The organism is Actinosynnema sp. NPDC023587, from assembly GCF_040640215.1.
GTDB lineage: Bacteria > Actinomycetota > Actinomycetes > Mycobacteriales > Pseudonocardiaceae > Actinosynnema.
In genome coordinates, this window is sequence record NZ_JBFABG010000003.1 from 1 (window position 1) to 112,544 (window position 112,544).

Here is a 112,544-nt window from a genome sequence, read left to right on the forward strand (position 1 = left end):
TCGATCAGTTGTCCAGTCAATCTCAAAGGAAACCTCTTGACGAGGTTCATAAATTTACTGGCTATTCGGCACGCTGTTGAGTTCTCAAAGAACACGCGCTCACCATCGTAGTGCACTCTGTTCGAGTGACTCGTCCGGGGCTTGTGTCCGGCGCTCCGTTCCGGTGTTTCCCGGCCCGTTCCGCGCTGGCAGAGAGAAAGTTACACCCCGCCCAACGCAGAGACAAATCGGGGGTCCGGAGGGGTATCTCCGCAGGTCACACCACGTGCCACCGCCCCTAAATCGGATCATGTGTGACCGGGGCCACGTAAACTGTCTTCAGCGGGGCGCGGAGGGCAGCAGAACGCCCACCGAGAGACCCCCGCCGGGGATCGCCGCGGCGTGCACGCGCCCCTCGTGGGCCGCGACGGCGGCCCGCACGATGGACAGCCCCAGCCCGGTGCCGGTACGGGCGGTCCGGTCCGCCCCGCCCCGGCGGAACGGTTCGAAGAGCTCGTCCACCCGGTCCGGCGCGATGAGCTGCCCCGACGACGACACCCGCAGGGACGTCCAGTCCGGCCCGCCCTCGGTGCGCACTTCGATCCACCCGCCGGGCAGGTTGTGCCGCACGGCGTTCTCCAGCAGGTTCCCGGCGATCCGCTCCAGCAGCGCCGGGTCGCCCACGGCCGGTGCGGGCGCGGTCACGAACGTCGCCCGCACCTGGCGCTGCTCCGCTTCGACCCGCACGGCCTTCCACGCGGACTCGACCACGGCGTTGAGGTCCACGGGCTCCCGCACGGCCAGCCCCAGCCCCTCGGTGCGCGCCAGCAGCAGGAGTGCGCTCACCAACTGCTCGGCGCGTTCGGTCGCGGCGCGCACGACGGACGCCATCCGCCGCAGCTCGGCTTCGTCGGCGTCGGGATCGCTGAGCGTCACCTCCAGCTCGGTGCGGATCACCGACAACGGGGTGCGCAGCTCGTGCGAGGCGTTGGCGACGAACCGCCGCTGCGAGTCGAACGCGGCTTGGAGCCGGTCGAGCATCTCGTCGAACGTGTCGGCGAGCTCGGCGACCTCGTCGCGCGGTCCGGCCAGCCGCAGGCGCTCGCCCAGCGACTCGACCGACAGCTTGCGCGCCGCGTCGGTCACGTCGTGCACGGGTCGCAGCACGCGGCCGGTGATGGTCCACGCCAGCAGGGCGGCGGCGGTCACCACGCACAGGAAGGCGATGGACCCGGACCGGAGCACGGCGTCACGGGCCTGCTGGCCCAGGGTGTCGGCGAGCACGCCCGCGTCCACGTCGACGCCGTCGACCCGGACGGTGCTGCCGTCGGGGAACCGGGGCGAGGACGCGACCACCTGCCCGACGAGCATCCAGCCGAGCACGAGCAGCAGGCCGCTGACGAACGCCACCAGGCCGGCGGCGAGCAGCGTCAGGCGGACCCGGAGGCCCGGTCCGCGCCGGCGCAGCCCTGCGTTCAGCGCGCGCCGTCCTCGGTGGTGCCCGCCGTGGGCACGCGGTAGCCCGAGCCGACCACGGTGTCGATGATCCCCGGCTCGCCGAGCTTCTTGCGCAGGGTCATCACGGTGACCCGGACGGTCGTGGTGAACGGGTCGGCGTTCTCGTCCCAGACCCGTTCGAGCAGTTCCTCGCTGCTCACCACGGAGCCCTTGGCGGCGAGCAGCACCTCCAGCACGCCGAACTCCTTGCGGGTGAGCTCGATGGGCCGGCCGGCGCGGCGCACGGTGCGGCGGGCCGGGTCGAGTTCGACGTCCCGCGCGGTGAGCAGCGGCGGGGTGGCCGGGGTGGCGCGGCGGGCCAGCGCGCGGACCCGCGCGACCAGCTCGGGGAACGCGAAGGGCTTGGCCAGGTAGTCGTCCGCGCCGAGGGACAGGCCGGCCACGCGGTCGTCCAGGCCGGCGCTCGCGGTGAGCATCATGACCCTGGTGAGCGCGCCGGAGCTGAGGATCTCCTTGCACAGCTCGTCGCCGGACATGCCGGGCAGGTCGCGATCGAGCAGGACCACGTCGTACCTGGTCACGGTGGATTTCTCGTGGCCCGTCTCGCCGTCGTAGGCGACGTCCACGGCCATGCCCTCGCGCCGCAGACCGCGCGCGATCGCGTCGGCCAGTGGCACCTCGTCCTCGACTACCAGGATACGCACCAGACAAAGGTGCCACACATCCCTGAGAAGGGGCTTAGCGGACGAGCCGTCGGCGCGGCGGGCGGGGTCGTGCTCGCCGGGGTGGGTTCGCCGACGAGCCGACCGCGCCACTGCGCCCGCCGCTCCCGCCGCCCCGGTGGTCGTCCGGGGTGGCGGCGAACGGGGTGCGCGCCCACCTCGTCCGCGGCGCGGTCGCTCTTCCGGCGAGCGGCTCGGGACGGCGACACCGCCCGAGCCGCTCGCCGGTGCGGGAGCGGTCCGCTACTTCTCCACCCGGGCCTCGATGTCGGCGGGCTCGCCCGCCACGACCCACTCGGTGATCCGCCGGGCCACGTCCTGCGCGGTCAGGCCGAGGTCGGCCAGCACCTGGGCGCGTTCGCCGTGCACGTGGAAGTCCTGCGGGATGCCCAGGTCGCGCAGCGGGGTGGGGACGCCGGCGTCGCGCAGCGCGGCGGCCAGCGCCCAGCCGAACCCGCCGTGCCGGCCGTTGTCCTCGACGGTGACCACCAGGCGGTGCTCGCGGGCGAGCTCGACCAGGGCGGTCGGCACCGGGAACACCCAGCGCGGGTCGACCACGGTGACGCCGATGCCCTGGTCGGCCAGGCGCTGCCCGGCGGACAGGCCGAGCTGCCCGAACGCGCCGACCGCGACCAGCAGCACGTCCGAGTCGCCGGAGCGGCCGAGCACGTCGACCTCGCCGACGCGTTCGAGCGCGGGCAGGTCCTCGCCGACCGACGCCTTCGGGTAGCGGATGACGGAGGGCGCGTCGGCGATGGCGACGGCCTCGCGCAGCTCCTCGCGCAACGTCGCCGCGTCGCGCGGGGCGGCCACGTGGATGCCCGGGATCAGGCCGCAGATGGACAGGTCCCACATGCCGTGGTGGGACGCGCCGTCCGGGCCGGTGATGCCGGAGCGGTCGAGCACGACGGTGACGCCCTGCTTGTGCATGGCGACGTCCATCAGCAACTGGTCGAACGCCCGGTTGAGGAACGTCGCGTAGATCGCCACCACCGGGTGCAGGCCGCCCATGGCGAGGCCGGCCGCCGAGGTCATGGCGTGCTGCTCGGCGATGCCGACGTCGAAGCACCGCTCGGGGTGCAGGCCCGCGAACTTGTCCAGGCCCGTCGGCCCGCGCATGGCGGCGGTGATGGCCACGATGTCGGGGCGCTCGGAGCCCAGGACCGCGAGCTCGTCGGCGAAGACGTGGGTCCAGGTGCGCTTGGCGGGTGTGAGCGCCTCGCCGGTGATGGGGTCGATGACGCCGGTGGCGTGCATCTGGTCGGCCTCGTGGTTCTCGGCCGGTGCGAAGCCGTTGCCCTTGCGGGTGACGGTGTGCACGATGACCGGCCCGCCGAACGACTTGGCGCGGCGCAGCGCGGATTCCAGCACCGGCAGGTCGTGGCCGTCGACCGGGCCGATGTACTTCATGCCGAGGTCTTCGAACATGGCCTGCGGGCTGAGCGCGTCCTTTATCCCGCGCTTGGCCGCGTGCAGCGCGGCGTACACCGGCTTGCCGACGAACGGCGCGCTCTGGAGGGCGTTCCTGCCGCGTTCCAGGGCCCGTTCGTAGCCGGGCTGGAGGCGCAGCGACGCCAGGTGGTCGGCCAGGCCGCCGATGGTCGGCGAGTAGGACCGGCCGTTGTCGTTGACCACGATCACCACCGACCGGTCGCGCCCGGCGGCGATGTTGTTCAGCGCCTCCCAGCACATGCCGCCGGTCAGCGCGCCGTCGCCGACGATCGCGACCACGTGGCCGGACCGGCCGGTCAACTGGAACGCCTTGGCCAGGCCGTCGGCGTAGGACAGCGCGGTGGAGGCGTGGCTGTTCTCCTCCACGTCGTGCTCGCTCTCCGCGCGCGACGGGTAGCCCGACAGGCCGCCGCGCTGGCGCAGCGTGTCGAAGTCCGCGCGCCGGCCGGTGAGGATCTTGTGCACGTAGCTCTGGTGCCCGGTGTCGAACACCACCGGGTCGCGCGGCGAGTCGAAGACCCGGTGCACCGCCATGGTGAGCTCGACGACGCCCAGGTTGGGGCCGAGGTGGCCGCCGGTCCGGGAGACCTTGTCGACCAGGAACCGCCGGATCTCCTCCGCGAGCCGCACCAGCTCGTCGTGCTCCAGACGTTTCAGCTCAGCCGGTCCGTGCACGGATTCCAGCAGCGTCACCGCTCCACCTCGCCCTGTGGTTGGGTTCCCCGATCGTCCGGTCAGTCTACGGACCACCGGCTGAGACACCGCTCAGCGAAGGGGCCTCAGCAGCGCGACGCATTCGACGTGGTGCGTCATGGGAAACGCGTCGAAGGCCCTGAGCTGGGCCAATTCGTAGCCGTGGTCGGCGAACGTGGCGATGTCGCGGGCCAGTGCCGCCGGGTCGCACGCGACGTAGACCACACGTGCGGGTCGACTGCGGGCGATCGCGGTGACCACGGCCCGGCCGGCACCCGCGCGCGGCGGGTCGAGCACCACGACGTCCGGCGGCAGGTCGGTGAAGTCGGGGGTCTCCAGCACGGCTTCGGTGCGGCCCGCGTGCCAGGAGACCTGCGGCAGGTCGGACAGGGTGAGCCGGCCGTCCTCGACCGCCCGGGACGACGATTCGACCACGGCGACGGACCCGTCCGGGCCGACCTGCTCGGCCAGCACGGACGCGAACAGGCCGACCCCGCCGTAGAGGTCCCAGGCGCGGTCGCCGGGCCGGCAGTCGGCCCAGTCGCGGACCACCGCGGCGAGCGTGTCGGCGGCGGCCGGGTGGACCTGCCAGAAGCCGTCGGCGCGCAGGTTCCACGCGCGGTGCGCGGCGAGTTCGGTGGCGGTGCCGCTGCCCTGGCGCAGGCGGGCCGGTCCGGGCACCGGGCGGCCCCGGCGCACCACCGGCGGGCCGATCTCGGTCAGGTGCACCTGACCGCCGGCGTCGCGGGTGACCACGAGTTCCGCCTTGGGCGGCCACGTGCGCCCGGTCACGTCGTCCAGCGCCCCGGGTGCGGCGATCACGCAGTGGTCCACCGCCACGACCCGGTGGGAGCGGTGGGCGCGGAACCCGGCGCGGCCGTCCGGGCCGACGGCCACCCGCATCCGGGTGCGCCACTCCTCGGGGCCGCCGGGCAGCTCCTCGACGACGACCTCCCGGTCGAGCTTGGCCAGCCGGTGGAGCTGCTCGCCGATCACGGCCGCCTTCAGCTCGCGCTGCGCCTGCCACGAGGCGTGCTGCCAGTCACACCCGCCGCAGCGGCCCGGCCCGGAGAACGGGCACGGCGGTTCCACCCGGTCGGGTGACGCCTGGAGCACCTCCACGGCGTCGCCCCGGCAGAACGAGCCGCCGGCGTCCTCGGTGATCCGCACCCGGACCCGCTCGCCGGGCAGCGCGTGCCGGACGAAGACCACGCGGCCCTCGTGCCGGGCGACGCAGTGCCCGCCGTGCGCGACCGCGCCCACCTCGACCTCGATCAGCCGCTGCTCCCAGGTCGTCGTCACGTGCCGTCCTTCTGCTCCGCGCCGCGCCGGTCGGGTCGGCGTCGGTCGTCTCCAGGTCGATCCCCCGCGGGCTCGGCGGGTCCGGGCCCGACGGGTCCGGGCTGGTCCGGGCCGGGTTTCTCCGGCCGGGACCGCCCGGCACCACCGCGCTTGTCCAGGCCGCGCCGGATCGCCCCGGGCGTGACCCCTTCCTTGTGGGTCACCTTGGTGGCCGAGGTCAACTGCCACGGCACGCTGGTCACCATCACGCCGGGCTGGAACAGCAGCCTGCCCTTGAGCCGCAGCGCGCTCTGGTTGTGCAGCACCTGCTCCCACCAGTGACCGACCACGTACTCCGGGATGAACACGGTCACCACGTCGCGCGGGTTGTCCGTGCGCACCCGGCGCACGTAGTCCAGCACCGGTTTGGTGATCTCCCGGTAGGGGGATTCGATCACCTTCAGCGGCACCTTGAAGTTCTCCTTCTCCCAATCCTGCACCAGCCGCCGGGTGTCCGCGTCGTCGACGTTGACCGTGACGGCCTCCAGCACGTCCGGCCGGGTGGCCTTGGCGTAGGCGAGGGCCCGCAGCGTCGGCATGTGCAGCTTGGAGACGAGCACCATGGCGTGGTTGCGGGCCGGCAGCAGGCGCTGGCGCTCCTGCCGGCGCAGCTCCTCGGCCACCCGGTCGTAGTGCCGGCGGATCGCGGTCATCAGGGCGTAGATGGCGGCCATCGCGGCGATGGCGATCCACGCGCCCTTGGTGAACTTCGTGATGAGCACCACGACCAGCACCGAACCGGTCATGACCAGGCCGAACGCGTTGATCGCCTGGGAGCGGCGCATCCGGTTGCGGGCCGCGGCGTCGGTCTCCTCGGCGAGCAGCCGGTTCCAGTGCCGGACCATGCCGATCTGGCTCAGGGTGAACGACACGAACACGCCCACGATGTAGAGGTGCAGGAGCTTGGTGACCTCGGCGTCGAACGCGACGACCAGGATCACCGCCCCGCCGGCCAGGAAGATGATGCCGTTGCTGAACGCCAGCCGGTCGCCCCGGGTGTGGAGCTGGCGGGGCAGGTAGCGGTCCTGGGCGAGGATCGAGCCGAGCACCGGGAAGCCGTTGAACGCGGTGTTCGCGGCCAGCACGAGGATCAGCGCGGTGACCACGGTGATGAAGAAGAACCCGACCGGGAAGCCGTCGAACACCGCGCCCGCGATCTGCGCGAGCATGGTCTTCTGCTCGTAGCCGGCCGGCGCGCCGACCAGTTGGTGCGCCGGGTCCTCGGCCATCCGCACGCCGGTCATCTGGGCCAGCACGATCAGGCCCATCAGCATGGTGACCGCGATCAGGCCCATGGCGAGCAGCGTGGTGGCGGCGTTGCGGGCCTTCGGCTTGCGGAACGCGGGCACGCCGTTGGAGATGGCCTCCACGCCGGTCAGCGCGGCGCAGCCGGAGGAGAACGCGCGCAGCACGAGGAACACGAACGCCAACCCCATGAGGTGGTCGTCCTCGGCCCGGAGCTCCAGGCCGGCGCTCTCCGCGCGCATCTCGTCGCCGAGGACCAGGCCGCGGATCAGCCCGTAGCCGATCATCAGCAGGACGCCGGCCATGAACGCGTAGGTCGGGATGGCGAACGCCGACCCCGACTCGCGTATCCCGCGCAGGTTGACGGCGGTCAGCAGGACGATCGCGACCACCGCGAACTCGACCTTGTGGGTGGCCACGAACGGGATGGCGGAACCGATGTTGGCCGCCGCCGACGAGATCGACACGGCGACGGTCAGGATGTAGTCGACCAGCAGGGCGCTGGCCACGGTCAGCCCGGCCCGGGGGCCGAGGTTCACCGTGGCGACCTCGTAGTCGCCGCCGCCGGAGGGGTAGGCGCGCACGTTCTGGCGGTAGCTCGCGACGACGGTCAGCATCACGACGACGACCACGACCCCCACCCACGGGGCGATCGTGTAGGCGCTCAACCCGGCCACCGACAGGACCAGGAAGATCTCCTCGGGGGCGTACGCGACGGACGACATGGCGTCCGACGCGAACACCGGCAAGGCGATCCTCTTGGGGAGCAGGGTGTGCGCTAGTCGATCGCTCCGGAAGGGCCTGCCGACCAGGAGGCGCTTGGCCGCTGTTGCGAGCTTGGACACGAGTCGAAAGCGTAAGGGGTCAGGTCCCCTGGTCGGAGTAATCCTCGGTAGGTTCTCACCAGGCGTCGTTCAGGAGGCATTCGTGCACGTGGTGATCATGGGCTGTGGCCGGGTGGGCTCGTCCCTGGCCAAGGCCCTGGAGCGCTTGGACCACCAGGTCGCGGTGATCGACAAGGACCCCCAGTCCTTCCGGAGGCTGGGCGCGGACTTCCACGGCCGGCACGTGGTGGGCAACGGGTTCGACCAGAAGGTGCTGATCGAGGCCGGCATCGAGCGCGCGGGCGCGTTCGCGGCGGTGTCCAGCGGCGACAACTCCAACATCATCTCGGCGCGGGTCGCGCGCGAGACGTACGGGGTCGAGGCCGTGGTGGCCCGGATCTACGACGAGAAGCGGGCGGCGGTGTACGAGCGACTGGGCATCCCGACCGTGGCGACCGTGCCCTGGTCCACCGACCGGTTCCTGCGGATGCTGCTGCCCGAGGGCGCGTCCACGGCGTGGCGCGACCCGTCCGGGTCGGTGGCCGTGCTGCCGCTGGAGCTGCACGAGGACTGGGTGGGGCACCCGGTGCGCGACTTCGAGGGAGCGACCGGCTGCCGGGTGGCGTTCGTGATGCGGTTCGGGACCGGTGTGCTGCCGGACGCGAAGTCGTTGTTGCAGGCGGACGACGTCGTGTACGTGGCGGCGATGTCCGGAACAGTGACCGATGTGGCCGCCGCGGCGGCTCACGCGCCCGAGGAGGGCTGACGTGCGGATCGCCATTGCCGGAGCCGGTGCGGTGGGCCGGTCGATCGCGGCGGAGCTGGTGGCCGACGGCCACCAGGTCATGCTGATCGAACGGGACCGGACGCAGTTCGAGCCCCACACCGTGGAGCAGGCCGAGTGGGTGCAGGCCGACGCGTGCGAGCTGTCCTCGCTGGAAGACGCCGGGATGCAGCTCTGCGACGTGGTCATCGCGGCCACCGGGGACGACAAGGTCAACCTCGTGGTGTCGCTGCTGGCCAAGACCGAGTTCGCGGTGCGGCGGGTGGTCGCGCGGGTGAACAACCCGACGAACGAGTGGCTGTTCACCGAGTCGTGGGGCGTGGACGTCGCGGTGTCGACGCCGCGGATCATGTCGGCGCTGGTCGAGGAGGCCGTGACGGTCGGCGACGTGGTGCGCCTGATGACGCTGCGGCAGGGCCAGGCGAACCTGGTCGAGATCACCCTGCCGGCGGACACCCCGTTGGGCGGGGTCGCGGTGAACACGCTGCACCTGCCCCGGGACGCCGCGCTGGTGACGATCCTGCGCGGCGGGCGGGTCATCGTGCCCACGCCGGACGACACGCTGGAGGGCGGCGACGAGCTGCTGTTCGTCGCGGCGGCGGACGTGGAGCGCGAGATCAGGTCGGCTCTGGGGTACTGACCGGGGCCGGGCGGCCGACCAGACCCGCGTCGGCGAGGACGCCGACCAGTTTCGTCGCCCCGGCGGGGGTGAGGAACAGGGAGGAGTCCTCGCCCAGGCCGATCTCGACCTGCCCGTCGGGCGCGACCGTGCACCGCACGGCGGTGTCCCCGTGCACGTCGATGCTGGCGGACACCCTGGCTGACCCTGATCCGATGTACATGGACCCAGGTTAGTCAGATATATAGCTGCCACTAGTCGCACGATCGAGTGATTGCTGTACGCAGATTGATAGCGACAGACTGGGACCATGCCGACTTCAGCAGTCATCGACGCGTGGGAACTCGGGCTTCGACTCCGCGAACGCCGCGAGCAGCTCGGTCTTACCGTCAGCGCTGCGGCGAAGGCCATCGGGACCGCGCAGCCGAACCTGTCCGCGATCGAGAACGGCAAGCGGAAGATCACCCAGCGCAACCTCGAAGGTCTGGTCGAGCTGTTCGAGTCGAGCGAGGCCGAGGCCGCCGGGTTCGACCGCCTGCGGATCGGCGCGGAGCACCGCGACTGGTACCACCAGTACGCCGGGCTGTTCAACGACGACTTCATTCGCTACCTCGGGCTGGAGCACGGGGCGGAATCCATCCGGGCGTTCGAGAGCTGCTTCATCCCCGGCATCTTGCAAACCCGCGACTACGCGCACGCACTCCTGCGGAGCGGGTCGCCCTACGTCCGGCTGACCGAAGTCGAACCCCGATTGGAGGCCCGCCTGGCGAGGGGACGCCGATTGGCCGGTGAGAAGCCGCTCTCGCTGTTCGTGCTGCTCGGCGAATCGGCGCTGCGCCAGCAGATCGGCGGTCCGGAGGTGATGCGGGCACAGCTCGACCACCTCGCCGAGACCGTCGAGACCAGGGAGAACGTCGAAGTACGGGTGCTGCCGTTCGAGGTGGGCGCGTACCCGGCGCTCGGTGGAGCGTTCTGGGTGATGTCGTTCGCCTCGCCCACGCTGCCCGAGGTCGTGTACCAGGAGACGTTGACCTACAACACTTTCATCGACCAGCGGCAACAGGTCCGGGAGTACACTGTGGCCTTGGCGGAGACGACTGAGCAGGCGCTCGACCCGGCGGATTCGCTCACGCTGATCCGCAGGTTGTCCGAGGGGATGAAATGACCCAGGCCGAATGGCGCAAGAGCAGCCGGAGCAATCAGGTGAACAACTGCGTGGAAGTTCTGCTCACCCGACAGAGGTCGGGCGTGCGGGACTCCAAGAACGCTTCCGGACCGGTTCTCGCCTTTTCGGCCGCGAGCTTCGCGGTCTTCCGCGATTCGCTGAAGGTCAGCCGCACGGCACCGTGACGGGCACCGACGTCCGGTACGGCGTGATCGCCCGGTAGGTGTTCGTCGCGGAGCCCATGCACACGTGGGTCGCGGTGCCCACACCGATCATGAGGGTGTACCAGGCACCACTGCCCGGGTCGGCCCGCTGGACCCTGACCTCGTCGTCCAGGATGACCGCCTGCCCACCGGTGACGCCCCCGCACTGGCGGTAGCCGCGCGCGACCACCGCGCCGCCGGTCAGGCTCACCGTGGCGACGGGCAGACAGGGCCCCGCCGTCGCGGCCGGTGCCGCTGCCAGCGTGAGACCGGCGACCGCCGCCGTGCCGAGGACACCGGCCAACGCGCGGGACAGGACAACGGCCATGGTGGGAACCCCCGGTTCGCGCGGTGCGTCGGTCGACAAGATCAGCCTAGGGCTGCCGGCCCTCCCGTCATTCGTCCTCGCGAAGCGGGTTCCGGAGCCGTTCGGGGCAGTGACGAAGGCTTTCGCCCACGTCGACCTCCTGCACACCTACTCGCACCGGCCAAAGCTGCTGTCCCGTGCGTCGGCAGTGGCGTTAATTCGTGTCTGACGCGTTCATCGCTGATCACTCAGTCCGATTTGACGAAACTCCTCGTACGACACACCGCTCAGCTTCTTCGCCCCCACGGCACGGGACAGCTTCAGCCACATGTCCGGCCTCAACCGTGCTTCGGCGGCGGCCAACGAGAAGAAGGCAAACTCGGATAATTCTTCGTCGGTCACCGACATGCGGTGGACATCTTCCTCACCGGCGGTACCGCCATCGAAGATGAACACCAGCAAATCATCCCACGGACCATGTGCGTCGACCCAGTCCACGAGCAGCAAGCCGCTGATCTGCGTGGTGAAGCCCAACTCCTCTTCGACCTCGCGGAGGGCCGCAGCAATCGGCGATTCGTTCGCCTCCGCCATGCCGCCCGGCAGATCCCAGTACTGCTTGTACGTGGGGTTGACCAGCAGGAAACGACCATCCTCGTCGCAGATGACGACTTTCGCCGCGACACGCTTGCGCGCTTGCCGTGCGTTTCCTTCGGCCAACCACCGAAAGCGCTCCGGGTCATCGCCTTCTTGCTTACTCATAGCGGCCATTCCGGCTGTCCGGCAAGCGACTGCGCGCTTGCCGCAGACGCCGCCAAGCGGTCGTTCATCTCGCTGACCTCCGACAAGGTAGCCTGCGTTGAAAGTTGCCGCTGCAACCGTGCGAGGCCGGAGTGCACACGTGCGGACTTCAGTCCTGGAGCAGCCGTGATGATCTCGATACCGACTCGCGCCGCCCCCGCGTGATCCCCCAGTGCCACAAGAGAATTTGCCAGGGTCAAGCCGGCAAGAATCCGACTTCGTACGCGATCGCCGGCACTTCGTGACGTAATCACTTTTATTGCGCTCTGTGCCGCATCCTCGTACCGGTGCAAATCATACATGCAGAGCGCAACTTCAGCAGCGAAGGAAGCCCGGTCGAATCCTGAAAGCCAACTGTTCCGAGCGTCCGGCACGATGGCATCCAAGGCACTCTCTCCGGCCTCAAGTGCCAGACGGGCTGCACGTTCCCCGCCTCGCATGGCCAGTGCCCGAGCATGCATAGCGTGGAGACGGGCCACGAGGTGCGGCGCAGGAGCCTGACTGTCCGTCACCTGACTTATTCCCTTGACCGCCAGACGTTCAGCGCTCTCCACGTCCTCCATCTGCACGGCCAGGTGGGACAGTGACGCGAGGACGTTACAGCCAAGCGGAAGGTTTTGCGCCGTTGTCGCCAGGTGGTACGCCTGCGTCAGGTGCACCTTGGCTTGTCGGTCACGGCCACTGTCGTGGGCAGTCCAACCGGCGAACTCCGAGAAGGACGCTGCCGCCGAGAAAACTTCGTAATGCGTCACGCCGGACGGCGGCGCAAGCAGCTTCGGCGCGACCTCATCTTGCAGGAAACGTACAACCTGCCCGTAGAGAGCCCCACCACCGATCTTCCGGTCGACGACTTGGAATGCCTCGGATACTGCACGGAAAGCGATTGTCTCACGGATGGCTACCGACTGAGTGGGCGTATTTGAAGTCTGAGCCGCCAGGAGGACGGACTGGTCGACGGGCGCATGTTCGAGGTGTGAACTCGCATGTTGCGTCGCCGCAACGCTTTGCACCTCGGGGTGAAGCAGTCCGTCCAACTCGTTCATGGTGGTCTTCAGCAGCCTGGCGAGCTTCGAACGCTGGTACGGCAGCGGCTCACGTGCTCCCTGCTCCCAGCGAGCCACCGTGGAGCGATCGACGTGCATGGCCTCCGCGAATGACTCCTGGGTGAAGCCGGCAGCCTTCCGGGCACGAACAAAGCCGGTTCGCCGTACTGCCATCGGGTGACCTCCGGGCGTTGGCTGCCATATTTCGCGGAGCGAGTCGTGCCCGGTCAAGCGTAGCGGTGCACCGTGTCGGCCCCATTTGGGCGATACCCAGGCCACATCGCGGCGCTGTGCACCGCCCCGCCCGCATTCCAAGCTTGATCATGGCCTCAGCGCCAAGCAAGCCCTCCGGTGAAATGCCGCAAAGGAGCAGTGATCATGCCACTTTCGTACACCCAACAGTCCATATAGGACGAGGTACTGGGATGCCGCACACCATCCGGCTGCGTATCGACACGTTCACCAAGGCTGCACGACTCGCAGGCTTCCGCTCGGACTACGCCCTTGCCAAGGCGATGGACGTCAACCGCTCCACGGTCGCGCGGTTGGTGAGCGGCGAACTTCAGCCCGGTCCGGCCTTCATCGGTGGTGCCCTCACTGCCCTGACTCCCCTGCAGTTTGACGACCTGTTCGAGGTCGTACCTGTTTCGACTCACGAGGGGCAACCGGAAGAGCGCATGACCGAGCAGACCGCACCGACCATGCCCGCGCCATCGTGGAGCGCCGAGAAGTTCGCCCGGCTCATGCTGGCCTGCGCCGACCGGGCTGACGTCATCTCCCTGGAAGGTGACTTCCACCTGCACGCCCAGAGTGCGGAGAGCGCCCGACAACTGTTCGAGATCTCCTCCCGGTCGGAGGGAGTGCGACGGGTGCATGTGGTGTGGCTGAACACGGCGACCATGGAGGCGTAGGAAATTCGTCCGGCTCGGCTGCGCCGGCGGCAGGTCCGCGTGGACGGCGTGGCTTGACGCTCCCGCCTTTGGCGACAACGGGCCGACCGGCAAGCTGCTTCAACAGTGTGACGACAGGGACAGTTCGGCCATTGCGGATTCGTCTGCTGAGCTCTTCTCCGAACCCGTCCACAACCCGCCCGGACACCGCCGACCCCGAGGACGAGGTGCGGGCGCTCGCCGAGTACGAGATGCACCTGTTGGCGGCCCTGCTCACTGACGCCGTGCCGGAGCCGGGCGGTTCGGGGCCGCGTCGCGGGTCGTGCTCCTGTCGGCCCGGACGAGTGACACGTGAGTCGGTTCGACGCCCGGGTGGTCGGCAGGCCGATTCCGCGTCTTACGCGTTACTCGTCGAGGAGAAGTCGTAGCCGGTGAAATCGGCGATCGGGACGTACCCGATCCGCCGGTAGAGGGCATTGCTGGTGGGGTTGGCGGGGTCCGTGTAGAGCACCACGTCCGTCGCGCCCGCCGCCAGCGCCGCCCGGCTCACCTCGGCCGTGACGGCACCCCCGTAGCCGCGTCCCCGGAAGCGGGACCGGGTGTGGACGGGGTCCACCCGGACCATGCCGGCGACCATCGGGGTCGTGGCCGCCATGGCTACCGGGGTGCCGTCCGGGGTCTCCCAGAACGTGAAGACCTTGTCGGCGAAGCGCGAGTCGGCCCACGAGTTCGCGGGGACCTCCCCGATGTCGTCGAGGAACTCGCCGCACCAGCGGACGACCTGCTGGTGGTCCCGCTCCCCCGCGACCCGCGTCCGGCCGACCACGACCCGCTCCAGCGGGGTGAGCGCGCCGAGGCGGTGGAGCCGGACCCGGAGGCGGGGTGCCGTCGCCGCACCGGTGTACCGCCGCCACGCCTCGGCGAAGGCGGTGGCGGTGTCGTGGTCCGCGACGATCCCGGGGACGGTGTGGCCGCGCCCGACCAGCTCGGCGGCCAGCGCGTCGGCCTGCTCGGCGGACAGTCGGGTGACGCCCAGGCGGTGGGCCGGGCGGAGGTGGAGGACGGCGTCGACCTCACCCGCTCGCACCAGCCGGCCGAAGACGGTCGCGTCGGCACCGCCGGCGGTGCGCAGCTTTTCGACGACCGTCAACGGCGTGGTGTGCTCGGCGGGACGCGAGCGCAGGAAAGCCCCGCCGCCGGTCAGGAAGTCTTCGACGTCCCCGGTGAAGTGCCAGCCGTCCGTGTTCATGGCCGCATGATCCCGAAGAGGTGCATTTCGCAGAAGGCGTGTTCGGGTTCGCCCCGTCGCCTACCCGCGCCGACGCCTGTCAGCGCCGTCGATCAACCGCCGGCCACTCCGCTCCGGTGGACGGCTTCAGTGCTCGTCGGCCGTGTCCTGTGGACCGCGCAGGCGCTCTTCCGCCGCCCGGTTCTCCTCTTCCTCGCGGGCCTGGGCGGCCTTGAGGCGCTTGTCCGACCGGCGGACCGCCCACACCGTGGCGATCAGCGCGATGGCCATCAGCGGGTAGCCCATGGCCAGCTTCGCGGTGGCCAGCCAGCCCACCGACGCCTCGTCGTACAGCCAGCGCTGCACCACGAACCGGGCCCCGAACACCAGCGCCCAGACCAGGGTGGCGATGTCGTAGTCGCGGACCGACGCGCGGTCCTTGCGCCACGTCGTGCCCTGGCCGTTGAGGAAGCTCCAGATCACGCCCGCCAGCGGCCAGCGGATCAGGATCGACCCGAAGAACACCCCGCCGTAGACGAGGCTCTGCCAGATGCCGAACAGGAAGAAGCCCTTGGCGTCACCGGTCCGGTAGGCGATGAAGGCCGCGATGCCGACGCCGAAGACCGCCGAGATCGCCGGTTGCAGCGACCCCTTCCGCACGGCCAGGACGATGCCGATGACCACCGCCGACCCCAGGGCCGCCCAGATCGCGGGCATCAGCCCGGCGAACGCGTTCACCAGGACGAAGACCACGACGGGCAGGGACGAGTACAGCAGCCCGCTGACCCCGCCCATCTGCTCCAACAGGGTCGGCTGCTTCTCGGTTCCGGTGGTCGTCATGAAGCGGTCTGCAACTCGTAGTAGGGGTTGTAGAGCACTTTGCGCCCGTCCCGCACGGCGATCCGGCCCCGCGCTTTGAGAGTCCGTCCCGGTTCGATGCCCGCGATGCGCCGGCGGCCCAGCCAGACCAGGGTCACGCCCTCGGTGCCGTCGTACAGCTCGGCCTCCAGGGTCGCGGCGGCGTCCCGGGGGCACAGCTCCACGCTGCGCAGCCTGCCGAGGACGGTCACCTCCTCGCCGGACTTGCAGTCGCACGCGCGGACGGCTCCGACCTCCACCGCTTTCCGGGAGAGGTCGTCGGCGTCGAGCTCGCTCACGTCGGTGGTCAACCGACGGACGAGGCGGCGCCAGTAGCCGCCCCCAGTGTTGGTCATCCCCGACTCCTGGGTGCATCCGTGGGCCTCGACAGCGAAGCCCGTCCGAAGACCAGCGTAACCGGGTACACCCGATCGGGTATCCGGCTGGGGGAGGATCGATAACCATGACTTCGAGGTACGCCGCGCCCGCTTTCGTCGTGCTGCCGGGCACGGCGTCGGACGAGGTCTTCGTGCGCTCCGCTTTCGCCGGCCCGCTGGCGGCCTCGGGATTCGACCTGGTCGCGCCCCGATCCCGGTCGGTGGCCGAGCACTTCGCCGCGCTGGACGCCCGGTGGGACGGGAAACCGCTGGTCGTGGGTGGTGTGTCCCTGGGTGCGCACGTCGCGGCGCGGTGGGCCGCCCGGTACCCGTCGCGGTGTGCCGGGGTGCTGGTGGCGCTGCCCGCCTGGGTGGGGCCGGCCGGGAGCGCGCCGGCGGCGCTGGCCGCCGCGGCGAGCGCCGCCCTGGTTGACAGTGAAGGATTGGCCGCCGCCGTGGCCGGGGTCGACGGCTGGGTCGGCGCGGAACTGCGCCGCGCGTGGCCGCGCTACGGATCGCGGCTGGTGGACGCCCTGCGGGAAGCCGCCGGGTCGGCCGCGCCGGCGCTCGGCGAGCTGCGCGGCCTGACCGTGCCGGTCGGGATCGCCGCGTGCACCGACGACCCGGTGCACCCGCTCGGGGTCGCCGAACAGTGGCTGGACGCCCTGCCGCGAGCCGCCCTGAGGACGACGACGCTGGACGCGCTCGGCGCGGACCGGGGAGCCCTGGGCCGCGCCGCGCTCGACGCCTACCTCTCGGTGGCCTGAGCGGACCGGGCCGGAATAACACCCAATCGTGTAAGAACTGCGGGACCACGCTTCCGGTGTACCCCGCGTGGGGGAGGAAGCCGCGGCCCGGCGCGAGCCGGAAACCCCGGACCGCGCCGCGCTGCTCGCGCCCTACTGCTCCTGCTGCTCCTGCTGCTGGGCGGCGATGTGCCGGGCGATGGCCTCGGGCAGCTCGATGGGCAGCGGCGTGCGCACCGGCATCGGGCGGTCGCCGCGCACCACCACGGTGTCCCGGATGAGGTCGTACAGCGCGTCGACGGCCTGCGCCGACAGCTCCTCGGTCGGCGAGGCCGCGACGCCGCGCAGCATCCACCGGGGGCCGTCCACGCCCACGAAGCGCAGGTGCACTTCACCGTTGCGGGCCGAGATCTCCTCGCCCCAGTCGCCGTTCTCCCGGTTGATCCGGAAACCGTCGCCCTTGAGCTGGGCGATCAGCTCGGCACCGACTTCGGCCCACAGCCGGTCCGACTTCGGCGCGGCGAACGCGCTGACCGTCAACTGGCCGACCGGCGTCAGCAGGTGCACCGCGCGCACCTCGCCCGCCGGGTCCATCTCGACCTGCAACTGGGCCCCGTCGGGCACCGGCAGCCGGATCGAGCCCAGGTCGAGGCGGGTCAGGCCGTCGTCGGGGGCCTGACCGTCGTCGAAGGGACCCTCCTCCGGGCCGTCCTCCGAGAACTCGGCCTCGGGTTGCGCCGTCCCCCGGTTCGCGGAGTGCCTACCGCGCTTGCGGCGCTTTCCGAACATCGCCTTACCCCTCCGTCCGGGCGAGCACCTCGTGCCCGCCTGTAGAGCCGTAGCCGCCCGCGCCCCGGTCCGAGTCGGGCAGGTCGCCGACCTCGCGGAACACCGCGTGCTCGACCTTCTGCACCACGAGCTGGGCGATCCGGTCGCCGCGGGAGAGCACGATCGGCGCGCGCAGGTCGTGGTTGACCAGACATACCTTGATCTCGCCGCGATAGCCGGCGTCGATCGTCCCCGGTGTGTTCACGACGCTGAGCCCCACCCTCGCGGCCAGTCCGCTGCGCGGGTGCACGAACGCGGCGTACCCGTCGGGCAGCGCGATCGCGATGCCGGTGCCCACCACCTCGCGCTCCCCCGGCGCGATCACCACGTCCGAGGTCGTCACCAGGTCCGCGCCCGCGTCACCCGGTCGGGCGTACGACGGGAGCGGGACGGACGGATCGAGCCGGGACAGCAGGACCTCGACGCTGGGCACGGCGCGCGAGACTACCCTGGTGGCGTGAGCGAGAGTGCTGTGACCGCCCCGACCACGTTCCGCGAGCGCCTCTTCGTGCCCTGGTGGGGTTGGCTGCTGCCGCTGGCGGCGGCCGTGCTGCTGGCCGCGGAGATCCACATGGGCTTCCCGGGCGTGCGGTCGTGGCTGCCCTACGTCGTGACCGTCCCGCTGGCGCTGCTGCTCGTGTGGCGGATGGGCTCGCTGACCGTCGAGGTGTCCGGCGGCGAGCTGCGGGTGGGCCAGGCGCACGTGCCGGTGGAGCTGCTGGGCGAGGTCGAGGTCTTCGACGCCCGGACCAAGCGCAAGGCGATGGGCCCCTACCTGGACCCGATGGCGTTCGTGGCGCACCGCGGCTGGATCGGCCCGATGGTGAAGATCACCCTGGAGGACCCGGCCGACCCGACGCCGTACTGGCTGTTCAGCGTGCGCTCGCCGGAGAAGCTGGTCGCCGCCCTCAAGGGGTGACGCCCGCCGGCGGGCGGACGGCTGGAGGGCTGAGCCGTGCCGGGCACGGCCGAGCCCCGCAACGGGTCGGGGGCGGTGGTCGTCGAAGGGTCCACCGGCGGCCCGGGGACGCTGCGTGAGCATCACGCCCGAGGGCTCGGCCGCTGGAAGGTGTCGGCTGCGTCACACCCCGGCACTGGAGCGGGGTGGTCGGCGGTGGTGCGGTCGGTCGGCACACGCGTCTGGGCGCTACCCCGGCGGTGGGGGTGAGCGCCCAGGTACGGGTTCGTCGGTTCCGGTCAGCGGCCCTGTCCGCGCCGGTCAGGCGCAGTCGCGGCAGATGTACTGACCGTTCACTTCCTCGGCGAGGCGGCTGCGGTGGTGCACGAGGAAGCACTTCGAGCAGGTGAACTCGTCGGCCTGCTTGGGCAGGACCTTGAACGTCAGTTCTTCGCCGGACAGGTCGGCACCCGGCAGCTCGAAGTTCTCGGCAGACGCATCCTCGTCGACGTCGACGACCCCGGACTGTGTTTCATTGCGCCGCGCCTTGAGCTCCTCAAGGGAGTCCTCAGCGAGTTCGTCTGCCTCGCTGCGACGCGGTGCGTCGTAGTCGGTCGCCATCTTCTTTCACCCCTGCGGTCAACGGAGACTGTTCGTGTCGCTGGTAAACGCACCAGCGCCCCTGTTTGTGCCCTCCGTCCCCAGTGACGGAGGTCTCGCCCGCGCGGCCGGGCGTCGACCCCCTGTACGTCGACGCCTTCAGGTGTCCGGGAGCGCGCGGAGCGCCGAGAGGGTAGCTCATCGCACGGGGTGGCGTGCACCGGGTTCCCCCTAATTGAGCAGACGGGTGACACGACCTTCACACGCTGGCCCGATAGGCTTCGGGTGGGCCCACCCACCCGAAGCGACCGCGCAACGGTGCACCCGCGCTGCGCCGACGGTCCGCGACCGGGTGATTGCGGCCCGCGACGGCCGGCCCCGGGACGCGGGATCAGGGGACGCGGCCTAGCCTGATCACAACAGCACTGCGCCAGGGGAGGTCGGCGGACGTGGGACCCGGTTCGGGGAGTGGCGGGTCGTCGCGGTACCGGAAACGTCGGCCGGTGCCGGCGCTGGTGCTGTTCGTGGTACTCGCGGTGACGGCGGTAGTGGTGTGGAACAACGTGCTGGCCGACGCGGGTGACGTCGACGCGGCGATCAAGTGCAACCCGCCCGGCAACGTGCCTTCGACGATGGCACCGCCGGTGGACGGCGCGCCACCCGCGCCCGCCCCGGCGATGGGCGCGGTCCTCGCGCACGACGCCCTCGACCGCACCGACCCGGTGCCGATCGGGAACATCCAGTTCCGCGTGTACAACGCGAGCACCCAGCGCAACCAGGCGCGGTTCGTCGCGACGACGCTGACCGAGCTGGGGCTCAAGCAGGCCGCCGAGCCGGGCAACGACCCGGTCTACCCGGCGCAGGACATGGCGTGCCGGGGCCAGCTCCGCTTCGGCGCGCCCGGCGCGGGCGCGGCCCGGACGCTGAGCCTGATCGAGCCGTGCCTGGAGCTGGTCCGCGACGAGCGGCAGGACGCCACCGTGGACGTCGCGGTCGGCAAGAAGTTCAGCGAGGTCAAGCCGAACCACGACGCCCGCAAGGTGCTCGACCAGCTCGCGACCTGGGCCGAGCAGCAGCCCGACCAGCAGGGCGGGCAGGTCTCCGAGCCGAGCTCGGCATCGGTCAACGCCGACAACCTCCAGGCCGCGCGCGACGTGCACTGCTGACCTCCACCGCGCCCGCCGGGTCCGGTGACCCGGGGTCGGTGCGACGCCGGCGGGTGGCGGCGGGTTTCGCCCACCGGCCCGGACCACCCGTCCGGATCAGCCGATCCGGGTGGTGTGCCGGGGGCCGGTGGTCGTCGGCGGGTCAGACCTCGCCGAAGCCGTGCGCCACGAGCGCGTCGAAGAGCGCGTCCGCGATACCGGGCGCGGCGGCGAACGTGGCGTCGGTGCCGAGTTCCGGTGCCTCGCCCGGCAGGTGGACGACCGCGCCCGCCTCGCGGGCCAGCAGCGCCCCGGCGGCCCAGTCCCAGCGCCCCAGGGCGTGCTCGGCGTAGGCGTCCAGCCGGCCGGCGGCCACCGCGCACAGGTCCAGGGACGCCGCGCCCGCGCGGCGCAGGTCGCGCAGGAGGGGTGCCAGACCCGCCCAGGTCTCCGCCTGGCGCTTGCGGCGGTCGGCCCGGTAGGCGAACCCGTACCCGAGCAGCGAGAGGTCCAGGCGGCTCGCGGCGGACACGGCGAGCCGGCGGCCGTCCAGCCACGCGCCCGCGCCGGTGGCCGCCGTCCACACCCGGCCGCTCGCCGGTTCCACCACGGCCCCCGCCACCGAGACGCCGTCGACCTGCGCGGCGACGGACACCGCGTAATGGGGGATGCCGTAGAGGTAGTTGACCGTGCCGTCGATCGGGTCCACGACCCAGGTCAGGCCCTCGACCGCGTCGCCGCCCTCTTCCTCGCCGACGACCGGCTCGCCGGGGCGCAGCTCGGCCAGCCGGGCCCGCACGAGCTGTTCGGAGGCGCGGTCGGCGGCGGTCACCACGTCGGTGGCGGTGCTCTTCGTGTCGAACTCCGGGACGGCCGAGGACCGCATGGCCAGCACGAGTTCGCCCGCCTCCCGGCCCACCTGCACCGCGATGTCGACCAGCGCGCGCGGATCGGACTGCACCTGTTCCTCCTGGGGCCACTCGCACGGGACTATCGAAGTCTTGCAGGCTAGTGTCCTCGGCCACGGTTGCTGAATCGAGCAGGAAGGACCACCGGGATGGGCAAGACGCACGGGTTCGGCGTGGACATCGGCGGCTCGGGCATCAAGGGCGGACTCGTGGACCTGGGGGCGGGTTCGCTGGACGGTGAGCGCCTGCGCATCCCGACACCACAACCCTCGACGCCGGAGTCGGTCGCCGAGGTGGTCGCCGAGATCGTCGAGAAGTTCGGGTGGGACGGCCCGCTCGGGATCACCCTGCCCTGCGTGGTCAAGCACGGCGTCGCGAGCACCGCGGCGAACGTGGACAAGGGGTGGATCGGCACGGACGCCGCCGCGCTGTTCGCGCGCCGGCTCGGCCGGCCGGTCGAGGACGTGGTGGTGCTCAACGACGCGGACGCCGCCGGGATCGCAGAAATGCGGTTCGGCTCCGGCAAGGACCGCGACGGGCTGGTGGTGCTGCTGACGTTCGGCACCGGGATCGGCAGCGCGCTGTTCCTGGACGGCGACCTGGTGCCCAACACCGAGTTCGGCCACCTGGAGGTCGACGGGCACGACGCGGAGACCCGCGCGGCGGCCTCGGTGAAGGAGGACAAGGGCCTGAGCTGGGCGGAGTGGGCACCGCGGGTGTCGCGGTACCTGGGCGTGCTGGAGAACCTGATCTGGCCGGACCTGGTCATCGCGGGCGGCGGGGTCAGCAAGAAGGCGGAGAAGTGGCTGCCGCTGCTGGACGTGCGGACCGAGGTGGTCGCGGCGGCGCTGAAGAACGACGCGGGCATCGTCGGCGCGGCCGTCGCGGCGGCGCGCGGTCTGCGGCACTGACCGGCGTCCCGACTTTCCCGGGGCTCCTAGCTGCGAGAACGCGTGCCGGGGCGGATCTCATGCGGGTGATGCGCATCGGCACGCGTCGCACGTCGTTACAATGGAACGGTGCCCCGCTGACGAACGATCCGGCGGGCTCTCCCCCGTACTCCGGCGACCGAGGTTCGCGCCCTTCGGTTTGCCTTGATCGACAGTCGCGAAAGGGCGTACGTGGCAGCCGCGAAGACTACTCAGGCAGCTCAGGCTGACGCCGAGGAGACGCCCAAGGCCACCTCGGCGAGGAAGGCCCCGGCCAAGAAGCCGGTGGCGAAGACCGCCGCGGCGGGCAAGACGGCCACGCGGTCGCCGCGCAAGACGGCCGCCAAGGCCGCCCCCGCCGGGACTCCGGCGAAGGCGAAGAAGGACGGCGACGAGCCCGACGAGATCGAGGGCGCTCCCGGTGACGAGGACTTGGTCGACGAAGTCGAGCTGATCGACGAGCCGGTCGAGGAGGAGCCCGCCGAGGAGGAGGCCAAGCCCGGCGAGGGCGACTTCGTCTGGGACGAGGAGGAGTCCGAGGCGCTGCGGCAGGCCCGCAAGGACGCCGAGCTCACCGCGTCCGCCGACTCGGTCCGCGCCTACCTCAAGCAGATCGGCAAGGTCGCGCTCCTCAACGCGGAGGAGGAGGTCGAGCTCGCCAAGCGCATCGAGGCCGGCCTCTACGCCGCCGAGCGGGTGCGCCGGGCCGAGGAGGAGAGCGAGAAGCTCACCCCCCAGCTCCGCCGCGACCTGCGCTGGATAGTGCGCGACGGCGAGCGCGCCAAGAACCACCTGCTGGAGGCGAACCTCCGCCTCGTCGTGTCGCTGGCCAAGCGCTACACCGGTCGCGGCATGGCGTTCCTGGACCTGATCCAGGAGGGCAACCTGGGTCTGATCCGCGCGGTGGAGAAGTTCGACTACACCAAGGGCTACAAGTTCTCCACGTACGCGACGTGGTGGATCCGCCAGGCCATCACCCGCGCGATGGCCGACCAGGCCCGCACCATCCGCATCCCGGTGCACATGGTCGAGGTCATCAACAAGCTCGGCCGCATCCAGCGCGAACTGCTCCAGGACCTGGGCCGCGAGCCCACGCCGGAGGAGCTGGCGAAGGAAATGGACATCACGCCCGAGAAGGTGCTGGAGATCCAGCAGTACGCGCGTGAGCCCATCTCGCTGGACCAGACGATCGGCGACGAGGGCGACAGCCAGCTCGGCGACTTCATCGAGGACTCCGAGGCCGTGGTGGCCGTGGACGCGGTGTCGTTCACGCTCCTCCAGGACCAGCTCCAGTCGGTGTTGGCGACGCTGTCCGAGCGCGAGGCGGGCGTGGTCCGGCTGCGGTTCGGCCTGACCGACGGCCAGCCCCGGACGCTGGACGAGATCGGGCAGGTCTACGGGGTGACGCGGGAGCGCATCCGGCAGATCGAGTCGAAGACCATGTCGAAGCTGCGGCACCCGTCGCGGTCCCAGGTGCTCCGCGACTACCTGGACTGAGCTCCGACCACCCGGACGCCGGCGATCCCGCGGGATCGCCGGCGTCCGGCGTTCCGGGCGGCCGGCAGCGGCTCGGCGGGGTGCGGGTCGCGCGGTCCGAATCGACGCGGTGTCGACCCCGTTCGGTGGCGGTGACGGGTCGCCGGCGCGACCGTCGCGTGAGGACGGTGTGAGCTGACGGGCCGGTGAACCGGACGTGATGCGTCCGGATGATGGAATCCGGGACCGTGTTCGCTCTGGGCTGACCAAAGTGTTACCGATCACACTTCGGCCTAGCGCGGACCCACCTTTTGGAGCAGCGGGGACCGTCCCCTCCTCGTATCCGCAGGTCTCGAAGTGTTGGCCTGACAGCAGAACGTGAGCTTGAGACAGGCGAACCGGTGGAAGTTCCAGGTTCGAACACCGTGGGGCGCGGGTAAATCGGAAGTGACGCGGGTCGCCACGGACTCGGGAACACTGACTTACGCCCGTGCGTCTGCAAGAGTGGAGCCAGCGAACACGACGCACCAGCCAGATGCGGGGTGGTCGCAGCTAGGTGTGAGGGCACCGAATCCCCGGTGCCGGGACGGAGGGAGATTTCCATGACTACCACGCTCACCCGCCCCGAGTTGACCGCTGCCGACCGCTGCGACCGCTGCGGGGCTGCTGCCCAGGTACGCGCCGTGCTCCCCTCCGGGGGCGAGCTGCTGTTCTGCGGGCACCACGCCCGCGAGCACAGCACCAAGCTGCGCGAACTCGCTGCCGAATTGCAGCAGGGCTGAACACAATCAGGCCGTGAGGCCTGTAGCACCCTAGCCGTCCGGGGCGGAGACCGCGAGGTCTCCGCCCCCCTGCATTTCCAGGACGTGCCAGGACCCGCACGACCCCGTGGCCCGTCGCGAGCCGGCCAGGGGGAGGAAGGGGCTACCCGATGCCTTGTTCCGCGCAGGCCGCTCGGGTGTCGGGCACGCAGATGTCGGCGGGTTCGACGAAGCCGGCGTCCACCACGAGCTTGACCCTGTCCTTGGTGATCAACTGAGGGGTGAGCAGGACGGACTTGACCCGGCGGTGGCCCTTGGCGTCCTCGGTGGTGCCGGTGGCCAGGGCGTCGGCGGCGGCGGTGTCGCCCTTGGCCAGCGCGCCGGCGAGCTTGGCGGCGGCCTCGGCCTCGGCGGCGATCGGTTTGAACACGGTCATGTACTGGTCGCCGCGCAGGACGGCCCGGAGGCCCTCCGGGGTGGCGTCCTGGCCGGTGACCGGGACCTTGCCGTTGAGCCCGAACTTCTTCAGCACGGTGATCACCGCGCCGGCCAGGCCGTCGTTGGCGGCGACCACGCCGTCCACCCGCCGGCCGTTGCCGGTGAGGACCTGCTCGAAGGTGGTGCCGCCCTTCCCGTTGTCCCAACCCTCGATCGGCTGCGACCGGACCAGCCGGTAGTCGCCCGAGTCGTACTTGGCCTGGAGGACCTTCTTCTGCCCCTGGGTGAGCAGGGCGGCGTTGTGGTCGGTGGGCGCGCCCCCGATCTCGATGACCTCGGCGGGCCGCTTGCCGGGCGCGAGCGCCGCCAGGCCCTCGACCAGGCCCCGGCCCTGGAGCTCGCCGACCGCCACGTTGTCGAACGAGACGTAGTACCGGGAGGTGCCGCCCCGGTTGAGCCGGTCGTAGTCGATGACGTGGACGCCCTGGGCCTCGGCCTTCTTCGCGACCGACGCGCCGACCTCGCTGTTCGGGGTGGCGATGATCAGCACCTCGACGCCCGCGTCGATCATGCCGTCGGCGATCGTGCCGAACTTCCGCACGTCGCCCTGGGCGTTGCGGACGTCGGGGTCGAGGCCCTCGGCCTTGAGCGCACTCTCCAGGAGCGGCTTGTCGAAGCCCTCCCAGCGGACCGAGGTGGCCGTCTCCGGGAGGATGACGCCGACCTTCGCACCCTCACCCGGGCCGTCATCGGTGGTGCCCGAGGTGCTGCCACCGCCGGAGGTGTCGGCACCGCACGCGCTCACGGCCATGACCAGTCCGGTGCCGACCGCGATGAGGGCGAGGCTCCTGCTGCGCATCCGCCGTCCCTTTCCGAGCTGCCGGGAACGCTGTGGCGCACAACGTAGGCCCGGTCGCGCGGTGACCGGAAGCGATCGCACCGAATGGCCGTACCCGGGGGTCGGCGGGCGGTCCCACGGCACGGCGGCGGGGTGGGCCGCCCGGGTCACCAGGAGCGCAGGGTGGCGATGCGCTCTTCGAGCTGGTCGATGCTGGCCATCGCCGTGGGCGGGCCGCCGCAGTACTCGCGCAACTGGTTGTGGATCTTGCCGTGCGGCTTCTTCGTGCGGTGGTGGTGCATGGCCACCAGGGTGTTCAACTCCTTGCGGAGCGTGGCGAGGCGTTCCTGGACGCCGGCCGGCCGGGCCTGCGGCGGGGCGGGCGCGATCGGGGCGGCGGCTTTCTTGCCGGCGTCGACGAGCTGCTTCTCCTGCCGCTGCCGGAGCAGCGCGCGGACCTGGTCGGGCTCCAGCAGGCCGGGCAGGCCCAGGTACTCCTGCTCCTCGTCGCTGCCCGCGAACGCGGCGGTGCCGAACGACGAGCCGTCGTAGATCACCTGGTCGAGCTCGGCGGACGCGCCGAGGGCGGTGAACGCCCGCTCTTCCTCGCCCGGCTCGTCGCGGACCTGGTTGGCCTGGGCGAGCAGCTCGTCGTCCCAGCCGTCCTTCTCCCGGTGCGGCTTGCCCAGCACGTGGTCGCGCTGGTGCTCCAGCTCGCTGGCCAGGCCGAGCAGCACGGGCACGCTGGGCAGGAACACGCTGGCCGTCTCGCCCTTGGCGCGGGCGCGCACGAACCGGCCGACGGCCTGCGCGAAGAACAGCGGGGTGGACGAACTCGTCGCGTACACGCCGACCGCGAGGCGCGGCACGTCCACGCCCTCGGACACCATCCGGACCGCGATCATCCAGCGCTCGGAGGTCTGCGCGAACTCGGCGATCCGGCCGGACGCCTTCGGGTCGTCGGACAGCACCAGCGTCGCGGTGTGGCCGGTCACCCGGTGCAGGATCTCGGCGTAGGCCTTGGCGACCGTCTGGTCGGTCGCGATCACCAGGCCGCCGGCGTCCGGGATGCCGCCGTTGCGGAGCTGGGTCAGCCGCAGGTCGGCCGCCTTGAGCACGGAGGGGACCCACTCGCCGGTCGGGTCCAGCGCGACCCGCCACGCGCGCGCGGTCTGCTCCTGGGTCAGCGGCTCGCCGAGCCGGGCGGAGAACTCCTCGCCCGCGCTGGTCCGCCAGCTCGCCTCGCCCGAGTAGGCCAGGAAGATCACCGGGCGGACGACGCCGTCCTTCAGCGCGTCGGAGTAGCCGTAGGCGTGGTCGGCCCTGCTGCGCTGGAGGCCGTCCGGGCCGGGCTCGTAGTTGATGAACGGGATCTGCGAGTCGTCGCTGCGGAACGGCGTCCCGGTCAGGCTCAGCCGGCGCACGGCGGGGGTGAACGCCTCGCGGATCGCGTCGCCCCACGACTTCGCGTCGCCGCCGTGGTGGATCTCGTCGAGCAGCACCAGCGTCTTGCGCTGCTCGGTGCGCACCCGGTGCAGCATCGGGTGCGCGGCCACCTGGGCGTAGGTGAGGGCCACGCCGTGGAAGTCGCGGGACGTGACGGCGTTGGTGTTGCGGAAGTTCGAGTCGATCGCGATGCCGGCCTCGGCCGCCGCCGTCGCCCACTGGTGCTTGAGGTGCTCGGTGGGCGTGACGACCGTGACGGCCTCGACCGTGCGGTCCGCGAGGAGCTCGGCGGCGACCCGCAGGCCGAACGTCGTCTTGCCGGCCCCGGGGGTCGCGACCGCCAGGAAGTCCTTCGGCCTGGCCGCCAGGTACTTGGTCAGCGCTCGGCGCTGCCAGGCGCGCAGTGGGCGGGTCGTGGCGACGTGCGGTTGCGACAACCTCGATCCCTTCGGCGCTGCTCGTGGTGTTCGGCGGGCGTGTCCGCTGCGACATGCGAATGCCCTCGTGGTGGCGACCGTCGAGGGCAGGGACAGCCTACCCGTTGCGGGCGCGGCATCCCGGGTCCTGGCCGGGATCAACCGTCGGCCGGGGCGGTTCCCGCTGGTCGTGGCCCGGTGTGGGGTTGGGCTCAGGGGCGTGGCGGTGGGTCTGGTGCGGGTGGCCGGCGACGGGTCCGCAGCCGCGAGGTGTGCGCGGGGCCGCGCGGAGGTATGCGGAGGACGACACCCGCCGGGTCGATGCCGCGAAATCCGCGGGTATGCACCATGCTGGAGGTGCGATGGCTCCGCCTGACGACGAGACAGCACGCAGCACGCCCAGGAAAGGGCCACTGCGCCTGCTGGCGCGCACGTTGGAGAAGGCGTGGGAGCGGAGCATCTTCTCGGAGGCCGCCGAGGCGGCTTTCTGGCAGACCCTGTCCTTCCCGCCGTTGTTGCTGGGGTTGCTCGGTTCGATGGGATATCTCGGGGACTGGATGGGTCCCGAGGTGGTGTCCGCGGTCAAGGACCGGATCATCTCGTTCTGCCGGACTATCTTCAGCCAGGACGTGGTCAGCGGGGTGATCGCGCCGACCGTCGACCAGATCCTGACCACCGGCAAGGGCGAGATAGTCTCGATCGGTTTCCTGATCTCGCTGTGGGCGGGGTCGTCGGCCATGTCGTCGTTCGTGGACGCGATCACCGCGGCGCACGACCAGTACGGCGTGCGCAACGAGGTCTGGCAGCGGATCTTCGCCCTGCTGCTGTACGTGATCAGCCTGGTGCTGCTGATCGTCGGGCTGCCGGTGCTGGCCCTGGGACCGGACCTGCTGCTGCTGGTCTTCCCCACGGGGTGGCGGCCGACCGTCGAGGTCTGGCTGGGCGCTTTCTACTACCCGGGGATCGGCGTCCTGCTGGTGGTGGCGCTGGCGACCCTGTACAAGGTGTCGCTGCCCAACAAGCTGCCGTGGCACCGGTTGGCACCGGGTGCGGTGCTGGCGATGGCGGTGTTCCTGCTGTCGTCCATCGGGCTGCGCCTGTACATCCGGTGGATCACCACCACCGGGTACACCTACGGCGCGTTGGCGACGCCGATCGCCTTCCTGCTGTTCGCGTTCTTCATCGGGTTGGCCATCACCATCGGGGCCTACTTCAACGCCGCGATCCAGGACATGTGGCCGGCGCGGATGACCCGCCGGCAGCGCCGGCGGTGGCGGCGGCTGGAGCTGGAGCGGGCGGCCGAGCGGATCCGCACCGACCAGGGCCGGAACGCGTGGACGGTGGACGAGGCCGCGCCCCCACCGGCGGACGAGGTCGGGTCCCCGCCGGCGGACACCGACCGCACGACGCCGCTGCCCATCGACCGGGCGCGGTGAGCGGCACCTACCGGCCGGCGGGCGCTCCCAGGTAGCGGTCCAGCGCGGCGGCGGCGGTCAGCATCGCCCGGGAGCGGGCGTCCAGGGCGCGGCGGCGGTCGGCCAGGGCGCGGGTGACCCGGGCGGGGTCGCTGGTGTCCCGGAGCTCGTCGAGCAGCAGCCGGATGTCGGCGATCCGGTGGCCGGCGCGGCGCAGTTGGCCGACCAGGTGGGCGTCGCGCACGTCGGCGGCGGGGTAGACCCGGTGGCCCTGCCGGTCGCGGCCCGGGGTCAGCAGCCCCTCGTCCTCCCACCGGCGCACGGTCGCGGGCCGCACGCCGAGCTGGTGGGCCAGCGGACCGATCGCGACCGGAGCGCCCGTCCACGCCTGGACGGTGAGGCCTCGCAGGGTGGTCTCGACGGAGTCCACGATGGCGCGCGCCGCGACGAGTTCGGCGTGACCCCGGTCGATCAGGTCCAGCGCGTCGGCCAGGCGGTCCGCGTTGACCGCGACCATGATCGCGGTGGCCCTCGGGTGGCCGTGGCCGGGCACCAGGGCCAGGAACGCGGCGAGGGCCGCCGCGTGGCGCTCGGAGTACCGCCGGTACCCGGAGGCGGTGCGCGGGGCCGGCGGCAGCACGCCCGCGTCCTCGTAGTTGCGCACGGCCTGGGTCGACAGGCGGTGCCCGCGCGCCAGGTCGATCGGTCGCACCTGTCCCCCAGGTTGAAGGTTGTGCCGCACTCAGCAGGGGGTTTCGCCCGCAAGTTTCAACGGCATCAACAAGGATACGGTTGAGCTGGTCGATGTGCTCCTGTCCCCCGGAAGGACCCCGCATGACCAGCGGCACCCCCGCACCCCTGATCAGCACCGGCCACGACCGGCGCGCGCTCGGCGTCGCCCTCGCCGCCCGGGTCGCCCAGGCACCGCCGCGACTGCTCGGGTTCGGTGAGCCGATGCACGGCGAGGAGGAGTTCCCGCTCGTGCGCAACGCCCTGTTCGAGGCCCTGGTGGACCGGGCGGGCTTCGTCACGATCGCCCTGGAGACCAGTGCGTGGCACGGCCGGCTGGTCGACGACCACGTCCGGGGAGGTGCCGGCGACGAGGACGAGGTGATGGCCGCCGGCTTCACCCACGGGTGGGGCGCGTCGCCCGCGAACCGGGCGCTGGTCCGGTGGCTGCGCGAGCGGAACCGGAACCGGCCCGGCGGCGCGCGGGTGCGGTTCGCGGGCTTCGACGCCCCGGTCGAGATGGCCGGTGCACCCAGCCCGCGCGCGGCGCTGCGGGTGCTGCACGACTTCGTGCGCGCCCACGTCGACGGGTCGGAGCCGGTGCCGTGGGAGGTGGTCGACCGGCTGCTCGGGGACGACGCGCGCTGGGAGGAACCGGCCGCCGCGATGGAGCCCGCCCGGTCCGTCGGGGCCGAGCCCCGCGTGCACGAGCTGCGCGGGATCGTGGACGACCTGCGGTGGGCCCTGGTCTGCGCGCTGCCCGGCCTGCGGCGCGAGCACTCCGACGCGTTGGACGACGCCCTGCTCGCCGGGCGCACCTCGGCGGGCGTGCTCGCCTACCACGCGGCCATGGCGCGCGACACCGACGACCGCTGGCAGCGGCTCGCCGCGATCCGCGACGCGATGATGGCCGAGAACCTCCAGGCCATCGCCGAACACGGACCGGTGCTGGTGTTCGCGCACAACCAGCACCTGCGGACCGGGGCCCCGGAGGTGGCGTTCGGGACCACGACCCTGCGCTGGGAGCCCGCCGGTGCGCACCTCGCCGACCGCCTGGGCGGCGACTACCAGGTCATCGCGTGCGCGGTGGGCGAGGCCGCGCACCGCGACATCGGCGCACCGGCCCCGGACACCGTCGAAGGCGTGCTGCACGGGCTGCCGGAGGGCCGCCACCTGCTGTCCGCGCCCGAACTGCGGGCCCTGGGCGGCGCGATGCGCAGCCCCGGCTTCAACTACTTCCCGCTGGACGACGCCCTGCTCGGCGACGTCGACCAGGTGTTGTTCTTCCGCACCATCACGGCCGGCGGTGCCGGGTAGCGGCGGGTCGTGCGCGCACGACTGTGCCCCGGCTGCCACAGGGGTGGCACCGGGGCACGGGGGTCGTGCTCACTGACCGTTGTTCTTGGGCAGGCCGTCGAAGATCTTCTTGCACTCGGGGCACACGGGCGAGCCGGGCTTGGGCGACTTCGTCACCGGGAAGACCTCGCCGCAGAGCGCCACCACGTGCGTGCCCATGACCGCGCTTTCCGCGATCTTGGCCTTGCGCACGTAGTGGAACATCTTCGGGGTGTCGTCCCCGGTGTGGTCCGTGCCTTCGGGCCGGGTCTCGACGTCGGGGAGAGTCTGCGTACTCACCCCGACAGCTTACCTGGGATGATGGCCCCCCGTGAGTACGCCGAGCATCACCGACGAGGTCCGCACCGCCCTGGCCGAGAACCGGCCGGTGGTCGCGCTGGAGTCCACCATCCTGTCCCACGGGCTGCCGCCCGGCCGCAACCGCGAGGTCGCCGCGCGGCTGGAGCGGGTCGTCCGGGGTGCGGGTGCCGTGCCGGCGACGATCGCGGTGCTGGGCGGGGTGGCCAAGGTCGGGTTGTCCGACGCCGAGCTGGACCGCGTGTGCGACCCGGCCGGTTCGCTGGTGAAGCTCTCCCGGCGGGACCTGGGCGCGGCGTTCGCGCTGCGCAAGGACGGTGCGACGACGGTGGCGTCCACAGCGGCGCTGGCCCACGCCGCCGGGGTCGGCGTGTTCGCCACGGGCGGGCTCGGCGGGGTCCACCGAGGCGCGCGGGAGACCTGGGACGTGTCCGCCGACCTCGACGTCCTGGCCACGACGCCGGTCCTGGTGGTGTGCTCGGGGGTGAAGTCGATCCTGGACGTCGGGGCCACGCTGGAGCTGCTGGAGACCCGGTCCGTGCCGGTGCTGGGTTTCGGGACCTCGGCGTTCCCGGCGTTCTACCGCCGGTCGTCCGGGTTCGACGTGCCGTGGCGGGTGGACACCGCCGCAGCGGCGGCGGCCGTGGTGGCCGCGCACCGCGAATCGGTGCCGGGCACGTCCGGGGTGCTGCTGGCCAACCCGATCCCGGCCGAGTTCGAGATGGACCAGGCGCTGCACGACCGCTTGCTGGCCGAGGGTCTCGCCGCCACCCGCGACGTGCACGGCAAGGACGTGACGCCGGCCCTGCTGGAGCACTTCCACCGCGCCAGCGGCGGGGTGAGCCTGGACGCCAACGAGGCGCTGGTGGTGTCGAACGCGCTGCTCGCGTCCCAGGTCGCCGTGGAGCTGTGCGGGTGACCCGGGTCGTCGTGGTGTCGGGGACGCCGGGTTGGACGTGGTCGCCCGGCACTCCGGACCGATCGTGCACGGCGGCGACTCGCGGGCCTCGGTGACCGAGGCGACGTGCTGCGTGGTCGTCCTGGTGGACGAGGGCGGCCGGCGGTCCACGCTGCCCGACCGGGGTGCGAACGCGCGGTTCTCCCCCCCGCCGACCTCGACCCGGCGATCCTGGACGGCGCGCGCCACCCGCACCTGTCGGGCTACGTGCTGCTGGACGCCACGTCGCGGCCGGCGGGGTCGGCGGTGCTGCGGGCGGCGCGGGAGGCCGGCCTCACCACCTCGGTCGACCCGCAGTCCGCCGCGCTGATCCACGACGGTTTTCTGGACGACATCCGGGACGTGGACCTGTTGCTGCCCAACGCGGACGAGCTGATGGCGCTCACCGGATCGGCGGACCCGTCCTCGGCCGCGGCGCTGGTGGACGTCGTGGGCGCGGTCGCGGTGACCACCGGGGCCTCGGGGGCGAGCTGGGTGGACCGGGACGGGGTCGCCTCGGTCGGCGGCACCCGGTTGGACGCCCTGGCCGGTGGGGTCGAGGCGGCGGCCCGCGCGGTCTCCGCCGTGGGAGCTCAGCCCTCGATGACCTGATGGGCCTTGGCTTCGAGGGCCCGGTGCTCCTTGACGTAGCGGTTCGCCTTCTCCGCCTTGCGCGGCGGGCGGTCGTTCGCGACGAGCACCGCCATCCACGGCAGCGGCACCGACAGCGCGATGAAAGCCAGCGCCAGCCACCACGTCTGGTAGAAGACCATGGCCAGCAGGAGGCACGGAATCCGCGCGCCCATCATGATCGCGTACTTGCGCTTGCGCGCGGCGTGTTGCTCTTCGTAGGACAGAGCCGCATCGGTGATGAGCACCGGTGTGCCGTCGTGCTCGTGGTCCACCATGCCTCCATGGTCCCACTACCGGGATTCGCGCGACACCTGTCGGATGAGGTATTCGCCACGGGTGACGGCCGACACGAGGTCCCGGTGCCGATCCGCCGAGGGGTGTCGTGCCGTCTTCGCCGCATTCGCGGCCACCGGACCGTACGATCCGTTCGTGGTGGCCCTTGATCGCCTCGTGGACGTGCTCGGCAGCCTGGGCACGCACCTGAGTTGCGCGCCGCGAGGGCGGGACGTCGAACTGCGCGGTGTCGCGCTGCACGACCCGACCGAGCACACCGCCGCCGCTGCCGACGACGTGCTGCTGGGGCTGGGCGTGCCCTCCCCCGCCGCCGCGGCCCGGCTGGTCTCCTCCACGAACGCCGCCGCCGTCGTCCTGCACGGGGCACCGCCCCTGGACGAACGGGTGGTCGCGGCGGCCAGGCGGTCCGGGGTCGCCGTGCTGCTGGTCGACCCGTCCGTGCCGTGGGGGCAGCTCGCGAACGTGGCCCAGACCGTCGTGCTGGGCGGTCGGCGCAAGGGGTCCGGGGACCTGTTCGCGGTGGCCGACGCCATCGCGGCGGTGGTCGGCGGGCCGGTGACCATCGAGGACCAACAGTCCCGCGTGCTGGCGTACTCCTACCGGCAACAGGGCGTGGACCAGGTCCGGGTCCAGACGATCCTGGGGCGTCGGGTGCCCGACTCGGCGCGCCGGGCGCTGGACGGGTACGGGGTGTTCACCCACCTCGCCCGCTCCGACGAGCCGATGTTCGTCCCGAAGCTCACCGACCAGCTCGGCGGGCGTCTCGTCGTGGCCGTGCGGGCCGGGCGCGAGCTGCTCGGGTCGGTGTGGGTGGAGGTCGACACCGACGTCGACGCCGACCGGCACGCGGCGTTGCAGGACGGTGCCCGCACGGCGGCGCTGCACCTGCTGCGGGCCCGCGCCAGCGCGGACCTGGAGCGGCAGGCCGAGGCCGACCTGGTGATCACCGTGCTGGACGACGGGGTGCCCGCGCACCTGGCGCGCCTCGGGCTGCCCGCCACCGACCTGCGGGTGATCGCGGTGCAGGCGCACGCCGGCGAGGGCGAGCACGGGGCCGCGCTGCTGGCGTTCGAGCGGGCCACGGCGGGTTTCGGCTGGTCCCGTCCGGGGCGCAGCGCGTTGTTCGGCAACGTCCTCTACACCGTGCTGCCCTGCGGCGAGGACCCGGCCAACGCGGTGGAGTGGGTGCGCGCGCTGACCCGGGAGATGCCCGCCGAGGCGGTGGTCGAGGCCGGCATCGGCGGGCGGGCGGACGCGGGCCAGCTACCCGCGTCCCGCGACGAGGCCGACGAGTGCCTGGCGCTGTGCGCGGGCGAGCCGGTGGTCTACGACCGGGCCTGGGCGCGGGTGCTGCTGCGGCGGTTGGCGACGGTCGCCGAGACGGGCCGGGTGCCCGCGCGCGGGCCGGTGGCCGACCTGGTGCGGCACGACCGGGACTTCGGCACCCAGTACGCGACGACGTTGCAGGCGTGGCTGGCGGCCCAGGGCGACGCCCGCGAGGCGGCGCGGGAGCTCTCGGTGCACCCGAACACGCTCCGGTACCGGATGCAGAAGATGGCCGAGGTGACGGCGTTGCCGCTGGACGACCCGGACCAGCGGTTGGCGATGGCGATCGCGCTGGCGGTCGGGCGCTACCGGGAGTAGGGGCGGGGGCGCGGCGGGGTGGGCGGCGCGGGAGGATTGGCTGTGCTTCCTGACCTCTCCACTGAGCTGACCGCGCGGTTGCGCGGGGCATTTCTGAACGCCGGGTACGACGCCGACGGGGTGGTGGACGTCCTCGGGCCGCAGGCGCACGCCGCGCTGGGGCGCGGTGAGCCGGAGGCCGCGCGGCGGGCGAGCCGGGACGCGGGCGAGCTGGGCACGCTGATCCGGCTGTTCCTGCTCGGTGCCGCCGAGGAGCCCGCCGCCGTGGCGAAGGCCCTCGGCGACCTCGCCGTCGCCGACGCGGTCGAGGCCGGGTTGCTGACGGCCGCCGGCGACCGGGTGCGCGCCGGGCTGGACGTGCGGCCCTACGGCGACGACGCGGGGTCGTGGTGGGTGGTCGCGGACCTCGACTCCGACCAGCGCGGCGGTCCGGTGCCCGCCGACCACGTGCTGGGGGTCGGCCACGCGTCGATCAGCCTGGCGCGGGCCACCTCGCGGCGGCCGGTGGACACGCTGCTCGACCTGGGCACCGGGTGCGGCGTCCAGGCCCTGCACGCGTCCCGGCACGCGCGACGGATCACCGCGACCGACCTGTCCGAACGGGCGCTGCGGCTCGCGCGGGCCACGTTCGGGCTCAACGGGCTGGACGTGGAGCTGCGGCGGGGCGAGTGGTTCGGGCCGCTGCGCGACCGGACGTTCGACCAGGTCGTGTGCAACCCGCCGTTCGTGGTGGGGCCGCCCCGGGTCGACTACGTGTACCGCGACTCCGGTCTGGCCGGTGACGACGCGAGCGCGCTGGTCGTCCGGCAGCTCCCGGCGTTCCTGAACGAGGGCGGCGTGGGCCAGCTCCTGGCCTCCTGGGTGCACCGGCGGGGCGAGGACTGGGCGGACCGGGTCTCCCGCTGGTTGCCGGGGAACGTCGACGCGTGGTTCGTGCAGCGCGACGTCGCGGACCCGGCGCTCTACGTCGGGACGTGGCTGCGCGACGCGGGTGTCGACCCCCGGTCCGACGAGGGCCGGGCGAAGGCGGGCGCGTGGCTGGACTGGTTCGCCGAGAACGAGGTGGAGGGCGTCGGGTTCGGGTTCGTCACGCTGCGCCGCACCGACGTCGCCCACCCCGAGGTGGTGTGCGAAGACCTGCGCCACGCCTACGACGACCCGCTGGGCCCCGAGTCGGCGGCGTGGCTGGACCGCGTCGCGTGGTTGCGCGGGCGCTCGGACGACGAGTTGCTGCGGACCCGGTTCACCGTGCCCGGGACGGTGGTGCTGGAGGAGGTCTCCGCGCCGGCCGAGGACGGCTGGGAGGCGGTGGTGCGCCGGCTGCACCGCACCGACGGTCCCGGCTGGCAGCACGAGCTGGACGAGGTCGCGGCCCGGCTGCTGGCCGGCTTCCGGGGCGTGCTGCCGCTGGAGGACCTGGTGGCGCTGCTCGCGTACGCGCAGGACGTGGACGCCGACGCGCTCGCCGGGGCCGCCGTGCCGGTGGTCCGCGAACTGGTCCGGCACGGCATGGTGGTGCCCGCGTGAGGGCGGTCGTGGCGCGCGTCACCGAGGCCGAGGTGACCGTGGACGGGGAGCGGGTCGGCGCGATCGGGGAGCCCGGTCTCCTCGTGCTGCTGGGCGTGCACGTCGACGACACGGCGGCGAAAGCCCCGCTGATGGCGCGCAAGCTGCACGAGTTGCGCGTCCTGCGGGACGAGGAGTCGTGCGCCACGACCGGGGCACCACTTCTGGTGGTGAGCCAATTCACACTCTACGGCGAGACGCGGAAGGGCCGGCGTCCGTCGTGGACGGCCGCGGCGCGTCCGGAGCACGCCGCTCCCCTGGTCGACGCGGTGGTGCGGGAACTGCGCCAGAAGGGCGCTCGCGTGGAAACCGGGAGGTTCGGCGCGATGATGTCCGTGCGCAGTGTCAACGACGGTCCGTTCACCGTCCTGGTGGAACTCTAGATCGTTCTCAGGTAATCCTCAGGATTCGCGGCGCAACCGCTGTGACGGCAGTGACGTCTCCAGATCGGGGGCACGGGAACCATTCCGCTCCGGTCGACGTTTCCCCCAGTGACAGAGGCCGAAAGGCGACGCCGCGCAGCGCAGCGCGGGACGCGTGACCGCACTGCCAGCCCGCGAAGGGGGAGGGAGCTCCATGACCGTCCCGAAGGTCCTCGACCGCGAGGTCGGGAACGACTTGACCACCACGAGCGCCGAGTTGGACCTCGACGCCCAGGGACCGGCCGCCGACCTGGTTCGGGTCTACCTGAACGGCATCGGCAAGACAGCGCTGCTGACCGCGGCCCAGGAAGTGGAACTCGCGAAGCGGATCGAAGCGGGGGTCTTCGCCCAGCACATGCTGGAGACGGGTGCCGGCCTGTCCCCGACGCGCCGCGAGGAACTGCGCGCACTGGTGCGCGACGGCCACGTGGCAAAGAACCACCTTCTCGAAGCGAATCTGCGGTTGGTCGTTTCGCTCGCCAAGCGATACACCGGTCGTGGAATGCCGCTGCTCGACCTGATCCAGGAAGGCAACCTGGGCTTGATCCGCGCGGTCGAGAAGTTCGACTACACCAAGGGATTCAAGTTCTCCACCTATGCGACGTGGTGGATCCGCCAGGCGATCACCCGGGGAATGGCGGACCAGGGTCGCACCATCCGGCTCCCCGTCCACCTCGTGGAGCAGGTGAACAAGCTGGCGCGGATCAAGCGCGACCTGCACCAGCAGCTCGGTCGCGAGGCGACCTCCGACGAGCTGGCCAGGGAAGCGGGGATCACCCCGGAGAAGGTGTCCGACCTGCTCGACCACGCGCGCGACCCGGTGAGCCTGGACATGCCGGTCGGTGCCGAGGAGGACGCCCCGCTGGGCGACTTCATCGAGGACTCGGACGCCACGGACGCGGAGAGCGCGGTCATCTCCGGCCTGCTCCAGGACGACCTGCGCCGCGTGCTGGCCACGCTGGACCAGCGCGAGCAGGCGGTGATCCGGCTGCGCTACGGCCTGGAGGACGGCCAGCCGCGCACCCTGGACCAGATCGGCAAGCGGTTCGGCCTGTCCCGCGAGCGGGTGCGGCAGATCGAGCGCGAGGTCATGTCGAAGCTGCGGCAGGGCGAACGCGCGGCGAAGTTGCGCGCCTACGCGAGCTGAGCGGGCTGTCACCCGTTCAGCCGGGTTGACTTGTGCCTCCGGTCACGGCACGGTCGCGTGGTACAACGAGCTTTGCGACTCCTCCACCCCATTTCGCGGAGGCGGTCGCACGCCGAGGAAGGTCGGGGCGGTCGGGGGCCGGCCCGGCCTTCCGCGTTGTCGGGGTACGGCCCGGCGGCACGTGGTTCCCGGGCGGGGACATCGTGCCGACTCCCCCGCGACTCCCCCGGCTGCCCGCTCCGTGGTCGCGAGCCGGCGGCGGGCCGGTGCGGCCAGAGCCTTTCCCGCCCGCACGACGTGAATCACACCGAGCCGGCGGTACCGGAGCGGGGTGCGCGGTATAGGTTCGGCGGAACCCGAAGCGCGCAAGGGAGCCCGCGACGTGCCCGCAGTGCCCGCCACCACGTTCCAGCACACCGACGTCCTGCCCCTGGCCGAGGACACCCGCACGGACTACCGCCTGGTCACACCGGACGGCGTGACCGTCGTGGAGGCCGCCGGACGCCGGTTCCTCCAGATCGAGCCCTCCGCGCTGACCCTGCTGGCCAAGGAGGCCATCCGGGACATCCAGCACCTGCTCCGCCCCTCGCACCTCGCCCAGTTGCGCGCGATCGTCGACGACCCCGAGGCCAGCGGCAACGACCGGTTCGTCGCCATGGACCTGCTGCGCAACGCCTGCATCTCGGCCGGCGGCGTGCTGCCGATGTGCCAGGACACCGGCACCGCGATCGTGCTGGGCAAGCGCACCGAGTCCGTGCTGACCGGCGGCGCGGACGAGGAAGCCCTGTCGCGCGGCATCTTCGAGGCCTACCAGGAGCTCAACCTCCGGTACTCGCAGATGGCACCGGTGACCTTCTGGGACGAGAAGAACACCGGCAGCAACCTGCCCGCGCAGATCGAGCTGCTCGCCGCGCCCGGCACGGAACCGAAGTACGAGTTCCTGTTCATGGCCAAGGGCGGCGGCTCGGCCAACAAGACGTTCCTCTACCAGGAGACCAAGGCGCTGCTGAACCCGTCGCGCCTGGCGAAGTTCCTGGACGAGAAGCTGCGCTCGCTGGGCACCGCCGCGTGCCCGCCGTACCACCTGGCGGTGGTCGTGGGCGGGCTGTCGGCGGAGCAGAACCTGAAGGTCGCCAAGCTCGCGTCCGCGCGCTACCTGGACGACCTGCCCACCGGGGGCTCGGCGCTGGGCCACGCGTTCCGGGACGTCGACCTGGAGCGGCAGGTGCTGGAGCTGACCCGGAACTTCGGCATCGGCGCGCAGTTCGGCGGCAAGTACTTCTGCCACGACGTGCGGGTGGTCCGGCTGCCCCGGCACGGCGCGTCCTGCCCGGTCGGCATCGCCGTGTCGTGCTCGGCGGACCGCCAGGCCAAGGCGAAGATCACGCCCGAGGGCGTGTTCCTGGAGCGGTTGGAGCGCGACCCGGCGCGGTTCCTGCCGGACGTCGAGGGCGAGGACCTCTCCGACGAGGTGGTCCGGATCGACCTGACCCGGCCGATGGCCGAGATCCGCGCGGCGCTGTCGGCGCTGCCGGTCAAGACCCGGGTCTCGTTGACCGGCCCGCTGGTCGTGGCCCGCGACATCGCGCACGCCAAGATCAAGGACCTGCTGGACGCCGGCGGGGAGATGCCGCAGTACCTCAAGGACCACCCGGTGTACTACGCCGGGCCGGCCAAGACGCCCGAGGGGTACGCGTCGGGCTCGTTCGGCCCGACCACCGCCGGCCGGATGGACTCCTACGTGGAGCAGTTCCAGGCGGCGGGCGGCTCGCTGGTGATGCTGGCCAAGGGCAACCGGTCGGCGCAGGTCACCGGCGCGTGCCGCACGCACGGCGGGTTCTACCTGGGTTCGATCGGCGGGCCGGCGGCCAGGCTGGCGCAGGACTGCATCCGCAAGGTCGAGGTGCTGGAGTACCCGGAGCTGGGCATGGAAGCGGTGTGGCGGATCGAGGTGGAGGACTTCCCGGCGTTCGTCGTGGTCGACGACAAGGGCAACGACTTCTTCGCCGAGACCTCCGCGCCGACCCTCCAGATCAGCTTCCGCAAGTAGCTCCCACCGAGGGTCTGCCGCGTGGTGGGCCCTCGGTGGTGTTCTCGTCGACGACGCCCGGATCGCCCCGGCGGACGGTCAGCCGGTCTGCTCGCGCGCTTCGAGCACCACCCGGCGCTCGCCCAGCGGCGCGGTCAGCTCCACGTTCACCGGCACGCTGAGGAGCTCCTCCGTGCACACGCCGTCGTTCGGCGGGTAGTAGGTGGTCACCAGGGCTACCCGCACCTGGTCCGCGCCCTGCGCGGTCACCTCGGCGGACGCCCGCTTGCAGCCGCCGGCGAGGCTGAACACCTGGAGCGTGCGGCCGTCCGGGTACACCCACACCTCGCGCCGGTAGGCGTCGGACAGGGCGCTCACGTCCAGCCGCTCGACGGGGACCCGGCTCGCCGCGCCGGGCGGCGGTGGCGCGCTGGACTGCGGCGGCGGGGTCCCGCCGCCGGGGTGCGTGGGGGTCGGCGACCCCGTTGTCGATGCCGTTGTCGACGGCGTTGCCGACGCCGTTGTCGACGCCGCCGGTGGGGCCGTGGCGGACGTCGGGGTGGTCGGGCCGCCCGCCGGGTCGCCGCCCGCGCAGCCGGCCAGCGCGAGCGCCGCGAGCGCCACGGCGACCTTGACGTTGCTCATAGCGCTATGACGGTACTTCCGGGCCGGGCGGTTGCACGGCGACGCCCGACCGGGGTGCCCGGCCGGGCGTCGGGTTCTCCGGGAGGGTTACTCCTGGTCCTGCCGCACGCTGAGCACCACCGTGCGCTCACCGAGCGGGGCGTCCAGCTTGACGGTCAGCGGCGGGTGGCGGATGTCCATGGTGCAGACCTCCGCGTCCTTCGGCGTCGTCTCCACGAGGACCACCTTCACCGCCTGGGCGGACTGCTCGGTGAGCTCGACGCTCGCCTTGCCGCAGCCGCCCTCCTGCCCGATCAGGCCCAAGGTGCTGCCGTCGCCCTCGGTCCACGCCGTCCTCGGCGATCCCTCGGGCACGGCCGTGGCGTCGAGCTTCGCCTTCGGCACCTCCTTGCCGCCGGGCGGCACCGGGCTCTCGAACTCCGGTTCTTCCGACGAGGGCGGGCTGGACGGCGCTGTGGTCAGCGTCGGGCCGCCGCCGTTGCCCGCGTCGAGCGCGGGCTGAGTCGATGCGCAGCCGACGAGCGTGAGCAGCAGCGCGCCGGCACCGATCGCGGTTCCCAGGCTTCTCATGTGCAGAGGACGGATCGACGCCGGGACGGGGTTGCTCCGCCCTTTTGACAGTTACCCGTTCAGGTGATCGCGACCACCCCGCCCGGCCGTGCGCTCGGACCGCGTTCCGCTCCCGCGCGCCGGGTGTGCTGGTAAGAATCGGCACCACGGGGGTGTCGAGCGCGCGTTGCCGGACGACTCGTGGGGAGGACAGGTGACTGGACCCGCGTCACCCGCTCGGCCGAACGCGGTGAAATCGGCCGACCGGACCGTGGAGCTGCTCGAAGCGCTGTCCGCGTCGGACCGCCCGCTGACGCTGACCGAGCTGCACCGCGAGCTGCGCTACCCGAAGTCGAGCCTGTCCATGCTGGTGCGGACGCTCGTGGCCCGGGGCTGGGTCGAACTCGACGCCACCCGCGCCACCTACCGCATCGGCGTGCGCGCCCTGCTGGTCGGCACCTCGTACCTGGACCACGACCCGGTGGTGCGGGTGGCGCTGCGGGTCCTGGACCAGGTGCGCCGCGAGGTCGACGAGACGGTGCACCTGGCCCGGCTGGACGGCTCGGACGTGGTCTACCTGGCCGGCCGCGAGTCCGAACACCACCTGCGGGTGGTGTCCCGGGTCGGCCGCCGGCTGCCCGCGCACGCGACCTCCCCGGGCAAGGCCCTGCTCGCGGCGCGCGGCCCGCAGGAGGTGGACGCGATCCTGCCCACCCGGCTGGAGCCGCTCACCCCGAGCACCGTGGTGGACCGCCCCGCGCTGCACGCGCAGCTCGCGGGGTTCCGCGCGGCCGGCTACGCGCGGGAGCGCGAGGAGAACACCGCCGGGCTGGGCTGCTACGCGGTGGCCCTGACCTACCGCACGCCGGTGCTGGACGCGCTGAGCTGCTCCGTCCCGCTGGGCCGGCTCGACCCGGAGCACGAGCGCCGGATCGTCGAGGCCCTGGCGCGCGGCGCGCGCACGATCGCCGAGCTGCTCCGCCGGTAGTCACGGCGTCGGCGAGGTGGCCGTGGACCGGCCAGCCGGGTGGCCCGAGGCCGTGCGATCACCTGATGCGGGCCGCGCCGACCTGGGACACCCTGGTCGGGTGGCGGACCCGCCGCCGCCGATCGTTTCGCACGCCGGAAGACCGGGTGTGCAGGCCGGCCGACCAGGAGATCGTCGGAGGAGGGCTCGTGAGCCGACCCCAGTCCACACCGCTCGGCGCGGGAGCGACCGCCCGGCGGGCCGCCCGCGACTCCCTCAGCGGCGCGGCGGCCCGCCGGGTGCCCCGGCCCGCCCCGCTGCGGCAGGCCGTGTACGAGGCCCTGCTGGACCTGATCGTGAACCGCACCCTCCAGCCGGGGCAGCACCTGGTCGAGATCGACCTGGCCGAGCACCTCGGGGTGAGCCGCCAGCCGGTCCGGGAGGCGCTGCAACGCCTCCAGACCGAGGGCTGGGTGGACCTCCGCCCCGCGCAGGGCGCGTTCGTGCACACGCCGACCGACGAGGAGGCGGACCAGTTGCTGAGCGTGCGCGGCGTGCTGGAGACCCACTCGGCGCAGCTCGCGGCCGAGCGCGCGACCGCCGAGGACGTCGCCGAGCTGGAGCGGCTCCAGCGGGAGGGCCTGCGGGCCCTGGCCGACGAGGACGTGGAGGGGGTGGTGGCGGCGAACGCGGCCCTGCACGCCTTCATCACCGGTCTGTCGGGCAACGCCGTGCTGGCCGACATGATCGCCACCGTGGACCGCCGCGTCCGGTGGTACCACGCGCCCCTCGCACTGGCCCGGGGGCACGACGCGTGGACCGAGCACGCCGAGCTGATCAAGGCCATCGCGGACCGGGACCCGGAGGCCGCCGCCCGGATCATGACCCGGCACACCGAGCACACCCGCCGGACCTACCACCGGCCCGCCCCGGGAGCTCACCCGACCGGGTGACGTCGGTACGCGGGCAGGTCAGGTGTCGGAGCCGTCCGGCTCGGCCGTCTCGGTGGGGGCCCGCGACGAGGTCATCAGGCTCGCGACGGTCGTGACCAGCAGCACGGCCAGGATGATCCCGAGCGAGAGCAGGATCGGGATCTCCGGTGCCCAGCCGACCCCGTGGTGGTGCAACGCCTCCAGGATGAGCTTGACGCCGATGAACGCGAGGATCACCGCGAGGCCCTTGCCCAGGTGCACCAGCCGGTCCAGCAGCCCACCGAGCAGGAAGAACAACTGCCGCAGGCCCATCAGCGCGAACGCGTTGGCGGTCAGCACCAGGTACGTCTCGCGGGTCAGCCCGAAGATCGCCGGGATGGAGTCGACCGCGAAGAGCAGGTCCGTGGTGCCGACCGCGACCATCACGATCAGCATCGGCGTCACCACCCGCCGGCCGTCCAGCACGGTGGTCAGCCGCGCGCCGTCGTATCCCGGCGCGGTCGGCACCACCCGCTTGACCGCGCGCAGCGCCGCGTTCTCCTTGAACTCGGGCTCGTCCGAGTCGTCCTGCCGCAGCAGCTTCCACGCCGTGAACACCAGGAACGCGCCGAACACGTAGAACAGCCAGTCGAACCGCGAGATCGCCTGCGCGCCGACCGCGATGAACGCCGCGCGCAGCACCAGGGCGATCACCACGCCGACGATCAGCACCTTTTGCCGGTACTGCCTCGGCACCGCGAACCTGCTCATGATCAGCAGGAAGACGAACAGGTTGTCGACGCTGAGCGAGTACTCGGTGATCCACCCGGCGAAGAACTGCCCGCCGTAGTCCGGGCCGGCCAGCAGCGTCACGCCGAACCCGAACAGCACGGCCAGCCCGACGTACACCGAGACCGACACCAGCGACTCGCGGAACGACGGGTCGCGCGGGTTGCGGGCCACCAGGTAGAAGTCGAGCGCGATCACCAGCGCGATCACGCCCAACGTCGTCAACCACACCCAGGTGGGTACCTGCATCACTGCCCCTCCGCCAGTCACCGACGCGCTGCCCGCAACCCCGCACGTGCGCCGCGTGCCGCACGGACCAGCGCTGTGTGCCAACGGGTTGCGCGCACGCGAGCGCTCCATCCGATGCGGAGCGATGCGTTCATGCAACCACAGGTGCCCGCCGGACCCCCGAGACCCGTGATTCCCGAATAGGCCGAAAGGTCCAACCCGTGGCCCGGTCGGCGTCTTCGGCCGGCGCGGGCGTCGCCGTGCCGATTCGGCGCGCGGCCACCGCCGGGTCGAGCCGGGCGCAGCACCCGTCGTGGCGCTCCCGCGCCGGATCGTCCTGGTCGGCCCACCGCACCTCGCGCACACCAGAACATGACGGTCCTTTGTGGACATACGGGCGCGGGCCCGGTCGGGACAGCGGGCCGGGCCGCGCGGCCGGTTCGCCGGTGTGATCACCGCCTCAGGCGCGGGGACCACGGGGTCGCGAGCGTCTCGGTCGAGACAGCCGGCACCCCCGGCACGGCGAGCCGTTCACTCCTTGTCCACAGTGGACACGGCCGAGCCGGGTCCGGTGTGGACGGATCGTCCCCGCCCGGCAGGTGTTGCCCGCACGCGACCACCGCCGGCTTGCACGTCGGGTCGTCGCGGGCCGCCGGGCAGGGGCCGCACGTGCGGAACCTGATCAGCGCCGCGCGCCTTGATCGAGACCGATCACCCGACCGGGTGCTCCGGCGGACGTCGCGAGCACGTGCTCCGGCAGTCCGGGGCCGTCGACGCGGGGGGTCGAGGTCCTGCGGGACCTCGACCCCCGTGGTCGTCGGCGGCCGGTGCCGCTGGAACAGCCGGTGCGCGACCTCGTCGACAACGCTGTCGAGCACGACCACGCGGGCGGTCGGCTCGAAGTCGCGTCCGGGGCTGTTCCGCCCGGTCCACCGGCTCGGCCGCACTCGGACGACCGGGGAACGCGGGCTCGGACCGTCCACTGTGCGCCACAGCCGCCACCCACGGCGGCACGGCGACCGCGGCACCGGGGGCGGACGGCGGGTTGGTGGTGCCGGTCAGGTTTGGCGGAGGAGGGTGAGGAACGCCCGGAATGGACGGTCCGCGAAAGCCAGTTCGGGGCCGGGACGCTTGCTGTCGCGAACAACGGCTGCCGTGCGGCCGACAGCCAGTTCCACGCAGTTGTTGCCCGCGCCTGAATGAGAACTTCTACGCCACGTCTTCTTCGTGTTCATGTTTCCTTCAGTGCGGTTGCCAGTTTCCTGATCAGCGCAGCCGACTCCTTGGGCGGCAGGGCGACCTGCGCTGCCATGTCCTCGAAGTGAAGCAGGTACTTCTCGACATCGGCGGGATTGTCCACCCACTTACCTCCGCCGGCGTACTCCAGGTACACGGAGGAGGGATCGCCGGCGTCGAACCGGAGGGCGGTGGCACCGCCACCCGACATGGTCCCGTAAGCGCCCGCGCCGAAGGGGATCACCTGGATGGTGATCTCGGGCTGCCGGGCCATCTCCAGCAGGTGCGACAACTGCGCGGACATGACCCCGGGTCCACCCACGACCCGGTGCAGCGCGGCTTCGTCGATCACCGCGTGCAGCCGGAGCCCCGGCAGCCGGCGCTGACGGCTCGCCAGGGCCGCCACCGCCTGGTCCACCGGCACTGACGGGTCCAGGAAACGCTGTCCCGCCAAGCGCACCGCGGAGGCGTACGCGGCGGTCTGGAGCAGTCCGGGGATCACGATCATCTCGATGGTGCGCACTTCCGTCGCGTCCGCCTCCTGCCGCGCGTACGTCCGCGCCTCGGGGGTGTACGCGGCGGCGTTGGCCAACCGGGTGCTGTCCTGCTTGGCGTCCTCCCACAGGGCTTCCGCTTCGCGCCGCTCGGCGTCGGTCGCGCCGTACAACCCGAGCAGTGCGCCCAACTCGGTCCAACTGGGACTGATGTAGCCGTTCTCCATCCGCGACAGCGTCGACTGGGTCTTGCGGGTCAGCGCGTGGTAGTCGACCTCGGTCTTGCCGGCGCGCTTGCGCAGCGCGTTGAGGAACTGCCCGAGCTTGCGCTTGCGTCGGGTTTGGACGGCTGCCATTCGGATCGCTCCTCGCTGAAAAGAACTGCGAACACCCTAGTCGGCGGGCACACCGATTTCAGTTCACCCGTTCGAGCTTTTTAAGGTGCATACGCACCCCATTAACATGAACCCCGCCGAGGGGGTTGCGCGGTCACGGGTCGGGCGGACCGCGACGCACGCCACGCGGCACCGCCCCGCCGGCCCCGCACCCCGCGAGCGCCACCCCCTCCCCGCCACCGTCGGCGGTCAGTACTTCTCGCAGGTCCGGCCGCGCAACAGCAAGGGATTTCACCGAACCCCCGAGGCCGGTCCGCGTCTCCCCGCACCGGACAGGATGGCCGTCGGCGTGCTCCCGCCGGATCGCGCCCCGGTTTCCGGCCCGTGAGCGGGGGCGGCCGGCGGGCGAACCCGGTGCGGACGACGCCGGTCGGCCGGCGTGGGCGGAGCGGGCCGGGGTGCGGGCGCGGCACGGCGGCGCGGCTGTCGACGGTGTCCGCTTCGAACCGTTGTCGCGCAAGCGGTCGCGGACGTCCGGGGTGGTGGTGGACCGGGCGGGGCCGACGTCGACGCGGGCGCGGCCCCGGTGCCGGGTGGACCGGCGCGCGACCTACTGCGGAATCCCGAACCGCACCCGGCTCCCGGGCGGTCCTCAGAGGTCGCGCGACATCCAGGTGGACGCCTCGGGCGTGAAACCGTGCCGCCCGTAGAACCGCCGCGCCGCGTCGTTGGGCGCTTCGGTCTCCAGGACCACCCGCCGCGCGCCGGCCGCCCGGCACGCCTCGGCCAGCTCCTCGATCACCCGCCCGCCGACGCCACCGCCCCGGTTGCGCACGAAGAACTCGTCCAGCAGCGCGTCACGACCGCCCGACTCCAGCGAGTAGCCCCACGTCAGCACCGCATAACCGGTGTCGAACAGCCACACCTGACCGAACCGGTCGTCGACCAGCAGCGGCCCCAGGGCGGCGGTCAGCACCGCCTCGTCGTAGTGGTGCCCGTCGACCTCGTAGAACTCGCGGAGCAGGGGCAGCAGCGCGGAGAGGTCCGGTGCGGAGGCTCGGCGGATCAGCACACCCCGCAGCGCACACCGCTGCGGCGCGGCGCGCAACTTTTCCGCTCGTGCTGGACCGCCCGGGTGACCGGCCGACCTCCCGGAACGTCACCGAAAGGCGCTGGTCGCGGTGACAACTCGGCCGACAGGGTGAAAATCGCGGCGAAAATGTCGCCCGGCGGGTCCATCATGACCCCCATGGCAGACGCAATCGTGGCCGAAGGACTGGTCAAGCGCTACGGGTCGGTCGTCGCCCTGGACGGGTTGGACCTGGTGGTGCCGGAGGGCACCGTGATGGGCCTGCTGGGCCCCAACGGCGCGGGGAAGACGACGACCGTCCGCGTGCTCACCACGCTGCTGGAGCACGACGCGGGGCGGGCGTCGGTCCTCGGCCTCGACGTCGTGTCCCAGGCCAAGGAGCTGCGCAGCCGGATCGGCCTGTCCGGCCAGTACGCGGCGGTGGACGAGAACCTCACCGGGTTCGAGAACCTGGACATGGTGGGCCGGCTCTACCACCTGGGCAAGAAGCGCAGCCGCGAGCGGGCGCGCGAACTGCTCGACCGGTTCGACCTGGTCGAGGCGGCCGACCGGCCGGTGAAGGGCTACTCCGGCGGCATGCGGCGGCGGCTCGACCTGGCCGGCGCGCTGGTGGCCAAACCGAGCGTGCTGTTCCTGGACGAGCCGACCACGGGCCTGGACCCGCGCAGCAGGCTGGGCATGTGGGACGTCATCGGCGAACTCGTGGCGGGCGGCACCACGCTGCTGCTGACCACGCAGTACCTGGAGGAGGCGGACCGGCTGGCCGACGAGATCGCGGTCATCGACCACGGCCGGGTGATCGCGCTGGGCACCGCCGACGAGCTCAAGGCCCAGGTCGGCGGCGAGCGGCTGGAGATGACCGTGGGCACGGCGCACGACGTGGACACCGCGCGGACGGCGCTGGCGTCCCTGGCCATCGGCGAGGTCGTGGTGGACGAGCGCGCGCACCGGCTGACCGTGCCGGTGTCGGGCGGCTCCGAGGTGCTGGTGGACGCCATCCGCAGGCTGGACGCCGAAGCGGTGAAGCTGCTCGACGTCGGCCTGCGCAGGCCGACGCTGGACGACGTCTTCCTCACGTTGACCGGGCACGCGGCCGAGGAGAAGGAGGAGCAGAACGCATGAGTGCTGTCACGCAGGCGCTGGCGGACGGTGCGGTCGTCGCCAAGCGCAACCTGATCAAGATCAAGCGGGTGCCGGACCTGCTGGTGTTCTCGACCTTGCAGCCGATCATGTTCGTGCTGCTGTTCGCCTACGTGTTCGGCGGGTCGATCGACATCCCCGGCATGGACTACCGCGAGTTCCTGATGGCGGGCATCTTCACCCAGACCGTGGTGTTCGGCGCGACCATCACCGGCAGCGGCCTCGCCGACGACATGCAGAAGGGCGTCATCGACCGGTTCCGGTCGCTGCCCATGGCGCGGTCGGCGGTGCTGATCGGGCGGACCACGTCGGACCTGCTCAACAACGTCATCGTCGTGCTCGTGATGTCGCTGACCGGCCTGGTGGTCGGGTGGCGGATCAACACGTCGTTCTTCGAGGCGCTGGCCGGGTTCGGGATTCTGCTGCTGTTCGCCTACGCGCTGTCGTGGGGCATGGCGATCGTCGGGCTCATGGTGCGCAGCCCGGAGGTGTTCAACACGGCGAGCTTCATCGTCATCTTCCCGCTGACGTTCATCGCGAACACCTTCGTGCAGGAGAGCAGGCTGCCCGGCGTGCTCAGGACGTTCGCCGAGTGGAACCCGGTCTCGGCGGTGACCGCGGCGGCCCGCGAGCTGTTCGGGAACACGAACCCCGCCTTCCCCCCGCCGGACGTGTGGCCGCTCCGGCACCCCGTGCCGACGACCCTGATCTGGGTGGTGGTGTTCCTCGCCGTCTTCGTCCCGCTGGCGACCCGCCAGTACCGGCGGGCGGTCAGCAGGTAGTGGTCCGGGAGAACCGGGCCGGCGTCGCCGGCCCGGTTCTCCCTTGCGCCCGGGGGAAATCCGATCGCACCGCCGGCAGAGCCGACTTACGCTCTGCGCCATGACCGCTACCACGATCCCCGGCGCACACGTCGACATCCGCCTCTGGGCGGACCCGGCCGAGGTCGAGGAGCAGGCCCTCCGGCAGTTGCACAACATCTCCTCCCTGCCGTGGGCGGTGAAGCACGTCGCCGTGATGCCGGACGTGCACTACGGCCTCGGCGCGACGGTCGGTTCGGTCATCGCGCTCAAGGACGCGGTCTCGCCGGCGGCGGTCGGCGTGGACATCGGCTGCGGCATGACGGCGGTGCGGACGTCGCTGTCGGCCGACGACCTGCCGGCCACGCTCGGGCCGCTGCGCTCCGCGCTGGAGGCGGCCGTGCCGGTCGGGTTCGCGATGCACCGGGAGGCGGTGGTCGACCGGGACGACTTCTGGGACGCCTTCGACCGCCTCACGCCGGCCGTGGACCTCGACCGGGCGGTGCGCCAGGTGGGCACGCTGGGCGGCGGCAACCACTTCCTGGAGATCTGCCTGGACACCGACGACCGGGTGTGGGCGATGCTGCACTCCGGGTCGCGCGGCGTCGGCAACGTGCTGGCGCAGCACCACATCGCGGTCGCGCGGACGTTGGCGCACAACGAGGTGCTGCCCGACCCGGACCTGGCGGTGTTCCTCGCGGGCACGCCGGAGATGGCCGCCTACCGGCACGACCTGTACTGGGCGCAGGAGTACGCGCGGCGCAACCGGGCCACCATGCTCGGGCTGGTGTGCGACGTGCTGCGGCGCTCGTTCCCGGCGGTGTCGTTCGAGGAGCCGATCAGCGCGCACCACAACTACGTGTCGGAGGAGCACCACTTCGGCGAGGACGTCCTGGTGACCCGCAAGGGCGCGATCCGGGCCCGCAAGGGCGAGTTGGGGATCATCCCCGGCTCCATGGGCACCGGCTCGTACATCGTGCGGGGCCTGGGCAACCCGGACTCGTTCGAGTCCGCGTCGCACGGCGCGGGGCGGAAGATGTCGCGGACCAAGGCGCGCAAGACGTTCACGGCGGCGGACCTGGCGGCGCAGACGGCCGGGGTCGAGTGCCGCAAGGACGTGGGCGTGGTGGACGAGATCCCGGGCGCGTACAAGGACCTCGACACCGTCATCGCGCGGCAGAGCGACCTGGTGGAGGTCGTGACGCGGCTCAAGCAGGTGGTGTGCGTCAAGGGGTAGCCCTCGGCGCGGATTCCCGTTCCGCGCGGGAACCCGGAACGGACGCAGGCGCGCGGAAGGTTTGTCGCGACCTCGCGACGGCAACCCGGTGGACAGCCGAGCCAAGGAGGCACAGATGTCCACCGGCACCATCATCGGCGTCATCGTCGTCGTGCTGGTAATCGTGGCGGCGGCCGTGCTGTTGCGATTCCTCTTGCAGCGCAAGAGGCTGCGGTCGAAGTTCGGGCCCGAGTACGAGCGGACCCTGGCGCAGAGCGACAACCGGATGGCCGCGGAGCGCGAGCTAGTGGAACGCGAGCGCGAGCACTCCCGCCTCGAACTGCGCCCGCTGGCACCCGGGACGCGGGACACCTACGCCCGCAACTGGACGCGCATCCAGGAGCAGTTCGTGGACGCTCCGGAAGGCGCGGTCGCCCAGGCGGACCGACTGGTGACCGACCTCATGGCCGAACGCGGCTACCCCACCGAGGGGTACGAGCGCCAGGCGTCGCTGCTGTCCGTGGAGCACGCGCGCACGCTGGACCACTACCGCGAGGCGCACGCCATCTCCGAGCGCCACGACCGCGGCGAGGCTTCCACCGAAGACCTGCGCACCGCGATGGTGCACTACCGCACCCTGTTCGAAGACCTGTTGACCAATGGCGCGGAGCGTGACGGCGAGCGCCGTGACCGCGCGGAAGGAGCGCGTTGATGACCGAACGCCTGACCACCGACGACTTCGTCCCGCCGGAGAAGCGGGACAACCACCCGGACAACACCTACCCGGACCCCAACTACACGGACCCCGCGCACGCGGACGCCGCCCACGGTGACCCCGCGCACGCGACCGACGTGCCCCACGACGCCGCCCGCGCCGAGGACACCGACGTCGTCGCGTCGGACCACGACGTGGCGCACGACGGGTCGGCGGACTTCGGCAGAGGAACCGCCGACAAGACCGGGTTCGACCGCGACCCCGAGGTCGAGGTCGTGCCGGTCGGCGGGACGGACCAGGCTGCGGACCAGTCCGGGCAGGTCCCGGGCAGCGGGTCCGGGCGGGAGGACGACGAGCCGCTGTTCGGCGACGCCGAGGCCGACGACCTCCAGACCCGGTGGCGCGGACTCCAGGCGGACTTCGTCGACGACCCCCAGGACGCCGTGCACCGCGCGGACGAGCTGGTGGCGCAGGTGATCGGGAGCCTGGCGAACACGTTCGCCGAGCACCGCCGTTCGCTGGAGGAGCAGTGGAAGCAGGAAGGCCACGCGGACACCGAGGAACTGCGGGTCGCGCTGCGGCGCTACCGCACGTTCTTCGACCGGTTGCTCTCCGTCTGACCGAGGGCGCACCGGGTCGGGTACCGACCCGCCTGAGCACTCCCCGTTGTGCGTCCGGCGACCCGGGCGCACAACGGGTGTTTCCCCGCCGCTCAGCCCGGCAGTTCCCGGATCTCCATCTCCAGCACGTCGATCTCGTCGCTGATGGCCTCGTCCAGCATCCCGTCGAGCAGCGCGGAGCAGTCTTCGACCCCCACCCCGAACCTCGGCACCTGCTCCCACCACACCGCCGGGTTGTTCCAGAAGGACCCGGAACCCTGGTCGACGCCCTCCAGGCACCGCAGCCTCCGGTCGTCCTCCGGCAACCGCCGCACGTACTCGATGAAGCGCGCCAGCGCGCCGGGAGCGCACACCGGCACCGCGCCGTAGCCGCGCAGGCAGTCTTCCAGTTCCGCCAGGAACTCCTCTTTGAACGTCATGACCCACCCCCCGCTTCCCCCGCGCCGTTGCGGGTGAGGAGCACTCACTTCCCTGGCACCAACGGTACCGCCGCGAGGGCGTGCGAAGACGCCTGCCAATGGGCGGTATCAGGGCACGACTCGCTAACGTTCGGCGGCGCACGGGCGCACCGCGCGACCGGACCGGGGCCGTGGCCGGCGGCACCCGCCTGGACGCGGACCGCCGGGGGCGGCGCGACATCCGTCCGAAGTGGACGGACACGCGCCGTGGGCCGGCAGTCGCGCGGGACCGGTGGGCTAGACGTCCGCCCGGAGGCGTGCGACGAAGCTGAACCGGTCGCCCCGGAACAGCGACCGCACCCGCTCGATCGGCACGCCGTCGTCGTCGTACGACACCCGGTGCAGCAGCAGCATCGGCAGCGCCGGGTTGGTGCCGATCAGCAGCGCCTCGCGCGGGGTGGCCAGCACGGTCTCCACCCGTTCCTCCGCCTCGGCGAAGGTCACGCCCAGCCGGTCGGTCAGGCAGGCGTACAGCGAGGTGGTCGGGTCGAGCACCTCCAGCAGGGTCGGGAACCGCGCCGAGGGCAGGTAGGTCGACTCCAGGCCGATCCGCTCGTTGTCGGCGAGGAGGACCCGCTCCAGGTGGATCACCGTGTCGCCGCGCGATACCCGCAGGTCGCGCGACAGCACGTCGTCGGCGGGCTGGTGCTCGACGGTGATCACGCTGCGCGCCGGGGCCACGCCCTGCCGCCGCATCCCCTCGGAGTAGGACACCAGGGACAGCGGCTGGACCAGCTTGGGCGGCGCGACGTAGGTGCCGCTGCCCTGCCGGCGCTGGAGCTTGCCCTCCAGCACCAGCTCGCCCACCGCCTGGCGCAGGGTCACCCGGGACACCGAGAACCGCTCGGCGAGTTCGCGCTCCGAGGGCAGCGCGGTCCCCTCCCCCAGCGATTCGACGAGCCAGAGCAGTTCGGTCTTCACCGCGTAGTAGCGCGGTATCCGACCGTGTTCGGGGATACCGGCGCGGACCGGTCCGTCCGCGCGGTACTGGGGCACGAAATGCGAGGCGGGCACCGGCCGAGCCTACGACCTCGAACCCGCCGGTCAGACCGCTATCGGAGTGGGTCGCACGTCACGGGACGATCGTGGGCGGCTCGGGAATGCGGTAGCCCGACTGGCCCACGTTCGCTTCCAGTGACCTGCGCCACTCGCCGGAGTCGATCATCTTCTGGACGGCGGCGGTCACCTTCGCCTTCCCGGCGGCGTCGTCGCGCCGGATCCCGATCCCGTACTCCTCCTTGCTGAAGGGCTTCCCGACCACCCGCAGCAGCTCCGGGTTCTGGGCCGCGTACCCGGCGAGGATCACGTCGTCGGTCGTCATGGCGTCCACCTGCTCGGCCAGCAGGGCGGTGACGCAGTCGCTGAAGTTCGGGTAATTCACCAGTTCCACGGCTTGGGCGAACTGGTCCTTCACGTACTGCGCCGAGGTGGTGTTCTCCACCGAGCACAGCTTGATCCCCGCGGTGAGCGACTCCGGTCCGGCGATGCGCGTGTCGGACAGCCGGACCAGCAGGTCCTGGCCCGCCACGAAGTACGGCCCGACGAAGTCGATCACCTCCTTGCGCTTGTCGGTGATCGAGTAGGTGGAGACCACCAGGTCGGCCTTGCCCTCGGTGAGCAACTGCTCGCGCTGGGACGGGGTCGCCTCGACGAACGTCACACCGTCCGCGCCGAGCTCGTTCGCCACGTAGCGCGCCACGTCCACGTCGAAGCCCTTGTACACGCCGTCCAGCCGGCGCACCCCCAGCCCCGGCTGGTCGTAGCCCACGGCGATCACCAGCTTGTCCGCGCCGGCCCGCCCCTCGACGGAGGTTTCGTCACCGGAGGAGCACGAGGCGAGGACCAGCGCGGCGGCGCACGCCAGGACGAGGGCGCGCAACGATGCCAATGCCATTCTTCCCCTTTTCGGGTCCTCTAGAGATGCCGGAAACGTAAGCGGCGCACAGGTTTGCGTCCAGAGCCAACGGCAGAATAGGGTCATCGGAATCGATAAAGAATGACGGTTGCGCAACGACCGGGGGCGCGCGGCTAACGCAGTGCGCCTAGCGGGGTGCGCCCGGTGACCGCAGCCGGCGCGGGCCGCTGTCGTGCTTGGAGGGCGGCGGACCCAGCGTCACCCGGGCGTTGCTGACGTACGCGCCGGCGGCGCTCGCCAGCACCGGCTCCAGCGCCAGGTCGCGCACCTCCGGCAGGTCTTCGGCGAGCGCGGCGAGCCGCAGCACCAGGTTCTCCAGGGCGGGCAGGTCGGCGGACACGCCGCCCCGGTAGCCCGCCAGCAGCGGCGCGGCCTTCGGGGCGCGCACCAACGCCTTCGCGTCGGTCTCGGTGAGCGGGACCGCGCGGTAGGCCCGGTCGCCGAGCAGGTCGCTGACCACGCCCGACAGGCCGAACGACACCAGCGTGCCGAACGACGGGTCGTCCTGGAGGCCCACCACGCACGAGATCCCCTTGGGTGCCATGCGCTGCACGTACACGTCGGGCTGCTCGGACACCTCGGCCAGCATCTCGTAGGCCGCGCGCACGGCGTCCTCGCCGACCAGGTCCAGCCGCACGCCCACCAGGTCCGTGCGGTGCCGCAGCCGCTCGTCGGTCGCCTTCACCGCCACCGGGTAGCCCAGCTCGTCGGCGGCGGCCACCGCGTCCGCCGCCGAGGAGACCACCCGGAACGGCACGACTTCCACGCCGTAGCAGGCCAACAGCCGCACCGCCGTGTCGTCGTCCAGCCGCCGCTCCCCGCTGTCGTCCAGTCGCAGCGAGTCGACCAGCTCGTGGGCGGCGGCCGCGTCGATCCCGTCCGGTCGGGTGAAGCGGCCCTGCGGCGCGGACCGCCAGCGCGCGTAGCGGGTGGCCCGCGCCAGCGCGAGCACGGCCCGTTCCGGGCTCGGGTAGGACGGCACCGAACCACGTCCCGGCGCGCCGTCCGGTCCGGCCACGGCCAGCTCGTCGGGCACGCCCTCGACCGCGAGGAAGGTCGACACGATCGGCTTGGTGCCCGCCACGTCCCGCAGCGCCCGCGCGAACGCCGTGCCCGGCACCGCCAGCGGCGGCACGAACACCACCACCAGCGCGTCGGTGTCCGGGCTGCGCAACGCGTCCTGCACCGCCTTCGCGAACACCTCCGGCCCGGCCTGCGGGCCCACGTCCACCGGATCGCCCGCCAGCTCCAGCCCCTGCGCCAGCGCGGTGTCCGCCGCCAGCAGCCCGATCGCCGTCGAGTTGCCCACCACCGCCACCCGGGGCCCGGCCGGGAGCGGCTGGTGCACGAGCAGCAGGGCGGTGTCGAACAACTGGGCCAGCGACTCCACCCGGATCACGCCCGCCTGCTCGAACAGCGCCTGCACGCTCGACTCGTCCACCGACACCGACGTCGCCGCCAGCGCCGGGGTCACCGCGTGCCGCCCGGACTTCACCGCCACGATCGGCTTGGTGCGCCCCAGCCTCCGCGCCAGCCGGGCGAACTTGCGCGGGTTGCCGAACGACTCCAGGTACAGCAGCACCACGTCGGTCGCCGGGTCGGTCTCCCAGTACTGCAACAGGTCGTTGCCCGACACGTCCGCCCGGTTGCCCGCCGACACGAACGTCGACAGGCCCAGCCCCCGCGACGCCGCGGCGGCCAGGATCGCCGTGCCCAGCGCACCGGACTGGCAGAAGAACCCCGTCCGGCCCCGCATCGGCAGCTTCGGCGCGAGCGTGGCGTTCAACCGCACCGCCGGGTCGGTGTTCAGCACGCCCAGCGCGTTCGGCCCGACCACCCGCATGCCGTGCGCCCGCGCCTCGGCGGCCAGCCGGCGCTCCGCCAGCGACCCGTCCGGCCCGGTCTCGCCGAACCCGGACGTCACCACGACGAGGGCCTTGACCCCCTTGGCCAGGCAGGCGTCCATCACCTCGTCCACGCTCGCGGCGGGCACCGCGACCACCGCGAGGTCCACGTCGTCCGGGATCTCCAGGACCGACGGGTAGGCCCGCACCCCGCGCACCGACCGGTGCTCGGCGTTCACCGGGTACACCGGGCCGTGGAAATCGCCTTCGAGCAGGTGCGTCAGCACCGCGTGGCCGATCTTGGTGCGGTCGGTCGACGCCCCGATGACCGCCACGGACCGCGGGTTGAGCAGGTTGTGCACGCTGCGCGCCTCGGCCGCCTGCTCGCGGGCGCGCGCCACGGCCACCGACTCCTCGGTGGGGTCGATGTCGAACTCCAGGTGCAGCACGCCTTCCTCGAACGCCCGGCTCACGCTGTAGCCCGCGTCCCGGAACACCCGCACCATCTGGCCGTTCTCCGCGAGCACCTCGGCGGTGAACCGGCTCAGCCCGCGCTCGCGGGCCGCCGCCGCCAGGTGCTCCAGCAGGATCGAGCCCAGGCCGCGCCCCTGGTGCCCGTCCTGCACCACGAACGCCACCTCGGCGCTGCCGCCGTCGCCCAGCCGGTCGTAGCGACCCACCGCGACGATGTCGTCACCGAGCAGCGCGGTGAACGCCACTCGGTCGGCGTGGTCGACCGTGCTGAACCGCACCACGTCGCGCTGCGGCATCCGGGGGTAGGGGCCGAAGTAGCGGAAGTACCGGGTCCGCTCGGAGAGCCGGCCGTGGAACGCCAGCAGCTTCTCGGCGTCGTCCGGCGTGATCGGCCGCAGGTGGACCGTGCCGCCGTCGCTGAGCACGACGTCGGCTTCCCAGTGCCGGGGGTAGTCGAAGGGGTCCACCGCTAGTCCCTCGGGTCGTCGGGGTCCAGGCCGTGCAACGGGAACACCGCGCGACGGGTGTCGCGCACGGCGGCGTCCAGCGGGGTCTGCGCGTCCCCGCCCCACCGCTCGAAGGCAACGTCGGCGTCGTCGGACATGGTGGCCGGCAGCGGCCAGTCCGGCGCGCGACCGGCCGCGTGCGCCACCCAGTCCGGGGGCAGCCGGGTGGCCGGGTCGAGGTCCCGGTCCAGCACGGTGGCCAGCAGGTGCGTCCACGACCTCGGTACCACGCGCAGCAGCTCGTAACCGCCGCCGCCGAGGGCCAGCCACCGCCCGCCCGCCACCTCCTCCGCGAGCGCGCGCAGCGTGCGGTAGATCTCGCGGTGGCCGTCGACGGTCAGCGCCAGGTCGGCCAGCGGGTCCTCCCGGTGGGTGTCCACACCGCACTGGGTGACCAGGACCTGGGGCCGGAACGCGCGCAGCAGCGACGGGACGACGGCGTCGAACGCGCGCAGCCAGCCCGCGTCGCGGGTGCCCGGCGGCAGCGCGACGTTGACCGCCGTGCCCTCCGCGCCGCGCCCGCCCAGTTCGGACGGACGCCCGGTGCCCGGCCACAGGCTCAGCGGGTGCTGGTGCAGGGAGACGGTGAGCACGCGCGGGTCGTCGTAGAACGCGTCCTGCACGCCGTCGCCGTGGTGCACGTCGGAGTCGATGTAGGCGATCCGGTCGAAACCGTTGTCCAGCAGCCAGGAGATCGCGACGGAGCAGTCGTTGTAGACGCAGAACCCGGCCGCGTGGTCGCGCATGGCGTGGTGCAGCCCGCCGGCGATGTTCACCGCCCGCTTCACCTCGCCCGAGGCGATCTTGTGCGCGGCGGCCAGCGAGCCCCCGACGACCAGCGCCGCCGCCTCGTGCATCCGGGCGAAGACGGGGTTGTCGGCCGTGCCCAGCCCGTGACCGACGTCCCAGCCCGCCATCGGCGCGGCCTGGACGGCGGACAGGTAGGAGGGCTCGTGGACGCGCTCGATCTCGACGTCGGTGGCGGGCGCGGGGCTGACCAGCTCGATCCCGTCCAGCACGCCCAGCCCGGTCGCCAACCGGACGGTGAGGTCCAGCCGGGCCGGGTTCAGCGGGTGGTCCTCGCCCAGGTCGTAGGAGAGGAAGGACTCGTCCCAGACGACAGCGGCCCGGTCACCCACGTCGGCACCCATGCCCGGCAACCTAACCCACCCCCCGCCCGCGGTGTGATCACGCGCTCGGCGTCACACCGCCCTGACCAGCTCCCCCGGCCCCCGCCCCCGCCACCGCCCCCTGCCCCGACGCGGTCCGGCTTGGCGGCACGTCACCCGTCGACGTACTCGTCGCGCAGGTCGTCGACGCCCCGTCGAGCGGGTCCGGCGAGGCCCTCCCGACCGCCTGACCTGCGATGTGATCACAGCTTGGTGGACACGCGGACAAGTCCCTCCCGCCAGGACTTAGAGTCTGCCGGGACGAGACGGGCCAGGATTGCGGCCATCGAGGATGGAACCCCGCTCGTCGGAACGGGGTCAGACAGACATGCACCTGCGACGAGCCTCCTCCCTGCCGGCCGTGCTGGCCTTGGTCCTGACACTCGGCCTCGCCGGGTGCGCGACCACGGTCACCGGCTCCGCGAAGCCGGTCGCCGGCGGTGCCACCAACAGCGAGAAGACGACCTCGGGCAAGCCCACCTCGACCAGGACGTCGACCAGCGGCAAGAAGGAGACCTCCGCCACCGGTGCGCCCTCCGGCACCAAGCCGGCCGGCAAGGTCAAGATCGGCACCAAGAAGAAGACCGAGGGCTACGAGGACTGCGACATCCTCACCCCGGAGGACGTGGCCGGGGCCATCGGCGCGAAGAAGGCCGGCGAGAAGGGCTGCGTGCAGAGCACCGAGGAGCCGTTCGCGGTGGTGCTGTTCATGGTGACCTTCGCCGAGTACGAGGGCGAGGCCAAGGAGATCGAGATCGGCGGCAACACGGCCTACGAGGTGAAGGAGGGCGGCGGCGACTGCTCGGTGCTCGTCATGCTGACCGACGACCCGAAGGAGATCACGCCGGCGTTCCTGGCCAGCGTGACGCCGATCGACTCGTTCGACCCGTGCCAGGTCGCGCTCACACTCGCCACGAAGGCGTTCGAGAAGATCCCCAACGCGTGATCTTTCCGCGAAATGGGGGACGTCGGATTTTCCGCGTCCCCCATTCGCCGGAGAACCAGACCTGTACTTCTGGGTTACTTCGCTCGTCCTAGGGGTGGGGTCCGGTGGCCACTTCGCGCTCCGGGTCGACGCACCAGTGCGACCACGACCCCGCGTACAGGCCGGCGGGCTGCCGGGCGCTCGTGAGACCGGCCACCTCCAGGGCCAGGACCACCGACGACGCGGTCACGCCCGACCCGCAGTAGGCACCCACGGCCGCGTCCGGCCGCACGCCGATCGCCCGGAACCGCTCGGCCAGCGCGTCCGCGCCCAACCAGCGCCCGGACGCGTCCACGTGCTCGGCGGACGGCGCGCTCAGCGCGCCCGGGACGTGCCCGGCGCGGGGGTCGACCGGCTCGGTCTCACCCCGGTAGCGCTGCGCCGCGCGGGCGTCCAGCAACACCCCGTCCCGGGCCAGCGCGGCGGCGTCCCCGGCGTCCAGCACGGGCATCGCGCCGGGCCGTACCACCACGTCACCGGGCTCGGGCCGGGTCTGCTCGGCGGTGACCGGACGCCCGTCCGCCACCCACGCGGCGAAGCCGCCGTCGAGGACCGCGACCTCCTCGTGCCCGGCCCACCGCAGCAGCCACCACAACCGGGCCGCGACGGACCCGTCACCCCCGTCGTACGCCACGACCGGGTGACCTTCGCGGACACCCGCGGACCGCAGGGCGCGCTGGAGGTCGCCCGGTCCGGGCAGCGGGTGCCGACCACCGGCACCCGGGGCCGCGGAAAGATCCGCGTCCAAGTCGAGGTGGAAGGCACCCGGAACGTGCCCGACCTCGTAGTCTTGGCGTCCTGGGGGTCCGCCCAGTCGCCAGCGGACGTCCACCACGACCGGGGGAGAGGCGCTCGCGAGCGCGGCAACCAGGTCTTCGGTGCTGATCAATGGATGCACGGCACCATCCTGCACCCGTCAGCGGGCGACTAGCATTGGCACCATACGAAGGGGAGCGGGTGTGAACGACCTCATCGACACCACGGAGATGTACCTCCGCACTATCTACGAGCTCGAAGAAGAGGGCGTCGTGCCGTTGCGCGCCCGCATCGCCGAGCGACTCGGCCAGAGCGGTCCCACGGTGAGCCAGACCGTGGGCCGGATGGAACGCGACGGCCTGGTGGTCGTCGCCGACGACCGCCACCTGGAACTCACCGAGGAGGGCCGCGACCTGGCGATCGCGGTCATGCGCAAGCACCGGCTCGCCGAACGACTGCTGGTCGACATCATCGGCCTGGAGTGGGAGCAGGTGCACAGCGAGGCGTGCCGCTGGGAGCACGTCATGAGCGAGGCCGTCGAGCGCAAGCTCGTCAAGCTGCTCGGGAACCCCACCACCTCCCCCTACGGCAACCCCATCCCCGGCCTGGACAAGCTGGGCGACGGGGAGCCCGCGCCGCCCGCCGAGTCCGACCTGGTCCGGGTGGACGAGGTGGCCCGGCGGGGTGGCGGTCGGGTGGAGGTGCGGCGGATCGCCGAGCACGTCCAGCTCGACCCCGAGCTGATGGCCGAGCTCAAGGCGGCCGGCGTGGTGCCGGGCGGCACCGTCGAGGTCGACTCGCTGGGCGGGGCCAAGGTCGTGCAGGTGCGCGGCAACGGCACCACCGCCGAGCTCGACCCGTCCGTCGCCCACGCCGTGCTGGTGCAGGCGAGGTGATCCAAGGGCAGCGCGCCGCCGCCGCGTTCGGTGAGGCGCGCGGGACACCGCCCCAGGGCGTGTGGTCCGCGCCCGGTCGAGTGAACTTGATCGGGGAGCACACCGACTACAACGACGGTTTCGTGCTGCCCTTCGCACTACCCCACCGCACGGCGGTGGCCGCGTCGTCACGCGACGACGGCAAGCTGGTCGTGTCGACGCTGGGCGACGACGGCGTGCTCCGCGACGCCGCGCCCGTCCCCGTCGCCGACCTCGAACCCGGCCTGGTCACCGGCTGGGCCGCCTACCCCGCCGGGGTGGCGTGGGTGCTGCGCGACCGGGGTGTGGCGCGGGGCGCGGACCTGGTGATCGCGGGCGACGTGCCGGCGGGTGCCGGGCTGTCCTCGTCGCACGCGCTGGAGTGCGCGGTGGCCCTGGCCCTGCTGGGCCTCGCGGGCGTCCCCGAGGACCGGCCGGAGATCGCCCGCTGGGTGCAGCGGGCGGAGAACGACTTCGTGGGCGCGCCGACCGGTCTGCTCGACCAGACCGCGTCGCTGCTGTGCACCGAGGCGCACGCGCTGTTCCTGGACGTGCGCTCGGGCGAGTCCGAACAGATCCCGTTCGACGCCGCCGCGCGGGGCCTGGAGGTCCTGGTGATCGACACCAGGGCGCACCACTCGAACACCGACGGCGGCTACGCGTCCCGCCGGACGGGCTGCGAGCGCGCTGCGGCGCTGCTGGACGTGCCCGCGCTGCGGGACGTCGACATCGAAGACCTGGACGACGCGCTCGCCCGGCTGCCCGAGGAGCTGCGACCGCTGGTGCGGCACGTGGTGACGGAGAACGAGCGGGTGCTGCGCGCGGTCGCGGCGCTGCGCGCCGGCGCGCCGGCCGACCTCGGTCCGCTGCTGGAGGCGTCGCACGCGAGCCTGCGCGACGACTACCGGGTGTCGGTGCCGGAACTGGACGTGGCGGTCGGTTCGGCGATGGCCGAGGGCGCGCTCGGCGCGCGGATGGTCGGCGGCGGGTTCGGCGGGTCGGTGATCGCGCTGGTGCCCGTCGAGCGGCACGACGCCGTGGTGCGGCGGGTGCTCGCCGCCTACGCGGAGCGCGGTTGGGCGACACCGAGAACCTTCCCGGCGGTGCCCTCGGCGGGCGCGGGCCGGGAGCATTGACGGCTCTACAGGAAGCGGGGAAGACGTGAAGTTGCTCGTCACGGGCGGCGCGGGGTACGTCGGCAGCGTGTGCGCGGCTCGGCTGGTCGAGTCAGGACACGACGTGGTCGTGCTCGACGACCTGTCCACCGGGCACGCGGACGCGGTCCCCGAGGGCGCGCGGTTGGTCGCGGAGAACATCGACGACGTGATCGGCCAGGTGCTCGCCGAGGGGTTCGACGGCGTGCTGCACTTCGCGGCCAGGTCGTTGGTCGGCGAGTCCCAGCAGAATCCCGCGAAGTACTGGCAGGGCAACGTGGTCACGTCGCTGCGGCTGCTGGACGCGATGCGCGAGCACGGCACGCCGCGCCTGGTGTTCTCGTCGACCGCCGCGACCTACGGCGAGCCGGACCAGGTCCCGATCGTGGAGACCGCGCCGACCCGGCCGACGAACACCTACGGCGCGACGAAGCTCGCCATCGACCACGCCATCACCGGCTACGCGACCGCCCACGGGCTCGCGGCGGTGTCGCTGCGGTACTTCAACGTGGCCGGCGCGTACGGGCGGTACGGCGAGCGGCACGCCGCCGAGACCCACCTGATCCCCCTCGTGCTCCAGGTGGCGTCCGGGAAGCGGGAGAAGGTCGCCCTGTACGGCGACGACTACCCGACCGACGACGGCACCTGCGTGCGCGACTACATCCACGTGGTCGACCTCGCGGACGCGCACCTCAAGGCGCTGGCGAACGCGACCGGCGGCGAGCACCGGATCTACAACCTGGGCAACGGTCTCGGCTTCTCGGTGAAGCAGGTGGTCGAGGCGTGCCGCGAGGTGACCGGCCACCCGATCCCGGCCGAGGTGTCGCCGCGCCGCTCGGGCGACCCGGCGGTGCTCGTGGCGTCGGCGGAGCGGGCCCGGACCGAGCTCGGCTGGAAGCCGGAGCGGGTCGACCTGACCGGCATCGTGCGCGACGCGTGGGAGTTCACCCAGTCCCGGTCTCAGGAGGTCTGATGAGCGGCACGATCCAGGCAAGCGACTTCGCGGACGTCCCCTCGTTCTCGGCGCTCCCCCGACTCGGGTCGCTGGCGCTGTCCCCGGACGGCAAGCGCCTGGTCACGGTGGTCGCGGAGCTCTCGCCCGACGGCAAGAAGTGGCAGGGCGCGCTGTGGGAGGTCGACCCGGCGGGCGAGCGCCCGGCGCGGCGGTTGACCCGGAGCGCGAAGAGCGAGTCGAACCCGGTGTTCACGCCGGACGGCGCGCTGCTGTTCCTGTCCGCGCGGCCGGACCCGCAGGCGAAGCCGGCGGAGGGCAAGGCGAAGGACAAGACCGCCCTGTGGCTGCTGCCGGAGGTCGGCGAGGCGCGCGAGCTGCTGCGCCCGGCGGGCGGCGTGGAGCGGGTCGACGTGGCCGCCGACGCCGGCACGCTGCTGCTGACCGCCGGCGCGCACCCCACCGCCGATTTCGGCGAGTCCGACGAGGCGCACCGCAAGGCCCGCGAGGACGCGGGTGTGACCGCGATCCTGTACGAGTCGTACCCGGTGCGGTACTGGGACGCCGACCTCGGTCCCACCTACCCGCGCCTGCTCGTCGCGCAGCCGCCGACCGGCGACCGGCTCACCGCCGACGATCTGACCGACCTCACGCCGGCCGCCGACGTGCGGCTCGACGACGTCGCGGCGATCAGCCCGGACGGCCGCTGGGTCGTGCACACCGAGCGGGTCGACGTGAGCGCCTCCTACGGTCCGCGCGTGCGGCTGCGGTTGAGCCCGTCGGACGGCACGCCGGGTCGCGTGCTGGCCGACCAGCCCGACCACTCGTTCATGCAGGCCACCTTCCTGCCCGACGGCTCGGGCGTGATCGCGGTGCGCGTGCTCGACTCGACGCCGGACCGGCCGTGGCGCAGCGCCCTGGTCCGGATCGACCTGGACGGCACGGTCACCGAGCTCGCGCCGGACTTCGCCGAGGAACCCGGGCACCCGGTGGTCGGCCCGGACGGCGCGGCGGTGTACTTCACCAGCTCGCTGCGCGGCCACCACCCGATCTGGCGGCTGGACCTCGCGACCGGCGACCTGATCCGGCTCACCGCTTCCGGGTCGTACGCGGACGTGCAGGTCGGCGCGGAGCACGTGTACGCGCTGCGCAACAGCCTCGTCCAACCCGCCCAACCGGTCCGCCTGGACTTGGCCGCCCCGGAGCAGGAGGCGGTCGTCCTGCCCGCGCCGGGCCGCGTCGAGTCCCTGCCGGGGACGCTGACCGAGATCGAGACGGTCGTCGAGGACGGCCGCACGGTCCGCGCGTGGCTGGTCCTGCCCACCGACTGCTCCCCCGACCAGCCCGCGCCGCTGCTGCTGTGGGTGCACGGCGGCCCGGTGATGAGCTGGAGCGGCTGGAGCTGGCGGTGGAACCCGTGGCTGATGGCGGCCAAGGGCTACGCGGTCCTGCTCCCCGACCCGGCGCTGTCGACCGGCTACGGCCCAGAGTTCATCGCCGCCGGCTGGGGAAGCTGGGGCGCGAAGCCGTACACCGACCTGATGGCGATCACCGACGTGGCCGCCCACCGGGACGACATCGACGACAGCCGCACGGCAGCGCTGGGCGGGTCGTTCGGCGGGTACATGGCGAACTGGATCGCGACCCGGACCGACCGCTTCCGGGCGATCGTGACGCACGCGTCGCTGTGGCACCTGGACGCGTTCACCGGCACCACGGACGACTCGTACTACTGGATTCGCGAGATGGGCGACCCCCTGCGCCAGCAGGAGCGGGTACGGGCGAACTCGCCGCACCTGCGGGTAGCGGACATCAAGACCCCGATGCTGGTGATCCACGGCGACAAGGACTACCGGGTCCCGATCGGCGAGGGGCAGCGCCTGTACTTCGACTTGGTGCGCCACGGCGTGCAGGCGAAGTTCCTGTACTACCCGACCGAGAACCACTGGATCGTGACCCCCGGCAACGCCGAGGTCTGGTACGAGACCATCTACTCCTTCCTGGCCGAACACGTCCTGGGCGAGCCCTGGCGTCGACCGGAACTCCTGTAACACCCCGGCCTGGGTGTCGGCCCCGCCCCACGGCAGGGCCGACACCCTCGGTCGACCCCGTCAGTCGACGCTCTCAGCCGACACTCTCGACGGACACTCTCGGCGAACGCCGTGTTCGCCGTGCCTGCCGTGTTTGCTGTATTCGCAAACGATTGCGGGCACGCACTGCTCTTTGCGCACCTTCGCTCGCTTCGACATTGCGCCGCGAACGACAGGCGGCGCGAGCGATCCTGACGGCCGGGTGTCGGTACCGCGATGTGCCGCCGAGCCGAGCAGAGGCGGATCACGTGGCTGGGGAACTATGTGGCTGGGCAACCACGTAAGCGGGTGGCTACGTGAGCGGGCGACAACCACCCCCTTGCCCGCCTCGAAGGACCGGTTGAGGCAGATCGTGGCCACAGGTGGCTGGATCTGCCCGCCCGCAGACCGCCGACCGCCTACAGGTACGGGCACGAGGGCCGTGGAGGACCGTTCTCGGACACCTGGGGCAGGAAGAGGGACTTTCGCCGAGGAAGAGAGCTCTCGCCCCGGAGTCGAGGCCCCTCACTCCCGAGCGGGCCGACCCCCCCTGCCCACTGCCTACCGCCACCACCCGGCAGGTGGCGGGCAGCGGTTGGCACGGGTAGCGGGTGGCACGGGTAGCGGGCGGCGGGCGGCGGCAGGTAGCGGACGGCGGTTGGCGGGCGGCAAGTAGCAGGTGGCAGGGGGCAGGGAGCAGCAGGTGGCGGACGGCAAGTAGCAGGTAGCAGGGGGCAGCAGGTGGTGGGCGGGTGGTGGGCGGCGAGTGGCGGGCGGCAGGTAGCGGTTGGCAGGCGGCGGACGGCGGGCAGCGGACGGCGGTTGGCGGGCGGCAAGTAGCAGGGGGCAGCAGGTGGTGGGGGGCAGCAGGTGGTGGGGGGGCAGCAGGTGGTGGGCGGGGGGCGGGTGGCCCAGGGGACGCCCGCCGGCTGTCCGACCGGACCGCTTGCCCCTGGACTGCCGAGGGCACCCTCGGTTGGCCACGGGGAGTCCCGTCTGTTCTGGCTTGGGCGCTTGGGCGATGTCGAGCCATCTGGTGCGACGGGGGTGGCCGGGGCGGGTGGGGGTGTGAGGCGGGCGAGGTGGGTGGGAGCGGAGCGCGAGGGTTGGCGTTAGGGCACGGGGGGCTCCGGGGCGGTGGGGTGGGTGGGGTGGGTGTTGTGCGGGGTGGGTTTTGGCGAGGGGGTCGGTGGGGGTTTCGGGAACCATTCGGCGGCTGCGGCTCGTTCTGCCAGGCCCCTTACCGTGGTTGGTGTCATTCCATTTTCCAAAGCCGTGCGGAGCAGCACCGTCAAGCGGTGTCCGGGCATTGCTTCTTCCGCGCGGTCCATTGCCATCAGGGCCAGGGCACCGTCACCTCTGACGTAAGCCGAGAATGCCAGCAGGGCGGCGGGTTCGGCCCGTTCCGGGGTGGGGCTGGCCCTGGTGAGTTCTATCCAGAGGCGTTCCGCGCCCTCGGCGTGCTCGCTGATCGCGTCGGCGAGGCTCGCGTCGCGCACCCAGGGATCGGACAGGGCGAACGCCAGGTCGGCCACCTCCGCGTCCGTCAGCGGGACCGTGCGGTACCGGGTCCGGGCCACCGCCGTCCGCACCAGGTCCCGCTGGCGAATCATGGTCTCGGAGTCGTCGGTGTCGTGGATCCGGGCCTCGGCCGCCGTCTGGTCGAGCAGCAGGGAGCGGCGGGCCAGGGCTTCCGGCGGGTCCGGGGTGAGGGTGGCGGCCAGGGTTTCGCGGCTCTGGTGGGTGACCAGGCCCTGGGCGACGGCACGGGCGGCGATGGTCGTCGTCGCCGGGTCCGGGACCACGCCCTGGTCACCGAGGTCGTGGTAGCTCAGCCACGGCGACCCCTTCGACGTGGCCGGGGACCACGCGGCGCACGTGACGCGGACGCCCACGTAGCCCAGGGACGCGGTCAACTGGGTCACCAGGTGCTCGCGCGGCAGCAGCTCGGGTGGATCACCGCGACCACCGCCGACCACCACGGCCACGGCGTGCGTGTGGGTGCGACCCCGTAAGGAGAGCGCCAGCTCGTCGGCGACCCTGCGGTCGTTCCGCGCGACGGGCAGGTCCAGGCGCAGGGTCTGCGCGATCGAGCCGCCCTCCAGGATCAGCAGGACCAGGGAATCGGCCGGGTGGAAGCCGAGCAGGTAGGGCAGAGCGGCGATCACGTCGCCCGGGGTGCGGAGGTGACTTGGTTTGGTGGGGGTTTTCATGGTTTTGATTTTGCCGGCGAAATAAGGGTTTTACCACTGAAGGAACCCGATCAGATGATGCTTGGCGCATTCGGCTGATTTCCGAGCCCGACGACGCCGACAAAAAATCCTCCTTACGCGACGACACGGCGCGTAAGGAGGAGCGAACGTCCTCGGCGGCTGGGTGTGGCGTTCCGACCACGCCCAGCCGCCGAAGTGGCGGACTCACCAGGTTCTCGCCTGGTGGACCACTTGCTAGCCGATCGACCGCCGCAGTGCCGCCGGCCCACCGACCACGGGCAGTTCCACGGTCGTGGACGTGAGGTCGATGGACAGCCCCGCACCCGGCTTGGGCCGCAGCGTGTAGTCGTAGTCGCTGGAGATCAGCACGAACTCCAGCGTGTGCCCGGCGGGCACGACGTAGTCCTGCGGTTGCAGCTCCACGTCGATCCGGTAGGTCCGACCGGGCGTGACGGGCTTCGACTTGGACAGCCCGTCGCGGTTCTGCGGGTCGGTCCACCCACGCGTGATCACGTGACTGGTCCCGTCCGGTGCGCGATCGACCAGCAGGGCGGTCACGTTCGCCGCAGGCCGGTCGAACGACGCCGCCAGCTCCACGCGAGGTGTGCCGGACAGCCGCAACGGCGTGGTCGACGCACGGGTCGCGTAAGACAGCCGGTTACCCGAGGTGGGCAGGTCGATCAGGTCCTCGGCGAGCTTGGACGAGTCGTCCCGCAGCGATTCCACGACCGGCCGGCCGGGCACCGACGACGACCGCAGCGCGCCCTTGGCCGAACCGCCGGCCCACGGGAACAGCTTCGCCTTGGACGTACCCGGAGCGGGCCAGTCGGCCTCGTCGGTCCACGTCGTGCGGTCCTCGCGCTGGATGGTCGACTTCGGCTCCTTCTCGATGCCGTTGTCGAGCCCGTACAGGTAGTGGCTGAACCACTTGTTGATCGTCCGCCGCCACTCGACCGACCGCAGCGTGTCCGGGTCGGTGTGCCCGGACTGGTGCAGCCAGATCTTGTGCTCGACGCCGTTGCGCCGCAGCGCCTCGTACCACTGCGCGACGTGCTTGGTCTTGACGTTCCAGTCGCTCAGCCCGTGCACGGCGAGCACCGCCGCACGCACCTTGTGCGCGTCCTTGACGTAGTTCCGCTCGTCCCAGAACGCGCTGTAGTCACCGGTGACCCGGTCCTGCTTCTTCGCGACCTCCGCGATGACCGGCTTGCAGATCTCGCGGTTCTCCCGCGTGTGGACGTAGTCGGCGAGCACGTCCAGGTCTTCACCCTGGTAGGTGCCCGGCGCGACCACGGCCCCGTCGGCGCGGTAGTAGTCGTACCAACTGGAGATGGCCGCGATGGGCACGATGGCTTCCAGACCCCGCACCCCCGTGGCGGCGACGGCGTTGGGCAGCGTCCCGTTGTAGGACACGCCCATCATGCCGACCTTGCCCGTGGACCACGTGGCCTTGACCTTCTTGCCCGCCGCGTCGCGCGCGGTGGTCCGGCCGTTGAGCCAGTCGACGACCGACTTGGACCCGGTGGTCTCGTTGCGCCCGCCGGAGGTGGGGCAGCCGCTGGACTTGCCGGTGCCCAGCGATTCCGCGTACACCATGGCGAACCCGCGCTGGATGAAGTACGACTCGTAGCGCGCGGACGTGATGGGACCGGCGTTGGGTCCCACGGCCGCCGCGATCCGCTCGTCCGCCTGCGCCTTGAGCTGCGAGCCGTCGCGCTTGTCGTAGCCGCCGCGCCGGTTCGGCACGTACAGCTCCACGTCGACGTTGTGGTTGGCCACGTCGTTGCCGCCGGAGAAGTACGGGCTGTTGAAGAACACCACCGGGACCTTCAGCCCGCGCTCGGTGGCCCCTTGTCGCACCACCTCGGCGTAGACCTCGTCGTCCCGGCCGTCGCGGTCGCTGTCGACCGGCGCGCGGACCCAGACGCTCTCCTTCACCACGTCCGTCGGGCTGAAGACGGGCTGCGCCTCGCCGTCCTTGAACACCGGGCCTTCCGGCGCGGCCGAGGCCACCGCGGGCAGCAGGCCCAGCGGCAGCGTTGCCAGAGCCGCGAGCACCGCGACTCTCCGAACACCCTTCACGGCTGTTCCCCCATCATGTGCAGGACAGGACGGTGCAGACCTTCCCCTCACCCCCAAGACGTGTCAAGGGCCGGAGAAATCCATTGTGGACAGTAGGTCAAGACCCGCCGATCGGCCCTTGACCAGCGCCGAACCGGTGTGCAGGCGCATCCGCCGGGTTCAGGCGGGCACCGGCACGCGGCCCAGCCGGCCGCTCGCCAGCGCCACGCCGAGCGCGCCCAGCGCCATCAGCGCGGCCACCCAGTTCGGCGCGGTGTAACCGAATCCGGCGTCGATCGCGATGCCGCCGAACCACGCGCCCGCCGCGTTGCCGAGGTTGAACGCGGCGATGTTCGCCGCCGACGCGAGCGCGGGAGCGCCTTCGGCCTGGTGCAGCACCCGAGTCTGCAACGGGGCCACGGTCGCGAACCCGACCACGCCGAGCAGGGCGATGGTCACCGCGCTCAGCAGTGGGGAGTGCGCGGTGAACACGAAGGCCACCAGCACCACGACCAGCAGCGCCAGGATCGCGTACAGGCTCGGCATCAGGCGGCGGTCCGCCGCGCGCCCGCCCAGCACGTTCCCGACGCACAGCCCGGCCCCGAACAGCACCAGCAGCCACGTCACCGCGCCCGGCGAGAACCCGGCCACCTCGGTCATCATCGGCGCGAGGTAGGTGAACGACGCGAACACCGCGCCGAATCCCAGCGCCGTGGTGGCCAGCGCGAGCCACACCCCGGGCCGCCGGAACACCTCCAGCTCGCCGCGCAGGCCGCCCGAGGCGGGCTGCGGCGGCACCAGCGCGATGATCCCGGCCAGGCCGACGACCCCGAGCGCCGTGACGGCCCAGAACGTCGAGCGCCAGCCGAACGCCTGCCCCAGCGCCGTGCCCACCGGCACGCCGAGGACGTTCGCCGCGGTCAGGCCGGTGAACATCAGCGCGATCGCCCGCGCCCGCCGGTCCGGCGCGACCAGCCCGGACGCCACCACCGCGCCGACGCCGAAGAACGCGCCGTGGCACAGCGCGGCCACCACCCGGCCGACCATGAGCAGGGCGTAACCGTCCGCCACCGCGCACAGCAGGTTGCCCAGGACGAACAGGGCCATCAGGCCGACGAGGAGCTCCTTGCGCGGCAACCGCGATCCGACGGCGGTGATCAGCGGCGCGCCGACCACGACGCTGAGCGCGTAGCCCGACACCAGCAGCCCGGCGGACGGGATCGACACCCCGAGGTCCGACGCGACCTGCGGCAGCAGCCCGACGATCACGAATTCGGTGGTGCCGATGCCGAACGCGCCGATGGCCAGCGCGACGAGCGCGGGCGGCATCACAGCTCCCCCAGCCAGGTCGCGAGCTCGTCGAGCAGGATGTGCGGCTCGTCCATCACGGCGTCCATCAGCACGAACCCGTGGATCGCCCCGTCGAACCGCCGCACGTGCACCGGCACGCCCGCAGCGGCGAGCTTGTCCGCGTACCGCTCGCCGTCGGTGCGCACGGGGTCGTGCTCGGCGAGCGCCACGAACGCGGGCGGCAGGTCGTGCAGGTCGGCGCGCAGCGGGGCGGCGAGCCCGCACGGTTCGCGGTCGCCGAGGTAGTGCGACCAGAACCAGCGCATCCCGTCGCGGCTCAGGCCGTAGCCGGTCGCGTGGTCCACGTAGGACGGTGTGGTGAAGTCGGTGTCCATCGGCGGGTGCACCAGGACTTGGAACGCCAGGCGCGGCCCGTGCTCGCGGGCCCGCACCGCCACGGCCGCCGCGAGGGTGCCGCCCGCGCTGTCCCCGGCGACGCCGATCCGGTCCGGGTCGACGCCGAGTTCGGCCGCGCGCTCGTGGAACCACGACGTGGTCTCGTAGCAGTCGTCCAGCGGGATCGGAAACGGGTGTTCGGGGGCCTTCTGGTAGTTCACCGCGAGCACGACGTGCCCGGTGGCCTCCGCCAGCGCGCGGAGGAACACGTCGTACACGTCGAGGTTGCCGATCACGAAACCGCTGCCGTGCAGGAACACGATCGCCGGGAGCGGACCGTCCCCGGACGGCCGGTAGAGGCGGGCCGGCAGGTCGGCGGTGGGACCGGGCACGAACAGGTGCTCGACCGGCATCGGCGTCGGTTCGCCTTGGAAGTCCGTGAAACCCAGGAAGGTCTGCCGCGCGTCATAGACGGTCGACTCCTCCGCGGACGGCGCTCCGGCGGTCTTCGCCAGGACGGCGCGGGCTTGGTCGTTCAGTGCCATGGACCGATCCTCCGGCCGGCCCGGGGATAAGTCCAAGGCATGTTCTCTACCCCTGCCATAAACTGCGTTCATGACACTGCGGCAAATCGAGTACCTGGTGACGGTCGTGGACGAGGGCTCGTTCACCCGGGCCGCCGAGCTGTTGCACGTCACGCAACCCGCGCTGTCGCACCAGATCCGGGCGCTGGAGCGGGCCGTCGGCACTCCCCTGCTCGACCGCCTGCCGCGCGCCGTGCGACTCACCCCCGCCGGCCGCGCGTGGCTGCCCTTCGCCAGGTCCGCGCTCGCCGACGCCGAGCGCGCCATGGTCGCCGCCCGCCGCGTCGGCGGCCTGGAATGCGGCGAACTCGCCGTCGCGACGGTGTACTCGTTGACGCTCGGCGCGCTGTCGCCCGTGTTGCGCCAGTGGCGCGCGCTGCACCCGGACGTGCGGATCAGGCTGTTCGAGCACCGGCACACCGACGAGCTCCGGGAGGCCATGGCGCAGGGTCGGGCGGACATCGCGGTCGGGCCGAAACCGCCGGAGTGGTCGGGTTTCTGCCGGGTCCTCGGGGTGGAGGAGTTCGTGCTGGTGCTGCCGCCGGGCTCGCCGCACGACGGGCCGGTCGACCTGCGGGCGTTCGCCGACCAGGGGTGGGTGCTGCCCGCGCCGGGCAACGGGCTCGCGGACTTCGTGGCCGAGGTGTGCCGCGATCGCGGGTTCCAGCCGTGGGCGGCGGTGCGGACGGAGCAGACCGCGAGCGTGCCGGTGCTGGCGGCGGCCGGGCTGGGGCCCGCGCTGGTGCCGCGCAACGTGCTGCCGGAGCGGTTCGACGGCGTGGTCGTGCGGCCCGATCCGCCGGTGCGGCGCGAGCTGGCCGCGTTCGGCCACAAGGACCCCGATCCCCTGACGTCGGCCTTCATCGGGTTGCTGGAGGGGGCAGGATGGGAGGCATGAAGCTGGTCATCCTGGGCGGCGGCGGGTTCCGCGTGCCGCTGGTGCACCGGGCGCTGGTCGCCGCCGGGTGGGTGGACGAACTCGTCCTGCACGACGTGGACGCGGCGCGGTTGGCGAGCATCCGGGCGGTGCTCGCCGGCGGCCCCCGGATCACCGCGACCACCGACCTGGACGAGGCGCTGCGGGGCGCGGACTTCGTCTTCTCCGCGATCCGGGTCGGCGGGCTCGCCGGGCGGGCCGCCGACGAGCAGGTGGCGCACGCGCACGGCGTGCTGGGTCAGGAGACCGTCGGCGCGGGCGGCATCGCGTACGGGCTGCGCACGGTCCCGGTGGCGCGCGACATCGCCCGCCGCGTCGCCCGGCTGGCCCCCGGGGCGTGGGTGGTCAACTTCACCAACCCGGCGGGCCTGGTCACCGAGGCGATGGCGGAACACCTCGGCCCCCGGGTGATCGGCATCTGCGACTCGCCGGTCGGGCTGTGCCGCCGGGTCGCGCACGCGCTGGGCCTCGACGCGGTGGGCGGCCCTGGCGTGGGCGGGGTCGCGTTCGACTACGCCGGGTTGAACCACCTGGGCTGGCTGCAAGGGGTCCGGCGCGGTGACGACGACCTGCTGCCCGCGTTGCTGGCCGATTCCGAGGCGTTGCGGTCCTTCGAGGAAGGCCGCCTGTTCGGCGTGGAATTCCTGCGGGCGCTGGGTGTCATCCCCAACGAGTACCTGCACTACTACTACGACACGCGGGACGCGCTGGGCGACGACCGGGGAGCGTTCCTGCTGCGCCAGCAGGACCGGTTCTACCGGGGTGACGTGGACTGGGAGACCACCCGGCTGGAGCGCGAGGCGACCTACATGGCGCAGGACCGCGACTCGCTCGACGGCGGCGGGTACGAGCACGTGGCGCTGGAGCTCATGCGGGCCATCGCGTCCGGTGCGCCCGCGACGCTGATCCTCAACGTCCGCAACGGTTCCACGCTGGCCGCCCTGGACGCCGACGCGGTGGTGGAGGTGCCGTGCGCGGTCGACGCGGCCGGCGCGCGGCCCCTCCCGGTCAGCCCCCTGCCCGACCACGCCGCCGGGCTGGTCACGTCCGTGAAGGCGGTGGACCGGCTGGTGCTGGAGGGCACGCGGGCGTCGGCGCTGAAGGCGTTCGCCCTGCACCCCCTCGTCGACTCGACCGCCACCGCGAAGAGCCTGCTGGACACCTACGTCCGGCGGCACCCCGGGCTGGGCTACTTGAGCTGAGCCCGCCCCAGCGCGTCGGACCGGCGCGTCGTCTCCGGCAGCCGCATGACGCACAGGCGCAGCACCTCCGCGCACGCCCGGTCCAGGTCGATCTTGTGGCCCACCGAGACGAACACCGGCTTGACGCCCTGGCGGGTGCGCAACGCGCGTCCGACGACCTCGCCGTCCTGCACCAGGTCGGTGACCGCGCCGCGTTCGCCGGCCGGCTGCTCGAAGGGCCCCATCGGCGTCTTGGCCACCCCGATGCTCGGCAGGTCGGTCACCACGCCGAGGTGGCACGCCAGACCGAACCGGCGCGGGTGCGCGAGTCCCTGCCCGTCGCACACCAGCAGATCGGGCGTGACGGTGAGCTTCTCCAGCGCGCGCACCAACGACGGCAGCTCGCGGAACGCGAACAGCCCCGGCAGGTAGGGGAAGTCGGCGGTGCCGCGCACCACGGCGGTGTCCACCGTGTGCAGCGTCTCCGCGTCCAGCACGACGACCGCGCCGGCCAGCCGGTCGTCGTCGGCGTACGAGACGTCCAGCCCGGCCACGTACTGGACGGACAGCTCCGGGTCGGTCCACGGCCGCACCAGCGGGCGCAACCGTTCCTGCTCGGCGATGGCCTCCTCGGGGGTCATCGGTGTCCCACCGCCCGGTGCGCGGCGAGCAGGTCCTCGCCGAAGTCACCGGAACGCCTGCGCCACACGGAGTGCGCGTGGTTGGCGTCGTTCGCGGTGTTGTCGTATTCGATGAGCAACTCCGGTCCCTGGATGCGGTAGTAGTGGCCTTCACCCCGCCTCGACGAACCCTCCCACGCGAAGTGCAGGCGGTCGAGGTCGAGCTGGTCGAACTCGTCGTCGGCGAGGTCGCCGTGCAGGCGGTCGAGGTAGTAGCGGACCAGCCCGACGAGCAGGCCCCGGGACGGGCGGTCGAGCTGGGCGGGCGTCACGCCGCGCGGCTCGATGTCGCCCAACCGGGGCAGGTTCCCGCTGAGCAGGTCCGGCGGCGGGCGGTCGCCCACCACCGCGAGCCCGCGCGCCGTGCGCCCCATCCGGTCCAGCAGCTCGCGCGCCAGCTCTTCCTCCAGGCGCAGCGGCTGCGCGACCGTCCGGCCCCGGTAGGTGACGCGGGCGGGGTTCGCGCCGAGGAAGAACGGGGTCGCCGACACGCGGCCGTCGGCCACGACGACGCTGATCGACAGGTGGTGCCCCTCGAACCGCCAACCCCACGGGTCGTCGCCGGGCTCGCCCAGCAGGACGGTGCAGTAGTCGCCCTGGTGGCGGTCGCGGTGGCCGCCTTCGCGGTCGTCCAACACGTCTTCCCACGCCATCACCGCCATGACCTGTGCGTACGCGTGCGGGCTGAGCACGCACGACAGCAGGCGGTGCACGGCTTTGCGCTGGTCGCGCCGGAGTTCGCCGAGCACCACACCCGGACGTGGGCCCGGCGTGTAGGCCCAGGTGCGGCGCAGGTCGTCGTCGGTGACGGCACGGAGCGCGGCCACGCGCTGCCGTTCGTCGAGCAGGTCGATCACGCCGCGCGTGGCCTCGGCGATCTCGTGCAACATCACTTGAACTTATCTGCCTCGGGGTTGCGCAGCAGCAGGGAGCGGTTGCGGTCCGCACCGGACGGGTCGCCGAGGGCGCGGCCGGTCCCGGAGCCGCCCGCCGGCCGGACCGGTGACATGCTGGGCCGGTGTGGAACGGTGAACTCCTCGACCTCGACGCGTACCTGACCCGCGTCGACTTCCGGCCCGACCCGGACGCCGACGCGGTGACCACCCTGCGCGGGCTGCACCGCGCGCACCTGCGGTCGATCTCCTTCGAGAACGCCGACATCCGCCTGGGCGTGCCGATCGCCCTGGACGTGCCCTCGCTCCAGGACAAGCTGGTGCGCCGTCGCCGGGGCGGGTACTGCTACGAGCAGAACCTCCTGTTCGCGGCCGTGCTGGAACGGCTCGGGTTCCAGGTCACGGCCCTCGCCGCGCGGGTGCTGCTGGGCCGCGACGGTGACATCCCGCGCACCCACGCGCTGCTGCGGGTGGACCGGAAGTGGCTGGCGGACGTGGGTTTCGGCGGCGGTGGGCTGCTGACGCCGCTGCCGCTGTTGCAGGACGCGTTCGAGCAGCAGGGCGAGTGGTCGTTCCGGCTCGACCTGGACGGCGCGGTGTGGACGTTGAGCTCGTACCAGGCCGGCGAGTGGCTGCCGCTGTACGACTTCACCGAGGACCCGCGCACGGTCGCGGACTTCGAGATCCTCAACTACTACCTGTCGACGCACCCGTCGAGCGCGTTCGTCGGCCGGCTGCTGGTGCAGCGCACCGACGAGCACGCCCGCTACTCGCTCGCCGACGACCAGTTGACCGTGGCCACCCCGGCGGACGGGCCGCGCAAGCGCGTCCTGACCCCGCAGGAGCAGGCCGCCGCGCTGCGCGACGACTTCGGGCTGGAGCTGCCTAGGGCCAGGGGCTGAGCTCGGGCGGCTCGCCGGTGAGCGCGGTCCTCGGCGCGCGGCCGGCGAGCCACGCGACCAGGTCGTCGGACCCGCCCCGCAGCTCGACGTCCCGGCCGGAGCCGATGGTCCACCGCCGGCCGTCGTCCGTGGACACCAAGGTCACCCGGACGCCCTCGGGCACGCGCGCGGCCAGGAAGTCCACCACGTGGTCGCGGAATTCCGGCGACCACGCGACGGGCACGAGGTCCAGGTCCAGCGCGTGGATCTCGACTTCCCGCCACACCGCGCAGGCCGTGTCCCGCAGCACGCCGTCCCGGTAGCCGACCGGCGTGTTCCAGTCGCGCACACCGGACCACGCGGTGGCCAGTCGCGCCGCGGCGGCCTCGATCGCCGCGCGGTGCCCGGCGGCGGAACGTCCGGCGGCGGCCTCGATGGCGGCGTCCCGCGCGGGCCGCCCACCGGGGTACGGCTCGACCTCCGTGCCCTCCAGCTCGGCCTGGCGGGCCATCGCCCCGGTCACGTTCGCGAGGTGCGCGAGCACGTGACCGCGCGTCCAACCCGGCAGCGCGGACGGCTCGCCGACCTGGGCGTCGGTCAGCCCCTCGATGATCGCGCGCAGGCGTCGGTGCGCGTCCAGTGCCGCGTCGAGCACGGTGGTGGGCGCGACATCGCTGTTCATCACGAGTCTCCCTAACGGGTTGAGTGACGTGAGCCGTTAGGAACATATCGGGGCTGGGTCCCCAAGTCCATTAGGATGTGCGCATGAGCAGGGCGTTGGAGTTCGCGAGCACGGTCCGCCACAACGGGCACGGCGGACTGACCGACGACCTCGCCACCGTCGCCGGACTGGCCGCGTGGGCGCACGTCGACGCGGTGTCCGAGGAACTGCGGCTGCGGGTGGTCGAGCTGCGCTGGGCGGTGCGCTCGCTGCTCGCGCGCGCCACGAACGCCGGAGAGCGCCTGGACACCCCGCACCTGATGCCGCTCGACGACGCGTTGCACCTGGTCAACGACACCTCGGCGCGGGTGCCCCGGGCGGCGCGGCTGGAGTGGGAGGAGCCGTTGCGGCTGCGCTACGTCGACCGCGCGACGGAGGGCGAGCGGCTGCTGGCCGAGCTGGCGACGGCCGCGATCGAGTTCCTGGCCGGCGGTGAGCGCGCCGACCTGCGCGCCTGTCCCGCGCCCCGGTGCGTCAGGTACTTCGTGAAGGCCCACCCGCAGCAGCAGTGGTGCAAACCCTCGTGCGGCAACCGGGCCAGGGTCAGCCGGCACTACCACAAGGCGCGCGACTGACCGGCCGACGAGCAGCGCCGAGGGGGCGGGCCGGGGGAACCGGCGGGGACGCTCGCCGGGTCGGCCAGCGCCCCGCCGTCACGCCTCAGCCCTGGGCGATGTAGGCCGTCAACTGGTCCCGGCCCTCTTCGAGCTGGCTGATCCGGCTCTTGACCACGTCGCCGATGCTGACGATGCCGACCAGCTCGCCGTCCTCGACGACCGGCACGTGCCTGATCCGGCGCTCGGTCATCAACACGGTGAGGCTGTCCACCGAGTCCTTCGGCGAACAGGTGAGCACCTCGACGGTCATGATCTCGGCCACCGGCGCGGCCAGCAGGTCCGCGCCCCGGTCGTGCAGGCGGCGGACGACGTCGCGCTCCGACACGATCCCGGCGATGCCGGAGTCGCCCACGACGACCATGGCACCCACGTTGTGCTCCGCCAGCACGGCTACCAGCTCCGCCACCGAGGAGTCCGCTCTGACCGTGGCCACGGCCGAGCCCTTGTTCCGCAACACGTCCGCGATCCTCATGTGGCGCGCCTCCCTGATCTCGGCCAGATCCGGTGCTACCCGGATCAGGCTAGTTCGCGCGGGGCCCCAACGGCAGACCACCAGCCCGAATCGACCGGATTGCCCAGGTGAGCGCCCCTCTCCCGGTGGCCGGCGGGGCCGGTCCCGGACGCGGAGCGGGACACCGCGGCACGGCTCCGGCACCCGAACGGCCGATCGGCGGACCCGACCGGCGAGGTCCGGGCAGCGGAGCACGACCACCGGCCGCCGGCGTCCCGGGAAACGGGACGCCGGCGGCTCGGGGAAAGCCGACCGCGAGCGCGGGATTCGCGCACCACCGGTACCGCGTGATGTCACGGCACCGGATTCACGGCACCGGATTCACGGCGGGGTTCAGCCGCCGGAGGTGCGGCGGAAAACCCTGCGCCCGACGAAATTCGTCTGCTGCGGCCGGCCGGGCACCTTGTTCACGCCGTCGTTCTTCTGGGCGTGACCGCGGCGTTCGCGACGGTTCTGGGCGACGGGCTGCTCCGGCTCGGCCAGTTCGGACTCGGCCTGCTCGGGCTGGGCGGGCTCGGCCTGGAGCTGCTCGGCGTCGCTCGGGGTGTTCTTCTGATCGGTCATCGGAAAGCCTCCTGGGTGTGGCGACACCGCTGGTCAGCGACGTCGCTGGGCGTAGTGACGCGGGTTGACGACGACACGTCCGCCGCCGGGGCGCGGCTGTGCCGCGCCGTTGGAACGACGAACTCGCCGGTTGCCCGGCTGACCGTCGTCGGGTTGTCCAGTACGCATGGTGGGCATACGACCGCCTCCTTGGGAAATTCGAGGCGTGCAAAGGCATACGACCCGCTCGCAAGCGAAAAGGGTCGTCAAAGAGCCGCTAGGGCCACCAGGAGAAGAGCGCTCGGCACCGGCTCAGCAGCCTGGTGCGGCGCGAAGGAGGAGGAATCCTCAGAGGTAGATCTGGAAGAACATGACACAGACCGTAGCGGGTCCGGGTCCGCATTGCCAAGTGTTTTCCGAAGCGATCGAGGACACAGCGGCCGGAGTGTCCTCTGTGGACGCGGTGGGACGACCGGGCTCAATCGCGGCCGGAGCTCTCGTCGTACCGGATCTCGCCGACGATCTCGCCCTCCAGCACGTCGGGCTCCACCACGTTCCCGTCCACCACCCCCGGCGCACCGGGCGGCGAGGCGAAGAAGCGGCGGGCGAAGCCGCCGACCGCCCGGGTGGTCATCGCGTCGAACGACCCGCCGATCACGCCGCCGACCAGCGGCACGCCCTTGGCCAGCGTGATGCCCGCCTTGGCGGTGCCGTACTTGGCCAGCAGGGTGAACCCCACCCGCTTGTTGATCTCCCGGATGAGCTGCGCCGGGATGCGCTCGATCAGGCTCATGGTGAGCTTCGAGCCCGCCTTGATACCGGCCTTCTTGAGCACCTCGGTGCCCGCGTTGCCGAGCAGGCACACCAGGATCGCCGTGCGCACCTCGTCGCTCTCCAGGTCGTGGCCCTGGACGGCGGCGATGGACGCGATCAGGTGGGTCTGCACCAGGTAGGCCGCCGCGATGTTGGCGGGCAGCGTCACGGGGAGGGTGATCAGGCCGCCGAGGTTGGTCGCGAACCCCTGGATGCCCGCCGCCGTGACGTGCGAGCGGATCAGGCTGCGGATCGACTCGTCCCTGGTCATCCCCTGTTCGAGCAGGTCACCCGCCACCTGCTGGGCGCTCTTGAACGGGCCGAAGCCGTCGATGCCGACGCGCAGCAGGTGGTCGACCGCGCCTTGCCGCGCATTCACCAGTGCGCCGGGTTCTTCAGCCATACCCGCGAGATTACAAGGCCCGCCCGCACCAGGGGCGGTGCGGAGGCCCTCGGGCCGCCCGGACGCGGGAGGGGGAGCCGGCACCCGGCTCCCCCTCCCGGCGGGCGGTGCTACGCGTCGGCCGGTACGACCGGCTTCGCGTCCTGGACCGGTTTCACGGTCTTCTTGTTGCGCCGGTTGCGCTTCTCCAGCCACGTCGCCAGCCAGGTGAGCAGCAGGCACATCGCGATGTACATCGCGCCGACCACGATCGTCAGCGGCACCAGCGGCCGGCCGAACTGGCCCTGCGCGCCGAGGTACTTCACGTAGTCCAGCAGCTCCTGGTAGGTGATGATGAAGCCGAGCGCGGTGTCCTTGAGCAGGACGACGAGCTGGCTGACGATGGTCGGCAGCATCACCCGCAGCGCCTGCGGGAGCAGCACCGAGGTCATCACCTGGGTCTTGCGCATGCCCAGCGCGTACGCGGCCTCGGCCTGGCCGCTGGGCAGCGACAGGACCCCGGCGCGGAACACCTCGGCCAGCACCGAGCCGTTGTACAGGGTCAGACCGGCCACCACGGCCATGAACGGCGTGGGCTTGATGCCGAACGACGACGAGCCGTAGTAGAACAGGAAGATCAGGATCAGCAGCGGGATCGCGCGGAAGACCTCCACCAGGACGGTGGCCGGCACCCGCCAGAACGCGTGGTCGGACAGCCGGCCGGCCGCCAGGACCGCGCCGAGCACCACGGCCAGCACCGCGCCCGCCGCGAACGCCGACAGCGTGTTGCCCAGCCGGCCGAGCAGTTCGAGCTGGATGTTCTCGTACTGGATCCACTCCCACAGGCGCGGCTCGAACTGGCCGCTGGCGTAGAAGCGGTACACCACGAAACCGATCAGGCCCACCACGCCGAGCGAGCCCACGACGGCGAGAATCCGGTGCCGCACCCGCGCCCGGGGGCCGGGGACGTCGAACAGGACGGAGCTCATCGGGCCACGCTCCAACGCTTCTCCAGGGCGCGCTGCACCACGGTCAACGGCATCACCAGCAGGACGAAGAAGAACGCCACCCAGGACAGCCCGAGCAGCATGTTCTCGCCGTTCTCCGACAGCACGTAGCTGATCGAGCCGGCGTCGCCCACCGAGAAGCCCGCAGAGATCGTGGTGTTCTTCAGCAACGCGATCAGCGTGCTCACCAGGGGCGGCACCACCGAGCGCATGGCCTGCGGGAGCACCACGCTGAACAGCATCTGGCCGAACGTGAGCCCCAGCGCGCGGGACGCCTCCGCCTGGCCCACCGGCACCGTGTTGATACCCGACCGGACCACCTCGCAGATGAACGCCGAGGTGTAGAGGGTCAGGGCGACGACCGCGCCCTGGAACGGGTCCAGCTTCACCATCTTGAGCAGCGGGTAGGCGAACACGAAGAAGAAGAACACCAGGGTCAGCGGGGTGTTGCGGACCAGGGTCACGTACGCCGTGCCGGTCCAGCGGAACACCGGCACGGGGCTGACCCGCAGCATCGCCAGGAGCGTGCCCAGCACCAGCGACCCGACCGCGGAGTACAGGAAGAGCTGGATGGTCGTGCCGAATGCCCTGAGGAACAGGTCGGAGTAGGTGGAAAGGACGCTCATGGGACTTCCTCGCCGGGGGACGAAACGGGGGGTGGCCGGTGACCTCCGCGGTCACCGGCCACCATCAGTGCTGATCAGTGGCGCCTGACGCGGATATCAGTAGCGGTCGATCACGGGCTTCGTCGCCGGGGAGCCCGACTTGCCCAGCGTGGCGTCGTAGATCTTCTGCCAGTCGCCGCCGGAGATCGCGGCTTCCAGGATGTCGTTCATCTTGTCCCGCAGCGGCTTGTCGTCCTTGGCCAGGCCGATGCCGTAGGGCTCGGTGGAGAACGGCTTGCCGACGACCTTGAACTTGTCCTTCTCCTCGGCCGCGTAGCCCTTGAGGATCGCGTCGTCGGTGGTCACCGCGTCGATCGACCCCTCGGCGAGCTTCGCCACGCACTGGGAGTAGTTCTGGTACTCGGAGATGTTCTCCGGCTCCGTGTACCCCTTGTCCTTGACGTTCTTGATCGGGGTGGAGCCGGTGACCGAGCAGACCTTCTTGCCCTTGAGGGTCTCCGGACCGGTGATCGAGTCGTCGTCCGCGCGGACGAGCAGGTCCTGGCCCGCGGTGAAGTACGGCCCGGCGAAGGCGACCTTCTCCTTGCGACCGGCGTTGATCGTGTAGGTGCCGACGTAGTAGTCCACGTCGCCGTTGATCAGCGCCTGCTCGCGGCCGGCGGACGCGATCGCCTTGTAGTCGATCTTGTCCTCGCCGTAGCCGAGCTTCGAGGCGATCAGCCTCGCGATCTCGATGTCGAAGCCGCTGTACTTGTTCGTGGTCGCGTCCTTGAGGCCCAGACCGGGCTGGTCCTCCTTGACGCCGATGACGACCTTGCCGCGCTTGGTGATGTTGTCGAACGTCTTCGAGCCCTCGACCTTGACGTCGCTCTCGACCTTCTGCGTGGGGGCCGGGTCCGACGCGCCGGGGCTCCCCTCCTTGCCGCACGCGGTCAAGGCGAGGCCACCGGCCAGCAGCACCACCGCAAGGGTGCGAACCCTCATCGTCTGTCTCCTGCTCTTCATCGGGATCGGGCGACGCCGGGCAGCGCCGCGGTCACGGGACTTCAGTGGGTCAGGATCTTGCCAAGGAAGTCCTTCGCGCGGTTGGACTTCGGCGCGGAGAAGAAATCCCCCGGCGTCGAGTCCTCGACGATCTCCCCGTCCGCCATGAACACCACGCGGTCGGCGGCCTTGCGGGCGAAGCCCATCTCGTGGGTCACCACGAGCATGGTCATGCCCTCCTTGGCCAGCGTGGTCATGACGTCCAGCACCTCCTGGACCATCTCCGGGTCCAGCGCGGAGGTCGGCTCGTCGAACAGCATCACCTTGGGCCGCATCGCCAGGGCGCGGGCGATCGCCGCCCGCTGCTGCTGCCCGCCCGACAACTGGGCCGGGAACTTCTCCGCCTGGTTGGCGATGCCGACCCGCTCCAGCAGCTCCATGGCCGTCTTGCGGGCCTCGGCCGCCGGGGTCTTGCGCACCTTCAGCGGGGCCAGCATCACGTTGTCCACGATGCTCTTGTGGGCGAACAGGTTGAACGACTGGAAGACCATGCCCACGTCCGCGCGCAGCCGGGCCAGCTCCTTGCCCTCGGCGGGCAGCGGCTGGCCGTCGACCTCGATGGTGCCCTTGTCGATGGGCTCCAGTCGGTTGATCGTGCGGCACAGGGTGGACTTGCCCGAGCCCGACGGTCCGAGCACGACGACGACCTGGCCCTTGGGCACCTCCAGCGCGACGTCCTTGAGGACGTGCAGAGGCCCGAAGAACTTGTCCACGCCCGTCATCCGGATCATCGGCGGAGCAGGTGTGGGGGCGGTCATCAGATCCTCCAACGGGGGTTCTTCAGCGATGGCGGAAACCTAGGTGTGCGCCACCACACCAGTCCAGGCGGTTGAGCAAGACTTAGGGTCTCAACTCTGTCACAAGCAGGCGAGATGACTCGGGAGGACGCCGGTGCGCGTGCTGTTGGTCGAGGACGACGACCGCGTCGCGGAAGCGCTGGTCCCGGCGCTGACCCGACGTGGTTTCACGGTAGACCGACAAGCCACCGGTCGGGGGACGCTCGACCGGTTGGCGGGGGTCGACGTGGTGTTGCTGGATCTCGGTCTGCCGGACGTGGACGGGGTCACCCTGTGCCGCGGCATCCGGGCCGCGAGCGATGTCGCGATCATCGTGGTGTCGGCGCGCGGGGAGATCGACGACCGGATTCTCGGTCTGCACGCCGGTGCGGACGACTACCTGGTCAAGCCGTACGACGTGGGCGAGCTGGTGGCGCGGGTGCACGCGGTGCGGCGGCGGCGCGGCGACCCGGTCGGGGTCGGCGTCGCGGGCACCGAGGTGTTCGAGACGGCCGACGTGCGGGTGGACCTGGCCCGTCACGAGGTCACCGTGGCGGGTGAACCGGTGGCGCTGTCGCGCAAGGAGTTCCAGGTGCTGGCGCTGGTGATGGCCGCCGGCGGCGCGGTGTGCACCCGGGAGCGCATCCTGGCGGAGGTGTGGGGCCGGACCTGGGCCGGCGCGAACCGGACGCTGGACGTGCACGTGGCCACCCTGCGCACCAAACTGGGCCGGCCGGCGCTGCTGGAGACGGTGCGCGGCGTCGGCTACCGGCTGAGCTCGATCGGGGGCTGAGTGCGATCACGGCTGCTGGGCATCGTGCTCACCCTCGTGGTGGTGGTGCTGGTCGGCATGGGCGTGCCGCTCGGGCGCGGGGTCGCGGCCGGCGAGCAGCAGGAGATGTTCCTGGACCGGCTGACCGACACCGCCCGGTTCGCGTCCGTCGCGCAGCGCCCGCTGATCGACGACCAACCCGCCGTGCTGGACCGCGAGCTGGCCCGCTACCAGGACCTCTACGGCATCCGGGTAGCGCTGCTGGACCGCTCCGGCAGGGTGGTCGCGGCGTCCGGGTCCGGCATCGACGTGACGTCGGAGCCCGTGCCGGACCTGGTCCGGGGCGCGCTCGCCGGGCGGCAGCCGGTCGCGCCCGACCTGCTGATGCCCTGGGACCGGGAGGACCTGGTGCTGGCCGAGCCGGTGCTGGTGGACGGGGAGGTGCGCGGCGCGGTCGTCACCTTCTCCCCCACCATCAAGACCCGGACCGAGGTGATGTGGTGGTGGGTGCTGCTGCTCGCGGCGAGCCTGCTGGTGCTCGCGCTCGCGGTGCTCGCCGCGTTGCCGCTGGTGCGGTGGACGCTGCGGCCGGTGCACCGGCTGGACGACGCCACCGGAGCGCTGCTGGGCGCGGTGGTGTCCGGCAAGCCGGTGCAGCCGGTCGGGTCCTCGTCCGGGCCGCCCGAGCTGCGGCAGCTCTCCCGCTCGTTCGACCAGATGGCGGCCAACGTCGGTGACGTGCTGGCCGCGCAGCGGGCGTTCGTCGCGGACGCGTCGCACCAGCTCCGCAACCCGCTGACCGCGCTGAAGCTGCGACTGTCCAACCTGGACGGGCACGTGTCGGGGGACGGGGTGGTGCACCAGGGCGCGGCGCTGGACGAGGCGGACCGGCTCAACCGGATTCTGGACGAGCTGCTGGCCATGGCCCGCGCCGGCTCGCCGTCGGTCGACCCGGTCGAGGTGGACGTGGACCGGGCGGTCGCCGGGCGGCTCTCGGCGTGGCAGCCGGCCGCCGCCGCGCGCTCGGTGCACCTGGTGCTCGACGGCGAGCCCGGCGGCCGGGTGCTGGTCCCGCCGCGCGGGGTGGAGGCCGTGCTGGACGCGCTGCTGGACAACGCCCTGAAGTTCGCGCCGGACGACACGCTGGTGCTGGTCGACGTGCGGCGGCGGGACGGGCTGGTGCGCCTGTCGGTGCGCGACGAGGGCCCCGGGCTGGCCCCGGACGAGCTGGAACGGGCCACCGACCGGTTCTGGCGCTCCCCCGCGCACCAGAACATCCAGGGGTCCGGGCTGGGGCTGGCGATCGTGCGGCAGATCGTGGAGCGGGTGGCCGGCGAGGTGCTGCTGAGCCTGCCCGAGGACGGCGGGCTGCGGGTCACCGTGACGTTCCCGGCGGCCGGCTAGGGCCTGTCCCCGGGTTTCGGCGGCGGGTCGCGGTCCGGGGGTGCGCCCTAGACCTTCACGTCGCGGTAGTAGTTCTTCGCGCCGGGGTGCAGCGGCAGCGGGGTGGTCTCGATCGCCGACCTGACCTCGATCGACCGGGCCACCGGGCTGACCGCCACCAGCTCCGGCTGCGCCCGGAACAGCCCGCCCAGCAGGGCTTCGGCCACGTCCTCCGGCATCGAGTCGGTGACCAGCAGGAAGTTGCGGACGACGAGGGTGGTGACCGGTGTGGCGACCGGGCCGCCGGGCAGCTCGTAGGCCGAGGCGGGCAGCGTCGCCGACCCGTACACGGGGTAGAGCCGGCGCAGGGTGGGCAGCACGTCGCCCAGGTCCAGCATCCGCAGCTTGACGGTGGTGGCGAGGGTCGTGACGCCCGCGGTCGGCACGCCGCCGGACCAGAAGAACGCGTCCAGCGCGCCGGCCCGCATCGCGTCCGTGGTCGCGTTCAGGTCCAGGTACCGGGGCTCCAGGTCCTCGGTCGGCGAGAGGTCGGCCGAGCGCAACAGCCGTTCGGCGATCAGCTTCACGCCGGAGTCGCGCGCGCCGAGCGAGACCCGCAGGCCCTTCAGGTCGGCGAGCTTGGTGGCCGGGAGGTCGTCGCGCACGGCGAGCTGGAGGTAGTCGTCGTGCATCCGGGCCAGCGCGTACAGGCGGTGACCGCCGGTGTTGGACTGCGCCTCCTCCGCGGCGTCGGCCGCCGAGAACCCCACCTGCGCCTGACCGGTGCGCAGTCGTTCCAGGTTGTCCACCGACCCGGCGGTGGCCACGACCTGCGGGCGCGGGATGCCCGGGTCGCGCGTCCACGCGTCCGCGAGGGCGGTGCTCAGCTTGTGGTAGACGCCCGTGTCGCTGCCCGCCACCATGGTGAGCTTGACCTGGTCGAAGTCGTCACCGCACGCGGTCACCGACAGCGCGGCCAGGGCCAGCACGGCCCCGGCGGCGTGCACTCTGAACAGCGTTACCGACACGACCGCATCGTCGCACGTCCAGGGCGTGCGACGGACCCGGTGGACGGAGTTCGCCGGGCCGGACCGACGCCGGTGGGCCGGGGTGGTCGGCCGGAGCGCCTACCATGCTCGGTGGACACCAGAGCGTCATCCACGCACGGCGTGCGGCCGTCGGACCACCTCGCACCACGGAGTGATCTCCCTTTGGACAGCAGTGATGACCTCATGGCGACCGTGGCCTCCACCGGCCACTGACCAGGGGATATGGTGACTACGTGAGCGCGTTGCAGGTCCCGAGGACCTTCCAGATCCGCACGTTCGGGTGTCAGATGAACGTGCACGACTCCGAGCGCCTCGCCGGGATGCTCGAAGACGCGGGCTACACGCCCGTGGAAAGCGACGCGGCTCCCGACGTGGTGGTGTTCAACACCTGCGCGGTGCGGGAGAACGCGGACAACAAGCTGTACGGCACGCTCGGGCACCTCGCGCCGGCCAAGACCGCGAACCCGGACATGCAGATCGCGGTGGGCGGCTGCCTCGCGCAGAAGGACCAGGGCGAGATCGTCAAGCGCGCCCCGTGGGTCGACGTGGTGTTCGGCACGCACAACATCGGGTCGCTGCCGGTGCTGCTGGAGCGCGCGCGGCACAACCGGGAGGCCCAGGTCGAGATCCTCGACTCGCTGGAGACGTTCCCGTCCACGCTGCCCGCGCGCCGGGACTCGGCCTACTCCGGCTGGGTGTCGGTGTCGGTCGGCTGCAACAACACCTGCACGTTCTGCATCGTCCCGTCGCTGCGCGGCAAGGAGAAGGACCGCCGGCCCGGCGACGTGCTCGCCGAGGTGCGGGCGCTGGTGGACGAGGGCGTGCTGGAGGTGACGCTGCTCGGGCAGAACGTCAACTCGTACGGCGTCGAGTTCGGCGACCGGTTCGCGTTCGGCAAGCTGCTGCGCGCGGCGGGCGGCATCGAGGGCCTGGAGCGCATCCGGTTCACCTCCCCGCACCCGAAGGACTTCACCGACGACGTCATCGCGGCGATGGCCGAGACGCCCGCCGTGTGCCACCAGTTGCACATGCCGCTCCAGTCGGGCTCGGACCGCCTGCTCAAGCGGATGCGCCGGTCCTACCGGTCGGCGAAGTACCTGTCGATCCTGGACGACGTGCGCCGCGCCATGCCCGACGCGGCCATCACCACCGACATCATCGTCGGCTTCCCCGGTGAGACCGAGGAGGACTTCCAGGCCACCCTGGACGTGGTGCGCGAGTCGCGGTTCTCCAGCGCCTTCACCTTCCAGTACTCCAAGCGGCCCGGCACCCCGGCGGCGGAGCTGCCCGACCAGCTCCCCAAGCAGGTCGTGCAGGAGCGCTACGACCGGCTGGTCACGCTGGTCAACGAGCTCGCCTGGGAGCAGAACACGCTCCAGGTCGGCCGCGTGGTGGAGCTGCTGGTCGCGAGCGGCGAGGGCCGCAAGGACGCCGAGACGCACCGGATGTCGGGTCGCGCGCGAGACGGCAGGCTCGTCCACTTCGCGCCCGGCGACGCCCGCATCCGCCCGGGTGACGTCGTGGAGACGGTCGTGACCTACGCCGCGCCGCACAACCTGATCGCGGACGGCGCGATCCTGTCCCACCGCCGCACCAAGGCGGGTGACCGCTCGGAGGCCGGTATCAAGCCCAAGACGCCAGGTGTCACCCTCGGACTCCCGAAGTTCGGCACCCCGGAGCCGCTCCCGGCCGCCGTCGGCGGGTGCGCGGTCGGATGATGAGCGACGAACGCGACGACCTGACCGAGCTGCGGGCCGAGATCAACGAGGTGGGCCGCTCGGCCGCCAAGCGCTTCGACCCGGGTCGCGGTGCGCTGACCATCGCGGTGGCGGTGTCGGCGATCCTGGTCTCGATGGTCCTGCCGTGGGACGGCGGGCGGAACGGCCTGGACGTGCTGCTGGGCGAGGCGCGGGCCATCCCCAAGGTGTTCGCCCACGCCGCCCTGGCCGGGGGTGTGCTGCTGTCCGCGGTGACCCTGCTGGCGCGCCGGTGGGCGTTGGCGTGGGTCTCCTCGTTGGCGCTGTTCGTGGCGTCGGTGAGCGGCGTCCTGTCCATCTGGACGACCCAGACGACCACCGGCCACCAGCCGGGGGAAGGCCCCGGCGCGGGACTGGTCGTGGCGGTCGTCGCGGTGGTCCTGCTCCTGGTCAAGTGGCTGCGCATCGCCGCTTCCCGGCCGCCGATCAACTGAAGCCGGCGGCGGCGGTCGGCCGGGCGTCGCCCGCGGGTTGCCCACGCGGAACAGCCCGGTCCGGGGAGTCCCCGGACCGGGCTGTTCCGCTGTCGTGACTAACGCGAGGCCACGGCCTGTTCGGCTGCCGCGAGCCACTCGCGCCACTGCTGGGCCTGGGCCTCGGCCTGCTCCGCGCGGCGCTTGTCGCCGGCGGCGCGGGCCTTCTCGGCCTGGGCCTCGAACTGCTCCACGCGCTCGCGGAACTGGGCCACGCGGGCCTCGGCCTCCGGGTCGGACTTGCGCCACTGGGCGTCGACCGCGCCGCGCACCCGCTCCTCGATGGTGCGGAGCTTGCCCTCCAGCTCGCGGACCCGCTCGCGCGGCACCTTGCCGACCGCGTCCCAGCGCTCCTGGATCTTGTAGAGCTGCTGGCGGGCGGTCTCCAGGTCGTGCGAGGGGTCGATGTGCTCGGCCTCGGCGAGCAGCTCCTCCTTGAGCTTCGCGTTGGTCGCGAACTCCGCGTCGCGCTCCGAGAACGCCTCGGACCGCTTGGCGAAGAAGGCGTCCTGCGCGGCCCGGAAGCGCTGCCACAGGGCGTCGTCGGCCTCCTTGGGCGCACGCCCGGCGGCCTTCCACTCGACCATCAGGTCCTTGTAGCGGCCGGCGGTGGGGCCCCAGTCGTCGGACTCGACGAGCTTCTCGGCCTCCTCCACGAGTTCCTGCTTGCGGGACTTGGCCACGCCGCGCTGGCGGTCCAGGTCGGCGAAGTGCGAGCCCCGCCGCCGGTTGAACGCGTCCCGCGCCTTGGAGAACCGCCGCCAGAGCTGCTCGTCGGTCTTCCGGTCGACGCCCCGGATGGTCTTCCACTCGTCCAGGACCTGCCGCAGCCGGTCGCCCGCCGCCTTCCACTGGGTGGACTCGTTGGCCAGTACCTCGATCTCCTCCACCAGCTCCAGCTTCCGCGCGCCCGCCGCGGCACGGGCCTCGTCCTTGGCCGCCTTCGCCGCCTCCAGGCCCTCCTCGGCCTTGGCCAGCACGTGCTCGACCCGGGCGGCCAGGGCCGCCAGGTCACCGACCACGGCCGCCTCCGCCAGGCTCTCCTGGACGTGCTTCGCGCTGGTCAGCGCGTGCTTCGGGTCACCGGCCCCGGACGACAGCCGGGTCACCAGCAGCTCGACCTCGGTGCGGATGTCGTCGAACCGGCGCGCGAAGTGCGCCAGGCCCTCGGCGGGCTCGCCCGCCTGCCAGGAACCGACGACCCGCTCCCCGTCCGCCGTCTTGACGTAGACGGTGCCGTCCGCGTCCACGCGCCCCCAGCGGTCAGGGTGGTCCGACGCCACGGGGACCGGCGGAGGCGTGCTGCTTACCGCCCGCGTCTCCTCGACCACTGCCCCCGTACCACTGTCGCCAGTGGCTTCCGGTGTCGTCTCGTGCTCCGTCATCGCCGGCTTCCTCCTCGCCTGCCCACTTCGTGGTGCCCGTGCCGACCACGGGCGCCCCGCCGATGGCGGGGCCCAGCACCCGGGTACCGCGACGCTTCAGACAGTGCCCAGTACCCCGCGCGCATTCAAACAGGTCAAGGCTCACATCGGTACCGGTGGTGGCCGATGAGTAGCGTGGGTCGCCATGATCTCGCGTGTCGCCGTGGTGCCGCACCCTCCTCTGCTCGTGCCGGAACTGGTCTCCGGAGCCGTCGCGGAAACCGCCGCCGTGCGGACCGCGTGCCTTGCCGCGGCACGGGAGCTCGCCGCCCACGACGTGGACTGGACGGCCGTCGCGGTCGACCCCTCCGGGCCCCGGACCTTGGCCGACAGCGCCGGATCGTTCCGGGGGTTCGGGGTGGACGTGCCGGTCGCGCTCTCCGGGCGGCCGTCCTCTGTGGATCCCTCGCTGCCGCTGCCCGCCCTGGTGGCGGGGTGGCTGCGGGAGCACGCCGGCGCGCGCTCGGTCCGGCTGCACCTCGTGCCGCCGGACCTGTCCCCGGCGGAGTGCGTCTCATTCGGGTCACAGTTGCCCGGCCGGGCGCTGCTGGTGCTCGGCGACGGGTCCCACCGGCACGGCGAGCGGGCCGTGGGCCGTCCGGACGACCGCGCCGGGCCGTTCGACGAGGCCGTGCGCGCCGCGCTCGCCACGGCCGACGTGGCGGCCCTGCGGTCCCTCGACCCGGCGCTGGCCGACGAGCTGGGCGCGCGGGGGCGGGCCGCCTGGCAGGTGCTGGCGGGCGTGCCCGGCGCGTGGCGGTGCACCCGGTCGGAGCTCCTGGTCCCCTTCGGGGTCGGCTACCACGTGGCCGTCTGGGAGGCTTGACCCCGTGAACGCCCCCGTCGCCGTCGTCGGCCCCACCGCCACCGGCAAGTCCGACCTCGCCGTGCGGCTCGCCGTCGAACTGGGCGGCGAGGTGGTCAACGCCGACTCGATGCAGCTCTACCGGGGCATGGACATCGGCACGGCGAAGGTCACCGCCGAGGAGCGGCGGGGCGTGCCGCACCACCTGCTCGACGTGCTCGACGTGACCGAGCCCGCCTCGGTGGCCGCCTACCAGCGGGACGCCCGCGCGGTGGTCGAGTCGCTGCTGGCCGCCGGCACGGTCCCGGTGCTGGTCGGCGGCTCCGGCCTGTACGTGCAGGCGGTGCTGGACGACCTGGTGTTCCCCGGCACCGACGACCGCATCCGGGGGCAGTTGGAGAACGAGCTGGCGGTGTTCGGCGCGGAGGTCCTGCACGGCAGGCTCGCCCAGCTCGACCCGGCCGCCGCGCTGGCCATCCTGCCCACCAACGGCCGCCGCGTGGTGCGCGCCCTGGAGGTCGTCGAGATGACCGGGCAGCCGTTCTCGGCGACGCTGCCCAAGCCCGGTCCGGCCCGCTACGGCACGGTGCTGGTGGGGCTGGACCGCGAGGTGTCCGAACTGGACGAGCGGGTCGACCGGCGGGTCGACCGGATGTTCCGGGACGGCCTGGTGGACGAGGTGCGGGCGCTGGCGGCGGTCGGGCTGCGGGAGGGCCGCACGGCGTCGCGCGCGCTGGGCTACCAGCAGGTGCTGGCGTCGTTCGACGGCGAGCACGACCTGGCGACCGCCGCCGCCGAGACCGCGCGGGCCACGCGCCGGTTCGTGCGCCGCCAGCGGTCCTGGTTCCGCCGCGACCGGCGGGTCACCTGGTTCGACGCGGGCTCGGACGGGCTGGTCGCCGACGTGCTCGCGCTGGTCGCGAAGTAGCCTGGCCGGGTGGGAGTCGAGTTTCTGAAGGGTCACGGCACCGAGAACGACTTCGTGGTGCTGCCGGACCCGGACAGCCTGGTGGACCTGACCGAGTCGCGGGTGCGGGCGCTGTGCGACCGGCAGCGCGGGCTGGGCGCGGACGGGGTGCTGCGGGTCGTGCGGCCCGACTTCGGTCCCTGGTTCATGGACTACCGCAACGCCGACGGGTCGATCGCCGAGATGTGCGGCAACGGCGTGCGGGTGTTCGCCCGCTACCTGGTCGAGGCCGGTCTGGTGCCGCTCGGCGGGTTCGCCGTCGGCACGCGGGCCGGGCAGCGCGAGGTCGTGGCGCACGAGGACGGCTCGGTGACCGTGGACATGGGTCCCGCGCGGATCTCCGGGACCTCGGCGGCGCGGGTCGGCGGCGTGGAGTTCGCCGGGGTCGCGGTGGACGTCGGCAACCCGCACCTGGCGTGCGTGACGACGACGCCCGTGGCGTCCCTGGACCTGCGCGACCAGCCCGAGTACGACCCGGCGGTGTTCCCCCGGGGCGTGAACGTGGAGTTCGTCAACGTGCTGGGCGACGGGGCGCTGCGGATGCGGGTCCACGAGCGCGGCGTAGGCGAGACCCGGTCGTGCGGCACGGGCACGGTCGCGACCGTCGCGGCGTGGCTGCACGGCACCGGTCGGCGCACCGGCAAGGCCACTGTGGACGTCCTCGGTGGACAGGTGTCCGTGGTGGTCGAGGAGGAGACGTCGACCCTCACCGGCCCGGCCGTGCTGCTCGCCCGCGGAGAGCTCGACCAGGCCTGGTGGGACGCCCTCTAGAGCGCGAACACCTCCAGCTTGGCCAGCCGGGCCGCGGCGACCACCTCGGGCTGCGAGGTGGGCGCGGTGCAGCACACGAGCCGGTCCCCCACGACCGCGACGGCGAAGCAGATCTGGCTGGTCTCGACGCGGTGGGTGATCTCGCCGCCTTCGACCACGCGGAACGCGTAAGGCTGCAACGCGGGCGCGACCCACACGCCGCCCTCGCCGTCGACGGCGATGCCGTCCGGGGCGATGAAGTGCTCTCGCAGCGCGGCCCAGACGCGCCGGTTCGACAGCGTCCCGTCCGGGGCCACGTCGAACGCCGTCAGCCCGAACGCGAGCGTCTCGGCGACGATCAGGACGTCCGGTCGTCCGCCGCCACCGGGCAGCAGTCCCATGCCGTTGGGGAACTTCAGGTCGTCGGCGGCGACGGACACCGACCCGTCGGGCTGGACGAGCGCCAGGGGCGTGCCCGGCGCGACCCAGTCGGGTTGGGACATCGGCCCCTCGCCGCCCGCCGCGATCGCCGCGTGCAGGTCGAAGCCGAAGTTGCCCACGTACGCGCGGCCCCGGGCGTCGACCAGCATGTCGTTGGCGTGGAACGTGGCGATGCCGTTCAGGTCGGCGTGCCGGACGAGCTCGCCGCCGTCGAGCCGGCGGACCGTGCGGTCCTCCATCGACACCACGAGCAGGCGTCCGTCGGGGAGCCAGCCCAGCCCGGACGGCCGGCCCGGGACGGTGCAGACCACCTCCTGGTGGCCGGTGTCGAGGTCGAGCGCCCGCACCTCGTGGTCGTAGAAGTCGGAGTAGTAGAGCCGGCCGTCCGGTCCGCGCCGAGGTCCTTCGCCGAACCGGAGACCCTCGCGCACCACGGTGGTGTCAACCATGGTGCGCGACGGTAGTGATCACTTGACGGGTTCCGCATCGCCCGCAGTGGTGACGGGGTCGTGCGCGGTGCGCAACGGCGAGAACACGACCCACACGGGCGATATGGCGCGCCCGATCAAGGCGACCCACAGCGTGGCCAGGACGCCGACCTGCGTCCCGAGCAGACCGCCCGCCAGGCCACCCAGCGGCAGCGCGCCCCACACGACGAACCGGATCGAGGCGTTCATCCGGCCGAGCAGGTGGTCCGGGCAGATCGCCTGCCGGTAGCTGACCTGCGCGATGTTGTAGACGATCGCCCCGTACGCCAGGAACAGGTCCGCGACCACGACGAACGCCAGCCGCCAGCCGTCGCCGGCGAGCGGCAGCAGCAGCCCGAACGGCTGGGTGACCAGCAGCGACAGCCAGATCACCCGGATCTGGCCCCACCTCCGGTGCCACCGGTGCACGGTCAGCGCGCCGAGCACGCTGCCCAGGCCGGCCGAGCCGAGCAGCAGCCCGATCACGCCGTCGGACAGGCCGAGGTCGCGCGCCAGGAACAGCACCAGCACGGCCAGCGAGACGCCGTCGAAGAAGTTCGCGGTCCCGGTCGTGCCGACGATCGCCCGCAACGACCGGTTGCCGAACACGAACCGCAGGCCCTCGGCGATCTCCGAGACCAGGCCCGTCCGGTCCGCCGCACGCGGTGCGGGCTCCTCGGTCCGGATTCGCAGCAGGAACAGCGCCGAGCACACGTAGCCGACGCCGGTCGCCAGGATGCCGTTGGCCATGCCGACGAACTGCGCCACGCCGCCGGCGGCGGCCGGTCCGGACACCGCGGCCATGGAGTGGCTCGCGGTGAGCTTCGAGTTGCCCTCGACCAGTTGGTCCCGCCCCACCAGCGAGGGCAGGTAGGACTGGTAGGCGACGTCGAACATCACCGTGGCCGCGCCGACCAGCAGGGCGACCACGACGAGGTGGGCGAACGTGAGCGTGCCCAGCCACCAGGCGACCGGGATGGACAGCATCAGCGCCGCGCGCACGAAGTCCGCGGTGAGCATCAGCGGGCGGCGGCGCACGCGGTCCACCCACACCCCGGCGGGCAGGCCGATGAGCAGGAAGGCCGCGGTGTTCGCCGCGGTCAGCAGGCCCATCTCCAGCGGGGTGGCGGCCAGCGCGCCGGCGGCGAGCAGCGGCAGCGCGGTCCGGCCGATGGTCGAGCCGAACTGGGAGATGGTGTCGCCCACCCACAGCAGGCGGAAGTCTCGGTGATGCCGGAGGGACACGCCGAGGAGTGTGGCCGAAGTGATTGGAAAGTGTCAATCACTTATCCTGGCACCATGCACCGCCGCCCGGCCACGGAGGCCGAAGCCGCCGCCCTCGCCTCGGCCGTGCGGCTGCGCATCATCCGCCTGACCCACGACCGCGCGCTGACCAACAAGGAGATCGCGCACCGGCTCGACCGCGACCCCGCCACCACGCTCCACCACGTGCGCAAACTCGTCGCCACGGGTTTCCTGGAGGCCCAGCCGGCGCGGACCGGCAACCGGGGTGCCCGCGAGATCCCGTACCTGTCCACCGGGCTGTCGTGGCGGCTGTCCGGCGGCTTCGGCGCGACGAAGGGGCAGGCGGTGCTGGAGGCGTACCTGGCCGAGGTCGCCGAGGTCGACCCCGCCCGGCTCAACCAGACCCGGCTCGTCGTCCGGGTCGACCCGGCGGAACTAAACCGGCGGCTCCGTTCGTTGTTCGATGAGCTGGCCGCCGAGCCGGACGACCCCTCGGGGGAGCGCGTGGCGCTCTACCTCGCGATCTACCCGGGGGATTAACTACTCGGCGACAGCGCCTGGACGTGCGACGATAAGAGGCAAATGACGGAAAACACGCACAACAGCAACGACTGGCTCGACCACGACGCCGAGCTGTCCACCGGTGAGCTCGCCCTCGCCGAACGAGCCGCGCTGCGCCGCGTCTCGGGCTTGTCCACCGAGCTCCAGGACGTCACCGAGGTCGAGTACCGGCAGCTCCGCCTGGAGCGCGTCGTGCTGGTCGGCGTGTGGACCGAAGGCACCGCCGCCGACTCCGACGCCTCGCTGGCCGAACTGGCGCTGCTCGCCCAGACGGCGGGCTCCGAGGTGCTCGAAGGGCTCGTGCAGCGGCGCGACCGGCCCGACCCGGCCACCTACATCGGCTCCGGCAAGGTCGCCGAGCTGCGCGACATCGTGATCTCGACCGGCGCGGACACGGTGATCTGCGACGGCGAGCTCTCCCCCGGCCAGCTCCGGCAGTTGGAGGAGAAGCTCAAGGTCAAGGTCGTCGACCGCACGGCGCTGATCCTCGACATCTTCGCCCAGCACGCCTCCTCCAAGGAGGGCAAGGCGCAGGTGGAGCTGGCGCAGTTGCAGTACCTGCTGCCCCGCCTGCGGGGCTGGGGCGAGTCGCTGTCCCGGCAGGCCGGTGGCCGCGCGGGCGGCGGCAACGGCGGCGTGGGTCTGCGCGGCCCCGGTGAGACGAAGCTCGAAACCGACCGCCGGCGCATCCGCGCCCGGATCTCCAAGCTGCGCCGGCAGATCGTCGGGATGAGCGTCATCCGGGACACCAAGCGCGGTGCCCGGGTCGCCAACGCGGTGCCCAACGTGGCCATCGCCGGCTACACCAACGCGGGCAAGTCCAGCCTGCTCAACGCCCTGACCGGGGCGGGTGTGCTGGTGGAGGACGCGCTCTTCGCCACCCTCGACCCGACGACCAGGCGCAGCCAGACGCCGGAGGGCCTGCCGTACACGCTGACCGACACGGTCGGTTTCGTCCGGCACCTGCCCCACCAGCTCGTGGAGGCGTTCCGGTCGACGTTGGAAGAGGTCGCGGACGCGGACCTGCTGGTCCACGTCGTCGACGGCGCGGACGGGATGCCGGAGAAGCAGGTCACGGCCGTGCGCGAGGTGATCTCCGAGATCAGCGAGCGCCGGGACGACCCGATGCCGGCCGAACTCCTCGTGGTGAACAAGGTCGACGCGGTGGGCGAGCTCGGCCTGGCCCGGCTGCGGCACCTGTTCCCCACGGCCGTCCTGGTGTCCGCGCGCACCGGCGAGGGCATCGAGGAGCTGCGGGAGCGCATCGCCTCCCTCATCCCGCGACCCGAGGTCGTGGTGGAGGCCCTGGTGCCGTACGCGCGCGGCGAGCTCGTCGCCCGCATCCACCGCGAGGGCGAGATCATCAAGGAGCGGCACACCGAGGAGGGCACCGAGCTCAGCGCCCGGGTCCGCCCGGACCTCGCCGGTGCGCTGGAGCAGTTCGCCGTGAACGGAAGCCGCACCTGACCCGGTGCTGACCGCCGCACTCCTGATCCTGGCCCTGACGGCCGGCTCCGCGACAGCGCAGCCGGCCGTCGGCGAGCTGTGCCGGATCACCGACCAGCGCCTGGAAGAGCTCTCGGGGCTGGCCTCGGACGGTGACCGGTGGTTCGCGGTCAACGACAGCGACAGCGGCACCATCGAGGTGCACGTGCTGGACCGCACGTGCCGGATCACCGACACCGTCACCGCCGCGAACGACCCGTACGACGTGGAAGACCTGGCGCTGGCCCCGGACGGCACCCTCTGGCTGGCCGACACGGGCGACAACGGCAAGACCCGCGCCACCGTCGCCCTGCACGCCGTGGGCCAGGACGGCACCGCACGGATTTACCGCTTCACGTACCCGGACGGCAAGCACGACGCCGAGGCCCTGCTCCTCGCCGCCGACGGCACCCCGCACATCATCACCAAGGAGCCCCTCGGCTCGGCGCTGGTCTACCGCCCCGCGACGGCGTGGAACGAGAACGCGCCGACCCCGCTCGAACAGGTCGCGCAGGTCTCCCTGGACGGCACCGACACCCCCGGCGGGCCGCTCCAGAGCCCGGTCATGACCCGGGTCGTCACCGGGGCCGCCCTGTCGAAGGACGGCCGGACCGCCGCGCTGCGCACCTACACCGACGCCTACCTGTTCCCCGTCCCGGACGGGGACCTGGTGAAGGCGCTGGAAGCGGACCCCGTCCGCATCCCCCTGCCGGACGAGCCGCAGGGCGAGGCCCTCGCGTTCGACCCGGACGGCACGCTGCTGTCCGCCTCGGAGTTCGGCACGCAGGGCGCGACCAGCTCGGCCGTCCGCACGGTCCCCGGCGCGGCGGGACTGGCCGCCCCACCGACGACGACCACTACACCCCCGCCGCAGAGCAACACCGCGGCGGCTCCCCGGCAACCCGGGGAGACCGACGACCGGCCGCTGTGGCCGGTCGTGGCAGCGGGAGCAACGGCCCTGGCGCTGGTGGCCCTGGCGATCCGCCGCTCCCGCCGCAGGGCGCGCCGGGGCTGAGCCGCGTCCGGTGGTCGGTGACGTGGTGAGTCGACCGGCGGGCCCGACCGACGAGCTAGAGCCGGCGGAGGACCGCCACCACCTTGCCCAGGATCGACGCCTCGTCACCGAGGATCGGCTGGTAGGCGGAGTTGTGCGGCAGCAGCCACACGTGCCCGTCGCGGCGCTTGAACGTCTTCACCGTCGCCTCGCCGTCGATCATGGCCGCGACCACGTCGCCGTTCTCGGCGGTCGGCTGCTGGCGGACCACCACCCAGTCACCGTCGGTGATCGCGGCATCCACCATCGAGTCACCCACGACCCTCAACAGGAACACCTCCCCCTCGCCCACGATCTCGCGCGGCAGCGGGAAGACGTCCTCGATGGACTCCTCGGCCAGGATCGGTCCACCGGCCGCGATCCGACCCAGCATCGGCACGTAGGCCGGGGTGGGACGGGAGGCGGGGTCGACCCCGGTCACGATCTCGGCGGGCAGCACGCCCACCGCGCGCGGCCGGTTCGGGTCGCGCCGCAGGAAGCCCTTGCGCTCCAGCGCGCGCAACTGGTGCGCGACCGAGGAGGTGGAGGTCAACCCGACCGCTTCGCCGATCTCCCGGACGCTGGGCGGGTAGCCGAACCGGTCCAGCCAGTCCCGGATCACGTCGAGCACCTTGCGCTGCCGGAGCGTGAGCCCGGCGTTGCCCGCGATGTCGGCGGGTGGGGGAGCGGAGGGCGCGTCGGCCGCGCTGCGCGGGTCGTCGTCGGTCTTGCGAGCCACGGTGCTTCCCTCCTCACCGGTCCCGATTGCCCAGGCCGGTTCTGCGTCGATCTTCAATCGTCGAAGGTAGTCGCAGTCAACGTCCAGATCAAACACCTGTTCGAAGTAAGTGTCGGCGTGTCCTTCCCGTTCCGCCGGTCGAAGTGGTAGACATTCGCACGGACGTTCGATCGAACATCAGTTCGATCATGATCGGATGACCTGCGTTGGAGGGTGTCATGGCGGTGGTTGTCGGCACGCGGAACGGCTTCGACCTCGTGGACGGAACCACGGCGGACGACGTGCGCCGGGGCCATCAGCCACACCCCGGCCCGCGCGTCCTGCGGACCTTCGGGGACACCCGCCGCCCCACCACCCCCCGCCCGCGCCCGGCGGCGGCCCGCACCGCCCCGGACCCGGCGGCCTGCCAGGTCCGCCGGAGCACCCGCCACCCGGCCCTCCGGTTCGCGCTCCACGCGGCCGTGGCGATCGTGGCGGCCGTGACCCTGAGCCTGCTCTACCTGTACGGCTCGGGCGCGACGACGGTCCCCGAACGCACCAGCGTCGTCCACGTCCAGGTGGGTGAGTCGCTCTGGGAGGTCGCGGAGCGCTCGGCCCCGGACAGCGACCCGGAAGCCGTGGTGGACCGCATCAGGTCCCTGAACAACCTCACCGACACCACTCCGATCACCCCCGGCCTCCCGCTGGTGGTCCCGGACGGCCGCACCGCGCCGACGACCTGACGCCCGCGCACACCCCGCCGCGTCGTCCTTCGCGCCTCCCACCCGCCGCGCCGCCTCCACCGCCGGACCCCCTCGACGGCCCCGCCCGACCGACCGGGACACTGTGGACCCGGCGTCCCGGTCACCGCCCGGCAGCCGGCCCGCTACCGCCCGGCACCGGCCCCTCGCCGCCCGGTAGCCACCCCGTCGCAGCGAGTTTCACCCGACCGTGTCGACCCGCGACACGCCGCCGGCGAACTTGCACCACCTGGGTCACAGGCATAGGTTGAACCCCTACATCTTGTGGTTACACCGTCGTCGTCAGTCCACAGGTTGGGGTATTCCCCTCCACCAGGGCTGCCGTGACGGACGCCGCGCAGGGGAAGGGTGACCGGTCGTGCGCTGTCCGTTCTGCCGCAACTCGGATTCCCGCGTGGTCGACTCGCGCGAGGTGGACGAGGGCCAGGTGATCCGCCGCCGCCGGTCGTGCTCCGCCTGCGGTCGCCGGTTCACCACCGTCGAGGAAGCCGTCCTCGCCGTGGTGAAGCGGTCCGGGGTGACCGAGCCGTTCAGCAGGGACAAGGTGGTCACCGGCGTCCGCCGCGCGTGCCAGGGGCGGCCCGTGGACGAGGACGCGTTCCACCTGCTGGCGCAGAGCGTCGAGGAATCGATCCGCGCCACCGGCTGCGCCGAGATCCCCAGCCACGAGGTGGGCCTGGCCATCCTGGGCCCGCTCAGAGATTTGGACGAAGTCGCCTACCTGCGGTTCGCCAGCGTCTACCGGTCGTTCTCCTCGGTCGAGGACTTCGAGAAGGAAATCGCCGACCTGCGAACCGCACAACAGGACTGACCGCCCGGACAAAGCACCCGCCACACAGCACCACCCAGCGGCACACGAACACGTCCGCGACCGCCTCGTGCGGGAGCCGGACGTCGGCCGCACCACCGATTCAGACGACGACGCGCGGAAAGAGGAACGGGGAATGACGGAGACCGTTGGTGGCTCCAGCAAGAAGACGGCCACCCGCAACGGCGCGGGGGACAAGCGCCTCGCGGTGGAGCGCGTTTACACCACCGAGGGCGTGCACCCTTACGACGAGGTGACCTGGGAGCGCCGCGACGTCGTCATGACGAACTGGCGCGACGGCTCGATCAACTTCGAGCAGCGCGGCGTCGAGTTCCCCGACTCCTGGTCGGTCAACGCGACGAACATCGTGACCAGCAAGTACTTCCGCGGCGCGGTGGGCACGCCGCAGCGCGAGCACAGCCTGCGCCAGTTGATCGACCGCGTGGTGAGGACTTACACCGAGGCGGGGGTCAAGCACGGCTACTTCGGCACCGACCAGGACGCCGAGACCTTCGAGCACGAGCTGACCTGGATGCTGCTGCACCAGGTGTTCAGCTTCAACTCGCCGGTCTGGTTCAACGTCGGCACCAGCTCGCCGCAGCAGGTCAGCGCCTGCTTCATCCTCGCCGTGGACGACACGATGGAGTCGATCCTCAACTGGTACCGCGAGGAGGGCCTGATCTTCAAGGGCGGCTCCGGCGCGGGCCTGAACCTGTCGCGGATCCGCTCCTCCAAGGAGCTGCTGTCCTCGGGCGGCACCGCGTCCGGCCCGGTCTCGTTCATGCGCGGCGCGGACGCGTCCGCGGGCACCATCAAGTCCGGCGGCGCGACCCGCCGGGCGGCGAAGATGGTCGTGCTCGACGTGGACCACCCGGACGTCGAGGAGTTCATCGAGACCAAGGCCCGGGAAGAGGACAAGGTCCGCGCGCTGCGCGACGCCGGGTTCGACATGGACCTGGGCGGCCGGGACATCGTGTCCGTGCAGTACCAGAACGCGAACAACTCGATCCGGGTGTCCGACGAGTTCATGCACGCGTTCGAGAACGGCGGCCGGTTCGGCCTGCGCGCCCGGCAGACCGGCGAGGTCATCGAGCACGTCGACGCCAAGGGCCTGTTCCGCAAGCTGGCCAAGGCGGCGTGGGAGTGCGCCGACCCGGGCATCCAGTACGACGGCACGATCAACGACTGGCACACCACGCCGGAGTCGGGCCGGATCACCGCCTCGAACCCGTGCTCGGAGTACATGCACCTGGACAACTCCAGTTGCAACCTGGCGTCGCTGAACCTGATGAAGTTCCTCAAGGACGACGGCCGGTTCGACGCCGAGCTGTTCGCCAAGTCGGTCGAGCTGGTCATCACCGCGATGGAGATCTCGATCAGCTTCGCGGACTTCCCGACCGAGCCGATCGCGGAGACCACCCGCAAGTTCCGCCAGCTCGGCATCGGCTACGCGAACCTGGGCGCGCTGCTCATGGCGACCGGTCACGCGTACGACTCCGAGGGCGGCCGGGCGCTCGCCGCGTCGATCACCTCGCTGATGCAGGCGGTGGCCTACAAGCGGTCCGCCGAGCTGGCCGGGATCGTCGGCCCGTACGAGGGCTACGCGCGCAACGCCGAGGCGCACCAGCGGGTCATCCGCAAGCACGCCGCCGCGAACGACCTGATCCGCACCCACCACGCGAACGACGTCGCGGTGCACAAGATCGCGACCCGCGCGTGGCAGGAGGGCATCCAGGTCGGCGCGAAGAACGGCTGGCGCAACGCGCAGGCGTCGGTGCTCGCCCCGACCGGCACCATCGGCCTGATGATGGACTGCGACACGACCGGCATCGAGCCGGACCTGGCGCTGGTGAAGTTCAAGAAGCTGGTCGGCGGCGGCTCGATGCAGATCGTCAACCAGACGGTGCCGCGCGCGCTGAGGTCGCTGGGCTACCAGGACGAGCAGGTCGAGGCGATCGTCGAGTTCATCGGCGAGCACGGCCACGTGGTCGACGCGCCGGGCCTGCGGCTGGAGCACTACGAGGTGTTCGACTGCGCCATGGGCGACCGCTCGATCGCGCCGATGGGCCACGTCCGGATGATGGCGGCGGTGCAGCCGTTCATCTCGGGTGCGATCTCCAAGACGGTGAACATGCCGGAGACGGCGACCGTCGAGGAGGTCGAGGGGATCTACTACCAGGGCTGGAAGCTGGGCCTGAAGGCGCTCGCGATCTACCGCGACAACTGCAAGGTCGGCCAGCCCCTGTCGGCGGGCAAGTCCGCGAAGCCGGTCGCCGGGAAGAAGACCGAGACGGTCGTGGAGTACCGCCCGGTCCGCAAGCGGCTGCCCAAGAAGCGCCCGTCGCAGACGGTGTCGTTCACGGTCGGCGGCGCGGAGGGCTACCTGCACGCCGGCTCGTACCCGGACGACGGCCTGGGCGAGATCTTCGTCAAGCTCGGCAAGCAGGGCTCGACCCTGGCGGGCGTGATGGACGCGTTCTCCATGTCCATCTCGGTCGGTCTCCAGTACGGCATCCCGCTGGAGTTCTACGTCTCGAAGTTCCAGAACCTGCGCTTCGAGCCGGCCGGCATGACCGACGACCCGGACGTCCGGATCGCCACCAGCGTGCTGGACTACCTCTTCCGCCGGCTGGCGCTGGACTACCTGCCGTTCGAGAAGCGCTCGCAGCTCGGCATCTTCACCGCCGACGAGCGGACCGCGCAGGTCAACGAGAGCTACGGCTCGGGCGACGTGGACCTGGAGGGCCTGCGCACGTCGGTCGACGCGACCCCGAAGACCGCCGTCGAGGAGCCCCGGCGGCAGGACATCCAGGTGGGCAGCTCCACCGAGCTGCTGGAACTGCACCTGGGCACCACCGCCGACGCGCCGCTCTGCATGACCTGCGGCACCAAGATGCGCCCCGCGGGTTCCTGCTACCTGTGCGAGGGCTGCGGCTCCACCTCGGGTTGTAGCTGACCCCGGCCGGCTCCGGCTGATCCGACAGCTCCGGGAACGGGGGCCGGCCACGCGCCGGCCCCCGTTCCCGCGCTCACCCGGTCGAGGACCGCGACCGGCCCCCGCACCCGTCCCGGGCGTTCAGGACCGGCGGAACAGCTTGTCGCCCAGCCAGACGATCGGGTCGTAGCGGCGGTCCGCGACGCGTTCCTTCATCGGGATCAGGGCGTTGTCGGTGATCTTGATGTGCTCCGGGCACACCTCGGTGCAGCACTTGGTGATGTTGCACAGGCCCAGGCCGTGCTCGGACTGGGCGGCCGGCACGCGGTCCGCCTCGTCCAGCGGGTGCATCTCCAGTTCCGCCACGCGCATCAGGAACCTCGGCCCGGAGAACGACTCCTTGTTCTCCTCGTGGTCGCGGATCACGTGGCAGGTGTCCTGGCACAGGAAGCACTCGATGCACTTGCGGAACTCCTGGGACCGCTCGACGTCGACCTGCGACATCCGGTAGTCGCCCGGCGCGACGCCCTTCGGCGGCTGGAACGCCGGGATCTCGCGCGCCTTCGCGTAGTTGTACGACACGTCCGTCACCAGGTCCCGGATCACCGGGAACGTGCGCATCGGCGTCACCGTGACCGTCTCGTCCTCGGCGAACACCGACATCCGGGTCATGCACAGCAGACGCGGCCGGCCGTTGATCTCCGCCGAGCACGAGCCGCACTTGCCGGCCTTGCAGTTCCACCGCACGGCCAGATCCGCCGCCTGGGTGGCCTGCAACCGGTGGATCACGTCGAGGACCACCTCGCCCTCGTTGACCTCCACCGTGAAGTCGCGCAGACCTCCTCCGTCCGCATCACCGCGCCACACCCTGAAGTGCCCCTGGTACCCCATGTCAGCCCTCCAGCTCGTCGGCGGTCAGGTACTTCCGCAACTCGGCGTCCTCGAACAGCGCCAGCAGGTCCGGTCGGATCGGGACCTGGGGCTCCTCGGTGACCGCGACCTCGTCACCGGTCACCGTGCACACCAGCAGCTTGCGCCGCCACTCGGGTTCCATCGCCGGGTGGTCGTCGCGGGTGTGGCCGCCGCGCGACTCGGTGCGCAGCAGCGCCGCCCGTGCCACGCACTCGCTGACCAGCAGCATGTTGCGCAGGTCCAGCGCCAGGTGCCAGCCGGGGTTGAACTGGCGGTGACCTTCCACGGTCAACGCCTGCGCGCGCTGCTTGAGGTCGTCCAGGCGCTGGACCGCCCGGTCCATCTCCTCGGCCCGCCGGATGATGCCGACCAGGTCGTTCATCGCCTGCTGCAACTCCATGTGCAGCGTGTACGGGTTCTCCCCGCCGTCGCGTGAGAACGGTTCCACCGCAACGCGTTGCGCCTCGGCGATCGCCTCGTCGGAGCACACCGGGCGCTCGCCGAGCCCGGACACGTAGGTCGCCGCGCCCTCGCCCGCGCGGCGGCCGAACACCAGCAGGTCGGACAGCGAGTTGCCGCCCAGCCGGTTCGAGCCGTGCATGCCGCCCGACACCTCGCCCGCCGCGAACAGCCCCGGCACCGACGACGCGCCGGTGTCCGGCTCGACCTGGACGCCGCCCATGACGTAGTGGCAGGTCGGTCCGACCTCCATGGGCTGGGCGGTGATGTCGACGTCGGCCAGCTCCTTGAACTGGTGGTGCATCGACGGCAGCCGGCGGGTGATCTCCTCGGCGGGCAGCCGGGTCGACACGTCCAGGAACACGCCGCCGTGCTCGGAGCCCCGGCCCGCCTTGACCTCCGAGTTGATGGCGCGCGCCACCTCGTCGCGCGGCAGCAGCTCGGGCGGGCGGCGGTTGTGCTCCGGGTCGGCGTACCAGCGGTCGGCCTCGGCCTCGTCGTCGGCGTACTTGTCCTTGAACACCTCGGGGATGTAGTCGAACATGAACCGCTTGTCGTCGGAGTTGCGCAGCACGCCGCCGTCGCCGCGCACCGACTCGGTGACCAGGATTCCCTTCACCGACGGCGGCCACACCATGCCGGTCGGGTGGAACTGGACGAACTCCATGTTGATCAGCGACGCGCCGGCCCGCAGCGCCAGGGCGTGCCCGTCGCCGGTGTACTCCCAGGAGTTCGAGGTCACCTTGAACGACTTGCCGATGCCGCCGGTCGCGAGCACCACCGCCGGTGCCTCGAACAGCACGAACCGCCCGGACTCCCGCCAGTACCCGAACGCGCCGGCGATCGTCCCGTCGTCCTGCACCAGGTCGGTGACGGTGAACTCCTGGAAGACCTTCAGCCGCGACTCGTAGTCACCGGTGGCCGCGTGGTCGTCCTGTTGCAGCGACACGACCTTCTGCTGCAACGAGCGGATCAGCTCCAGCCCGGTGCGGTCACCGACGTGCGCCAGCCGGGGGTACTCGTGGCCGCCGAAGTTGCGCTGGCTGATCCGGCCGTCCTTCGTCCGGTCGAACAGCGCGCCGTAGGTCTCCAGCTCCCACACCCGGTCCGGGGCCTCGCGCGCGTGCAGCTCGGCCATCCGCCAGTTGTTCAGGAACTTCCCACCGCGCATGGTGTCCCGGAAGTGCACCTGCCAGTTGTCGTTGGAGTTGGCGTTGCCCATGGCCGCGGCGATGCCGCCCTCGGCCATCACCGTGTGCGCCTTGCCGAACAACGACTTGCACAGCACCGCCGTGCGCATCCCGTGCTCCCTGGCCTCGATCGCCGCGCGCAGGCCGGCACCACCGGCACCGATCACCAGCACGTCGAACGAATGCCGTTCCACCTCGGGCAAGACCAGCTCCTCAGTTGATGATCCGGAGGTCGGCGATCGTCCCGGAGGAGACCAGCGCGACGTAGAGGTCGGTGACGCAGACGAAGATCAACGAGGCCCACGCCAACTGCATGTGGCGGGCGTTCAGCTTGGAGATCCGCGTCCACGCCCAGTACCGCACGGGGTGCTTGGAGAAGTGCTTGAGCCGCCCGCCGGCGATGTGCCGGCACGAGTGGCAGGACAGGGTGTACGCGCCGAGCAGCGCCACGTTGACCAGCAGCACGATGTTGCCCAGGCCGAGGCCGGTCGTCAGCGAGTAGACCGCGTCGTAGATGTTGATCAGCAGCAGGATCGAGGCCGCGTAGAAGAAGTAGCGGTGCAGGTTCTGCGCGATCAGCGGGAACCTGGTCTCGCCGGTGTACTTGGCGTGCGGCTCGGCGACCGCGCACGCGGGCGGGGACATCCACGCCGCGCGGTAGTACGCCTTGCGGTAGTAGTAGCAGGTTACCCGGAAGCCCAGCAGGAACGGGATGATCACCACCGGGGGCGTGAGGAACCCCGGCAGCTCGGGCAGCGGGCGGCCGAAGTGCGCCGCCCCCGCCACGCACTCCTGGCTCAGGCAGGGCGAGTACATGGGCGTCAGGTACCGGTACTCGTCGACCCAGTAGTAGTCGCCCATGAAGGTGCGCACCGCCGCGTAGATCGAGATCAGCAGCAGGCCCACGGCCGTGACCAGGGGCGGTAGCCACCACCGGTCCGTGCGCAACGTGCGCTGGGCGATCTGCGCCCTCATACCTCACCTCGGTTCCACTTCGTTGTGGTGGGGACGGTCGGCAATCGGTCCGGTCGAGCTCATCCGGTGAGCGGGACGGGCTGGAAACCGAAACCGGCCCCCGCGTGGTGTCGCGGGGGCCGGCTCGCGGTCGTTCAGGTGTGGCGGTATCCGCCGAGACCCTCGTCGTCGGCGTCGTGCCAGAGCTTCGGGTCGTAGGGCGTGTCGGGCACGACGACCACTTCGCGTTCCAGTCGGGGTGCCTCGCGCTGGCGGGGTGTGCTGTCCAGGTCGAGGAGCTCGGTCGCGTCGATGTTCATCCGCTCGACGTCGTTGGCCAGCCGTTGCACCGCGGCGACGTCGCCGTACCGCGTGCGCAGGGAACCGACGCAGTGGCGAAGCTGGCCGAGGGCTCGACGCAGCTCCACGATCTCCGAGGACGTCATGGCAGCACCTCCCTTGGGGGTCTGGGTGCCGACTCTGCCGGTTCCGGGCCGCTGTGACAAGCACCACAGGTGCTCGCGTCGTGTCTCAAGGTCTGAATCGTTTTTGTGGGGACCCTGCGTCGTGACATAGTGTGGGTGCTGTCACGTCCGTACGTGCGACGCCAGCGCTGTCGTCCCACCGGGCCCACCACGGCCCGTGATCACCACCGGAGACAGCGAAACCATGAGCGTGCATCCCGTCGTCGCTGGAGTGACGGCTCGCATCGCCGCCCGCAGCGCCGCCAGCCGGTCCTCCTACCTGCAACGACTTGCCGATTCCGCAGCCGAGGGCCCGGTTCGCCGGGACCTGGCGTGCAGCAACTTCGCGCACGGCTTCGCCGGGATCACCGGCGGTGACAAGGAGGCGTTGCGCGCCCTCCGTCGCCCGAACGTGGCGATCGTGTCCGCGTACAACGACATGCTGTCCGCGCACCAGCCCATGGACGAGTACCCGGCGTGGATCAAGGACGCGGCCCGCGCGGCCGGCGGCGTCGCGCAGTTCGCCGGCGGCGTGCCCGCGATGTGCGACGGGATCACCCAGGGCCGCGCCGGCATGGAGCTGTCGCTGTTCAGCCGGGACGTCATCGCGATGTCCACCGCGGTCGCCCTGTCGCACGACATGTTCGACTCGACGCTCCTGCTCGGCGTGTGCGACAAGATCGTGCCCGGCCTGCTCATCGGTGCCCTGTCGTTCGGGCACCTGCCGGCGATCCTGGTGCCCGCCGGCCCCATGCACTCGGGCCTGCCGAACTCGGAGAAGGCCCGGGTGCGGCAGTTGTTCGCCGAGGGCAAGGCGTCCCGGGAGAACCTGCTGGAGGCCGAAGCGGCGTCCTACCACAGCCCCGGCACCTGCACGTTCTACGGCACCGCCAACTCCAACCAGCTCGTGGTCGAGGTGATGGGCCTGCACCTGCCGGGCGCGAGCTTCGTGCCGCCGGGCACGGCGCTGCGGCGCGCGCTGACCGAGGAGGCCGCGCGCCGGGCCGTGGTGATCAGCCGTGGCGACGAGTACACCCCGATCGGTCACGTGGTGGACGAGAAGTCCGTGGTCAACGGCGTGATCGCGCTGCTCGCCACCGGCGGCTCGACCAACCACACCATGCACCTGGTCGCCATCGCGTCCGCCGCCGGCATCGAGCTGGGCTGGGACGACTTCGCCGACCTGTCGGCGGTGGTGCCGCTGCTGACCCGGGTCTACCCGAACGGCAGCGCCGACATCAACCACTTCCAGGCCGCCGGCGGCGTGCAGTTCCTGGTCGGCACGCTGCTGGACGCCGGGCTGCTGCACCCCGACGTGCGCACCGTCGCGGGCCCCGGGCTGGACCGCTACCGGCAGGAGCCGGTCCTGGTCGAGGGCGTGCCGACCTGGCGCGACGGCCCCGGCCGCTCGCTGGACCTCGACGTGCTGCGGCCGGCGTCCGACCCGTTCGCGGCGGACGGCGGCCTGCGGATGCTGGCCGGCAACCTGGGCCGCGCGGTGATCAAGGTGTCCGCCGTCAAGGCCGAGCACCGGGTGGTCGAGGCCCCGGCGCGGGTGTTCACCTCGCAGGAGGGGTTCAGCGCCGCGTTCCGGGCCGGCGAGCTGGAGCGGGACGTCGTGATCGTGGTGCGCCAGCAGGGGCCGCAGGCCAACGGGATGCCCGAGCTGCACAAGCTCATCCCCGCGCTGGGCGTGCTGATGGACCGGGGCTTCCGGGTCGCCCTGGTCACCGACGGCCGGATGTCCGGCGCGTCGGGCAAGATCCCGGCCGCCATCCAGGTCACCCCGGAGGCCGCCGTCGGCGGTCCGCTCGCCCGCGTGCGGGACGGCGACGTGCTGCGCGTCGACGCCGAGACCGGCACGCTGGAGGCGCTGGTCGACCCGACCGAGCTGGCCGCCCGCGACCTGGTGGACTTCCCGCCGGACGCGCAGGCGTGGACCGGCACCGGACGTGAGCTGTTCGGCGCGCTGCGCCGCTCGGTCGGACCGGCCGACCGGGGCGCGAGCGTGTTCGGCCCCATCGCGGCCTCGCACTTCGCGGGCCGCGCGAACCAGGAGGTAACCCGGTGACCACCAGCGCTGATCTGCTGGACCTGTCCCCCGTCATCCCGGTCGTCGTGCTGGACGACGCCGCGCAGGCCGTGCCGCTGGCGCGGGCGCTGCTGCGCGGGGGCATCCGCGTGATCGAGCTGACCCTCCGCACGCCCGCCGCGCTGGCGGCCATCGAGCGGATCGCCGCCGAGGTGCCGGAGATCGTGCTGGGCGCGGGCACCGTGACCGCGCCGGAGCACGCCGAGCAGGCCGCCAAGGCCGGCGCGGCGTTCCTGGTCACGCCCGGGGCGACGGACCGGGTGCTGGACGCGGTCGAGGACACCGGCCTGCCGTTCCTGCCCGGCGCGGCGACGGTGTCCGAGGCGATGCGCCTGGCCGAACGCGGCCTGACCGCGCTCAAGTTCTTCCCGGCCGAGGCGGCGGGCGGCGTGGACCACCTGAAGTCGGTCGGCGGCCCGCTGCCCGGCCTGCGCTTCTGCCCGACCGGCGGCATCACGGTGGACAGCGCGCCGCGCTACCTGGCGCTGCCGAACGTGGGCTGCGTCGGCGGCTCGTGGCTGACCCCGAAGGACGCCCTGGCGGCCGGTGACTTCGCCCGCGTCGAAGCCCTGGCCAAGGCCGCGTCGGCACTCTGACACCCGGCCCCTGACACCCTGCCTCTGACACCCAGCTCCCCGGCACCGGAACGCTCGACCCGCCGACGCGGTGCTGGTCGGTCACGGCGGCGGGCCGCGTCGGCCGGTGTCAGGGGGCTGGTGTCAGGGGGCCGGTGTCAGGCGAGCCGGGCGAGGGCCTCCGGGATCGAGTCGACCACCGGGACGCCGGTCGCCTCCAGCCGAGGGCGGTCGCCCATGCCGGTGGTGACCAGGATCGCCCGCGCCCCGACGTGCCGGGCCGCCTCGGCGTCGTCCACCACGTCACCGATCAGCACGACGTCCGCCGGGTCGAGCCCCTGGTGGGCGAGGTGCTCCGCCAGGTGCCCGGCCTTCGACCCGCCGGAGGTGTCCCGGCGCAGACCGTCGACCCGGGTGAACAGCGCGGTCAGGCCGTGCTCCGCGACCAGCGGCACGAGTTCGTCGTGGAACCACAGGGACAGCAGCGATTGCGTGCCCGCCCACCCGCGCAGCAGGTCCGGCACGCCCGTCGCCAGCCGGCACGTGCCCAGCAGCGTGCGGTACCGCTCGTGGTAGAGCACGTCGATGTCGGTCCAGTCGACCGCCGACAGCGCCCGGCCCAGCAGCCGCTCGTAGCAGGCGGGCAGCGGACGGCTGAACATCGCGCGCCACTCGTCCAGCGCGACGACGGCCCGGCCGTAGCGCAGGCACACCTGGTTCACCGCGTCGAGCATGGCGTGCGCGTCGTCCAGCAGCGTGCCGTTCCAGTCCCAGACCACGTGCTTCACGGCGTTCGTCACAGCGCCTCCCCTTCCGCCCCGACAAGATAGCCGGCGGGACGCCGAGGACCGCGAGGTGGGCTAGTCCGGCAGGAAGTCGTCCAACGGCGACTCGACCGCCGCCGCGCGCAGCTCCTCGCGCACCACCCGGTAGGCCATGCCTTCGGCGTAACCCTTGCGCGCCAACGCACCCACCAACCGCCGGATCTTCGCCTGATCGTCCACACCGGACATCGAGCGGAGCTTCTTGCGCACCAGCTCCCGCGCCCGCTCCTGCTCGGCCTCGTCGTCCACGGCCGCCACGGCTTCGGCGGCCACCTCGTCGGCCACCCCCTTCTGCCGCAACTCGCGCGCCAGCGCCCGCCGACCCAACCCCTGGTAGGCGTGCCGGGACCGGACCCAGACCTCGGCGAACGCCGCGTCGTCGATCAACCCCGCCCGATCGAACCTACCAAGCACCACCTCGGCGGTCTCCGGACGAATCCCCTTGCGCAGCAACGCTTCCTTGAGCTCGACCCGAGTCCGGGCACGGGCGGTCAGCAGCGCGTAGCAGATGTCCGTGGCCTTGCGCTGCTCCTTCACCGGGTCGACCGGCGCAGCCTCCGCATCCGGGTCGACCTCGCGCGAGCCCCGACGTCCGGAAGCCCGCCCACGGCCGTAGCGACCTCTGGGGCCGCCCCGGGACGACCCCTTCGACGCGTCCTCGAACGCCCTGTCGAAAGAAGTCCCGGACCCGCTCCCGGCCTCGGCCCCGCCGGGCACATCCTCGCCGCCGGACACGTCCTCGCCGCCGGGCACCACCGGAGCCGTGTCGCCGGACCGGTCCCGCGTGGCGGTCCCCCGCTTCCGCGCCGGGGCCTCGAACGGGTCGTCGGCCGAGCGCTCGGCCCGCAGCGCTCCGGGCTCGGCGGGCAGGGCTTCACCCGACGCGCCCCGCCGCCGGCCCAACGTCTCGAACGGATCGTCGGAGACCTCGACCGCCCCGCCCGGAGCCACGAGCGGCACGGCTTCGCCGGACTCACCCCGGCGACGGCCCCACTCCTCGAACGGGTCGGCGTCCCCGGCCCCGACGGCCCCAGCCTCGACCGTCCCAGCCTCGACCGCTCCGGACTCCTCGGCCCCGGGCACGTCGGCCCCGGGCGCACCAGCGGAACCCGCCGCCGCACTCCGGGCATCAGCCGCAACCGCACCGCCCCGGCCTTCGTCCGACGCCGCCGGCACCGCCGGATCGCCCCAGGCGTCGACCGGGCCCACCGGCGCTGCCACGCCGACCTGGTCGCCGACCGGATGGCCGATCTGGTTGTCGACCGGCCCTGCCTCGTCGGACCAGGCGTTGGCCGACGCCGCCCGCACCACATCACCGTCCGGCACCCCGAGCGGATCGGGGGGCGTCGGACCGGAAGCCGTCGATCCGGGCGGCATCGGAGACGAGTCGGCCGAGGGTGCGCGGGAGGTCCCGCGACCACGGCCGCCCTGCCCCGCCACCGCTAGAAGTCGACCGGCGCGGGCGCGCTGTCGTCGGCGTCGAGGGTCGCCCCGATGCCGAGCTTGTCCTTGATCCGCTTCTCGATCTCGTTCGCCACGTCCGGGTTGTCGCGCAGGAACTTGCGGGCGTTCTCCTTGCCCTGCCCGAGCTGGTCGCCCTCGTAGGTGTACCAGGCACCGGACTTGCGCAGGATGGCCTGGTCGACGCCCATGTCGATGAGCGAGCCCTCCCGGCTGATGCCCAGGCCGTACAGGATGTCGAACTCGGCCTGCTTGAACGGCGGGGCGACCTTGTTCTTCACGACCTTGACGCGGGTCCGGTTGCCGACCGGCTCGCCGCCGTCCTTCAGCGTCTCGATGCGGCGCACGTCCAGGCGCACGGACGCGTAGAACTTCAGCGCCTTGCCGCCGGTCGTGGTCTCCGGGGAGCCGAACATCACGCCGATCTTCTCGCGGAGCTGGTTGATGAAGATCGCGGTGGTGCCGGACGAGCTCAGCGCGCCGGTGATCTTCCGCAGCGCCTGGCTCATCAACCGCGCCTGGAGGCCGACGTGGTTGTCGCCCATCTCGCCCTCGATCTCGGCCCGGGGCACCAGCGCGGCCACCGAGTCGATCACCAGGACGTCCAGCGCGCCGGAGCGGATCAGCATGTCCGCGATCTCCAACGCCTGTTCGCCGGTGTCCGGCTGGGACACCAGCAGCGCGTCGGTGTCGACGCCGAGCTTGCGGGCGTAGTCCGGGTCGAGCGCGTGCTCCGCGTCGATGAACGCGGCGATGCCGCCGTTGCGCTGGGCGTTGGCCACGGCGTGCAGCGCAACGGTCGTCTTAC

General features: G+C 72.0%; 109 protein-coding genes and 1 pseudogene (1 of these 110 running past the window's edge). 51 read left to right on the forward strand and 59 right to left on the reverse strand.

Annotated features, from left to right (window positions below):
• Nucleotides 1-318: 318 nt before the first annotated feature.
• The 5 genes from AB0G01_RS08690 to AB0G01_RS08710 all read right to left on the reverse strand — a co-directional run bounded on the left by AB0G01_RS08690 (nt 319) and on the right by AB0G01_RS08710 (nt 7,735).
• The gene (locus AB0G01_RS08690; protein ID WP_360943254.1) at nt 319-1,446 is read right to left on the reverse strand and encodes a HAMP domain-containing sensor histidine kinase; all 1,128 of its coding nucleotides are present in this window, start codon (nt 1,444-1,446) and stop codon (nt 319-321) included.
• A gap of 8 nt (nt 1,447-1,454) precedes the next feature.
• Complete coding sequence (locus AB0G01_RS08695; RefSeq protein WP_360941321.1) at nt 1,455-2,141, reverse strand: response regulator transcription factor; 687 nt, start codon at nt 2,139-2,141, stop codon at nt 1,455-1,457.
• A gap of 261 nt (nt 2,142-2,402) precedes the next feature.
• Nucleotides 2,403-4,304, reverse strand: coding sequence for a 1-deoxy-D-xylulose-5-phosphate synthase (gene dxs, locus AB0G01_RS08700; RefSeq protein ID WP_360941324.1), 1,902 nt, complete (start codon nt 4,302-4,304; stop codon nt 2,403-2,405).
• 72 nt (nt 4,305-4,376) lie between these two features.
• The gene (locus tag AB0G01_RS08705) at nt 4,377-5,606 is read right to left on the reverse strand and encodes a class I SAM-dependent RNA methyltransferase (protein ID WP_360941327.1); all 1,230 of its coding nucleotides are present in this window, start codon (nt 5,604-5,606) and stop codon (nt 4,377-4,379) included.
• Nucleotides 5,603-7,735 (reverse strand): APC family permease, encoded by a 2,133-nt coding sequence (locus tag AB0G01_RS08710; RefSeq protein WP_360941330.1) that lies wholly within the window; start codon nt 7,733-7,735, stop codon nt 5,603-5,605. The genes AB0G01_RS08705 and AB0G01_RS08710 overlap by 4 nt, the downstream gene beginning before the upstream one ends.
• An 82-nt stretch (nt 7,736-7,817) precedes the next feature.
• On the opposite strand from AB0G01_RS08710, the gene AB0G01_RS08715 reads away from it, so the two are divergent.
• On the forward strand, nt 7,818-8,480 hold the full coding sequence (locus AB0G01_RS08715; RefSeq protein ID WP_360941333.1) for a TrkA family potassium uptake protein: 663 nt from the start codon (nt 7,818-7,820) through the stop codon (nt 8,478-8,480).
• A gap of 1 nt (nt 8,481) precedes the next feature.
• On the forward strand, nt 8,482-9,138 hold the full coding sequence (locus AB0G01_RS08720) for a TrkA family potassium uptake protein (RefSeq protein WP_360941336.1): 657 nt from the start codon (nt 8,482-8,484) through the stop codon (nt 9,136-9,138).
• On the opposite strand, the gene AB0G01_RS08725 is transcribed toward AB0G01_RS08720, so the two are convergent.
• Entirely contained in the window at nt 9,116-9,313 is a 198-nt protein-coding gene (locus tag AB0G01_RS08725) for a hypothetical protein (protein WP_360941339.1), read from the reverse strand. The two genes, AB0G01_RS08720 and AB0G01_RS08725, sit on opposite strands and share 23 nt — an antisense overlap.
• Before the next feature lie 114 nt (nt 9,314-9,427).
• On the opposite strand from AB0G01_RS08725, the gene AB0G01_RS08730 reads away from it, so the two are divergent.
• A complete protein-coding gene (locus AB0G01_RS08730; protein WP_360941342.1) occupies nt 9,428-10,282 on the forward strand; it encodes a helix-turn-helix transcriptional regulator in 855 nt (284 codons plus the stop codon).
• A complete protein-coding gene (locus tag AB0G01_RS08735; RefSeq protein WP_360941345.1) occupies nt 10,279-10,467 on the forward strand; it encodes a DUF397 domain-containing protein in 189 nt (62 codons plus the stop codon). The genes AB0G01_RS08730 and AB0G01_RS08735 overlap by 4 nt, the downstream gene beginning before the upstream one ends.
• Here the strand turns inward: AB0G01_RS08735 and AB0G01_RS08740 are convergent.
• The 3 genes from AB0G01_RS08740 to AB0G01_RS08750 all read right to left on the reverse strand — a co-directional run bounded on the left by AB0G01_RS08740 (nt 10,448) and on the right by AB0G01_RS08750 (nt 12,807).
• The gene (locus AB0G01_RS08740; RefSeq protein ID WP_360941348.1) at nt 10,448-10,813 is read right to left on the reverse strand and encodes a hypothetical protein; all 366 of its coding nucleotides are present in this window, start codon (nt 10,811-10,813) and stop codon (nt 10,448-10,450) included. The two genes, AB0G01_RS08735 and AB0G01_RS08740, sit on opposite strands and share 20 nt — an antisense overlap.
• A gap of 213 nt (nt 10,814-11,026) precedes the next feature.
• Nucleotides 11,027-11,551 (reverse strand): NUDIX hydrolase, encoded by a 525-nt coding sequence (locus AB0G01_RS08745; RefSeq protein ID WP_360941351.1) that lies wholly within the window; start codon nt 11,549-11,551, stop codon nt 11,027-11,029.
• The gene (locus AB0G01_RS08750; RefSeq protein ID WP_360941354.1) at nt 11,548-12,807 is read right to left on the reverse strand and encodes a helix-turn-helix transcriptional regulator; all 1,260 of its coding nucleotides are present in this window, start codon (nt 12,805-12,807) and stop codon (nt 11,548-11,550) included. The genes AB0G01_RS08745 and AB0G01_RS08750 overlap by 4 nt, the downstream gene beginning before the upstream one ends.
• A 251-nt stretch (nt 12,808-13,058) precedes the next feature.
• On the opposite strand from AB0G01_RS08750, the gene AB0G01_RS08755 reads away from it, so the two are divergent.
• On the forward strand, nt 13,059-13,544 hold the full coding sequence (locus AB0G01_RS08755) for a hypothetical protein (RefSeq protein ID WP_360941357.1): 486 nt from the start codon (nt 13,059-13,061) through the stop codon (nt 13,542-13,544).
• A 376-nt stretch (nt 13,545-13,920) separates the two neighbouring features.
• Here AB0G01_RS08755 and AB0G01_RS08760 read toward each other — a convergent pair whose 3' ends face one another.
• The 3 genes from AB0G01_RS08760 to AB0G01_RS08770 all read right to left on the reverse strand — a co-directional run bounded on the left by AB0G01_RS08760 (nt 13,921) and on the right by AB0G01_RS08770 (nt 15,965).
• Entirely contained in the window at nt 13,921-14,772 is an 852-nt protein-coding gene (locus AB0G01_RS08760) for a GNAT family N-acetyltransferase (RefSeq protein ID WP_360941360.1), read from the reverse strand.
• A 126-nt stretch (nt 14,773-14,898) separates the two neighbouring features.
• Nucleotides 14,899-15,591: a DUF3159 domain-containing protein gene (locus AB0G01_RS08765; protein WP_360941363.1), complete on the reverse strand. Its 693-nt coding sequence runs from the start codon at nt 15,589-15,591 to the stop codon at nt 14,899-14,901.
• A complete protein-coding gene (locus tag AB0G01_RS08770) occupies nt 15,588-15,965 on the reverse strand; it encodes an OB-fold nucleic acid binding domain-containing protein (protein WP_360941366.1) in 378 nt (125 codons plus the stop codon). Before AB0G01_RS08770 ends, AB0G01_RS08765 begins: the two co-directional genes overlap by 4 nt.
• Nucleotides 15,966-16,072: 107 nt before the next feature.
• On the opposite strand from AB0G01_RS08770, the gene AB0G01_RS08775 reads away from it, so the two are divergent.
• Nucleotides 16,073-16,753, forward strand: coding sequence for an alpha/beta hydrolase (locus AB0G01_RS08775; protein WP_360941369.1), 681 nt, complete (start codon nt 16,073-16,075; stop codon nt 16,751-16,753).
• Nucleotides 16,754-16,885: 132 nt separating this feature from the next.
• Here AB0G01_RS08775 and AB0G01_RS08780 read toward each other — a convergent pair whose 3' ends face one another.
• Together AB0G01_RS08780 and dut are read right to left on the reverse strand one after the other, a co-directional pair.
• On the reverse strand, nt 16,886-17,521 hold the full coding sequence (locus AB0G01_RS08780) for a DUF3710 domain-containing protein (protein ID WP_360941372.1): 636 nt from the start codon (nt 17,519-17,521) through the stop codon (nt 16,886-16,888).
• Between the two features lie 4 nt (nt 17,522-17,525).
• The gene (dut, locus tag AB0G01_RS08785; RefSeq protein WP_360941375.1) at nt 17,526-17,993 is read right to left on the reverse strand and encodes a dUTP diphosphatase; all 468 of its coding nucleotides are present in this window, start codon (nt 17,991-17,993) and stop codon (nt 17,526-17,528) included.
• A 24-nt stretch (nt 17,994-18,017) separates the two neighbouring features.
• Here dut and AB0G01_RS08790 point away from each other — a divergent pair, with 24 nt between their 5' ends.
• On the forward strand, nt 18,018-18,479 hold the full coding sequence (locus tag AB0G01_RS08790; RefSeq protein WP_360941378.1) for a DUF3093 domain-containing protein: 462 nt from the start codon (nt 18,018-18,020) through the stop codon (nt 18,477-18,479).
• Between the two features lie 300 nt (nt 18,480-18,779).
• Here the strand turns inward: AB0G01_RS08790 and AB0G01_RS08795 are convergent, their stop codons facing one another.
• The gene (locus AB0G01_RS08795) at nt 18,780-19,079 is read right to left on the reverse strand and encodes a DUF4193 domain-containing protein (RefSeq protein WP_015099231.1); all 300 of its coding nucleotides are present in this window, start codon (nt 19,077-19,079) and stop codon (nt 18,780-18,782) included.
• Nucleotides 19,080-19,507: 428 nt separating this feature from the next.
• On the opposite strand from AB0G01_RS08795, the gene cei reads away from it, so the two are divergent.
• Entirely contained in the window at nt 19,508-20,224 is a 717-nt protein-coding gene (gene cei / locus AB0G01_RS08800; RefSeq protein ID WP_360941382.1) for an envelope integrity protein Cei, read from the forward strand.
• A gap of 142 nt (nt 20,225-20,366) precedes the next feature.
• Here the strand turns inward: cei and AB0G01_RS08805 are convergent, their stop codons facing one another.
• Nucleotides 20,367-21,164 (reverse strand): inositol monophosphatase family protein, encoded by a 798-nt coding sequence (locus AB0G01_RS08805; RefSeq protein ID WP_360941385.1) that lies wholly within the window; start codon nt 21,162-21,164, stop codon nt 20,367-20,369.
• A gap of 96 nt (nt 21,165-21,260) precedes the next feature.
• Here AB0G01_RS08805 and ppgK point away from each other — a divergent pair, with 96 nt between their 5' ends.
• From ppgK to AB0G01_RS08820, 3 genes are all read left to right on the forward strand, one after another.
• The gene (gene ppgK / locus AB0G01_RS08810; protein WP_360941388.1) at nt 21,261-22,022 is read left to right on the forward strand and encodes a polyphosphate--glucose phosphotransferase; all 762 of its coding nucleotides are present in this window, start codon (nt 21,261-21,263) and stop codon (nt 22,020-22,022) included.
• 210 nt (nt 22,023-22,232) lie between these two features.
• Complete coding sequence (locus AB0G01_RS08815) at nt 22,233-23,537, forward strand: RNA polymerase sigma factor (protein ID WP_360941391.1); 1,305 nt, start codon at nt 22,233-22,235, stop codon at nt 23,535-23,537.
• A gap of 581 nt (nt 23,538-24,118) precedes the next feature.
• Entirely contained in the window at nt 24,119-24,298 is a 180-nt protein-coding gene (locus AB0G01_RS08820) for a hypothetical protein (RefSeq protein WP_121011206.1), read from the forward strand.
• Nucleotides 24,299-24,440: 142 nt separating this feature from the next.
• Here AB0G01_RS08820 and AB0G01_RS08825 read toward each other — a convergent pair whose 3' ends face one another.
• Together AB0G01_RS08825 and AB0G01_RS08830 are read right to left on the reverse strand one after the other, a co-directional pair.
• The gene (locus AB0G01_RS08825; RefSeq protein WP_360941394.1) at nt 24,441-25,574 is read right to left on the reverse strand and encodes a substrate-binding domain-containing protein; all 1,134 of its coding nucleotides are present in this window, start codon (nt 25,572-25,574) and stop codon (nt 24,441-24,443) included.
• Nucleotides 25,575-25,720: 146 nt separating this feature from the next.
• Complete coding sequence (locus AB0G01_RS08830) at nt 25,721-27,436, reverse strand: DEAD/DEAH box helicase (protein ID WP_360941397.1); 1,716 nt, start codon at nt 27,434-27,436, stop codon at nt 25,721-25,723.
• Between the two features lie 341 nt (nt 27,437-27,777).
• Here AB0G01_RS08830 and AB0G01_RS08835 point away from each other — a divergent pair, with 341 nt between their 5' ends.
• A complete protein-coding gene (locus AB0G01_RS08835) occupies nt 27,778-28,851 on the forward strand; it encodes a YihY/virulence factor BrkB family protein (protein WP_360941400.1) in 1,074 nt (357 codons plus the stop codon).
• A gap of 7 nt (nt 28,852-28,858) precedes the next feature.
• Here the strand turns inward: AB0G01_RS08835 and AB0G01_RS08840 are convergent, their stop codons facing one another.
• Complete coding sequence (locus AB0G01_RS08840) at nt 28,859-29,542, reverse strand: MerR family transcriptional regulator (protein WP_360941403.1); 684 nt, start codon at nt 29,540-29,542, stop codon at nt 28,859-28,861.
• A gap of 122 nt (nt 29,543-29,664) precedes the next feature.
• Between AB0G01_RS08840 and AB0G01_RS08845 the strand changes: the two genes are divergently transcribed.
• Nucleotides 29,665-30,876, forward strand: coding sequence for an erythromycin esterase family protein (locus AB0G01_RS08845; protein ID WP_360941406.1), 1,212 nt, complete (start codon nt 29,665-29,667; stop codon nt 30,874-30,876).
• A gap of 69 nt (nt 30,877-30,945) precedes the next feature.
• Here the strand turns inward: AB0G01_RS08845 and AB0G01_RS08850 are convergent, their stop codons facing one another.
• Complete coding sequence (locus AB0G01_RS08850; RefSeq protein ID WP_360941409.1) at nt 30,946-31,194, reverse strand: DUF3039 domain-containing protein; 249 nt, start codon at nt 31,192-31,194, stop codon at nt 30,946-30,948.
• 31 nt (nt 31,195-31,225) lie between these two features.
• Here AB0G01_RS08850 and AB0G01_RS08855 point away from each other — a divergent pair, with 31 nt between their 5' ends.
• Both AB0G01_RS08855 and AB0G01_RS08860 read left to right on the forward strand, forming a co-directional pair.
• Entirely contained in the window at nt 31,226-32,131 is a 906-nt protein-coding gene (locus AB0G01_RS08855) for a pseudouridine-5'-phosphate glycosidase (protein ID WP_360941412.1), read from the forward strand.
• Between the two features lie 31 nt (nt 32,132-32,162).
• Nucleotides 32,163-32,761, forward strand: a pseudogene (locus AB0G01_RS08860) (PfkB family carbohydrate kinase).
• On the opposite strand, the gene AB0G01_RS08865 reads toward AB0G01_RS08860, so the two are convergent.
• Complete coding sequence (locus AB0G01_RS08865) at nt 32,743-33,057, reverse strand: DUF3099 domain-containing protein (protein ID WP_360941415.1); 315 nt, start codon at nt 33,055-33,057, stop codon at nt 32,743-32,745. The pseudogene AB0G01_RS08860 and the gene AB0G01_RS08865 sit on opposite strands and share 19 nt — an antisense overlap.
• Before the next feature lie 154 nt (nt 33,058-33,211).
• Here AB0G01_RS08865 and AB0G01_RS08870 point away from each other — a divergent pair, with 154 nt between their 5' ends.
• The 5 genes from AB0G01_RS08870 to AB0G01_RS08890 all read left to right on the forward strand — a co-directional run bounded on the left by AB0G01_RS08870 (nt 33,212) and on the right by AB0G01_RS08890 (nt 39,905).
• Entirely contained in the window at nt 33,212-34,720 is a 1,509-nt protein-coding gene (locus AB0G01_RS08870) for a helix-turn-helix domain-containing protein (RefSeq protein WP_360941418.1), read from the forward strand.
• A gap of 42 nt (nt 34,721-34,762) precedes the next feature.
• The gene (locus tag AB0G01_RS08875) at nt 34,763-36,247 is read left to right on the forward strand and encodes a methyltransferase (protein ID WP_360941421.1); all 1,485 of its coding nucleotides are present in this window, start codon (nt 34,763-34,765) and stop codon (nt 36,245-36,247) included.
• Nucleotides 36,244-36,669, forward strand: coding sequence for a D-aminoacyl-tRNA deacylase (dtd, locus tag AB0G01_RS08880; RefSeq protein ID WP_360941424.1), 426 nt, complete (start codon nt 36,244-36,246; stop codon nt 36,667-36,669). Before AB0G01_RS08875 ends, dtd begins: the two co-directional genes overlap by 4 nt.
• Before the next feature lie 193 nt (nt 36,670-36,862).
• Complete coding sequence (locus tag AB0G01_RS08885) at nt 36,863-37,855, forward strand: sigma-70 family RNA polymerase sigma factor (protein WP_360941427.1); 993 nt, start codon at nt 36,863-36,865, stop codon at nt 37,853-37,855.
• Between the two features lie 382 nt (nt 37,856-38,237).
• Entirely contained in the window at nt 38,238-39,905 is a 1,668-nt protein-coding gene (locus AB0G01_RS08890) for a fumarate hydratase (RefSeq protein ID WP_360941430.1), read from the forward strand.
• Nucleotides 39,906-39,983: 78 nt separating this feature from the next.
• On the opposite strand, the gene AB0G01_RS08895 is transcribed toward AB0G01_RS08890, so the two are convergent.
• Nucleotides 39,984-40,529, reverse strand: a complete 546-nt coding sequence (locus tag AB0G01_RS08895; RefSeq protein ID WP_360941433.1) for a hypothetical protein — start codon at nt 40,527-40,529, stop codon at nt 39,984-39,986.
• An 87-nt stretch (nt 40,530-40,616) separates the two neighbouring features.
• Nucleotides 40,617-41,099 carry a hypothetical protein gene (locus AB0G01_RS08900; protein ID WP_360941436.1) on the reverse strand — a complete coding sequence of 161 codons (483 nt, stop codon included), beginning with the start codon at nt 41,097-41,099 and terminating at the stop codon, nt 40,617-40,619.
• A gap of 193 nt (nt 41,100-41,292) precedes the next feature.
• On the opposite strand from AB0G01_RS08900, the gene AB0G01_RS08905 reads away from it, so the two are divergent.
• Both AB0G01_RS08905 and AB0G01_RS08910 read left to right on the forward strand, forming a co-directional pair.
• Nucleotides 41,293-42,066, forward strand: coding sequence for an IclR family transcriptional regulator (locus AB0G01_RS08905; RefSeq protein WP_360941439.1), 774 nt, complete (start codon nt 41,293-41,295; stop codon nt 42,064-42,066).
• A gap of 188 nt (nt 42,067-42,254) precedes the next feature.
• Complete coding sequence (locus tag AB0G01_RS08910; protein ID WP_360941442.1) at nt 42,255-42,998, forward strand: GntR family transcriptional regulator; 744 nt, start codon at nt 42,255-42,257, stop codon at nt 42,996-42,998.
• Nucleotides 42,999-43,016: 18 nt separating this feature from the next.
• Here AB0G01_RS08910 and AB0G01_RS08915 read toward each other — a convergent pair whose 3' ends face one another.
• The 4 genes from AB0G01_RS08915 to AB0G01_RS08930 form a co-directional block, all read right to left on the reverse strand.
• Complete coding sequence (locus tag AB0G01_RS08915; RefSeq protein ID WP_360941445.1) at nt 43,017-43,994, reverse strand: TerC family protein; 978 nt, start codon at nt 43,992-43,994, stop codon at nt 43,017-43,019.
• 1,037 nt (nt 43,995-45,031) lie between these two features.
• Nucleotides 45,032-45,208 carry a DUF397 domain-containing protein gene (locus AB0G01_RS08920; RefSeq protein WP_360941448.1) on the reverse strand — a complete coding sequence of 59 codons (177 nt, stop codon included), beginning with the start codon at nt 45,206-45,208 and terminating at the stop codon, nt 45,032-45,034.
• The gene (locus AB0G01_RS08925) at nt 45,205-46,059 is read right to left on the reverse strand and encodes a helix-turn-helix transcriptional regulator (protein WP_360941451.1); all 855 of its coding nucleotides are present in this window, start codon (nt 46,057-46,059) and stop codon (nt 45,205-45,207) included. Before AB0G01_RS08925 ends, AB0G01_RS08920 begins: the two co-directional genes overlap by 4 nt.
• A gap of 631 nt (nt 46,060-46,690) precedes the next feature.
• Nucleotides 46,691-47,110 (reverse strand): GNAT family N-acetyltransferase, encoded by a 420-nt coding sequence (locus tag AB0G01_RS08930; protein ID WP_360941454.1) that lies wholly within the window; start codon nt 47,108-47,110, stop codon nt 46,691-46,693.
• 177 nt (nt 47,111-47,287) lie between these two features.
• On the opposite strand from AB0G01_RS08930, the gene AB0G01_RS08935 reads away from it, so the two are divergent.
• From AB0G01_RS08935 to AB0G01_RS08955, 5 genes are all read left to right on the forward strand, one after another.
• Nucleotides 47,288-48,250 carry an ATP-binding cassette domain-containing protein gene (locus AB0G01_RS08935; RefSeq protein WP_360941457.1) on the forward strand — a complete coding sequence of 321 codons (963 nt, stop codon included), beginning with the start codon at nt 47,288-47,290 and terminating at the stop codon, nt 48,248-48,250.
• Complete coding sequence (locus AB0G01_RS08940) at nt 48,247-49,050, forward strand: ABC transporter permease (protein ID WP_360941460.1); 804 nt, start codon at nt 48,247-48,249, stop codon at nt 49,048-49,050. Before AB0G01_RS08935 ends, AB0G01_RS08940 begins: the two co-directional genes overlap by 4 nt.
• Before the next feature lie 100 nt (nt 49,051-49,150).
• Nucleotides 49,151-50,305, forward strand: coding sequence for an RtcB family protein (locus tag AB0G01_RS08945; RefSeq protein WP_360941463.1), 1,155 nt, complete (start codon nt 49,151-49,153; stop codon nt 50,303-50,305).
• 115 nt (nt 50,306-50,420) lie between these two features.
• Nucleotides 50,421-50,996 (forward strand): hypothetical protein, encoded by a 576-nt coding sequence (locus AB0G01_RS08950; protein ID WP_360941466.1) that lies wholly within the window; start codon nt 50,421-50,423, stop codon nt 50,994-50,996.
• On the forward strand, nt 50,996-51,619 hold the full coding sequence (locus AB0G01_RS08955; protein WP_360941468.1) for a hypothetical protein: 624 nt from the start codon (nt 50,996-50,998) through the stop codon (nt 51,617-51,619). Before AB0G01_RS08950 ends, AB0G01_RS08955 begins: the two co-directional genes overlap by 1 nt.
• A 92-nt stretch (nt 51,620-51,711) precedes the next feature.
• Here AB0G01_RS08955 and AB0G01_RS08960 read toward each other — a convergent pair whose 3' ends face one another.
• From AB0G01_RS08960 to AB0G01_RS08980, 5 genes are all read right to left on the reverse strand, one after another.
• Nucleotides 51,712-52,038 (reverse strand): hypothetical protein, encoded by a 327-nt coding sequence (locus tag AB0G01_RS08960; protein ID WP_360941471.1) that lies wholly within the window; start codon nt 52,036-52,038, stop codon nt 51,712-51,714.
• Nucleotides 52,039-52,314: 276 nt separating this feature from the next.
• A complete protein-coding gene (locus AB0G01_RS08965) occupies nt 52,315-53,091 on the reverse strand; it encodes a GntR family transcriptional regulator (RefSeq protein WP_360941474.1) in 777 nt (258 codons plus the stop codon).
• A gap of 58 nt (nt 53,092-53,149) precedes the next feature.
• A complete protein-coding gene (locus AB0G01_RS08970; protein ID WP_360941477.1) occupies nt 53,150-53,971 on the reverse strand; it encodes a glutamate ABC transporter substrate-binding protein in 822 nt (273 codons plus the stop codon).
• Nucleotides 53,972-54,119: 148 nt separating this feature from the next.
• A complete protein-coding gene (locus AB0G01_RS08975; RefSeq protein WP_360941480.1) occupies nt 54,120-56,777 on the reverse strand; it encodes a GNAT family N-acetyltransferase in 2,658 nt (885 codons plus the stop codon).
• Nucleotides 56,778-56,779: 2 nt separating this feature from the next.
• A complete protein-coding gene (locus tag AB0G01_RS08980; RefSeq protein ID WP_360941483.1) occupies nt 56,780-57,967 on the reverse strand; it encodes an acetoin utilization protein AcuC in 1,188 nt (395 codons plus the stop codon).
• Nucleotides 57,968-58,313: 346 nt separating this feature from the next.
• On the opposite strand from AB0G01_RS08980, the gene AB0G01_RS08985 reads away from it, so the two are divergent.
• Nucleotides 58,314-58,931, forward strand: a complete 618-nt coding sequence (locus AB0G01_RS08985) for a hypothetical protein (RefSeq protein WP_360941486.1) — start codon at nt 58,314-58,316, stop codon at nt 58,929-58,931.
• An 88-nt stretch (nt 58,932-59,019) separates the two neighbouring features.
• On the opposite strand, the gene AB0G01_RS08990 is transcribed toward AB0G01_RS08985, so the two are convergent.
• On the reverse strand, nt 59,020-59,868 hold the full coding sequence (locus AB0G01_RS08990; RefSeq protein ID WP_360941489.1) for a sulfurtransferase: 849 nt from the start codon (nt 59,866-59,868) through the stop codon (nt 59,020-59,022).
• A gap of 61 nt (nt 59,869-59,929) precedes the next feature.
• On the opposite strand from AB0G01_RS08990, the gene AB0G01_RS08995 reads away from it, so the two are divergent.
• Genes AB0G01_RS08995 through AB0G01_RS09010 form a run of 4 tightly spaced genes read left to right on the forward strand, consistent with a single transcriptional unit; the run spans nt 59,930 to nt 64,797 of the window.
• Nucleotides 59,930-60,622 (forward strand): iron dependent repressor, metal binding and dimerization domain protein, encoded by a 693-nt coding sequence (locus AB0G01_RS08995; protein ID WP_360941492.1) that lies wholly within the window; start codon nt 59,930-59,932, stop codon nt 60,620-60,622.
• Nucleotides 60,619-61,776 carry a galactokinase gene (galK, locus tag AB0G01_RS09000; RefSeq protein WP_360941495.1) on the forward strand — a complete coding sequence of 386 codons (1,158 nt, stop codon included), beginning with the start codon at nt 60,619-60,621 and terminating at the stop codon, nt 61,774-61,776. The genes AB0G01_RS08995 and galK overlap by 4 nt, the downstream gene beginning before the upstream one ends.
• A 25-nt stretch (nt 61,777-61,801) precedes the next feature.
• On the forward strand, nt 61,802-62,767 hold the full coding sequence (galE, locus tag AB0G01_RS09005) for a UDP-glucose 4-epimerase GalE (RefSeq protein ID WP_360941498.1): 966 nt from the start codon (nt 61,802-61,804) through the stop codon (nt 62,765-62,767).
• A complete protein-coding gene (locus AB0G01_RS09010; RefSeq protein WP_360941501.1) occupies nt 62,767-64,797 on the forward strand; it encodes a S9 family peptidase in 2,031 nt (676 codons plus the stop codon). The genes galE and AB0G01_RS09010 overlap by 1 nt, the downstream gene beginning before the upstream one ends.
• A gap of 1,130 nt (nt 64,798-65,927) precedes the next feature.
• On the opposite strand, the gene AB0G01_RS09015 is transcribed toward AB0G01_RS09010, so the two are convergent.
• The 4 genes from AB0G01_RS09015 to AB0G01_RS09030 all read right to left on the reverse strand — a co-directional run bounded on the left by AB0G01_RS09015 (nt 65,928) and on the right by AB0G01_RS09030 (nt 71,320).
• Entirely contained in the window at nt 65,928-67,028 is a 1,101-nt protein-coding gene (locus tag AB0G01_RS09015; protein ID WP_360941504.1) for a DUF4192 domain-containing protein, read from the reverse strand.
• A gap of 234 nt (nt 67,029-67,262) precedes the next feature.
• A complete protein-coding gene (locus tag AB0G01_RS09020) occupies nt 67,263-69,110 on the reverse strand; it encodes a Xaa-Pro dipeptidyl-peptidase (RefSeq protein WP_360941507.1) in 1,848 nt (615 codons plus the stop codon).
• A 159-nt stretch (nt 69,111-69,269) separates the two neighbouring features.
• Complete coding sequence (locus tag AB0G01_RS09025) at nt 69,270-70,418, reverse strand: MFS transporter (RefSeq protein ID WP_360941509.1); 1,149 nt, start codon at nt 70,416-70,418, stop codon at nt 69,270-69,272.
• Entirely contained in the window at nt 70,418-71,320 is a 903-nt protein-coding gene (locus AB0G01_RS09030) for an alpha/beta hydrolase (protein WP_360941512.1), read from the reverse strand. The genes AB0G01_RS09025 and AB0G01_RS09030 overlap by 1 nt, the downstream gene beginning before the upstream one ends.
• Nucleotides 71,321-71,390: 70 nt before the next feature.
• Between AB0G01_RS09030 and AB0G01_RS09035 the strand changes: the two genes are divergently transcribed.
• Together AB0G01_RS09035 and AB0G01_RS09040 are read left to right on the forward strand one after the other, a co-directional pair.
• Nucleotides 71,391-72,257 (forward strand): LysR family transcriptional regulator, encoded by an 867-nt coding sequence (locus AB0G01_RS09035; protein WP_360941515.1) that lies wholly within the window; start codon nt 71,391-71,393, stop codon nt 72,255-72,257.
• Complete coding sequence (locus AB0G01_RS09040; protein ID WP_360941518.1) at nt 72,254-73,498, forward strand: 6-phospho-beta-glucosidase; 1,245 nt, start codon at nt 72,254-72,256, stop codon at nt 73,496-73,498. Before AB0G01_RS09035 ends, AB0G01_RS09040 begins: the two co-directional genes overlap by 4 nt.
• Here the strand turns inward: AB0G01_RS09040 and AB0G01_RS09045 are convergent.
• Together AB0G01_RS09045 and AB0G01_RS09050 are read right to left on the reverse strand one after the other, a co-directional pair.
• On the reverse strand, nt 73,486-74,118 hold the full coding sequence (locus AB0G01_RS09045; protein WP_360941521.1) for an endonuclease V: 633 nt from the start codon (nt 74,116-74,118) through the stop codon (nt 73,486-73,488). The genes AB0G01_RS09040 and AB0G01_RS09045 overlap by 13 nt on opposite strands.
• Entirely contained in the window at nt 74,115-75,047 is a 933-nt protein-coding gene (locus AB0G01_RS09050) for a DUF3500 domain-containing protein (protein ID WP_360941524.1), read from the reverse strand. The genes AB0G01_RS09045 and AB0G01_RS09050 overlap by 4 nt, the downstream gene beginning before the upstream one ends.
• 128 nt (nt 75,048-75,175) lie before the next feature.
• Here AB0G01_RS09050 and AB0G01_RS09055 point away from each other — a divergent pair, with 128 nt between their 5' ends.
• Nucleotides 75,176-75,952, forward strand: a complete 777-nt coding sequence (locus AB0G01_RS09055) for an arylamine N-acetyltransferase (protein ID WP_360941526.1) — start codon at nt 75,176-75,178, stop codon at nt 75,950-75,952.
• Here the strand turns inward: AB0G01_RS09055 and AB0G01_RS09060 are convergent.
• Complete coding sequence (locus AB0G01_RS09060) at nt 75,936-76,613, reverse strand: maleylpyruvate isomerase family mycothiol-dependent enzyme (protein WP_360941529.1); 678 nt, start codon at nt 76,611-76,613, stop codon at nt 75,936-75,938. The genes AB0G01_RS09055 and AB0G01_RS09060 overlap by 17 nt on opposite strands.
• Before the next feature lie 83 nt (nt 76,614-76,696).
• On the opposite strand from AB0G01_RS09060, the gene AB0G01_RS09065 reads away from it, so the two are divergent.
• A complete protein-coding gene (locus AB0G01_RS09065; RefSeq protein WP_360941532.1) occupies nt 76,697-77,227 on the forward strand; it encodes an ABATE domain-containing protein in 531 nt (176 codons plus the stop codon).
• Nucleotides 77,228-77,312: 85 nt separating this feature from the next.
• Here AB0G01_RS09065 and AB0G01_RS09070 read toward each other — a convergent pair whose 3' ends face one another.
• The 7 genes from AB0G01_RS09070 to AB0G01_RS09100 all read right to left on the reverse strand — a co-directional run bounded on the left by AB0G01_RS09070 (nt 77,313) and on the right by AB0G01_RS09100 (nt 82,926).
• The gene (locus AB0G01_RS09070) at nt 77,313-77,741 is read right to left on the reverse strand and encodes a CBS domain-containing protein (RefSeq protein WP_360941535.1); all 429 of its coding nucleotides are present in this window, start codon (nt 77,739-77,741) and stop codon (nt 77,313-77,315) included.
• Between the two features lie 372 nt (nt 77,742-78,113).
• The gene (locus tag AB0G01_RS09075; RefSeq protein ID WP_360941538.1) at nt 78,114-78,344 is read right to left on the reverse strand and encodes a hypothetical protein; all 231 of its coding nucleotides are present in this window, start codon (nt 78,342-78,344) and stop codon (nt 78,114-78,116) included.
• 457 nt (nt 78,345-78,801) lie between these two features.
• The gene (locus AB0G01_RS09080) at nt 78,802-79,539 is read right to left on the reverse strand and encodes an EcsC family protein (RefSeq protein WP_360941541.1); all 738 of its coding nucleotides are present in this window, start codon (nt 79,537-79,539) and stop codon (nt 78,802-78,804) included.
• Between the two features lie 110 nt (nt 79,540-79,649).
• Entirely contained in the window at nt 79,650-80,507 is an 858-nt protein-coding gene (locus AB0G01_RS09085) for an amino acid ABC transporter permease (protein ID WP_360941544.1), read from the reverse strand.
• The gene (locus AB0G01_RS09090; RefSeq protein WP_360941547.1) at nt 80,504-81,151 is read right to left on the reverse strand and encodes an amino acid ABC transporter permease; all 648 of its coding nucleotides are present in this window, start codon (nt 81,149-81,151) and stop codon (nt 80,504-80,506) included. The genes AB0G01_RS09085 and AB0G01_RS09090 overlap by 4 nt, the downstream gene beginning before the upstream one ends.
• Nucleotides 81,152-81,247: 96 nt before the next feature.
• Nucleotides 81,248-82,135, reverse strand: a complete 888-nt coding sequence (locus AB0G01_RS09095) for a glutamate ABC transporter substrate-binding protein (protein ID WP_360941550.1) — start codon at nt 82,133-82,135, stop codon at nt 81,248-81,250.
• Nucleotides 82,136-82,197: 62 nt separating this feature from the next.
• Complete coding sequence (locus AB0G01_RS09100) at nt 82,198-82,926, reverse strand: amino acid ABC transporter ATP-binding protein (protein WP_360943257.1); 729 nt, start codon at nt 82,924-82,926, stop codon at nt 82,198-82,200.
• A 160-nt stretch (nt 82,927-83,086) separates the two neighbouring features.
• On the opposite strand from AB0G01_RS09100, the gene AB0G01_RS09105 reads away from it, so the two are divergent.
• On the forward strand, nt 83,087-83,764 hold the full coding sequence (locus AB0G01_RS09105; protein WP_360941553.1) for a response regulator transcription factor: 678 nt from the start codon (nt 83,087-83,089) through the stop codon (nt 83,762-83,764).
• Nucleotides 83,765-85,147 (forward strand): ATP-binding protein, encoded by a 1,383-nt coding sequence (locus tag AB0G01_RS09110; protein ID WP_360941556.1) that lies wholly within the window; start codon nt 83,765-83,767, stop codon nt 85,145-85,147.
• A 47-nt stretch (nt 85,148-85,194) separates the two neighbouring features.
• Here the strand turns inward: AB0G01_RS09110 and AB0G01_RS09115 are convergent, their stop codons facing one another.
• A complete protein-coding gene (locus tag AB0G01_RS09115; protein WP_360941559.1) occupies nt 85,195-86,154 on the reverse strand; it encodes a TAXI family TRAP transporter solute-binding subunit in 960 nt (319 codons plus the stop codon).
• Between the two features lie 254 nt (nt 86,155-86,408).
• On the opposite strand from AB0G01_RS09115, the gene miaB reads away from it, so the two are divergent.
• Together miaB and AB0G01_RS09125 are read left to right on the forward strand one after the other, a co-directional pair.
• Complete coding sequence (gene miaB / locus AB0G01_RS09120; RefSeq protein WP_360941562.1) at nt 86,409-87,893, forward strand: tRNA (N6-isopentenyl adenosine(37)-C2)-methylthiotransferase MiaB; 1,485 nt, start codon at nt 86,409-86,411, stop codon at nt 87,891-87,893.
• Complete coding sequence (locus tag AB0G01_RS09125; protein WP_360941565.1) at nt 87,893-88,366, forward strand: hypothetical protein; 474 nt, start codon at nt 87,893-87,895, stop codon at nt 88,364-88,366. Before miaB ends, AB0G01_RS09125 begins: the two co-directional genes overlap by 1 nt.
• 98 nt (nt 88,367-88,464) lie before the next feature.
• On the opposite strand, the gene AB0G01_RS09130 is transcribed toward AB0G01_RS09125, so the two are convergent.
• A complete protein-coding gene (locus tag AB0G01_RS09130; RefSeq protein ID WP_360941568.1) occupies nt 88,465-89,790 on the reverse strand; it encodes a DUF349 domain-containing protein in 1,326 nt (441 codons plus the stop codon).
• A 184-nt stretch (nt 89,791-89,974) separates the two neighbouring features.
• Between AB0G01_RS09130 and AB0G01_RS09135 the strand changes: the two genes are divergently transcribed.
• From AB0G01_RS09135 to dapF, 3 genes are read left to right on the forward strand one after another with little or no spacing between them, the layout of a single operon-like run.
• A complete protein-coding gene (locus AB0G01_RS09135; protein WP_360941571.1) occupies nt 89,975-90,655 on the forward strand; it encodes a class III extradiol dioxygenase subunit B-like domain-containing protein in 681 nt (226 codons plus the stop codon).
• Nucleotides 90,656-90,659: 4 nt separating this feature from the next.
• Nucleotides 90,660-91,562: a tRNA (adenosine(37)-N6)-dimethylallyltransferase MiaA gene (gene miaA / locus AB0G01_RS09140; protein WP_360941574.1), complete on the forward strand. Its 903-nt coding sequence runs from the start codon at nt 90,660-90,662 to the stop codon at nt 91,560-91,562.
• A 9-nt stretch (nt 91,563-91,571) separates the two neighbouring features.
• Nucleotides 91,572-92,372: a diaminopimelate epimerase gene (gene dapF, locus AB0G01_RS09145; RefSeq protein ID WP_360941577.1), complete on the forward strand. Its 801-nt coding sequence runs from the start codon at nt 91,572-91,574 to the stop codon at nt 92,370-92,372.
• On the opposite strand, the gene AB0G01_RS09150 is transcribed toward dapF, so the two are convergent.
• Together AB0G01_RS09150 and AB0G01_RS09155 are read right to left on the reverse strand one after the other, a co-directional pair.
• Nucleotides 92,369-93,241 carry an SMP-30/gluconolactonase/LRE family protein gene (locus tag AB0G01_RS09150; RefSeq protein WP_360941580.1) on the reverse strand — a complete coding sequence of 291 codons (873 nt, stop codon included), beginning with the start codon at nt 93,239-93,241 and terminating at the stop codon, nt 92,369-92,371. The genes dapF and AB0G01_RS09150 overlap by 4 nt on opposite strands.
• A gap of 18 nt (nt 93,242-93,259) precedes the next feature.
• Nucleotides 93,260-94,504, reverse strand: coding sequence for an MFS transporter (locus AB0G01_RS09155; RefSeq protein WP_360941583.1), 1,245 nt, complete (start codon nt 94,502-94,504; stop codon nt 93,260-93,262).
• A 54-nt stretch (nt 94,505-94,558) separates the two neighbouring features.
• On the opposite strand from AB0G01_RS09155, the gene AB0G01_RS09160 reads away from it, so the two are divergent.
• The 3 genes from AB0G01_RS09160 to AB0G01_RS09170 are packed head-to-tail and all read left to right on the forward strand — an operon-like array spanning nt 94,559 to nt 97,565.
• The gene (locus AB0G01_RS09160) at nt 94,559-95,044 is read left to right on the forward strand and encodes a winged helix-turn-helix domain-containing protein (protein WP_360941586.1); all 486 of its coding nucleotides are present in this window, start codon (nt 94,559-94,561) and stop codon (nt 95,042-95,044) included.
• Nucleotides 95,045-95,086: 42 nt separating this feature from the next.
• Nucleotides 95,087-96,532, forward strand: a complete 1,446-nt coding sequence (gene hflX, locus AB0G01_RS09165; RefSeq protein ID WP_360941589.1) for a GTPase HflX — start codon at nt 95,087-95,089, stop codon at nt 96,530-96,532.
• Nucleotides 96,533-96,536: 4 nt separating this feature from the next.
• The gene (locus AB0G01_RS09170; RefSeq protein ID WP_360941592.1) at nt 96,537-97,565 is read left to right on the forward strand and encodes a hypothetical protein; all 1,029 of its coding nucleotides are present in this window, start codon (nt 96,537-96,539) and stop codon (nt 97,563-97,565) included.
• 55 nt (nt 97,566-97,620) lie between these two features.
• On the opposite strand, the gene lexA is transcribed toward AB0G01_RS09170, so the two are convergent.
• Nucleotides 97,621-98,253, reverse strand: a complete 633-nt coding sequence (lexA, locus tag AB0G01_RS09175) for a transcriptional repressor LexA (RefSeq protein ID WP_360943260.1) — start codon at nt 98,251-98,253, stop codon at nt 97,621-97,623.
• A gap of 287 nt (nt 98,254-98,540) precedes the next feature.
• Between lexA and AB0G01_RS09180 the strand changes: the two genes are divergently transcribed.
• From AB0G01_RS09180 to AB0G01_RS09190, 3 genes are all read left to right on the forward strand, one after another.
• Nucleotides 98,541-99,044 carry a LysM peptidoglycan-binding domain-containing protein gene (locus AB0G01_RS09180; protein ID WP_360941595.1) on the forward strand — a complete coding sequence of 168 codons (504 nt, stop codon included), beginning with the start codon at nt 98,541-98,543 and terminating at the stop codon, nt 99,042-99,044.
• Between the two features lie 376 nt (nt 99,045-99,420).
• Nucleotides 99,421-99,873 (forward strand): transcriptional regulator NrdR, encoded by a 453-nt coding sequence (gene nrdR / locus AB0G01_RS09185; protein ID WP_360941598.1) that lies wholly within the window; start codon nt 99,421-99,423, stop codon nt 99,871-99,873.
• Nucleotides 99,874-100,006: 133 nt separating this feature from the next.
• On the forward strand, nt 100,007-102,826 hold the full coding sequence (locus AB0G01_RS09190; protein WP_360941601.1) for a vitamin B12-dependent ribonucleotide reductase: 2,820 nt from the start codon (nt 100,007-100,009) through the stop codon (nt 102,824-102,826).
• A gap of 120 nt (nt 102,827-102,946) precedes the next feature.
• Here AB0G01_RS09190 and AB0G01_RS09195 read toward each other — a convergent pair whose 3' ends face one another.
• The 4 genes from AB0G01_RS09195 to AB0G01_RS09210 all read right to left on the reverse strand — a co-directional run bounded on the left by AB0G01_RS09195 (nt 102,947) and on the right by AB0G01_RS09210 (nt 106,766).
• Complete coding sequence (locus tag AB0G01_RS09195; RefSeq protein WP_360941604.1) at nt 102,947-103,696, reverse strand: succinate dehydrogenase/fumarate reductase iron-sulfur subunit; 750 nt, start codon at nt 103,694-103,696, stop codon at nt 102,947-102,949.
• A gap of 1 nt (nt 103,697) precedes the next feature.
• The gene (locus tag AB0G01_RS09200) at nt 103,698-105,569 is read right to left on the reverse strand and encodes a fumarate reductase/succinate dehydrogenase flavoprotein subunit (protein WP_360941607.1); all 1,872 of its coding nucleotides are present in this window, start codon (nt 105,567-105,569) and stop codon (nt 103,698-103,700) included.
• Between the two features lie 10 nt (nt 105,570-105,579).
• The gene (locus AB0G01_RS09205; protein ID WP_360941610.1) at nt 105,580-106,341 is read right to left on the reverse strand and encodes a hypothetical protein; all 762 of its coding nucleotides are present in this window, start codon (nt 106,339-106,341) and stop codon (nt 105,580-105,582) included.
• Nucleotides 106,342-106,475: 134 nt separating this feature from the next.
• Nucleotides 106,476-106,766, reverse strand: a complete 291-nt coding sequence (locus tag AB0G01_RS09210; protein WP_360941613.1) for a hypothetical protein — start codon at nt 106,764-106,766, stop codon at nt 106,476-106,478.
• A gap of 223 nt (nt 106,767-106,989) precedes the next feature.
• Between AB0G01_RS09210 and edd the strand changes: the two genes are divergently transcribed.
• Together edd and eda are read left to right on the forward strand one after the other, a co-directional pair.
• Nucleotides 106,990-108,855 carry a phosphogluconate dehydratase gene (gene edd, locus AB0G01_RS09215; protein ID WP_360941616.1) on the forward strand — a complete coding sequence of 622 codons (1,866 nt, stop codon included), beginning with the start codon at nt 106,990-106,992 and terminating at the stop codon, nt 108,853-108,855.
• Nucleotides 108,852-109,472: a bifunctional 4-hydroxy-2-oxoglutarate aldolase/2-dehydro-3-deoxy-phosphogluconate aldolase gene (gene eda, locus AB0G01_RS09220; protein ID WP_360941619.1), complete on the forward strand. Its 621-nt coding sequence runs from the start codon at nt 108,852-108,854 to the stop codon at nt 109,470-109,472. Before edd ends, eda begins: the two co-directional genes overlap by 4 nt.
• A 137-nt stretch (nt 109,473-109,609) precedes the next feature.
• Here eda and AB0G01_RS09225 read toward each other — a convergent pair whose 3' ends face one another.
• The 3 genes from AB0G01_RS09225 to recA form a co-directional block, all read right to left on the reverse strand.
• Complete coding sequence (locus AB0G01_RS09225; RefSeq protein ID WP_360941622.1) at nt 109,610-110,251, reverse strand: HAD family hydrolase; 642 nt, start codon at nt 110,249-110,251, stop codon at nt 109,610-109,612.
• Between the two features lie 60 nt (nt 110,252-110,311).
• Nucleotides 110,312-111,601 carry a regulatory protein RecX gene (locus AB0G01_RS09230; protein WP_360941625.1) on the reverse strand — a complete coding sequence of 430 codons (1,290 nt, stop codon included), beginning with the start codon at nt 111,599-111,601 and terminating at the stop codon, nt 110,312-110,314.
• Nucleotides 111,602-111,717: 116 nt separating this feature from the next.
• Nucleotides 111,718-112,544, reverse strand: the 3' portion of a protein-coding gene (gene recA, locus AB0G01_RS09235) for a recombinase RecA (RefSeq protein ID WP_360941628.1). The gene runs 214 nt beyond the window's last position; the window shows 827 of its 1,041 coding nt (coding positions 215-1,041); its start codon lies beyond the right edge, outside the window — the gene reads right to left on this strand; its stop codon occupies nt 111,718-111,720.

Bases quoted from the DNA above. Each gene is read 5' to 3' on its own strand.
- AB0G01_RS08730 (WP_360941342.1), top strand. From the start codon at position 9,428: ATGCCGACTTCAGCAGTCATCGACGCGTGGGAACTCGGGCTTCGACTC.
- AB0G01_RS08735 (WP_360941345.1), top strand. From the start codon at position 10,279: ATGACCCAGGCCGAATGGCGCAAGAGCAGCCGGAGCAATCAGGTGAAC.
- AB0G01_RS08740 (WP_360941348.1), bottom strand. From the start codon at position 10,813: ATGGCCGTTGTCCTGTCCCGCGCGTTGGCCGGTGTCCTCGGCACGGCG.
- AB0G01_RS08745 (WP_360941351.1), bottom strand. From the start codon at position 11,551: ATGAGTAAGCAAGAAGGCGATGACCCGGAGCGCTTTCGGTGGTTGGCC.
- AB0G01_RS08750 (WP_360941354.1), bottom strand. From the start codon at position 12,807: ATGGCAGTACGGCGAACCGGCTTTGTTCGTGCCCGGAAGGCTGCCGGC.
- AB0G01_RS08755 (WP_360941357.1), top strand. From the start codon at position 13,059: ATGCCGCACACCATCCGGCTGCGTATCGACACGTTCACCAAGGCTGCA.
- AB0G01_RS08760 (WP_360941360.1), bottom strand. From the start codon at position 14,772: ATGAACACGGACGGCTGGCACTTCACCGGGGACGTCGAAGACTTCCTG.
- AB0G01_RS08765 (WP_360941363.1), bottom strand. From the start codon at position 15,591: ATGACGACCACCGGAACCGAGAAGCAGCCGACCCTGTTGGAGCAGATG.
- AB0G01_RS08770 (WP_360941366.1), bottom strand. From the start codon at position 15,965: ATGACCAACACTGGGGGCGGCTACTGGCGCCGCCTCGTCCGTCGGTTG.
- AB0G01_RS08775 (WP_360941369.1), top strand. From the start codon at position 16,073: ATGACTTCGAGGTACGCCGCGCCCGCTTTCGTCGTGCTGCCGGGCACG.
- AB0G01_RS08780 (WP_360941372.1), bottom strand. From the start codon at position 17,521: ATGTTCGGAAAGCGCCGCAAGCGCGGTAGGCACTCCGCGAACCGGGGG.
- AB0G01_RS08795 (WP_015099231.1), bottom strand. From the start codon at position 19,079: ATGGCGACCGACTACGACGCACCGCGTCGCAGCGAGGCAGACGAACTC.
- ppgK (WP_360941388.1), top strand. From the start codon at position 21,261: ATGGGCAAGACGCACGGGTTCGGCGTGGACATCGGCGGCTCGGGCATC.
- AB0G01_RS08820 (WP_121011206.1), top strand. From the start codon at position 24,119: ATGACTACCACGCTCACCCGCCCCGAGTTGACCGCTGCCGACCGCTGC.
- AB0G01_RS08825 (WP_360941394.1), bottom strand. From the start codon at position 25,574: ATGCGCAGCAGGAGCCTCGCCCTCATCGCGGTCGGCACCGGACTGGTC.
- AB0G01_RS08835 (WP_360941400.1), top strand. From the start codon at position 27,778: ATGGCTCCGCCTGACGACGAGACAGCACGCAGCACGCCCAGGAAAGGG.
- AB0G01_RS08845 (WP_360941406.1), top strand. From the start codon at position 29,665: ATGACCAGCGGCACCCCCGCACCCCTGATCAGCACCGGCCACGACCGG.
- AB0G01_RS08865 (WP_360941415.1), bottom strand. From the start codon at position 33,057: ATGGTGGACCACGAGCACGACGGCACACCGGTGCTCATCACCGATGCG.
- AB0G01_RS08885 (WP_360941427.1), top strand. From the start codon at position 36,863: ATGACCGTCCCGAAGGTCCTCGACCGCGAGGTCGGGAACGACTTGACC.
- AB0G01_RS08895 (WP_360941433.1), bottom strand. From the start codon at position 40,529: ATGAGCAACGTCAAGGTCGCCGTGGCGCTCGCGGCGCTCGCGCTGGCC.
- AB0G01_RS08900 (WP_360941436.1), bottom strand. From the start codon at position 41,099: ATGAGAAGCCTGGGAACCGCGATCGGTGCCGGCGCGCTGCTGCTCACG.
- AB0G01_RS08915 (WP_360941445.1), bottom strand. From the start codon at position 43,994: ATGCAGGTACCCACCTGGGTGTGGTTGACGACGTTGGGCGTGATCGCG.
- AB0G01_RS08920 (WP_360941448.1), bottom strand. From the start codon at position 45,208: ATGAACACGAAGAAGACGTGGCGTAGAAGTTCTCATTCAGGCGCGGGC.
- AB0G01_RS08925 (WP_360941451.1), bottom strand. From the start codon at position 46,059: ATGGCAGCCGTCCAAACCCGACGCAAGCGCAAGCTCGGGCAGTTCCTC.
- AB0G01_RS08935 (WP_360941457.1), top strand. From the start codon at position 47,288: ATGGCAGACGCAATCGTGGCCGAAGGACTGGTCAAGCGCTACGGGTCG.
- AB0G01_RS08940 (WP_360941460.1), top strand. From the start codon at position 48,247: ATGAGTGCTGTCACGCAGGCGCTGGCGGACGGTGCGGTCGTCGCCAAG.
- AB0G01_RS08945 (WP_360941463.1), top strand. From the start codon at position 49,151: ATGACCGCTACCACGATCCCCGGCGCACACGTCGACATCCGCCTCTGG.
- AB0G01_RS08950 (WP_360941466.1), top strand. From the start codon at position 50,421: ATGTCCACCGGCACCATCATCGGCGTCATCGTCGTCGTGCTGGTAATC.
- AB0G01_RS08955 (WP_360941468.1), top strand. From the start codon at position 50,996: ATGACCGAACGCCTGACCACCGACGACTTCGTCCCGCCGGAGAAGCGG.
- AB0G01_RS08960 (WP_360941471.1), bottom strand. From the start codon at position 52,038: ATGACGTTCAAAGAGGAGTTCCTGGCGGAACTGGAAGACTGCCTGCGC.
- AB0G01_RS08970 (WP_360941477.1), bottom strand. From the start codon at position 53,971: ATGGCATTGGCATCGTTGCGCGCCCTCGTCCTGGCGTGCGCCGCCGCG.
- AB0G01_RS08980 (WP_360941483.1), bottom strand. From the start codon at position 57,967: ATGGGTGCCGACGTGGGTGACCGGGCCGCTGTCGTCTGGGACGAGTCC.
- AB0G01_RS08985 (WP_360941486.1), top strand. From the start codon at position 58,314: ATGCACCTGCGACGAGCCTCCTCCCTGCCGGCCGTGCTGGCCTTGGTC.
- AB0G01_RS09010 (WP_360941501.1), top strand. From the start codon at position 62,767: ATGAGCGGCACGATCCAGGCAAGCGACTTCGCGGACGTCCCCTCGTTC.
- AB0G01_RS09015 (WP_360941504.1), bottom strand. From the start codon at position 67,028: ATGAAAACCCCCACCAAACCAAGTCACCTCCGCACCCCGGGCGACGTG.
- AB0G01_RS09025 (WP_360941509.1), bottom strand. From the start codon at position 70,418: ATGCCGCCCGCGCTCGTCGCGCTGGCCATCGGCGCGTTCGGCATCGGC.
- AB0G01_RS09030 (WP_360941512.1), bottom strand. From the start codon at position 71,320: ATGGCACTGAACGACCAAGCCCGCGCCGTCCTGGCGAAGACCGCCGGA.
- AB0G01_RS09035 (WP_360941515.1), top strand. From the start codon at position 71,391: ATGACACTGCGGCAAATCGAGTACCTGGTGACGGTCGTGGACGAGGGC.
- AB0G01_RS09040 (WP_360941518.1), top strand. From the start codon at position 72,254: ATGAAGCTGGTCATCCTGGGCGGCGGCGGGTTCCGCGTGCCGCTGGTG.
- AB0G01_RS09045 (WP_360941521.1), bottom strand. From the start codon at position 74,118: ATGACCCCCGAGGAGGCCATCGCCGAGCAGGAACGGTTGCGCCCGCTG.
- AB0G01_RS09050 (WP_360941524.1), bottom strand. From the start codon at position 75,047: ATGTTGCACGAGATCGCCGAGGCCACGCGCGGCGTGATCGACCTGCTC.
- AB0G01_RS09060 (WP_360941529.1), bottom strand. From the start codon at position 76,613: ATGAACAGCGATGTCGCGCCCACCACCGTGCTCGACGCGGCACTGGAC.
- AB0G01_RS09065 (WP_360941532.1), top strand. From the start codon at position 76,697: ATGAGCAGGGCGTTGGAGTTCGCGAGCACGGTCCGCCACAACGGGCAC.
- AB0G01_RS09070 (WP_360941535.1), bottom strand. From the start codon at position 77,741: ATGAGGATCGCGGACGTGTTGCGGAACAAGGGCTCGGCCGTGGCCACG.
- AB0G01_RS09075 (WP_360941538.1), bottom strand. From the start codon at position 78,344: ATGACCGATCAGAAGAACACCCCGAGCGACGCCGAGCAGCTCCAGGCC.
- AB0G01_RS09080 (WP_360941541.1), bottom strand. From the start codon at position 79,539: ATGGCTGAAGAACCCGGCGCACTGGTGAATGCGCGGCAAGGCGCGGTC.
- AB0G01_RS09085 (WP_360941544.1), bottom strand. From the start codon at position 80,507: ATGAGCTCCGTCCTGTTCGACGTCCCCGGCCCCCGGGCGCGGGTGCGG.
- AB0G01_RS09090 (WP_360941547.1), bottom strand. From the start codon at position 81,151: ATGAGCGTCCTTTCCACCTACTCCGACCTGTTCCTCAGGGCATTCGGC.
- AB0G01_RS09095 (WP_360941550.1), bottom strand. From the start codon at position 82,135: ATGAGGGTTCGCACCCTTGCGGTGGTGCTGCTGGCCGGTGGCCTCGCC.
- AB0G01_RS09100 (WP_360943257.1), bottom strand. From the start codon at position 82,926: ATGATCCGGATGACGGGCGTGGACAAGTTCTTCGGGCCTCTGCACGTC.
- AB0G01_RS09125 (WP_360941565.1), top strand. From the start codon at position 87,893: ATGAGCGACGAACGCGACGACCTGACCGAGCTGCGGGCCGAGATCAAC.
- AB0G01_RS09130 (WP_360941568.1), bottom strand. From the start codon at position 89,790: ATGACGGAGCACGAGACGACACCGGAAGCCACTGGCGACAGTGGTACG.
- AB0G01_RS09135 (WP_360941571.1), top strand. From the start codon at position 89,975: ATGATCTCGCGTGTCGCCGTGGTGCCGCACCCTCCTCTGCTCGTGCCG.
- AB0G01_RS09150 (WP_360941580.1), bottom strand. From the start codon at position 93,241: ATGGTTGACACCACCGTGGTGCGCGAGGGTCTCCGGTTCGGCGAAGGA.
- AB0G01_RS09160 (WP_360941586.1), top strand. From the start codon at position 94,559: ATGCACCGCCGCCCGGCCACGGAGGCCGAAGCCGCCGCCCTCGCCTCG.
- hflX (WP_360941589.1), top strand. From the start codon at position 95,087: ATGACGGAAAACACGCACAACAGCAACGACTGGCTCGACCACGACGCC.
- AB0G01_RS09180 (WP_360941595.1), top strand. From the start codon at position 98,541: ATGGCGGTGGTTGTCGGCACGCGGAACGGCTTCGACCTCGTGGACGGA.
- AB0G01_RS09190 (WP_360941601.1), top strand. From the start codon at position 100,007: ATGACGGAGACCGTTGGTGGCTCCAGCAAGAAGACGGCCACCCGCAAC.
- AB0G01_RS09195 (WP_360941604.1), bottom strand. From the start codon at position 103,696: ATGGGGTACCAGGGGCACTTCAGGGTGTGGCGCGGTGATGCGGACGGA.
- AB0G01_RS09205 (WP_360941610.1), bottom strand. From the start codon at position 106,341: ATGAGGGCGCAGATCGCCCAGCGCACGTTGCGCACGGACCGGTGGTGG.
- AB0G01_RS09210 (WP_360941613.1), bottom strand. From the start codon at position 106,766: ATGACGTCCTCGGAGATCGTGGAGCTGCGTCGAGCCCTCGGCCAGCTT.
- edd (WP_360941616.1), top strand. From the start codon at position 106,990: ATGAGCGTGCATCCCGTCGTCGCTGGAGTGACGGCTCGCATCGCCGCC.